Annotated in this window: 108 protein-coding genes and 3 pseudogenes (1 of these 111 running past the window's edge); 53 read left to right on the top strand and 58 right to left on the bottom strand. The window is 68.5% G+C overall.

Features of this window, described 5'->3' with window-relative positions:
* The 5 genes from AC069H_RS19840 to AC069H_RS19820 form a co-directional block, all read left to right on the top strand.
* Positions 1–212, top strand: the final stretch of a protein-coding gene (locus tag AC069H_RS19840; protein WP_478233349.1) for a nitrate reductase subunit alpha. The gene continues 3,490 nt to the left of window position 1, outside the view; 212 of the gene's 3,702 nt are visible here — the last part of the coding sequence; its start codon lies off the left edge, out of view; the stop codon is at positions 210–212.
* A gap of 1 nt (position 213) precedes the next feature.
* A complete protein-coding gene (narH, locus tag AC069H_RS19835; RefSeq protein ID WP_478233348.1) occupies positions 214–1,839 on the top strand; it encodes a nitrate reductase subunit beta in 1,626 nt (541 codons plus the stop codon).
* A complete protein-coding gene (gene narJ / locus AC069H_RS19830) occupies positions 1,836–2,555 on the top strand; it encodes a nitrate reductase molybdenum cofactor assembly chaperone (RefSeq protein ID WP_478233347.1) in 720 nt (239 codons plus the stop codon). Before narH ends, narJ begins: the two co-directional genes overlap by 4 nt.
* Positions 2,552–3,292 carry a respiratory nitrate reductase subunit gamma gene (gene narI / locus AC069H_RS19825; protein ID WP_478233346.1) on the top strand — a complete coding sequence of 247 codons (741 nt, stop codon included), beginning with the start codon at positions 2,552–2,554 and terminating at the stop codon, positions 3,290–3,292. The genes narJ and narI overlap by 4 nt, the downstream gene beginning before the upstream one ends.
* A 439-nt stretch (positions 3,293–3,731) precedes the next feature.
* A complete protein-coding gene (locus AC069H_RS19820) occupies positions 3,732–4,169 on the top strand; it encodes a CBS domain-containing protein (RefSeq protein ID WP_478233345.1) in 438 nt (145 codons plus the stop codon).
* 177 nt (positions 4,170–4,346) lie between these two features.
* Here the strand turns inward: AC069H_RS19820 and AC069H_RS19815 are convergent, their stop codons facing one another.
* Positions 4,347–5,543: a globin domain-containing protein gene (locus AC069H_RS19815; RefSeq protein ID WP_478233344.1), complete on the bottom strand. Its 1,197-nt coding sequence runs from the start codon at positions 5,541–5,543 to the stop codon at positions 4,347–4,349.
* 253 nt (positions 5,544–5,796) lie between these two features.
* Here AC069H_RS19815 and AC069H_RS19810 point away from each other — a divergent pair, with 253 nt between their 5' ends.
* Positions 5,797–6,681, top strand: coding sequence for a universal stress protein (locus AC069H_RS19810; RefSeq protein WP_478233343.1), 885 nt, complete (start codon positions 5,797–5,799; stop codon positions 6,679–6,681).
* The gene (locus AC069H_RS19805; RefSeq protein WP_478233342.1) at positions 6,678–9,368 is read left to right on the top strand and encodes a cation-translocating P-type ATPase; all 2,691 of its coding nucleotides are present in this window, start codon (positions 6,678–6,680) and stop codon (positions 9,366–9,368) included. Before AC069H_RS19810 ends, AC069H_RS19805 begins: the two co-directional genes overlap by 4 nt.
* A gap of 120 nt (positions 9,369–9,488) precedes the next feature.
* On the opposite strand, the gene AC069H_RS19800 is transcribed toward AC069H_RS19805, so the two are convergent.
* Positions 9,489–10,388: a class I fructose-bisphosphate aldolase gene (locus AC069H_RS19800; protein ID WP_478233340.1), complete on the bottom strand. Its 900-nt coding sequence runs from the start codon at positions 10,386–10,388 to the stop codon at positions 9,489–9,491.
* Positions 10,389–10,636: 248 nt separating this feature from the next.
* Here AC069H_RS19800 and AC069H_RS19795 point away from each other — a divergent pair, with 248 nt between their 5' ends.
* From AC069H_RS19795 to AC069H_RS19785, 3 genes are read left to right on the top strand one after another with little or no spacing between them, the layout of a single operon-like run.
* Positions 10,637–10,888, top strand: a complete 252-nt coding sequence (locus AC069H_RS19795) for a PLDc N-terminal domain-containing protein (RefSeq protein WP_478233339.1) — start codon at positions 10,637–10,639, stop codon at positions 10,886–10,888.
* 2 nt (positions 10,889–10,890) lie between these two features.
* Positions 10,891–12,315: a glycosyltransferase gene (locus AC069H_RS19790; RefSeq protein ID WP_478224499.1), complete on the top strand. Its 1,425-nt coding sequence runs from the start codon at positions 10,891–10,893 to the stop codon at positions 12,313–12,315.
* Positions 12,315–13,307, top strand: a complete 993-nt coding sequence (locus tag AC069H_RS19785; protein WP_478233338.1) for a galactose-1-phosphate uridylyltransferase — start codon at positions 12,315–12,317, stop codon at positions 13,305–13,307. Before AC069H_RS19790 ends, AC069H_RS19785 begins: the two co-directional genes overlap by 1 nt.
* Here the strand turns inward: AC069H_RS19785 and AC069H_RS19780 are convergent.
* From AC069H_RS19780 to AC069H_RS19770, 3 genes and pseudogenes are all read right to left on the bottom strand, one after another.
* Positions 13,213–14,043, bottom strand: coding sequence for a universal stress protein (locus tag AC069H_RS19780; protein ID WP_478233337.1), 831 nt, complete (start codon positions 14,041–14,043; stop codon positions 13,213–13,215). The genes AC069H_RS19785 and AC069H_RS19780 overlap by 95 nt on opposite strands.
* Entirely contained in the window at positions 14,040–14,636 is a 597-nt protein-coding gene (locus AC069H_RS19775) for an Rv1733c family protein (RefSeq protein WP_478233336.1), read from the bottom strand. The genes AC069H_RS19780 and AC069H_RS19775 overlap by 4 nt, the downstream gene beginning before the upstream one ends.
* A 186-nt stretch (positions 14,637–14,822) precedes the next feature.
* A pseudogene (locus AC069H_RS19770) lies at positions 14,823–15,175 on the bottom strand (ATP-binding cassette domain-containing protein); the annotation flags it as partial.
* 187 nt (positions 15,176–15,362) lie between these two features.
* Between AC069H_RS19770 and hypF the strand changes: the two are divergent.
* The 10 genes from hypF to AC069H_RS19720 are packed head-to-tail and all read left to right on the top strand — an operon-like array spanning position 15,363 to position 24,794.
* Entirely contained in the window at positions 15,363–17,609 is a 2,247-nt protein-coding gene (gene hypF / locus AC069H_RS19765; protein WP_478233335.1) for a carbamoyltransferase HypF, read from the top strand.
* A 4-nt stretch (positions 17,610–17,613) separates the two neighbouring features.
* Complete coding sequence (locus AC069H_RS19760) at positions 17,614–17,859, top strand: HypC/HybG/HupF family hydrogenase formation chaperone (RefSeq protein WP_478224504.1); 246 nt, start codon at positions 17,614–17,616, stop codon at positions 17,857–17,859.
* On the top strand, positions 17,856–18,953 hold the full coding sequence (gene hypD / locus AC069H_RS19755; RefSeq protein ID WP_478233334.1) for a hydrogenase formation protein HypD: 1,098 nt from the start codon (positions 17,856–17,858) through the stop codon (positions 18,951–18,953). The genes AC069H_RS19760 and hypD overlap by 4 nt, the downstream gene beginning before the upstream one ends.
* Entirely contained in the window at positions 18,950–20,005 is a 1,056-nt protein-coding gene (gene hypE, locus AC069H_RS19750; protein ID WP_478233333.1) for a hydrogenase expression/formation protein HypE, read from the top strand. Before hypD ends, hypE begins: the two co-directional genes overlap by 4 nt.
* A 12-nt stretch (positions 20,006–20,017) precedes the next feature.
* The gene (locus tag AC069H_RS19745) at positions 20,018–21,076 is read left to right on the top strand and encodes a 4Fe-4S dicluster domain-containing protein (protein ID WP_478233332.1); all 1,059 of its coding nucleotides are present in this window, start codon (positions 20,018–20,020) and stop codon (positions 21,074–21,076) included.
* On the top strand, positions 21,073–21,525 hold the full coding sequence (locus AC069H_RS19740; protein WP_478233331.1) for a cyclic nucleotide-binding domain-containing protein: 453 nt from the start codon (positions 21,073–21,075) through the stop codon (positions 21,523–21,525). The genes AC069H_RS19745 and AC069H_RS19740 overlap by 4 nt, the downstream gene beginning before the upstream one ends.
* Complete coding sequence (locus tag AC069H_RS19735; protein ID WP_478233330.1) at positions 21,522–22,334, top strand: FAD/NAD(P)-binding protein; 813 nt, start codon at positions 21,522–21,524, stop codon at positions 22,332–22,334. Before AC069H_RS19740 ends, AC069H_RS19735 begins: the two co-directional genes overlap by 4 nt.
* Positions 22,334–23,071, top strand: coding sequence for an NADH-quinone oxidoreductase subunit B family protein (locus AC069H_RS19730; protein ID WP_478224510.1), 738 nt, complete (start codon positions 22,334–22,336; stop codon positions 23,069–23,071). The genes AC069H_RS19735 and AC069H_RS19730 overlap by 1 nt, the downstream gene beginning before the upstream one ends.
* Positions 23,068–24,363: a Ni/Fe hydrogenase subunit alpha gene (locus AC069H_RS19725; protein ID WP_478233329.1), complete on the top strand. Its 1,296-nt coding sequence runs from the start codon at positions 23,068–23,070 to the stop codon at positions 24,361–24,363. Before AC069H_RS19730 ends, AC069H_RS19725 begins: the two co-directional genes overlap by 4 nt.
* On the top strand, positions 24,360–24,794 hold the full coding sequence (locus AC069H_RS19720; RefSeq protein WP_478224512.1) for a hydrogenase maturation protease: 435 nt from the start codon (positions 24,360–24,362) through the stop codon (positions 24,792–24,794). Before AC069H_RS19725 ends, AC069H_RS19720 begins: the two co-directional genes overlap by 4 nt.
* Before the next feature lie 1,459 nt (positions 24,795–26,253).
* Here the strand turns inward: AC069H_RS19720 and AC069H_RS19715 are convergent.
* The gene (locus AC069H_RS19715) at positions 26,254–26,970 is read right to left on the bottom strand and encodes a hypothetical protein (RefSeq protein ID WP_478233328.1); all 717 of its coding nucleotides are present in this window, start codon (positions 26,968–26,970) and stop codon (positions 26,254–26,256) included.
* Between the two features lie 17 nt (positions 26,971–26,987).
* On the opposite strand from AC069H_RS19715, the gene AC069H_RS19710 reads away from it, so the two are divergent.
* The 8 genes from AC069H_RS19710 (at position 26,988) to AC069H_RS19675 (ending at position 34,403) form a co-directional block, all read left to right on the top strand.
* Positions 26,988–27,185, top strand: a complete 198-nt coding sequence (locus AC069H_RS19710; RefSeq protein WP_340681402.1) for a hypothetical protein — start codon at positions 26,988–26,990, stop codon at positions 27,183–27,185.
* 41 nt (positions 27,186–27,226) lie between these two features.
* Positions 27,227–27,493 (top strand): hypothetical protein, encoded by a 267-nt coding sequence (locus AC069H_RS19705; protein WP_340681401.1) that lies wholly within the window; start codon positions 27,227–27,229, stop codon positions 27,491–27,493.
* 249 nt (positions 27,494–27,742) lie between these two features.
* Positions 27,743–28,954, top strand: coding sequence for a hypothetical protein (locus AC069H_RS19700; RefSeq protein ID WP_478233327.1), 1,212 nt, complete (start codon positions 27,743–27,745; stop codon positions 28,952–28,954).
* Between the two features lie 171 nt (positions 28,955–29,125).
* Positions 29,126–30,883 (top strand): acetate--CoA ligase, encoded by a 1,758-nt coding sequence (gene acsA, locus AC069H_RS19695; protein ID WP_478233326.1) that lies wholly within the window; start codon positions 29,126–29,128, stop codon positions 30,881–30,883.
* Positions 30,883–31,872 carry a pyruvate dehydrogenase (acetyl-transferring) E1 component subunit alpha gene (pdhA, locus tag AC069H_RS19690; protein WP_478233325.1) on the top strand — a complete coding sequence of 330 codons (990 nt, stop codon included), beginning with the start codon at positions 30,883–30,885 and terminating at the stop codon, positions 31,870–31,872. Before acsA ends, pdhA begins: the two co-directional genes overlap by 1 nt.
* Positions 31,869–32,843 carry an alpha-ketoacid dehydrogenase subunit beta gene (locus AC069H_RS19685; RefSeq protein ID WP_478233324.1) on the top strand — a complete coding sequence of 325 codons (975 nt, stop codon included), beginning with the start codon at positions 31,869–31,871 and terminating at the stop codon, positions 32,841–32,843. Before pdhA ends, AC069H_RS19685 begins: the two co-directional genes overlap by 4 nt.
* A gap of 1 nt (position 32,844) precedes the next feature.
* A complete protein-coding gene (locus AC069H_RS19680; protein WP_478233323.1) occupies positions 32,845–34,149 on the top strand; it encodes a 2-oxo acid dehydrogenase subunit E2 in 1,305 nt (434 codons plus the stop codon).
* A complete protein-coding gene (locus AC069H_RS19675) occupies positions 34,146–34,403 on the top strand; it encodes an acyl carrier protein (protein ID WP_478224519.1) in 258 nt (85 codons plus the stop codon). Before AC069H_RS19680 ends, AC069H_RS19675 begins: the two co-directional genes overlap by 4 nt.
* A gap of 46 nt (positions 34,404–34,449) precedes the next feature.
* Here the strand turns inward: AC069H_RS19675 and AC069H_RS19670 are convergent, their stop codons facing one another.
* Genes AC069H_RS19670 through AC069H_RS19660 form a run of 3 tightly spaced genes read right to left on the bottom strand, consistent with a single transcriptional unit; the run spans position 34,450 to position 37,039 of the window.
* On the bottom strand, positions 34,450–34,854 hold the full coding sequence (locus tag AC069H_RS19670) for a DUF302 domain-containing protein (RefSeq protein ID WP_478224520.1): 405 nt from the start codon (positions 34,852–34,854) through the stop codon (positions 34,450–34,452).
* A 24-nt stretch (positions 34,855–34,878) separates the two neighbouring features.
* On the bottom strand, positions 34,879–35,670 hold the full coding sequence (locus AC069H_RS19665; RefSeq protein WP_478233322.1) for a sulfite exporter TauE/SafE family protein: 792 nt from the start codon (positions 35,668–35,670) through the stop codon (positions 34,879–34,881).
* Positions 35,671–35,680: 10 nt separating this feature from the next.
* Positions 35,681–37,039, bottom strand: coding sequence for an MBL fold metallo-hydrolase (locus AC069H_RS19660; protein ID WP_478224522.1), 1,359 nt, complete (start codon positions 37,037–37,039; stop codon positions 35,681–35,683).
* Between the two features lie 263 nt (positions 37,040–37,302).
* Between AC069H_RS19660 and AC069H_RS19655 the strand changes: the two genes are divergently transcribed.
* Positions 37,303–37,464 carry a hypothetical protein gene (locus AC069H_RS19655; protein ID WP_478224523.1) on the top strand — a complete coding sequence of 54 codons (162 nt, stop codon included), beginning with the start codon at positions 37,303–37,305 and terminating at the stop codon, positions 37,462–37,464.
* Between the two features lie 90 nt (positions 37,465–37,554).
* Here the strand turns inward: AC069H_RS19655 and AC069H_RS19650 are convergent, their stop codons facing one another.
* Positions 37,555–37,818, bottom strand: a complete 264-nt coding sequence (locus AC069H_RS19650) for a metal-sensitive transcriptional regulator (RefSeq protein ID WP_340681391.1) — start codon at positions 37,816–37,818, stop codon at positions 37,555–37,557.
* Between the two features lie 168 nt (positions 37,819–37,986).
* On the bottom strand, positions 37,987–38,586 hold the full coding sequence (locus tag AC069H_RS19645; protein WP_478233321.1) for an Rv1733c family protein: 600 nt from the start codon (positions 38,584–38,586) through the stop codon (positions 37,987–37,989).
* A gap of 478 nt (positions 38,587–39,064) precedes the next feature.
* Between AC069H_RS19645 and AC069H_RS19640 the strand changes: the two genes are divergently transcribed.
* The 6 genes from AC069H_RS19640 (at position 39,065) to AC069H_RS19615 (ending at position 45,422) form a co-directional block, all read left to right on the top strand.
* A complete protein-coding gene (locus AC069H_RS19640; RefSeq protein ID WP_478233320.1) occupies positions 39,065–40,564 on the top strand; it encodes an APC family permease in 1,500 nt (499 codons plus the stop codon).
* Entirely contained in the window at positions 40,561–41,781 is a 1,221-nt protein-coding gene (locus AC069H_RS19635; protein WP_478233319.1) for an arginine deiminase, read from the top strand. The genes AC069H_RS19640 and AC069H_RS19635 overlap by 4 nt, the downstream gene beginning before the upstream one ends.
* Before the next feature lie 11 nt (positions 41,782–41,792).
* Positions 41,793–42,794: an ornithine carbamoyltransferase gene (gene argF, locus AC069H_RS19630; protein WP_340681387.1), complete on the top strand. Its 1,002-nt coding sequence runs from the start codon at positions 41,793–41,795 to the stop codon at positions 42,792–42,794.
* Positions 42,795–42,796: 2 nt separating this feature from the next.
* Positions 42,797–43,717, top strand: a complete 921-nt coding sequence (arcC, locus tag AC069H_RS19625; protein WP_478233318.1) for a carbamate kinase — start codon at positions 42,797–42,799, stop codon at positions 43,715–43,717.
* 796 nt (positions 43,718–44,513) lie between these two features.
* Positions 44,514–44,993, top strand: a complete 480-nt coding sequence (locus AC069H_RS19620; RefSeq protein ID WP_478224529.1) for a DUF6069 family protein — start codon at positions 44,514–44,516, stop codon at positions 44,991–44,993.
* Between the two features lie 93 nt (positions 44,994–45,086).
* Positions 45,087–45,422, top strand: a complete 336-nt coding sequence (locus tag AC069H_RS19615; protein WP_478224530.1) for a cupin domain-containing protein — start codon at positions 45,087–45,089, stop codon at positions 45,420–45,422.
* An 8-nt stretch (positions 45,423–45,430) separates the two neighbouring features.
* On the opposite strand, the gene AC069H_RS19610 is transcribed toward AC069H_RS19615, so the two are convergent.
* Positions 45,431–45,853, bottom strand: a complete 423-nt coding sequence (locus AC069H_RS19610; protein WP_478233317.1) for a pyridoxamine 5'-phosphate oxidase family protein — start codon at positions 45,851–45,853, stop codon at positions 45,431–45,433.
* A gap of 149 nt (positions 45,854–46,002) precedes the next feature.
* Between AC069H_RS19610 and AC069H_RS19605 the strand changes: the two genes are divergently transcribed.
* Positions 46,003–46,410 (top strand): sensor histidine kinase, encoded by a 408-nt coding sequence (locus AC069H_RS19605; RefSeq protein WP_478233316.1) that lies wholly within the window; start codon positions 46,003–46,005, stop codon positions 46,408–46,410.
* Positions 46,411–46,641: 231 nt separating this feature from the next.
* On the opposite strand, the gene AC069H_RS19600 is transcribed toward AC069H_RS19605, so the two are convergent.
* Positions 46,642–47,661 (bottom strand): Acg family FMN-binding oxidoreductase, encoded by a 1,020-nt coding sequence (locus tag AC069H_RS19600; RefSeq protein WP_478233315.1) that lies wholly within the window; start codon positions 47,659–47,661, stop codon positions 46,642–46,644.
* A 183-nt stretch (positions 47,662–47,844) separates the two neighbouring features.
* Here AC069H_RS19600 and AC069H_RS19595 point away from each other — a divergent pair, with 183 nt between their 5' ends.
* Positions 47,845–48,507 carry a response regulator transcription factor gene (locus AC069H_RS19595; protein ID WP_478233314.1) on the top strand — a complete coding sequence of 221 codons (663 nt, stop codon included), beginning with the start codon at positions 47,845–47,847 and terminating at the stop codon, positions 48,505–48,507.
* Between the two features lie 6 nt (positions 48,508–48,513).
* Here the strand turns inward: AC069H_RS19595 and AC069H_RS19590 are convergent, their stop codons facing one another.
* The 5 genes from AC069H_RS19590 to AC069H_RS19570 all read right to left on the bottom strand — a co-directional run bounded on the left by AC069H_RS19590 (position 48,514) and on the right by AC069H_RS19570 (position 54,433).
* The gene (locus tag AC069H_RS19590) at positions 48,514–50,241 is read right to left on the bottom strand and encodes a sensor histidine kinase (RefSeq protein WP_478233313.1); all 1,728 of its coding nucleotides are present in this window, start codon (positions 50,239–50,241) and stop codon (positions 48,514–48,516) included.
* A gap of 101 nt (positions 50,242–50,342) precedes the next feature.
* Entirely contained in the window at positions 50,343–51,500 is a 1,158-nt protein-coding gene (locus tag AC069H_RS19585; RefSeq protein ID WP_478233312.1) for an ABC transporter permease, read from the bottom strand.
* Positions 51,497–52,648 carry an ABC transporter permease gene (locus AC069H_RS19580; RefSeq protein ID WP_478233311.1) on the bottom strand — a complete coding sequence of 384 codons (1,152 nt, stop codon included), beginning with the start codon at positions 52,646–52,648 and terminating at the stop codon, positions 51,497–51,499. The genes AC069H_RS19585 and AC069H_RS19580 overlap by 4 nt, the downstream gene beginning before the upstream one ends.
* A 9-nt stretch (positions 52,649–52,657) precedes the next feature.
* On the bottom strand, positions 52,658–53,617 hold the full coding sequence (locus tag AC069H_RS19575; protein ID WP_478233310.1) for an ABC transporter ATP-binding protein: 960 nt from the start codon (positions 53,615–53,617) through the stop codon (positions 52,658–52,660).
* Between the two features lie 12 nt (positions 53,618–53,629).
* On the bottom strand, positions 53,630–54,433 hold the full coding sequence (locus AC069H_RS19570; protein WP_478233309.1) for a ribosome hibernation promotion factor: 804 nt from the start codon (positions 54,431–54,433) through the stop codon (positions 53,630–53,632).
* A 130-nt stretch (positions 54,434–54,563) separates the two neighbouring features.
* Here AC069H_RS19570 and AC069H_RS19565 point away from each other — a divergent pair, with 130 nt between their 5' ends.
* Entirely contained in the window at positions 54,564–55,037 is a 474-nt protein-coding gene (locus AC069H_RS19565; RefSeq protein WP_478233308.1) for a GyrI-like domain-containing protein, read from the top strand.
* Between the two features lie 35 nt (positions 55,038–55,072).
* Here AC069H_RS19565 and AC069H_RS19560 read toward each other — a convergent pair.
* Positions 55,073–55,963, bottom strand: a pseudogene (locus AC069H_RS19560) (universal stress protein).
* A gap of 174 nt (positions 55,964–56,137) precedes the next feature.
* On the opposite strand from AC069H_RS19560, the gene AC069H_RS19555 reads away from it, so the two are divergent.
* Positions 56,138–57,178 carry a zinc-dependent alcohol dehydrogenase family protein gene (locus AC069H_RS19555; RefSeq protein ID WP_478233307.1) on the top strand — a complete coding sequence of 347 codons (1,041 nt, stop codon included), beginning with the start codon at positions 56,138–56,140 and terminating at the stop codon, positions 57,176–57,178.
* A gap of 275 nt (positions 57,179–57,453) precedes the next feature.
* Here AC069H_RS19555 and AC069H_RS19550 read toward each other — a convergent pair whose 3' ends face one another.
* The 5 genes from AC069H_RS19550 to AC069H_RS19530 all read right to left on the bottom strand — a co-directional run bounded on the left by AC069H_RS19550 (position 57,454) and on the right by AC069H_RS19530 (position 63,278).
* On the bottom strand, positions 57,454–58,149 hold the full coding sequence (locus AC069H_RS19550; RefSeq protein WP_478233306.1) for a CBS domain-containing protein: 696 nt from the start codon (positions 58,147–58,149) through the stop codon (positions 57,454–57,456).
* Positions 58,150–58,171: 22 nt separating this feature from the next.
* Positions 58,172–59,761 carry an ABC transporter permease gene (locus tag AC069H_RS19545; protein ID WP_478224543.1) on the bottom strand — a complete coding sequence of 530 codons (1,590 nt, stop codon included), beginning with the start codon at positions 59,759–59,761 and terminating at the stop codon, positions 58,172–58,174.
* On the bottom strand, positions 59,758–60,654 hold the full coding sequence (locus tag AC069H_RS19540; protein WP_478233305.1) for an ABC transporter ATP-binding protein: 897 nt from the start codon (positions 60,652–60,654) through the stop codon (positions 59,758–59,760). The genes AC069H_RS19545 and AC069H_RS19540 overlap by 4 nt, the downstream gene beginning before the upstream one ends.
* Positions 60,651–62,891, bottom strand: a complete 2,241-nt coding sequence (gene ppsA / locus AC069H_RS19535; RefSeq protein ID WP_478233304.1) for a phosphoenolpyruvate synthase — start codon at positions 62,889–62,891, stop codon at positions 60,651–60,653. The genes AC069H_RS19540 and ppsA overlap by 4 nt, the downstream gene beginning before the upstream one ends.
* Before the next feature lie 120 nt (positions 62,892–63,011).
* On the bottom strand, positions 63,012–63,278 hold the full coding sequence (locus tag AC069H_RS19530) for a DUF1876 domain-containing protein (protein ID WP_478224546.1): 267 nt from the start codon (positions 63,276–63,278) through the stop codon (positions 63,012–63,014).
* Between the two features lie 203 nt (positions 63,279–63,481).
* Between AC069H_RS19530 and AC069H_RS19525 the strand changes: the two genes are divergently transcribed.
* Complete coding sequence (locus tag AC069H_RS19525) at positions 63,482–64,639, top strand: site-2 protease family protein (RefSeq protein ID WP_478233303.1); 1,158 nt, start codon at positions 63,482–63,484, stop codon at positions 64,637–64,639.
* 121 nt (positions 64,640–64,760) lie between these two features.
* On the opposite strand, the gene AC069H_RS19520 is transcribed toward AC069H_RS19525, so the two are convergent.
* The 4 genes from AC069H_RS19520 to AC069H_RS19505 form a co-directional block, all read right to left on the bottom strand.
* Positions 64,761–66,962: a heavy metal translocating P-type ATPase gene (locus AC069H_RS19520; RefSeq protein WP_478233302.1), complete on the bottom strand. Its 2,202-nt coding sequence runs from the start codon at positions 66,960–66,962 to the stop codon at positions 64,761–64,763.
* 71 nt (positions 66,963–67,033) lie between these two features.
* Entirely contained in the window at positions 67,034–67,690 is a 657-nt protein-coding gene (locus AC069H_RS19515) for a CBS domain-containing protein (RefSeq protein WP_478233301.1), read from the bottom strand.
* Positions 67,687–67,890, bottom strand: a complete 204-nt coding sequence (locus AC069H_RS19510) for a hypothetical protein (protein ID WP_478233300.1) — start codon at positions 67,888–67,890, stop codon at positions 67,687–67,689. The genes AC069H_RS19515 and AC069H_RS19510 overlap by 4 nt, the downstream gene beginning before the upstream one ends.
* Positions 67,887–68,813, bottom strand: coding sequence for a universal stress protein (locus AC069H_RS19505; RefSeq protein WP_478224550.1), 927 nt, complete (start codon positions 68,811–68,813; stop codon positions 67,887–67,889). Before AC069H_RS19505 ends, AC069H_RS19510 begins: the two co-directional genes overlap by 4 nt.
* A 176-nt stretch (positions 68,814–68,989) precedes the next feature.
* Between AC069H_RS19505 and AC069H_RS19500 the strand changes: the two genes are divergently transcribed.
* Together AC069H_RS19500 and AC069H_RS19495 are read left to right on the top strand one after the other, a co-directional pair.
* Positions 68,990–69,613: a hypothetical protein gene (locus AC069H_RS19500; RefSeq protein ID WP_478233299.1), complete on the top strand. Its 624-nt coding sequence runs from the start codon at positions 68,990–68,992 to the stop codon at positions 69,611–69,613.
* Positions 69,610–70,188, top strand: coding sequence for a hypothetical protein (locus AC069H_RS19495; protein ID WP_478233298.1), 579 nt, complete (start codon positions 69,610–69,612; stop codon positions 70,186–70,188). Before AC069H_RS19500 ends, AC069H_RS19495 begins: the two co-directional genes overlap by 4 nt.
* On the opposite strand, the gene AC069H_RS19490 is transcribed toward AC069H_RS19495, so the two are convergent.
* The 3 genes from AC069H_RS19490 to AC069H_RS19480 all read right to left on the bottom strand — a co-directional run bounded on the left by AC069H_RS19490 (position 70,175) and on the right by AC069H_RS19480 (position 74,090).
* Positions 70,175–71,659: a WS/DGAT domain-containing protein gene (locus AC069H_RS19490; protein ID WP_478233297.1), complete on the bottom strand. Its 1,485-nt coding sequence runs from the start codon at positions 71,657–71,659 to the stop codon at positions 70,175–70,177. The genes AC069H_RS19495 and AC069H_RS19490 overlap by 14 nt on opposite strands.
* A gap of 10 nt (positions 71,660–71,669) precedes the next feature.
* The gene (locus AC069H_RS19485) at positions 71,670–71,936 is read right to left on the bottom strand and encodes a DUF1918 domain-containing protein (protein WP_478233296.1); all 267 of its coding nucleotides are present in this window, start codon (positions 71,934–71,936) and stop codon (positions 71,670–71,672) included.
* A 1,083-nt stretch (positions 71,937–73,019) separates the two neighbouring features.
* A complete protein-coding gene (locus AC069H_RS19480) occupies positions 73,020–74,090 on the bottom strand; it encodes an acyltransferase family protein (RefSeq protein WP_478233295.1) in 1,071 nt (356 codons plus the stop codon).
* Between the two features lie 48 nt (positions 74,091–74,138).
* Between AC069H_RS19480 and AC069H_RS19475 the strand changes: the two genes are divergently transcribed.
* Positions 74,139–74,804 (top strand): CPBP family intramembrane glutamic endopeptidase, encoded by a 666-nt coding sequence (locus AC069H_RS19475; protein WP_478224556.1) that lies wholly within the window; start codon positions 74,139–74,141, stop codon positions 74,802–74,804.
* A gap of 3 nt (positions 74,805–74,807) precedes the next feature.
* On the opposite strand, the gene AC069H_RS19470 is transcribed toward AC069H_RS19475, so the two are convergent.
* Both AC069H_RS19470 and AC069H_RS19465 read right to left on the bottom strand, forming a co-directional pair.
* A complete protein-coding gene (locus AC069H_RS19470) occupies positions 74,808–75,332 on the bottom strand; it encodes a flavodoxin family protein (protein ID WP_340681354.1) in 525 nt (174 codons plus the stop codon).
* Positions 75,332–76,723, bottom strand: a complete 1,392-nt coding sequence (locus tag AC069H_RS19465; protein WP_478233294.1) for a DUF4389 domain-containing protein — start codon at positions 76,721–76,723, stop codon at positions 75,332–75,334. The genes AC069H_RS19470 and AC069H_RS19465 overlap by 1 nt, the downstream gene beginning before the upstream one ends.
* A gap of 167 nt (positions 76,724–76,890) precedes the next feature.
* Here AC069H_RS19465 and AC069H_RS19460 point away from each other — a divergent pair, with 167 nt between their 5' ends.
* From AC069H_RS19460 to AC069H_RS19445, 4 genes and pseudogenes are all read left to right on the top strand, one after another.
* Complete coding sequence (locus AC069H_RS19460) at positions 76,891–77,910, top strand: Acg family FMN-binding oxidoreductase (RefSeq protein ID WP_478233293.1); 1,020 nt, start codon at positions 76,891–76,893, stop codon at positions 77,908–77,910.
* Positions 77,911–77,925: 15 nt separating this feature from the next.
* Positions 77,926–78,156 carry an SHOCT domain-containing protein gene (locus tag AC069H_RS19455; RefSeq protein WP_478233292.1) on the top strand — a complete coding sequence of 77 codons (231 nt, stop codon included), beginning with the start codon at positions 77,926–77,928 and terminating at the stop codon, positions 78,154–78,156.
* A gap of 27 nt (positions 78,157–78,183) precedes the next feature.
* Entirely contained in the window at positions 78,184–80,064 is a 1,881-nt protein-coding gene (ftsH, locus tag AC069H_RS19450) for an ATP-dependent zinc metalloprotease FtsH (protein WP_478233291.1), read from the top strand.
* Between the two features lie 18 nt (positions 80,065–80,082).
* Positions 80,083–81,426 (top strand): annotated as a pseudogene (locus tag AC069H_RS19445) (WS/DGAT/MGAT family O-acyltransferase); the annotation flags it as partial.
* Between the two features lie 21 nt (positions 81,427–81,447).
* Here AC069H_RS19445 and AC069H_RS19440 read toward each other — a convergent pair.
* The 5 genes from AC069H_RS19440 to AC069H_RS19420 all read right to left on the bottom strand — a co-directional run bounded on the left by AC069H_RS19440 (position 81,448) and on the right by AC069H_RS19420 (position 88,442).
* Complete coding sequence (locus tag AC069H_RS19440; RefSeq protein ID WP_478233290.1) at positions 81,448–83,988, bottom strand: cation-translocating P-type ATPase; 2,541 nt, start codon at positions 83,986–83,988, stop codon at positions 81,448–81,450.
* Positions 83,985–84,887 (bottom strand): universal stress protein, encoded by a 903-nt coding sequence (locus tag AC069H_RS19435; RefSeq protein WP_478233289.1) that lies wholly within the window; start codon positions 84,885–84,887, stop codon positions 83,985–83,987. Before AC069H_RS19435 ends, AC069H_RS19440 begins: the two co-directional genes overlap by 4 nt.
* Before the next feature lie 103 nt (positions 84,888–84,990).
* A complete protein-coding gene (locus AC069H_RS19430; RefSeq protein ID WP_478224563.1) occupies positions 84,991–85,506 on the bottom strand; it encodes an N-acetyltransferase family protein in 516 nt (171 codons plus the stop codon).
* Positions 85,507–86,062: 556 nt separating this feature from the next.
* Positions 86,063–87,436, bottom strand: coding sequence for an MBL fold metallo-hydrolase RNA specificity domain-containing protein (locus tag AC069H_RS19425; RefSeq protein WP_478233288.1), 1,374 nt, complete (start codon positions 87,434–87,436; stop codon positions 86,063–86,065).
* 25 nt (positions 87,437–87,461) lie between these two features.
* On the bottom strand, positions 87,462–88,442 hold the full coding sequence (locus tag AC069H_RS19420; protein WP_478233287.1) for an Acg family FMN-binding oxidoreductase: 981 nt from the start codon (positions 88,440–88,442) through the stop codon (positions 87,462–87,464).
* 218 nt (positions 88,443–88,660) lie between these two features.
* Between AC069H_RS19420 and AC069H_RS19415 the strand changes: the two genes are divergently transcribed.
* Positions 88,661–89,326 carry a response regulator transcription factor gene (locus AC069H_RS19415; protein WP_478224566.1) on the top strand — a complete coding sequence of 222 codons (666 nt, stop codon included), beginning with the start codon at positions 88,661–88,663 and terminating at the stop codon, positions 89,324–89,326.
* Here the strand turns inward: AC069H_RS19415 and AC069H_RS19410 are convergent.
* The 4 genes from AC069H_RS19410 to AC069H_RS19395 form a co-directional block, all read right to left on the bottom strand.
* On the bottom strand, positions 89,323–91,044 hold the full coding sequence (locus AC069H_RS19410) for a sensor histidine kinase (protein WP_478224567.1): 1,722 nt from the start codon (positions 91,042–91,044) through the stop codon (positions 89,323–89,325). The genes AC069H_RS19415 and AC069H_RS19410 overlap by 4 nt on opposite strands.
* Positions 91,045–91,143: 99 nt before the next feature.
* Positions 91,144–92,136 carry an Acg family FMN-binding oxidoreductase gene (locus AC069H_RS19405; RefSeq protein ID WP_478233286.1) on the bottom strand — a complete coding sequence of 331 codons (993 nt, stop codon included), beginning with the start codon at positions 92,134–92,136 and terminating at the stop codon, positions 91,144–91,146.
* Positions 92,120–93,787: a SulP family inorganic anion transporter gene (locus tag AC069H_RS19400; RefSeq protein ID WP_478233285.1), complete on the bottom strand. Its 1,668-nt coding sequence runs from the start codon at positions 93,785–93,787 to the stop codon at positions 92,120–92,122. The genes AC069H_RS19405 and AC069H_RS19400 overlap by 17 nt, the downstream gene beginning before the upstream one ends.
* Positions 93,784–94,908: a lycopene cyclase family protein gene (locus AC069H_RS19395; protein ID WP_478233284.1), complete on the bottom strand. Its 1,125-nt coding sequence runs from the start codon at positions 94,906–94,908 to the stop codon at positions 93,784–93,786. The genes AC069H_RS19400 and AC069H_RS19395 overlap by 4 nt, the downstream gene beginning before the upstream one ends.
* A gap of 147 nt (positions 94,909–95,055) precedes the next feature.
* Here AC069H_RS19395 and AC069H_RS19390 point away from each other — a divergent pair, with 147 nt between their 5' ends.
* The 3 genes from AC069H_RS19390 (at position 95,056) to AC069H_RS19380 (ending at position 97,841) form a co-directional block, all read left to right on the top strand.
* Positions 95,056–95,958 (top strand): universal stress protein, encoded by a 903-nt coding sequence (locus AC069H_RS19390; protein WP_478233283.1) that lies wholly within the window; start codon positions 95,056–95,058, stop codon positions 95,956–95,958.
* A gap of 17 nt (positions 95,959–95,975) precedes the next feature.
* Positions 95,976–96,641 carry a CBS domain-containing protein gene (locus tag AC069H_RS19385; protein WP_478233282.1) on the top strand — a complete coding sequence of 222 codons (666 nt, stop codon included), beginning with the start codon at positions 95,976–95,978 and terminating at the stop codon, positions 96,639–96,641.
* A 615-nt stretch (positions 96,642–97,256) separates the two neighbouring features.
* Positions 97,257–97,841, top strand: a complete 585-nt coding sequence (locus AC069H_RS19380) for a hypothetical protein (RefSeq protein WP_478233281.1) — start codon at positions 97,257–97,259, stop codon at positions 97,839–97,841.
* A 55-nt stretch (positions 97,842–97,896) separates the two neighbouring features.
* Here AC069H_RS19380 and AC069H_RS19375 read toward each other — a convergent pair whose 3' ends face one another.
* The 8 genes from AC069H_RS19375 to AC069H_RS19340 form a co-directional block, all read right to left on the bottom strand.
* On the bottom strand, positions 97,897–100,293 hold the full coding sequence (locus AC069H_RS19375; RefSeq protein WP_478233280.1) for a bifunctional acetate--CoA ligase family protein/GNAT family N-acetyltransferase: 2,397 nt from the start codon (positions 100,291–100,293) through the stop codon (positions 97,897–97,899).
* Positions 100,290–100,865: a CBS domain-containing protein gene (locus tag AC069H_RS19370; RefSeq protein WP_478233279.1), complete on the bottom strand. Its 576-nt coding sequence runs from the start codon at positions 100,863–100,865 to the stop codon at positions 100,290–100,292. Before AC069H_RS19370 ends, AC069H_RS19375 begins: the two co-directional genes overlap by 4 nt.
* A gap of 26 nt (positions 100,866–100,891) precedes the next feature.
* Positions 100,892–101,269, bottom strand: coding sequence for a hypothetical protein (locus tag AC069H_RS19365; protein WP_478224576.1), 378 nt, complete (start codon positions 101,267–101,269; stop codon positions 100,892–100,894).
* 9 nt (positions 101,270–101,278) lie between these two features.
* Positions 101,279–101,863: an Rv1733c family protein gene (locus tag AC069H_RS19360; protein ID WP_478233278.1), complete on the bottom strand. Its 585-nt coding sequence runs from the start codon at positions 101,861–101,863 to the stop codon at positions 101,279–101,281.
* Positions 101,864–101,888: 25 nt separating this feature from the next.
* Complete coding sequence (locus tag AC069H_RS19355; protein WP_478224579.1) at positions 101,889–102,395, bottom strand: universal stress protein; 507 nt, start codon at positions 102,393–102,395, stop codon at positions 101,889–101,891.
* Positions 102,392–103,183: a hypothetical protein gene (locus AC069H_RS19350; RefSeq protein ID WP_478233277.1), complete on the bottom strand. Its 792-nt coding sequence runs from the start codon at positions 103,181–103,183 to the stop codon at positions 102,392–102,394. The genes AC069H_RS19355 and AC069H_RS19350 overlap by 4 nt, the downstream gene beginning before the upstream one ends.
* Positions 103,180–104,148, bottom strand: coding sequence for an Acg family FMN-binding oxidoreductase (locus AC069H_RS19345; protein ID WP_478233276.1), 969 nt, complete (start codon positions 104,146–104,148; stop codon positions 103,180–103,182). The genes AC069H_RS19350 and AC069H_RS19345 overlap by 4 nt, the downstream gene beginning before the upstream one ends.
* Positions 104,149–104,240: 92 nt before the next feature.
* The gene (locus AC069H_RS19340) at positions 104,241–104,516 is read right to left on the bottom strand and encodes a hypothetical protein (RefSeq protein ID WP_478233275.1); all 276 of its coding nucleotides are present in this window, start codon (positions 104,514–104,516) and stop codon (positions 104,241–104,243) included.
* A gap of 357 nt (positions 104,517–104,873) precedes the next feature.
* Here AC069H_RS19340 and AC069H_RS19335 point away from each other — a divergent pair, with 357 nt between their 5' ends.
* Together AC069H_RS19335 and AC069H_RS19330 are read left to right on the top strand one after the other, a co-directional pair.
* Positions 104,874–105,287: a CBS domain-containing protein gene (locus tag AC069H_RS19335; protein ID WP_478233274.1), complete on the top strand. Its 414-nt coding sequence runs from the start codon at positions 104,874–104,876 to the stop codon at positions 105,285–105,287.
* On the top strand, positions 105,284–105,760 hold the full coding sequence (locus AC069H_RS19330) for a universal stress protein (RefSeq protein ID WP_478233273.1): 477 nt from the start codon (positions 105,284–105,286) through the stop codon (positions 105,758–105,760). The genes AC069H_RS19335 and AC069H_RS19330 overlap by 4 nt, the downstream gene beginning before the upstream one ends.
* A 75-nt stretch (positions 105,761–105,835) precedes the next feature.
* Here the strand turns inward: AC069H_RS19330 and AC069H_RS19325 are convergent, their stop codons facing one another.
* The 8 genes from AC069H_RS19325 to AC069H_RS19290 form a co-directional block, all read right to left on the bottom strand.
* A complete protein-coding gene (locus AC069H_RS19325) occupies positions 105,836–106,921 on the bottom strand; it encodes an acetate/propionate family kinase (protein ID WP_478233272.1) in 1,086 nt (361 codons plus the stop codon).
* Positions 106,922–106,993: 72 nt separating this feature from the next.
* Complete coding sequence (locus AC069H_RS19320; RefSeq protein ID WP_478233271.1) at positions 106,994–107,401, bottom strand: Hsp20/alpha crystallin family protein; 408 nt, start codon at positions 107,399–107,401, stop codon at positions 106,994–106,996.
* 50 nt (positions 107,402–107,451) lie between these two features.
* The gene (locus tag AC069H_RS19315; RefSeq protein WP_478233270.1) at positions 107,452–109,839 is read right to left on the bottom strand and encodes a phosphoketolase family protein; all 2,388 of its coding nucleotides are present in this window, start codon (positions 109,837–109,839) and stop codon (positions 107,452–107,454) included.
* Positions 109,836–110,735, bottom strand: coding sequence for a universal stress protein (locus AC069H_RS19310; protein ID WP_478233269.1), 900 nt, complete (start codon positions 110,733–110,735; stop codon positions 109,836–109,838). Before AC069H_RS19310 ends, AC069H_RS19315 begins: the two co-directional genes overlap by 4 nt.
* Positions 110,732–111,337 carry a CBS domain-containing protein gene (locus AC069H_RS19305; RefSeq protein ID WP_478224589.1) on the bottom strand — a complete coding sequence of 202 codons (606 nt, stop codon included), beginning with the start codon at positions 111,335–111,337 and terminating at the stop codon, positions 110,732–110,734. The genes AC069H_RS19310 and AC069H_RS19305 overlap by 4 nt, the downstream gene beginning before the upstream one ends.
* Positions 111,338–111,347: 10 nt before the next feature.
* Positions 111,348–112,262, bottom strand: coding sequence for a universal stress protein (locus AC069H_RS19300; RefSeq protein ID WP_478233268.1), 915 nt, complete (start codon positions 112,260–112,262; stop codon positions 111,348–111,350).
* Entirely contained in the window at positions 112,246–112,788 is a 543-nt protein-coding gene (locus AC069H_RS19295; protein ID WP_478233267.1) for a flavodoxin domain-containing protein, read from the bottom strand. Before AC069H_RS19295 ends, AC069H_RS19300 begins: the two co-directional genes overlap by 17 nt.
* Positions 112,789–113,028: 240 nt before the next feature.
* Complete coding sequence (locus tag AC069H_RS19290; RefSeq protein WP_478233266.1) at positions 113,029–113,379, bottom strand: glycosyltransferase 87 family protein; 351 nt, start codon at positions 113,377–113,379, stop codon at positions 113,029–113,031.
* Positions 113,380–113,449: the final 70 nt, after the last annotated feature.

The following is a 113,449-nucleotide window of genomic DNA, read 5'->3' as shown; positions in this document are numbered from 1 at the left end:
CCGTGAACGTCCCGAAGACCGAGAAAAGCGGCAAGGGCAGGGGAAAGCGCGGCGGCTACCACAACTCGATGACCCGGCTGCTCATCAAGCCGACCCATCTCGCGGGCGGCCACGCCCAGCTGACCTACGCCTTCAACTACTACGGCCCCATCGGCAGCCAGCGCGACGAGATCACCGTGATCCGCCGCCGCGGCCAGGAAGTGGAGTACTGACATGCGCATCCGCGCCCAGGTCGCGATGGTGATGAACCTCGACAAGTGCATCGGCTGTCACACCTGCTCGGTGACCTGCAAACAGACTTGGACCAACCGCGAAGGCACCGAGTACGTCTGGTTCAACAACGTCGAGACCAAACCCGGTATCGGTTACCCCAAGCACTACGAGGATCAGGAACGCTGGAAGGGCGGCTGGAAGCTCGACAAGAAGGGACGGCTGGTCCTGCGCTCCGGCGGCCGTGCGAAGCGGCTTTCGCGCATCTTCGTCAACCCCGACCTGCCGACGCTCGAGGACTACTACGAGCCCGCGACCTTCGACAAGGACGTCCTCGTCACCGCGCCCGCCGGGCTCACCGACACCCCGGTCAAGCAACCGAGGTCGGCCCTCACCGGGGAACCGATGAGCCTCGAATGGGGCGCGAACTGGGAAGACAGCCTCGGCGGCGCCCACGAGCGCGCCGGTACCGATCCCAACATCACCGCGATGGACCCCGACGCGGCGGCACGGGTGCGGTTCGAGTTCGAGAAGACCTTCATGTTCCACCTGCCGCGGATCTGCGAGCACTGTCTCAACCCCGCCTGCGTCTCGGCCTGCCCGTCGGGCGCGATGTACAAACGCGAGGAGGACGGCATCGTCCTGGTCGACCAGGACCGCTGCCGCGGTTGGCGCATGTGCGTGAGCGCCTGTCCCTACAAGAAGGTCTACGTCAATCACGCCACCGGCAAGGCCGAGAAGTGCACCTTCTGCTTCCCGCGCATCGAAGCCGGCCAGCCCACCATCTGTTCGGAGACCTGCGTCGGCAGGCTGCGCTATCTGGGCCTGGTCTTCTACGACGAGGACGCGGTGCTCGCCGCCGCCTCCGTGGAAGACGAGCGGGAGCTGCTGGCCGCGCAACGAGCGGTGTTTCTCGACCCGCACGATCCCGAGACGGTGCGTATGGCGACCGAGGCGGGCCTGCCCGAGGAGTGGGTGCTCGCCGCACAGGCCTCGCCGGTGTGGAAGCTGATCAGCGAGTACAAGATCGCTTTGCCGCTGCACCCGGAATACCGCACCCTGCCGATGGTCTGGTACGTCCCGCCGCTCTCCCCCGTGCTGGACGCCGTCAACGCCGCAGGCCGCGACGACACCGACGCCGACGACGTCTTCCACACCATCCGTGATCTGCGGATCCCCGTGGAATACCTCGCCGAACTGTTCACCGCGGGCGACGCCGACGCGGTGGCGGGCGTGCTGATGAAGCTCGCCGCGATGCGTTCCTACATGCGCGCCCGCACCCTCGACGGCACCGTCGCCGAGGAACTCTGCGAGGCCGTCGGCATGTCCGGCAAAGAGATCGAGGCGATGTACCGGCTGCTCGCGATCGCCAAGTACGACGAGCGCTACGTCATCCCCGCCGCCTACGCCAAGGACGCCGCCGCGCTCGAAGCACAGGCGGCGTCCACTTCGGACTGTTCGCTGGACTGCACCGGCGGCCCCGGGATGACCGAACCGGCCGCGACCGCCGAGCGGTTCCACCTCGTGACCGAAGACCGGCAGGTCCGCCCGGGCCGCCGGAGCCTGTTCGCGCGCCGCGGCGACGGCAGGCTCGGCCTGACCATCGATCCCGCCGGAGGCCGCTCATGACCGCACCCGAACAGTCCATTGTGGAGGGTACCGACCGGACCCGGCTGTTCGAACTCGCCTCGGTGCTGCTCACCTACCCCGACGCCGCACTGATCGGGGCCGGGAAGGAACTGTTCGCCGCCGTCGGCGAGATCACCCACGGCGAGGTGCGGGAACAACTCACCGCGTTCCTCGACTGGTTCCTGACCACCGACTCCCTCCAGGTCGAGACCCACTACGTCCGCACGTTCGACCTGCGTCGGCGCTCGGGGCTGTACCTGACCTACTACCTGCACGGCGACACCCGTAAGCGCGGCATCGCCCTGCTCACCCTCAAACAGCGCTACCGCGCCCACGGCCTGCGCCTGACCCCTGGCGAGCTGCCCGATCTGCTGCCGGTGGTACTCGAGTTCGCCGCGGTCGCCGGCCCGGGCGACGGCGAGGCGCCGCTGCGCCAGCACCGCCGGGGACTGGAGCTCCTGCGCTCCACTTTGGACGAATGCGGATCGCCCTACCGGCACGTGCTCGAGGCGGTCGTCGCCGCGTTACCGCCACTGACCGAGGCCGACCGGGACACGATCCGCGCGCTCGCCGAAGACGGCCCTCCCGTGGAATCGGTCGGGCTCGCGCCGTACGGCACCGATGTCGCCACCATCGGCTTCGGTCCCGATCTCAGTACCGAAGCGTGTGCCCACGCGCACCCCTTCAACAACCGTTCGATGGAGAGTGCCCCGTGAGCACGTTCGTCTGGATCGTCGTCCCCTACGCCTGCCTGGCGGTGTTCCTCCTCGGTCACGTGTGGCGGTGGCGCCACGACCAGTTCGGCTGGACCACCCATACCAGCCAACTGCTGGAGAGCCGCATCCTGCGGCTGGGCTCACCGTTGTTCCACCTCGGAGCGTTCGGTGTCATCGCCGGTCACGCCATGGGCCTGCTGGTGCCCGCTTCGGTGACGGCGAAGATCGGGATCTCCGAGCACGTCTACCACGCCACCGCAGTCTGGGGCGGCACCGTCACCGGTGTCATGCTCGTGGCTGGCCTCGCGTTACTGATCGCCCGCCGCTTCGTCAACCGCCGCGTCCGCCGGGTCACCACGACGATGGACAAGGTGCTCTACGTCGCGCTGGCCGCGATGGTGGTACTCGGGATGACCGCCACGGTCGGGACCAATCTCCTCGGCGAGGGTTACGACTACCGCGAGACGATCGCCGTCTGGTTCCGCGGCGTCTTCTGGTTCTCTCCCGAACCGCACCTGATGACCGGCGCGCCGCTCGTCTATCAGCTGCACGCGATCGGCGGATTCCTTTTCCTCGCGCTGTGGCCCTTCACGCGGCTGGTCCACGTGTGGTCGGCGCCGCTGGCCTACCTGTGGCGCCCCTACGTCGTCTACCGCGGCCGCCGGGGGAAGCCCGTGACTCCTGCCCCGACACCGGCCGACGTGCGGGATCGAGCCCTGCACGACACCCGGCAATGAGGCCTGGACGGGCTCGTGAGTGGCAGCGGACTCGCCAGTGAGCCCCGATTCTCCTTGAGGATCGGTACAGGTGGGAGCGGGACTTGCCGAAGAGACACTTTCCCGACTGTCCATAAGGGACATTCTTCGAGATATCAGTGCCAGAGTCGAGCGATTTGTGCGGTTGCCGAGGGGGTCGTGAGTGGCAAAGAGGGTTAGAACCCTACTTGCCACTCACGACCCCCTCGCCGAATCGGGCATATGGCCTTGAAACAGGCATTTCGCCGCTGAAAAGCGTCCCTTGTGGACAATGAAGAGCGCGGCTGACTCCTGTCGGCCAGTCCAGAACCACGCCACTCACGACCAACCCGACCCACGACCAGGCCAGCGAAAGGGTCTTTCACCGCAGAGGCTCGGTCACGCCACGTTTGTCTTACCCCTCAAGCAAGGAGGACATACCGTGCCCGCTCCCGCTCAACCCGGGCTGATCGGCAAGACCGTCGGCGACGTGCTGGTGCGGCGGCCCAAGACGTCACCAGCGGACATCTCCGTCGATCAGGCCCGGGCCTGCTTCGCCGACGACCACGTCCACATGCTCCTGCTCACGGAGTCCGGACGTCTCATCGGCACCCTCCTCCGCACCGACCTGCCCGCGGATCTGGACGGTGCCGACCTCGCTCTGCCCCACTCGCGGATGTCGGGCCGGACGGTCACCGTGGACGTGCCCGCCGAACAGGCACGCCTGCTCCTCTTGGCACGCGGACAGCGGCGCCTCGCCGTGGTCGATCACGACGGGGCCATCGTTGGCCTGCTCTGTCTCAAACGCCGTCTGACCGGATTTTGCAGCGACGCTGACGTCTCCGCCCGTGCCTCGGAACGCTCATCTCGGCTGGAGTAGGCCGACGGGTGTCGTGGGGTGGGCGCGGTCCAGTGTTCCCGAACCGCCACTGTTGCCATGCCGCGAAGCCAGTCCCAGGGACACGCCAGGTTCGCCCTTATCCTCGACAAGTACATGAAGGCCCTCTTCCTTGCGTCTGGCGCAAGGAAGAGGGCCTTCATGTACCGCACACGGGCGTCAGCCCCGTTCGAGCATTCCGGGGCCGAACACCTCGTAGTGAACGCGCTCGGCGGGCAGGCCGCGCCGGATCAGTCCGGTGCGGATCCCGTGCATGAACGGCAAGGGGCCACACAGGTAGGCGGTGGTGCCCGGATGCAACGGGAGCGCGTCGACGTCCATGAGACCGGGCCGCGAGCTGTCGTCGTGGCCGTTCTCGTACCAGTACAACTCCTCGGCCTCGCCCAACCCCTTCGCGGTCTGGGCACATTCGCGGCGAAGCGCGTGGTGAGCGGGTGAGCGATCGGCGTGGGCGAGGACGATCCGCCGCGTCGGCTGGGTGCGGGCGAGGTGATCCAGCATGGCGGCCATCGGGGTGATCCCGATGCCGGCGCTTACCAGGAGCACCGGTCCGTCACCGGTGTCGAGGGTCGTCTCGCCCGCGGGTGGCCCGAGAAGCAGGGTGTCGTCTTCGGTCACGCGGTCGTGCAGGTGGTTGGACACCGCGCCGTCCGGGGCGCTGTCGCGGCCGCGAACCCGGCGGACGGTGATCCGCAGCGAGCCCCTTCCCGGACCGTGTGACAAGGAGTACTGGCGAGGCTGGCGACGGCCGTCGGGCAGGTCGACGGCGACCGAAACGTATTGGCCGGGCAGGAAGTCCGGGACGGCCGCGCCGTCATCGGGCACCAGGGTGAACGACACCGCGTCGACGGCCTCGTCGAGGCGCTTGGCCACGCGCCAGCGGCGCCAGAGGGCGGCGGGATCGAGGTCACCACGTTCGTAGAGGCGGGCTTCGGCGGCGATCAGCCGACAGGCGAGCAGCCAGTAGACCTCGTGCCACGCCGCGGAGACCTCAGGGGTTACCGCGGCACCGAGGACCGTGCCGACGGCGGTGAGCAGATGATGACCGACGAGCGGGTACTGCTCGGCCCGGATGCCCAGCGACACGTGCTTGTGCGCGATCCGCTCGGCGACTCGCTCGAACGGCGCGGCGTCGTCGCCGTCCTCGGCGAGCAGATACTCGGCGAAGCCGGCGACAGCCGACGCCAGCGCGAGCTTCTGACGGCCGTCGGCCTGGTTGCCCTGGTTGAACAGGTCGAGCAGTTCCGGATGCGCGGCGAACATCGACGAGTAGAACTCACCGGTGATTTCCACGGCGTGCGCGCGCACGACGGGCAAGGTGACACGAACAACCGCGGCGGATGCTGGGGACAGCAAGGAATTCTCCTTCTTCGGGGAATAGGACCAGGCCTCTCGAAGGCGCCGATGCGGCCACGACCGGTCTCTTTCCCCGATCCTGCCGGGAACGGGGTGCGGCACCAAGGGATCTTCGGCGTACTCGGCCGGGGACCTTGGTCCCTACGAAACTCGGCCGATGGCACTGGGACCGGAACCCGGGGAACGGCAGGGTGGATGACGTGATCAGCACCGCCCATGGGGGCGGGACTTACTCTCCCGATTCGAGGACACGATGACCGCACCAGACGTGCGACCGGTAGTGGTGGGTGTGGACGGCTCTTCTTCGGCCCTCCAGGCGGCACGCTGGGCCGCGGTCGAAGCGGCAAGGCGGAAGGCGCCGTTGTCGATCACGCATGCCTGCATGCTGATCCCGGTACAGATGCCGCCCGGGGTCGAGTTGCCGAGGCCCTACGCCGACGCGCTGATCGAACAAGGACGGGAAGTACTCGCGGCGGCGGCGGAGGCGGCCAGGGATGCGGCCCCCGAGGTCGACGTGACCACCGAGCTGCGCGGCGGAGCCGCGGCGGAGCACCTCATCGGGCGCTCGGCCTCGGCGGAGTTGATCGTGCTGGGCTCTCGTGGCCTGGGTGGGTTCACCGGGCTGCTGGTCGGCTCGATCGCGGTCGCGGTGGCGACCCACGGACACTGCCCGGTCATCGTCGTCCGGGGAACGGATCGGCCGCAGGACGCACCGGTCGTCGTCGGTGTGGACGGCTCGCCGACGAGTGACGCGGCTTTGGCTTTCGCCTTCGACGTCGCCGCGGCGCGCGGTACACGTCTGGTCGCCGTGCGCGCGTGGTCGGACTTCGCCGTGAGCAACGCCTGGGAGTTCGGGTCCGCGCTGGACTGGGAGGTCATCCGGGCGGCGGAGGCGCGGCTGGTGGAACGGCAGCTCGACGCCTACCGGAGCAAGTACCCCGACGTGCCCGTTCAAGGCATCGTCGTTCGCGACCGGCCGGCGCACACCTTGCTCGAACACTCCGAGAACGCCCAACTCGTCGTTGTCGGTTCCCGAGGCCGAGGTGGTTTCCGCGGGCTGCTCCTGGGCTCCACCAGCCAGGCGCTGATCCACCACGCCGCCTCTCCGGTGGCCGTCGTCCCGCCCGCTCGGCAGTGAAAGCCGCGCCGCTGACCGGACGCGGGACACGCCAGGTGCCGGACGTCTCCGATGCGTGGTGCTTGGAGACCGGAGAGCTGGCGTCTCGCCTCGACGTCGATCCGGGGCGTGGTCTGGACTCCTCGGACGCGAGCGACCGGCTCGAGGTGACCGGGCCCAACCGGCTCGCCGAGGCGCCGAGCAGGCCGTGGTGGCGGGTACTGGTGGCACAGGTGGCCGGCCCGCTGAACCTCGTGCTCGTGGTGGCGGCCGCGCTGGCGGGCGTGGTGGAGCGGTCGTATCGGGAAGCGCTCGTCATCGGACTGGTCCTCGGCCTGAACGGTGTCCTGGGTTTCGTGCAGGAACGAAGGGCGGATCGCGCGGTCGCCGCGCTGAAGAGCCTGCTCAGCCCGTCGGCCCGGGTCCGCCGCGACGGCAGGGTGACCGAGGTGCCCGCGGCCGAGCTCGTGCCGGGTGACGTCGTCCTGGTGGACGCCGGTGACCGGGTGCCGGCGGACGGCCGGGTGCTGTCGACAGTGAACCTGGAAACCGATGAATCCGGTTTGACCGGCGAATCCGCCCCCGTCCCCAAATCCGCGGCGCCGCGGCAGGGCGAGATGGCGCTGCCCGATCGGACGTCCATGGCCCATATGACGAGCATCGTCACGAGGGGCCGTGGCGAGCTGCTGGTCACGGGCACCGGCATGCGCACGGAGATCGGCAAGGTGGCCGGGCTGCTGGAACGCACCGATTCGACACGGACCCCGCTGCAGCGGCAGCTGGACAAGCTCGGTGTCCGCCTGGCCTGCCTCGCCGGGGTGGCGGTCCTCCTCGTGGCGGTCCTGCAATTCGCGGCCGGCGGCGGTATCGGTGAGGTGATCACGCTGGCCGTCGCGCTCGGCGTGGCCGCCATCCCGGAGGGGCTGCCCGCCGTCGTCACGGTGACACTGGCACTGGGAATGCGGCGGATGGCGCGTCAGCGCGCGATCGTCAAACGGCTCCCCGCCGTGGAAACCCTGGGCGCGACGACGGTCATCTGTACCGACAAGACCGGCACACTCACGCTGAACCAGATGACCGCGCGTTCGCTGTGGTATGCCGGACGCCGTTACCTGGTGTCGGGTGAGGGCTACGGCTTCGAAGGCGCGATCACCGCCGAAGACGGCGGTGAAGTCCCCGATCTCGGTGAGCTGCTGACCAGCGCGGTGCTGTGCAACGACGCGGTGGTCCAGGACGCCGCTCTTGTCGGCGATCCGACCGAGGGCGCGCTGGTGACCCTGGCGGGCAAGGCGGGATTGGACGTCATGGCGCTGCGCGGCGCCACTCCCCGCGTCTCCGAGATCCCCTTCGACTCCGCTTTGAAGTACATGGCGACGTTCCATCGTCACGGGCCCGCGATCCGTGCGCACGTGAAGGGCGCGGCGGACGTCCTGCTCCACCTGGCCACCCATGTGCGCCGGGAACACGGTGACGTCCCGCTCGACGACGACGCACGCCGCCGGGTGCTGGCAGAACTCGATCATCTCGCCGGACGAGGTCAGCGCGTCCTGGCTGTCGCCCACGGCGACATGGACGCCGGGGCGCCCGCGCTGCCGCGCCGACTGGTCCTGACCGGGCTGATCGGCCTGCTCGATCCAGCACGACCGGAAGCCCGCACCGCGGTCGCCGAATGCCATGCCGCCGGAATCGACGTCAAGATGATCACCGGTGATCACCTGGCCACCGCTACCTCCATCGCCCGCGCGGTCGGCATCGGGGGCGACGGCATGTCGGGACCGGACATCGACCGGCTCGACGACCATGCCCTCGAACAGGCGGCGACCACTACCGGCGTGTTCGCGCGGGTGGCGCCGGAGCACAAGATCCGCATCGTCGACACGCTCAAGCGGCGAGGTGAGGTCGTCGCCATGACCGGTGACGGCGTGAACGACGCGCCGGCGCTCAAAGCCGCCCACATCGGGGTGGCCATGGGGATCACCGGCTCCGACGTGTCCAAGGAAGCCGCCGCGATGATCCTCACCGACGACAATTTCGCGACCATCGTCCGGGCCGTCCGCGCCGGCCGCACCATCTACGACAACATCGTCAAGTTCGTCCGCTTCCAGGTCGGCACCAATGTCGCCGCGATCCTCACCATGGTGATCGGCTCCCTGTTGTTCAGTACCGGAACCAGCGTTCTGACACCGCTGATGTTGTTGTGGGTCAACGTGATCGCCGACGGTCCCCCCGCATTGGCGCTCGGTCTGGAACCACCGCGGCGATCCGTCATGGAGGAGCCGCCACGACGCCCGGGAGCGCAGATCCTCAGTGCGGGCCGCCTGGCGCGGATCCTGTTGTCCGGACTCGTGATGGTGGCCGGGACCCTCTACGCGTTCGCACACGGCTTGGACCGCGGCATCGAAGTGGCGCACACCCTCGCCTTCGTCACCTTCGTGGTGTTCCAGCTTTTCAACATCCTCAACGTCCGCGACGAACACTCCTCGGCGTTCGGAGGGCTCTTGTTCCGCAACAGGCGGCTCTGGGCCGCGCTGGGTTCGGTGCTCGCCCTGCAGGTCTGCGCCGTGTACCTGCCCGCCGCGCAATCCCTGTTCGGCACGACAGCCTTGACCGCCCTCGACTGGCTCGTCGCCACCGCGATCGCGTCTTCCGTCCTGTGGGCCGAGGAACTGCGCAAAGCGGTGTCACGCCGACGGCCGGCCCGGCGATGATCCGCGCAAGAAACCCCGTCGAGGCAATCGACCTGCCGCCGGGCCGGAAAACCGGCGCCGAATGCCTTCAGCTCTTCGTCAAGCCTCGGAGGGCACGCAAGCGGAACCGACCGGGTGCGATCACTCGCTTTCTCCGGGGTACTTGGCCAGGATCTCACGAAGCGCGGCGACGAACCGCAGGGATTCGTCATGTTCTCGCTGCCAGACGTTGCGGCCGAAGATCAGTCCGGTGGCGCCGGCGTCCATCGACTCGTGCGCCTTCTCCAACATGGCTTCGTCGCCCAGCTTCGCTCCGCCGGAGACCAGCACCAGCGTCCTGTTGGCGGACCGCACGACGGCGTCGATGGCCTGCTGAGTGGTGAACTCCTCGTCATAGGACGACGGCACCGCCGCACGCTTCTCCGGATGCGGAAAGTTCACCTTCACCACGTCCGCGCCGAGCTCGGAAGCCGTCCGAGCCGCGTAGTCGACGGCGTAGAAGGAATCCTTGCCGCCTTTGGCCTCGATGGCGGCACCGCGCGGGTATGCCCAGACGATCAGCGGCATGCCGAGGCGGTGAGCATCCTCCCGGACACGCCGGTACTGCTCGAAATCCGCCTCCTGCGCGGGAGTCCCGACATACAAGGTGTAACCGACGGCGTCCGCGCCGAGCCGCACGGCGTCCTCCACCGTCGCGTTGACCGGGGAGAGCGCCCGCTCGTCGGCCGGGATATCGGTCTTGCCGTTGAGCTTCAGCACCAGCGGGACCTCACCCGCGTAGTCCCAGTAGAACTTCTCGGCGAGCCCGATCTGCGTGACGATCCCGTTGAACCCGCCTTCGACGGCGAGTTTGACGATGAAGCGAGGGTCGCTCGCCGCCGGGTTCGCGAAGAAGTCACGCGGCCCGTGCTCGAGGCCTTGGTCGTACGGCAGGAAGAACGCGGTCCCGTTGCACAGCCCGTGCCGGAACAGGATACGGCGCAGCCTGGCCTTCTTCCCTGTGTTGAGGCCGAGTTCTCGCAGTACGGGTCGGGTCGGCATGGTGCACCTCCGGTCGGACGGGCGGATTCACCGACCACGCTTCCAGCACACGGGACTGGTCGCGCCCGCCGTTCGTCCCCGCTCGCCGGGACCTTCGGCACCAGAGCGACGAATTCAGCGGTCGAGGCGGACCGCTGCCAGGCCGATTCCACCGAGGCCGAACAGAGCCGACGTCGGGACCTCCGTCCCTCCCGCCGGGGACGCCGATCGGAGATGCTCGACGGACGGCGAACGACCGACGGGAGCGGATGATGAACCACGACGAGGAAACCGAACGCCACAAGCCTCCGTCCGCGGTACTGGGCTTCCTCACCGGGGTGCAGCTGACCCTCGCCGCGGTGGCGTGGACCGATCTGGCGATGCGGCCCGCCATCGAGATCCGGGGTACCAAGAAGGCATGGGCCCTCATCATCGCGATCAACTTCATTGGGCCGATCGCCTACCTCACCTACGGCAGAAGACCACTCGACCCCGGTGCCCGGCCCGCCGAGCGGGTGTGACGATGCTTCAGACGGTCGACGTCGGTGAACTGTCCATATCCGCTTACCGGACCGTGGTGCCCGACCAGATCATGGAACCGCTCGCGGAGGTCACGAACAGGCTCCGCGGCGCGCGGGTGCTGCATTTGAGCGCGACGCCGTACGGCGGTGGTGTTTCCGAGCTGCTGCGCTCGACGATCCCGCTCTACAACGATCTCGGAATCGACGCCACCTGGAAAATCATCAGTGGCAGGCCTCCGTTCTTCACCGTCACCAAGAAGCTGCACAACGCGCTGCAGGGCGCGGATGACGAGCCGATCACCGAAGCCGATCGCGCGCTCTACGAACAGACCGCGGCGGACAACGCCGCGGAGCTCGCCGCCGATCCTCAGTTCCCCGGCTACGACTTCGTTTTCGTGCACGATCCGCAGCCGTCCGCAATTCTGTCCTTTGTGGACCATGGATCGGCGAAGTGGATCTGGCGCTGCCACATCGACACCTCCGCCCCCGACCCGGCCGCGTGGTCCTATCTCCGGCCCTTCCTCACACCGTACGACGCGACCGTGTTCACCATGGCCCAGTTCGCCCCGCCGGACCTCGACCGGACGGGCGTCAACATCATCCCGCCCGCGATAGACCCGCTGAGCCCGAAGAACATGTCGCTCGACGACCGCACGACGCGGGCGGTCCTCAACTGGATCGGGATCGAACCAGACCGCCCGCTCGTCACCCAGGTATCCCGCTTCGACCCGTGGAAGGACCCCCTCGGCGTGATCGCGGCCTTCAGGACCGTCCGGCGGACGGTGCCGGACGTTCAGCTGGCACTGGTCGGCTCGATGGCACTGGATGATCCGGAGGCCTGGGCGGTCTATCGCGCCATCACAGCCGAGAGCGAGGGAGATCCGGACATTCACGTGTTCACCAACCTCACCGGTGTGGGCAACATCGAGGTCAACGCCTTCCAGCGGATGTCGACCGTCATGGTGCAGAAGTCGATCCGTGAAGGCTTCGGTCTCGTCGTGTCGGAAGCGCTCTGGAAAGGGACACCCATCGTGGCGGGCGCGGCGGGAGGGATCCCGTTGCAGGTCGCCGATGACTCGGGCGGAATACTGGTCGACTCCGTGACCGAATGCGCCGACGCGCTGAGTGCCCTGCTCACCGATCCGGCCAGGGCGGCGGCACTCGGCGCGGCAGGCCACGAAAGGGTCCGGAAACACTTCCTGCTGCCGCGTCTGCTCCTCGACGAACTGACCCTCATGGACGACGTGGCCGCCGGGCGCGGCGCCGCCGAGCTGACCACGACAGGAGACCACCGGGACCCGGTGTGCGGGATGGCCACCTATACCGCCGAACCGGGGCTGGAGACCAACCTCGGCGGCCAGACCTTCCGGTTCTGCTCACACCGGTGTCAGGAGATCTTCGCTCGAACCGAAGCAGGGGTCCCGTGATGACGACCCAGCGATGGCATGGTGGAGAACTGCGTCAGCAACGACTCACCGGCGATTGGACGATCCTCGCGCCTGGCCGGGCCGCCCGGCCGCACGGTGACAGGGATGGATGCCCGTTCTGCCCCGGCCCAGGCGAGGACACCCCGCCGGAGCGCTGGCGCCTCCCGGCGGCCGACGGTGTCGGCTGGCGCGTCCGCGCCGTCCCCAACCGCTACGCGCTGTCCGATCGGCATGAGGTGATCATCGAATCCCCTCGTCACGATTGGGATCCTGTGACCGGGAGCGACGCGGAGCTGACCGACGTGCTTTTCACCTGGCAACAACGGCACATCGCCCTTCGCGGTTACGCCGCCCAGGTCGTGATCTTTCGCAATCACGGCAGGGCGGCGGGGACCTCGCTGCCTCATCCGCATTCGCAGCTCGCCGGGCTCCCGGTGCTCGCCCCCGGCACCCGCCGCAGGCTCGAAGCGTTCCGCGAACACCATCGGCGGTTCGGACGGCCCTTCGCCTCGGACGAGCTCGCCGAGGAGTTCGCCGTGGCCGAAAGAATCGTCCACAGCGCGGAGAACACCGTCGTTTTCGCCCCTTTCGCGCCCACCGCGGCCTACGAACTGCGTTTGGTCCCCAGGCAAGCCCGTGCCGACTTCGCCATGGTGCCGAGGTCCGAACTACGGGAAATCGCGCACACGTTGCGTCTCGTTCTCGGCGCCCTTGGCGAGGAAATCGCCGATCTCGCGTACAACATCGTCGTCGACACGGCACCGACCGGCTGGGAACAGGCACCCTTCCTGACCTGGTCTATCCACGTCCTGCCCAGGCGGACCGTGCCCGCCGGCCTGGAATCCGCCACCGGGATACCGGTGGTGACGACGACACCCGAGCGAGCCGCCGCCTGCCTCAGGGCACGCTTGACGAAGGCTGCCGGGATCGGTCGAGGGCTGGGACCACCGCGACCGGGCACCGAGCCCGATCGAGAATCGCGTGTGTGGTGATCCCCAGTATGGGTCTGCCACGCATTCGCCTCCGGCGCGACCCGACGACGATCAGCCGCGGGCCGGCCGACGCGGACAGTATCCCGTCCGCGCGATGGCGTTCGCGGACCAGCCGCGGCCGGACGATGGCGCCGGACCTTGCCCACCGCAGGTTCTTGACGCTTTCGGCCAGCATCCGGGCGCTGACGGCTTCGTCCTCACGGTCGTACCACACCCGGACCGCGACCAGCGGGCAAGCGCGGACGGCGGCCGCCGCATACGCGAAACGCAGGGCGGCCGCTCCGTCCGGTGAATCGTCCACACCGACGACCACCGGTCCGGTGTCGGGCGGCTGACCCCGCACCACGACCACCGGCGCCTTGCTCCGGGCCACCACTGCGCGGGCGACCCCACCGAGAAAGGGATTCGCGCCACGGCCGAATCCCCAGGCCCCGACCGCGATGACCGCCACCGAACCCGACCGCTCGATGAGCTTCTCCACGGCGTCGCCGGGCTGGAGCACGCGCGCTGATGGCTGCCCGGGCACGGTTTGCCGCGCTATGGCTTCTGCCCGGATCAGGCAGTTCATCCCAGCCTCGCGGGTCGGTCCATCGCCGACGGAGGGGGTGAAGACGTGGAGCAACTCGAGGGGTACGGCCCGATAGGCCGCCTCGCGGGCAGCCCAGCGGGCCGCGGCCTCACCGGCCGGCGAACCGTCGACGCCGACGAGGACCGGCGAATTTCGCGGCTCGCTCATGAATGGCTCCACCGCCGGGACACCGTCTTCCATTCGCGTTCCCACCCATCGGTGCGCGCCCGGTCGAGGAAGAACCGGCTGACTCGGTACCCCAGCCAGCTGAGGATCAGAACCGCCGCCCACAGACCCAAACCGGCTCCGAAGCCGCGGAAGGCCGCGTTCGATCGGGTCAGCGGTGCCTCGACCGGCTCGCCACCCTCGCCGAGCCACACCTGTACCCGGGCGCCCGCCGTCATCCCTCGCGTCGCGGGCACCTTCCCGGCTCGGAAGGAACCATCGGGAAGCATCCAGCGCGCCATCACGGGCGTGGTGTCCGCGGTGCCCCCGGACCGAACCGCTATGACGACCGGCGCCCCGTCCTCGATCAGTACCGCTTCGGCACGGTTCCGGACGGCGGTTTCCGCCGCCGACCTGTCTTTTCCGGCCGCGAACACCGCCGAACCCGCGGCCGCGGCGAAAGGCAGCCCCGCCGTCGCGACGAGCACCGCGAACACCAGGATCAGTCCCTCCAGCCGGTCCACCGGCCTGGCCAGCGGCTCGTGACCGGGATGAACGATCCGCCAGACTCGCAGGAAACGTGATGGGATGTTCATCGTCGACCTCCGGGGTCTTCCCTCGAAATGTGCGGTTCTCAGCGTTCTCTCACCGCGTTCGGACCACGAGGGGCGACAGTCCCGGCTCCCTGGGACCTCCAGCCTCATCGACGAGAGCGTCGGTGCCGTCTCGGGCCGTCGACTTTCGTTTTTAGGTGCAGTACTTCGTCACCTGACGGCGTGTACTCAAGGCGTCCGGAGCCGATCCGAGAAGCCGGCGGTCATCAGTTCGACGACCGCTTCCTTGGTCAGCTCGCGGGTTCGGTGAACCCCCGCCATCCTGCCCAGGTACAGCACCGCGACACGGTCGGCCACTTCGAAGACGTCGTTCAAGTTGTGGGACACCACGACCACGCCCAAGCCCCGCTCGGCCGGCCGCCGGATCAGCCGCAGGACGACCTCGGTCTGCTGGACTCCCAATGCCGCGGTCGGCTCGTCCATGATCACCGGCTTCGAGGCCACAGCACGGCCTTGGCGATCGCGACCGCCTGACGCTGACCGCCGGACAACGACCCGACCGGCTGACGGACGGAGGTCACGATCGGCTGAGCCGATCGGGGCGCGGGCCATCCATCCGGGCCAACACCGATCACCACACCGACGGGTGCCGCGGCCTTGCTCGATCCGTCAAGAGAGGTCCTTGGGCCGCTCCGCCCGGGACGTTCAGCCCTCCTCGCCCCACCTCGGCCTCGCTGATCATGGATCGGACCCGACGGTGGAGGTGCCATGGCGACCGGCGCACACGTGACGCACCGTATCGAAGTGCACGGCACCGTCCAAGGCGTCGGCTTCCGCCCGCATGTCCATCGCGTCGCGACGACGCTGGGCATCGGCGGCGAAGTGCGGAATGTCGGCGGCCATGTGGTGATCACCGCGTCCGGGCGACCGGAGGTGCTCGCGGCGTTCCACCGTGACGTGCTCGAAGGTGCGCCGGCTCCTGCGAGGGTCGAACGCGTCACCGTCACCCCGCTGGCCGCCAGACCGTACGAGAACAGCTTCGCGGTCGGAGACAGTGCTGCCGGTGTGGGAACCCGCGCGATCTCTCCGGATCTGGCCACCTGTCCCGCCTGCCTGACGGAACTGTTCGATCCGGCCGATCGGCGCTACCGGTACCCGTTCGTCAACTGTTCGGCATGCGGCCCACGGGCGACGATCGTCGAGGAGCTTCCGTACGACCGGGTCCGGACGACGATGAGCCGGTTCCCGATGTGCGGCGCCTGCACCACGGAGTATCACGACCCCGGCGATCGCCGATTCCACGCCGAACCCATCGCCTGCCCGGACTGCGGGCCGGCCCTGTCCTGGGCGAACACCACCGGGCCCGCGGCGCTCGCAGCGGCGATCGAGACGATCGGGAACGGCGGCGTAGTGGCGATCAAGGGAATCGGCGGCTACCAGCTGGTGTGTGACGCGGGAAACGACCTCTCGGTCGACAGGCTGCGGACCGTCAAGGAACGGCCGGGAAAGCCGTTCGCGGTAATGGTGCGCGATCTTCGCGAAGCGGCCCTGCTGTCCTTTGTGGACAAGGAAGCGGCTCGCCTGCTCGAATCGCCGGCCCGCCCTATCGTGCTCCTCACGGCACGCCCCGACATCGCGGTGTCCGGTGTGGTGGCACCACGCCTTCCCGAGATCGGCCTGTTCCTTCCGAACAGCCCACTGCATCACCTTCTCCTGCGTGACCTCGGCCGCCCATTGGTGATGACCAGCGGGAACCGCGCCGGTGAACCGATCGTGATCTCCGATGAGCAGGTCCGGTCCGGACTCGGATCGTTGGTCGACGGCATCCTCACGCACGACCGGCCGATCCTCTCCCGCTATGACGACTCCGTGGTCCGCGCGGGACGCGTCGTGCGACGCGCCCGCGGATACGCGCCGGAACCCTTGCCCCTACCTGTCGCCTCGCCAGAGACAGTGCTGGCCTTGGGGGCGCAGCTGAAGAACACGGTCACGCTGGCGACCGGTGAGCACGCCGTGCAGGGCCCGCACATAGGTGACCTCTCCACCGTCCCCGCCTTCGAAGTCTTCGAAGACACGGCCCGCGGACTGTGCCGGTGGATGAACGTGATGCCGGAGTTCTGCGCCCACGACAAGCATCCTCGCTACCGGTCGACCGTTCACGCGGGGAACTGGCCCGCCGATCGGCGCATTCCGGTGCAGCACCATCACGCCCACGTCGCCGCGACGGCCGCCGAACACGGAGTTCGAGGGACGTTCATCGGGGTCGCGTACGACGGGCTGGGTTTCGGCGATGACGGGACCTTGTGGGGCGGCGAGATCCTGCTGGCGTCCTACACCGGCTACCGGCGGTTCGCCCGGTTCGGCCACGCCCCGCTGCCCGGTGGCGAGGTGGCCGTGCGACGTCCGGACCGGATGGCGTTGGGCTACCTGGTCGGGGCCGAGGATTTCGGAGACGGCTCCCTCCCGCCCCCACCGGAGAACCGGGAAACCGAACTGGTCCGGCGGATGATCGAGCGTGGCGTGAACTGCCCGGTCACCTCCAGCGCGGGAAGGCTGTTCGACGCTGCGGCGGCACTGCTCGGGCTCTGTGGGGTGAACACCTACGAAGGAGAAGCGGCCGTTCTGCTCGAAGCCGCCGCCGCGGGCGAGCCGGTGCGGAGGCCACTCGCATGGAAGCTGCACCGCCGCGACGGCCTGTGGGTCTACGACCCCGTACCGACACTGCGTGAACTCATCGGCTCGGCTCGGCCGGCGAACGAGCTCTCGGCTCGGTTCCACGCGACGATCACCGAGGTCACCGTCGCACTGGTGACCAAGGCCGCCGCCGTCAGCGGCACGGACACGGTGTGTCTCGGTGGTGGCGTGTTCCAGAACCGCAGGCTCACCGGCGCTGTCACGAACTCCTTGGCCGACTTGGGTTTCCGGGTGTTCACCGGAGACAGGGTCCCGGTCAACGACGGCGGGATCAGCTACGGGCAAGCGGCCATCGCGGCGGCGCTGCTGGCAGGGAGGTAAATCGATGTGTCTCGGTATACCCGGGCGGATCGTGAGCGTGGAGGAGGACTTCCCTCGCGGCGGAATCGTCGACTTCGACGGCCTGCGGAGACCGGTTTGCCTCGCCTACACACCGGAAGCCGCGGTCGGTGATCACGTGATCGTCCACGTCGGTTTCGCGATCAGTGTCGTGGACGAAGAGGAAGCGGCACGGACGCTGGAAGTGCTGCGCGCGATGCCGGACGCGATCGAGACGGAGCTGGGATCGTGAAGTATCTCGACGAGTACCGGGATCCCGCGCTGGCGCGCAGGCTGCTCGGTGAATTGCGCGCCACCGCCACCAGGCCTTGGACGGTGATGGAGGTCTGCGGCGGCCAGACGCATACGATCGTGCGGCAAGGGATCGACGAACTGCTCCCCGCGGGCATGCGAATGATCCATGGTCCCGGCTGCCCGGTCTGCGTGACACCGCTCGAGATCATCGACAAGGCGCTCGCCATCGCCGCCCGGCCGGAAGTGATCTTCACCAGCTACGGCGACATGCTCCGCGTGCCCGGTACTTCCGGAGACCTCGTCGGGCTCAAGGCGCGCGGTGCGGACGTCCGGGTCGTCTACTCGCCTTTGGACGCCGTGCGGATCGCGCGGGAGAATCCGGAGCGCGAGGTGGTGTTCCTCGCCGTGGGATTCGAAACGACCGCTCCCGCCAACGCGATGGCGGTGCTGGACGCGGCCAAGACCGGTGTCACCAACTTCAGTGTCCTGGTGAGCCACGTCCTCGTGCCGCCCGCGATCACGACGCTGCTGGAGGCGCCGGACAACCAAGTCCGGGCCTTCCTCGCCGCCGGGCACGTCTGCGCCGTGATGGGCTGGACCGAGTACGAGCCGATCGCCGACCACTACGGTGTCCCGATCGTGGTGACCGGCTTCGAACCGCTCGATCTCCTGGAAGGCATCCTGATGGCGGTGCGGCAGCTCGAAACCGGCCGCGCGGTGGTGGAAAACCAGTACGTACGTGCCGTGCGCCGGACCGGCAACACCGCCGCTCGTGACGCCGTCGCCCAGGTGTTCCGGGTGACCGACCGGAAATGGCGCGGCATCGGCGAGATCCCCGCCGGCGGGCTCGCGCTCGACCCCGCGTTCGCCGACTTCGACGCGGACCGGCGGTTCGCCACCGGGGACATCGTCACCCGTGAATCCCCCGCCTGTATCGCGGGTGAGATCCTGCGCGGCACCCGTCTGCCGACCGACTGCCAGGCCTACGGAACGGCATGTACGCCCCGGACCCCGCTCGGCGCGCCGATGGTGTCGAGCGAAGGAACCTGCGCGGCGTTCCACAACGCCGGACGCGGATTGGAGCTCCGATGACCAGCCCCGCCGGCCTTGCCGGTCCCGCCTGCCCGATGCCGTCCGCCGAAACCGAGCGGGTACTGCTCGGCCACGGCTCGGGTGGGCAGCTCATGACCGAACTGCTCACCGACGTGATCACCGCCGAACTCGGCACGGGCGAGCCGCTCGAGGACGCCGCCGTCGTCGGTGTCGGTGGCGTCGACACCGTGTTCACGACCGACGGATTCGTCGTGACGCCGCGCTTCTTCCCCGGTGGGGACATCGGTTCGCTCGCCGTGCACGGCACGATCAACGATCTCGCGATGCGCGGCGCCATACCGGTCGCGCTGAGTCTCGCCTACATCATCGAAGAAGGTCTTCCCATCGCCGAGCTGAGGCGGATCACCCGTTCGGCGGCGGCCGCCGCGGCCGCCGCCGGAGTCGAGATCGCCACCGGGGACACCAAGGTGGTCGGCCGTGATGCGGCCGACGGGCTCTACGTCACGACCACCGGAATCGGCCTCCGGCCCGAAGGCGCACGGCCGTCCGCGGCCGGGGGCAGGCCGGGTGACGTGGTGGTCCTCTCCGGCCCGATCGGCCTGCACGGCACCGCGATCCTGAGTGCCCGCGAAGGGCTGGGTTTCGAAGCGGAGATCACGTCGGACAGCCGTCCACTGCACCGGCTGGTCGCCGCGATGCTGGCGGCGGGCGGCACCGGGGTGCACACCCTCCGGGACCCCACCCGGGGTGGGCTCGCGAGCGCGCTGAACGAACTCGCTTCCGCCTCCGGCGCCGGCATCGAGATCACCGAGGCCGACGTACCGGTACCGCGGCCGGTCGCCGCGGCGTGCGAACTGCTCGGACTCGACCCGATGCACGTCGCGAACGAGGGCTGTCTGGTCGGGCTGGTCGCACCGGAATCCGCGCGGGACGTCCTCCGGGCCATGCGTGCGTTGCCGGAGGGGGTGGACGCGACCGTCATCGGCGAAGTGACGGACGGCCCGGCTGGCCGGGTCAGCGCGCGCACCCTGATCGGCGCGACCCGGATCGTCGATGTCCTGATCGGTGAACAACTTCCGAGGATCTGCTGAGAGGTGAACCCGATGGACGCCGTCCTGGATCTCGCCGGGCTCGACGCGCTGATCGGCGCGCTGATCGCGAGCGGCCGGAAGGTGATCGGCCCGGTGCTCCGCGACGAGGCGATCACACTGGCGGAACTGGACTCCGCGGCCGATCTCCCCTCCGGGTGGGGTGTGGAGACCGGTCCCGGTCATTACCGGGTGCACCGGCGTGCCGACTCGGCGGTCTTCGGCCATTCCGCCGGGCCGCAGTCGTGGAAGCGGTTCCTGCATCCGCCCCACCGTGCCCTGCTCACCAGTGGGCCCGCCGGGTTCCGACCGGTCCGTGAAGAGCCCGTCGAGTACGCCTTTTTCGGCGTCCGGCCCTGCGACCTGGCCGCGATCGGCAAGCTACGCCAGATCGTCGGCGGGCCGATGCCGTTCGTGGTCGCCGCGCAGTGCACCGAACCGGGTGCTGTCTGCTTCTGCGCTTCGATGGGCTGCGGGCCATCGGCCGACGCGGGGTACGACCTCGCGCTCACGGAACGGATCGATCGCGAAGGCCACCGGTTCCTCGCCGTCGCCGGAACCGCGGCGGGTGCCGATGTCCTCACTCGTCTGCCACGACGTCCGGCGCACGAACATGATGTCGCGCTGGCGGACACGGACGTCGCGGAGGCGGCCCGGCGGATGGGCAGGACCATGCCGGAAACCGATCTCCGTGACCTCCTCGCCGGCAGCCGCGAACACCCCCGGTGGGAGGAGGTCGCAGGACGCTGTCTCACCTGTGGCAACTGCACCATGGTGTGCCCGACATGCTTTTGTGTGTCCATAGAGGACACAACTGACCTCGACGGTGGTGCGACACGTTCGCAACGCTGGGCGTCCTGTTTCGAGATCGACTTCTCACAGCTGCACGGAGGGGCGGTGCGGACCTCGGGAGCCGCTCGTTACCGGCAATGGATGAGCCACAAACTCGGTACCTGGTATGACCAGTTCGGTACTTCCGGCTGCGTCGGCTGCGGTCGCTGCATCGCCTGGTGCCCGGCGGGAATCGACATCACCGAGGAGGCTGCGGCTCTCGCGGAAGGTGCGTCACGATGACCGCCCCGCACTCCGGGACACCTTTGCTCGCCCGCCTGTCGGAAGCACAACGCCGGGCGGTCACCGCCCTCGGCCGGATCGAGGACTACACCCCCGGAACGCGGCTGTTCGACGAGAGCGGCGACGCCGACCGGTGCTGGCTGATCATCTCGGGCCAGGTCGCCGTGGACACCCACGTCCCCCACCGCGGCCCCGTGGCACTGCAAAGCGTGGGTGCGGGGGAACTGCTCGGCTGGTCGTGGCTGATCCCGCCGTATCGCTGGCATTTCGGCGCGGTGACCGTCGCCCCGACCCGCGCGTTGGTACTGGACGCCGGGCAACTGCGCGCACTCATGGAGACCGATCCGGCGCTGGGCTACCGGCTCACCCGGATTCTCCTCGAGACCTTGGTGAACAGGTTGCAGGCCAGCCGGCTCCGCCTCCTCGATCTGTACCGGAACCCGACGTGAACTCCGACCCGTGGCTCCCCCTGCCCTATCGGGTGGCCGGCCGGACCGCCGAGACCAGCGACTCGGCGACACTGACACTCACCCCGGCCGGCGATCGGCTGCCGGAGTTCCGCCCCGGTCAGTTCGCCATGCTCTACGCCCATGGCATCGGGGAGATACCGATCTCCGTCAGCGCGATTCCCGGCGACGGGACGCTGGTGCACACCATCCGCGCCGTCGGCCCGGTGAGCCGGGCACTGCACGATGCCGAGCCCGGCACGGTCCTGGGTGTGCGCGGCCCGTTCGGCACGGCATGGCGGCTCGACGACGAGGACCTTCTCCTCGTAGCAGGCGGGATCGGGCTCGCACCGCTACGACCCGTGCTCCGGCAGGCCTTGACATGTCGATCTTCCCGCCGCGTCATCCTCATCGCCGGCGCACGGACACCCGCTGACCTTCTGTACCGGGAAGAGCTCCGTCGTCTGTCCGATATGGATGGTCCCGAAGTCGTACTCACCGTCGACCGCGGCGAGGACGGCTGGACCGGGCGCGTCGGCTTCGTCACCGAACCGCTCGCCACGCATCCGATCGATCCCGCGCACACCACCGCGCTCCTGTGCGGGCCGGAACCGATGATGCGCTTCTGCGCCAGATCTCTGCTCGGCCGTGGCATGCCCGCCGAGCGGATCGAAGTTTCCCTGGAACGAAACATGCAGTGCGGCACCGGTCTGTGCGGACATTGCCAGCTCGGCCCGCTTCTCGTCTGCCGGGACGGGCCGGTGGTCGGCTACCCGGTGGCGGAACCCCTCTTCCCGGTGAAGGAGTTGTGATGCTCTCCATCGCGGTCTGGAAGTTCACCTCGTGTGACGGCTGCCAGCTGACACTGCTCGACTGCGAGGACGAACTGCTGCCCTTGACCGAAAAGGTGAAGTTCGCGCATTTCGCCGAAATGACCAGTGTCTCCGAACCGGGTCCCTACGACATCTCCCTCGTCGAAGGGTCGGTGACCACCGCCGCCGAAGCCGAGAGGATTCAGCGCATCCGCGAACAGTCCGCGGTGCTGGTCGTGATCGGTGCGTGCGCCACCGCCGGCGGGATCCAGGCCTTGCGCAACTTCGCCGACGTCGACGAGTTCCGCTCCGTGGTATACGCGCGTCCGGACTACATCGAAACCCTGGCGACATCGACGGCGATCGCGGAACACGTCAAGGTGGATTACGAACTCCGCGGTTGCCCGATCGACAAAGGTCAACTGCTGGAGCTTCTCACCGCGTTGGCTGCCGGGCGCGCGCCGGATCTGCCGGACACCAGTGTGTGCACCGAATGCAAACGCCGAGGCCTGACCTGCGTGATGGTCGCGCACGGGACTCCCTGTCTCGGACCGGTGACGCACGCGGGTTGCGGCGCCCTGTGCCCGGCGGTGAACCGCGGCTGCTACGGCTGTTTCGGCCCGATGAAACAGCCGAACGTGCCCGCGCTGGTCCCGTTGCTGCGCCGGAGTGGAATGGGCGACGACGAGCTTCACCTGGTGTTCAGTACCTTCAACACGGCGGCGGAGTGGTCATGACCCATCGCGCGAATCGCATCCTGCAGGTAGCGGGACTCGCACGGGTGGAGGGCGAAGGCTCCCTTCACGTGCGGACGAAAGGCGACCAGGTCGAGAGCGTCGAACTCGCCATTTACGAACCGCCGAGATTCTTCGAGGCCTTCCTCCGGGGCCGGGACTTCCGCGAGCCACCGGACATCACCGCCCGGGTGTGCGGAATCTGCCCGGTGGCCTATCAGTTGAGTGCTTGCCGGGCCATCGAAGACGCCTGCGGCGCCGACGTCGGCCACCGACTGCGCGCGCTGCGGCGGTTGCTGTACTGCGGTGAGTGGATCTCCAGCCACACACTGCACATCTATCTGCTGCACGCGCCGGACTTCCTCGGCTTCCCGGATGGCATCGCGATGGCCGCCGCCCACCGGGAGACAGTGGAACGGGGTCTCGCGCTCAAAAAGGCGGGAAACCTGATCATGGAGACGATCGGAGGACGCGCGATCCATCCGGTCAACGTCCGGGTCGGCGGCTTCTACCGGGTCCCTGAGTTCCCCGAGTTGCGTGCACTGGCGGATACGCTGCGACACGCCTTGGACGACGCCCTGGAGACGGTGCGCTGGGTATCCGGATTCGACTTTCCCGACCTCGACGTACCCCATGACCTGCTCGCCTTGCGGGACACCGATGGCTATCCACTCGATCGGGGCGAACCGGTGGTCAGCACGGGCCTCCGATTCACCTCCAGCGAGTTCGGAGAGCATGTGGCGGAACACCAGGTCCCGCATTCGACGGCACTGCACGCCCGGCTGGACGGGCGGATGTTCCTGACCGGGCCGCTCGCGCGGTACACGCTCAACTCCGACCGGCTGTCCCCGCTCGCCGTGAGCGTCGCGGCCGACGCGGGCTTGGAAACCTCATGCCGCAACCCGTTCCGCAGCATCGTGGTCCGCGCCGTCGAGGTCGTCTACGCCGTCGAGGAGGCCTTGCGGATCATCGAAACCTACGAGCGGCCGGATCGGCCGTTCGTCGAAGTGTCCCCTCGTGCGGCGGTCGGCCACGGGATCACCGAAGCTCCACGCGGCCTGCTGTACCACAGCTACGAAATCGACGCGGGCGGGCGGATCCTGAGCGCGGACATCGTGCCACCGACCGCCCAGAACCAGCCCGCCATCGAGCACGACGTGGCGAGGCTGGTCGGTCGCCACGCCGGACTCGACGACCATGCACTGGTCTCGCTTTGTGAACGCGCGATCCGCAACTACGACCCCTGCATCTCCTGCTCGGCGCATTTCCTCGATCTCACCAGGGAGCACCGGTGAACTCGGTCGTCATCGGAGTCGGCAACGAATTCCGGCGTGACGACGGCGTAGGTCCGGCTGTGGCTCGCGAAGTCGCCCGGCGCGGTGTTCCCGCGGAGATCAGTGACGGGGACACCGTGCGGCTCATGGAAACCTGGGAGTACGCGAGCCTCGTCATCCTCGTCGACGCGGTCCGATGCTCGCCCGGTGTGGACGGTCGCTGGCACCGGACCACTCTTCCCGTCCACGGCCCCGTCGCGAGTTCACACGGCTTCGGAATCCCCGAGGCCGTCGAACTCGCGGAGGCACTGGGCCGCCTCCCCGGGCATTTGGTGATCTTCGCGGTGGAGGTGACCGACGTGGGGTTCGGACTCGGCCTGAGCCCGGCCGTCGCGGCGGCCGTCCCGGACGTCGTGAACGCGGTCCTCGCGGAGATCCGGCAGACGTCGTGAGTGGCGATTCGGGTTCGGGGCAAGAGGGTTCCAGGTATCTGCCGCGGGGACCTTCATGTACCTCACTGAACCTCCCGGCCACAGGAAGAACGCGGCAGGTGCCCAAGAGAGGACTCGCCAGAATCCCGATCGCCTGTACCAGCACCGACCGTCTTGGTCGCGGTATCCGGTGGTGAAGGCCTCCTTGCCCACGGGGTCGTGAGTGATGAAGAGGGTTCTGTTGAGCGGTAAGTCAAGGTGGCGTGACCGAGCCTCTGCGGCGAAGGACCCCTTCGCTGGGTCAAGGCAGCGAGGCGGCCTTCGCGGCGTGGTTCCGAACGGGCCGACAGGAGTCAGCCGCGCTCTTCAGTGTCCACAAGGGATGCTTTCCAGCGACGAAACGCCTGCTTCAAGGCCATATGCCCGGTTTGGCGAGGGGGTCGTGAGTGGCAAGTAGGGTTCTATTGAGGGGAAAGGCAAAGGTGGCGTGATCGAGTCCCCGTCATGCGGGCCGTCTTCGCCTACTTCGCCGACTTCGTGATGAGATCGCCGCCCTGGACAACAGGGTTCCGGACTGACTTGCCGGCCGACTCCGGCGTGACGTGTCCACCCGGGACGCTTCACGCCGATTGCGCGCCCGATTGATGTCATGATGTCCGCTTTCCGCCGGGGTCGTGAGTGGCAAAGACGGTTATGAAGGGGTAAGGCAAAATGTGGCGTGTTGCGAAGCCACTTTCGCACCGTCAGCCGAAGTGATCGACCCAGGTGGTGGTGAAGGCCTCCTTGCCTACCCTGAAGGTAGGGAAGGAGGCCTTCGCTACGTCGTCGACATGGCCCGGGGCGTGTGTCGAAGGGCGGCCATGAGCGGACCGCCCACCGCACCCGACACAGTTGCCTCACCCCTCAATAACCCTCTTTGCCACTCACGACCCCTCGTCAAACTGCACGAATCGCTTAACTCGGACACTGGCACCTCGGAAAATGTCTCTTCTGGACAGGCAGGTAGGTGTCTCTTCGGCGAGTCCCGCTCCTACCGCCAACTCCGGCACGCCACGTTCGCCTTACCCCTCTATAGAACCCGAATCGCCACTCACGACCCCCTCGCTAACCCGCACAAACCGCACAAATCGGACACTGACACTCGCAGAAACTGTCCCTTATGGACAGTCGGGAAGGTGTCTCTTCGGCGAGTCCCGCTCCTGCCGCCAACTCCGGCACGCCACCTTGACTTACCCCGCTATAGGGAGACCGGCCACCACCAAAGCTCGCCTGACCGGCCCGCCGCGGATAGGGGACCTCGCCGTCTTTCGCCACCAGACGGGCATCACGATGGCGCTGTTCCCGAGTGATCTCCGAGCGCCACTCAGGCCAACGCCGGCGCTGGACGGATAGAGATTTCGTGCTCACCGCCTCGCCTTCCGGCTGACGCGCACGGCGAACGTCAGCGCGAACCTGATCCGCGACCGTTGGGCCTTCTCGATCATCTTCCGCGGCCGGTCATCCGCCTCGCCGTGCCGGGCAGGTGACCGCGGCCGGGAATCAGAGGACCCGATGAGACGGAGGCAGCAGGGGTGCGTACGGCGATCTCGCCGCCCAATTCGGCGCCCTCGGCCAGCCTGAGCCTGTCGCCACTCCAGAACCGCCCGGCGTCGTACCAACTCGGCCGGTGCCCGTGAGGCAGCAGGCCCATCGCGTCATAAGTGATCGCGACTATCTCAGCGCAGTAAGCGGTCTCCAGCGCGGCGTCTCCGGTGTCGCGCTTCTTGAACGGAAGCCGGCCGCCCAGCCAGCGGGTGGCGAGGCGGGCCGTCGACGGGAACGGCGTACCGTCCAGCTTGGCGATGGTGCGCAGAGCGGCATCTTCCTCCTTGTCGCCGACAGGAGGATCGAGCTGGCGCAGCCAGACCCGCTGGTGGTACTGCTCGGTCCAAACGAGCACGGCTTGGCGGAGGTCGTGCAGTTGGGCGCCGCGCTGGCGAGCCCCCGTCCAGACATCCGGTAACGAACGCCCCAGCTCCGCGTGCCACAACAGCGGCGGAAGGTCTTCGATCACCACCGCCATGCCGACGTGGTTGACCGGGCTGTTCGTCACCATCCGGATGGTGCGATCGGCCGCGGCCCGGCCGCGGAAGAGCCACAGATCGCCCGTGCGTGCGACGGCGACGGCCTCGTCGAGATCGAGCTCTTTTCCCGGCACAGCGGTAGTCTAGGTAGATGCGCTGGTGGAAGGTAGTGGGTCTGGCCGGACTGGCCGGCGTCGCCGCCACCGGAGCGGTGATCGTGCGCGAGGAGCGGCGGCGGCGCGCCTACACCCCGGACGAGGTCCGCGAACGGCTGCACGCGCGTCTCTCGGAGACACCGGACGCCCCTGAAGGCTCGGGCGTCCCAACGGCCCTCGACTCGGGGTCATAGGTCACTGGCTCACCGTGGTCCGGCTACCTCATCGTGGGGGTATGACTGAGATCTGGCATCACGACTTCCGAGACGGCCTCACTATCGAGGTCCGCGTCCATCAGGACGGCAGGCTTCTGCACCGCGAGCTCTGCGAGTCGGACGAGGAGGCGACGGCCGTGGTCGAGCGGTGGCAGGAGCTCGACGGCGTGACCTGTGAGGTCGACGATCTGACCACCCGCCACCGTGCCGGCGACATCCTCGAACCCGAGCCGAGCGACCTTCTCGACGAAGATTCCGCGCCGGACGTCATCGGATATCGAGAGTAAGGCAAACGTGGCTGGATCGGTGCGGGTGGTCGTGAGTGGCGATTCGGGCTCGAACCCGAATCGGCATTGAATGGACGACACGCGAAGCCGCCACCCGCGCGCCGCGGTGGGTACCCAAGACACCCTTGGCGCTAACCCGAACCGCCACTCACGACCATCGCCTGCGAAGACGACACGTTCGAACTCTCCTCAACAAGGGCCGAGTCAGGTTCCTGACCAAAGCAAGTCTTCGAGAGGAAGGACGCTTCGATGTCCGGAATGAACCGCCGCCCGTCCTGGAAATGGACTACGACAGGGTTGTGCCTGCTGATCGTCTTGGGCATGGCGACGGCCGAGGCGAGTGCCGTCGCCCTGGGCCACGCGCCCCGCGCGGTCGATCTGGGCACCCTGCCAGGACACGTCTACAGCGAAACGGTGGCTTTGAACGACCGTGGAGAGGTCACGGGGACTTCCCACAGCGCGGTGTTGGCGACGTCGCGGGCCGTGCGCTGGGATTCCCGCGGCCGGATCAGTGACCTCGGCGTCCTGCCCGGTACCACCCGCAGCGTGGCGAACGCGATCAACGAACGCGGCACGGTCGTCGGTTTCTCCTATACCGCGGACCTCGACGACAGCCACGCCGTGCGCTGGGAACCCGGCGGACGGATGGCCGATCTCGGAACGCTCCCGGGCGGGATCAGCAGCGGGGCGGGCGGGATCAACGACCAGGGCGCCGTCATCGGGGGTGTCCGGCTCGCCGACCGGCGCTACCGCGCGGTGATGTGGGACCGGAGCGGTCGGATCACGGATCTCGGCCCGCTCCCAGGCGACTCTCAGGCCAACTCGGCGGCCGTCAACGACAAAGGTGTCGTGGTCGGCGCCTCCTATACGGACCCGGCGAACACCCGTCCGGTGCGCTGGAGCCGAAACGGCACCATCGCGCTGGCGCTTTCACCCGGAGACACCACCGGAACTCCGTTGTGTGTCAACGAAAACGGGGTGAGTGCCGGGAATGCCTACCACTCGGATTCCGGTCCATACGCTCGCCGGTGGGACAGTCGTGGCCACGTCACCGAGCTGCTTCCTCCGCCGGGTGGCGTGCGTAGCCGGGTGAGCGGCATCAATGACGCGGGCACCGTCGTCGGAAGCGCCGACCGCGCCGATCAACAGACCCGTGCCATCCGATGGGACCGGGCCGGGACCGTCACGGAACTGACCGCTTTCGGCGGTCCGAGCAGCGCCGCGGCGATCAACCGATGGGGCACCGTGGCAGGCGGCGCGCACCTTGCCGACGGCCGCGGCCATGCCGTCCGCTGGGACGCCGCCGGCCGGATCACCGACCTCGGCACCCTGCCGGGTAGCAGTCTGCCGAGCGAGGCCGTCGCGATCAACGATCGAGGCACCGTGATCGGCAACGGCTACACCTCGAACGGTGAATGGCACGCCGCGATCTGGCGCGCACCCGGGACCAGTGAGGGATAAGGCAAAGCTCACATTCCGTGGACGGCGCCGAGGCCGAAAAGGCCGGCTGAGAGGGACCTACGACCCTCGTCGCGGGCTCGCTTCTCGGCGACGCTCAACGAAAGTCGAAGCTTGCCCGAGGTGGCTTGGAGCGCTTGCGGGACGACGCGATGAACCCCTCCGGAGGCCGTCATGAAATGGGCACCCATCACGAAAACGACCGCTGCGGCGAACCTCGACGGATACGAGCGCACCTGCGCGGAATTCTCGTGGCAGGACGCCGGAACCCTCCTTTCCGGACTTCCGGACGGGCTAGGGCTGAACATCGCGTACGAAGCGGTCGACCGGCACGCCACCGGGCCGATGGCCGGAAAGACGGCCCTGCGCTGGCTGGATCGAGACGACAGAGTCCACGACCTCACCTACGCCGAACTCGCCGAACGCACGAACCGGTTCGCCAATCTCCTGGCCGGACTCGGTGTGCGCCGGGGCGAAAGGGTCTTCACGCTCCTCGGCCGTGTCCCGGACCTCTACGTCGCGACCTTGGGAGCGCTCAAAGCGGGTTGCGTCCTGTCGCCGCTGTTCTCCGCTTTCGGTCCAGAACCCGTCCGGCAGCGGCTGCGACTGGGCGAGGGTGCCGTGCTGGTGACCTCGCCGGCGCTGTACCGACGGAAGATCCGGCGGTTGCGCGCCGAACTCCCGTCCCTGCGCCACGTGCTGCTCACCGGAAGGGACGCCGAACCGGACACCACCGCACTCGAACCGGCCATGGCCGCGCAGAGTGCCACCTACGAGATCGGCGCCACGGCGCCGGAAGATCCAGCCCTGCTGCATTTCACGAGCGGTACCACCGGTACCCCGAAGGGTGCCTTGCACGTGCACGCGGCCGTCCTCGCTCACCACGTCACCGCGCGATACGCGCTCGATCTTCGCGACGACGACATCTTCTGGTGCACCGCCGACCCGGGATGGGTCACCGGCATGTCCTACGGCGTCATCGCTCCGTTGACCCTCGGTGCCACGATCATCAGCGACGAAGGCGAATTCGACGCACGCCGCTGGTATCACGTTCTCGCCTCGCAGCACGTCACCAACTGGTACACCGCTCCGACGGCGCTGCGGATGCTGATGCGCGAAGGCGGCGCGCTCGCAGGCGGCTTCGATCTTTCCGCGTTGCGGTTCATCGCGAGCGTCGGGGAACCACTCAATCCGGAAGTCGTGGTGTGGGGCCAGGAAGCGCTGAACCTGCCGGTGCATGACAACTGGTGGCAGACCGAGACCGGCGCGATCATGATCGCCAATTTCGCGAGCGAGGAGATCCGGCCGGGGTCGATGGGCAGGCCGTTGCCGGGGATCGACGCGGGCCTGCTCGAACGTGGGGACGACGGACGGGCGGAAGTGATCGGCGGGCACGTCCGCGAGATCACAGAGCCGGGAGTCGACGGGGAGCTCGCTCTCCGCCCTGGGTGGCCGTCGATGTTCCGCTCGTACTGGGGCGATCCCGCCCGTTACGGCAAGGCGTTCGCGGACGGCTGGTATCTCACCGGCGATGTCGCCCGCCGGGACGCGGACGGCTACTACTGGTTCGTGGGCCGGGCCGACGACGTCATCAAATCGGCCGGGCACCTCGTCGGCCCCTTCGAGGTGGAGAGCGCCCTGCTTGCCCACCCCGCGGTGGCCGAAGCCGGGGTGATCGGAACACCCGATCCGGTGGCGGGCGAGCTGGTCAAGGCCTACGTCTCCCTCAAACCTGGCCATGAACCCACCGAGGACCTCCGCCTCGAACTGCTCGCGTTCGGCCGCAAGGCACTCGGTGCCGTGGCGCCCAAGGCGATCGTCTTCGACCAGCGACTTCCGCATACCCGGAGCGGCAAGGTCATGCGCCGCCTGATCAAGGCACGCGAACTCGGTCTCCCGGAGGGTGACGTGTCCACTTTGGAGGGTGTGTGATGAACGGGCCGCGGGCGGTACGGACGCCACGGGCGAAACAACGGCACGAGCTGCTCCGTCAGATGATCCGGATCCGGAGGTTCGAAGAACGGTGCGTCGAGCTGTACAGCGCGGCCGCGATCCGCGGATTCATGCATCTCTGTATCGGCGAGGAGGCTGTCGCCGCCGGCATCATGCACGCCGCCGGCCCCGATGACCCGGTCGTGTCCACCTACCGGGAACACGGTCACGCACTGGCGAGAGGTATCCCGATGGAGGCGGTGCTGGCCGAGATGTACGGGCGCACCAACGGATGCAGCCGTGGGCGGGGTGGATCGATGCACCTGTTCGACGCCGGGCACCGGTTCTACGGCGGCAACGCGATCGTCGCCGGCGGGTTGCCGGTGGCCGTGGGACTCGCGCTCGCCGACCGGATGCGCGGCAGGCCGCAGGCCACCGTGTGCCTGTTCGGCGACGGCGCCGTGGCGGAAGGCGAGTTCCACGAATGTCTCAACCTGGCCGCACTCTGGCGGCTTCCGGTGCTGTTCTGCTGTGAGAACAACCTGTACGCGATGGGCACGGCGATCGAACGCGCGCAGGCGGAGACCGATCTCGCCACCAGGGCGGCGTCCTACGGCCTGTCCTCCTGGGCGGTCGACGGGATGGACGCGGTCGCGGTCACCGAGGCGGCCGAGCGCGCGCTGCAAAGCATCCGAGCCGGTTCCGGGCCCTGCTTCCTCGAACTGCGCACCTATCGCTTCCGGGCCCATTCGATGTACGACCCGGAACGGTATCGGGACAAATCCGAGGTCCAGGAATGGAAACGACGCGACCCGATCGAGCGGATGAGCACGCTCATGCGGGACGAAGGCGAACTTGGCGACCGGGAGATCGCGACGATCGAGTCCGAAGTGGACAAGGAGATCCGGGACGCGATCGCGGCCGCCGAAGCCGGCCCGCTCGAGCCCGTGGAAGACCTGACTCGATTCGTTTACTCGGAGCGATCATGACGAAGACGACGTACCGCGAGGCTCTGCGTCAGGGACTCCGCGAGGCACTCGAAGAAGACGATCGGGTCTTCATGATGGGCGAGGACGTCGGCCGGTACGGCGGTTGCTTCGGGGTGAGCCTCGGGCTACTGGAGGAATTCGGCCCCGACCGGATCCGTGACACGCCGTTGTCCGAGTCGGCCTTCGTCGGCGCCGGGATCGGGGCGGCGCTCGGCGGCCTGCGGCCGATCGTCGAGATCATGACGGTCAACTTCAGCCTGCTCGCCCTGGACCAGATCATGAACAACGCCGCCACCCTGCTGCACATGTCCGGTGGCGCGCTCAACGTGCCGCTCGTGATCCGGATGACGACCGGCGCCGGGCGGCAGCTCGCGGCCCAGCATTCGCACAGCCTCGAAGGCTGGTACGCGCACATCCCCGGCCTCAAGGTGATCACACCCTCGTCACTGGAGGACGCGCGGGGAATGCTGCTCACCGCACTGCGCGACCCAGATCCGGTCCTGCTGTTCGAACACGGCTCTCTGTACAACGTCTCGGAGGAACTGGCCGACGACGCGGGCGCGGTGGACATCGAGCGCGCGGCGGTCCGGCGCAGCGGCAAAGACCTGACGATCACCGCGTACGGAGGCACCTTGCGCACCGCGCTGGCCGCCGCGGACGATCTCGCCGCGCAGGGAATCGACGCCGAAGTCCTCGACCTTCGCGTCCTCCGCCCGCTCGACGAAGCGGCCATCCTCGCCTCGGTCACCCGGACCCATCGGCTGGTGATCGTCGACGAGGGCTGGCGCAGCGGCAGTCTCTCCGCGGAGATCGCCGCCCGGGTCGCCGAGAAGGCGCTCTACGAGCTGGACGCGCCGATCGAGCGGGTCTGCACGGCCGAAGTACCGATCCCCTATGCCGAACAGCTAGAGGAGGCGGCCCTCCCCCGGCCCGTGGACATCGTGGCGGCGGCGAAGCGAGCGGTGGGCTGAGATGGCCGACTTCCTGATGCCTTCTCTCGGTGCGGACATGGATTCCGGAACCATCCTCGAATGGCTGGTGGCCCCGGGAGCAAAGGTGCACCGTGGCGACATCGTCGCGGTGGTCGACACCGCCAAGGCCGCGATCGAGGTGGAGTGCTTCACCTCCGGCACGGTGGAAGAGATCCTGGTTCCACCCGGCACCTCGGTGGCGGTCGGCACCCCTCTGGCCCGGATCGGCTCCGCCGAAGCCGGGATCGAACCGGAACCGCCGACCGCCCCGGTGCCCGAACGGCCTGTTCCCGCGATACCGGAGCAGCCGCGAAGGTCCACGATCGAGCTGGCGAGCCCACCGGCGCGATCCTTCGCCGCACAGGTCGGTGTCGATCTGGAGACGGTGCGGGGAACCGGCCGTGACGGCCGCATCACGCACGCCGACGTCGAACGTGCCCGCCCGGACCGCCGCGCGATCGAGATCGGCGGCGGGCGGCTCAAGATATCGCCTTACGCCCGGCGGCTCGCCAGGGAACGTGGTGTCGACCTGAGTTCACTCGAACCCGGCTCCGCCGACGGCGCCCTGCGTGCGCGCGACCTTCCCGCCATCACACCGGCGTCCACGACACCGTCGGCCGAACCACCGCGGCACATCGCCGATCCGGTGGCACTACGGCAGACGATCGCCGCCCTGATGGCCCGCTCCAAACGCGAGATCCCGCACTACTACCTCTCCGCGACGATCGATCTGAAGGCCGCGACCGACTGGCTGCGTGAATACAACCTCGCGGTACCGGTCACCGAACGGGTCGTTCCGGCGGCCCTGCTGATCAAGGCCACCGCGCTCGCCGCCGTCAAGGTTCCCGAACTCAACGGTCACTGGAAGGACGGCGCTTTCCGTCCGTCGGCCGAAGTGCACCTTGGTGTCGCCGTGGCGCTTCGGGGTGGCGGGCTCATCGCCCCCGCGATCGCCGACGCCGACCGGCTTTCCCTGCCGGAGACGATGCGACGGCTCCGCGATCTCGTGTCCAGAACCCGGTCCGGCTCCCTGCGCGGCCAGGAGCTGACGACCGCCACCCTCACGGTGACCGATCTCGGCGACAACGGGGTCGAAGCGGTACACGGCGTCATCCACCCTCCGCAGGTGGCGCTCGTCGGCTTCGGCGCGATCACCCCGCGGCCCTGCGCGGTGGGCGACCTCATCGGCATCCGGCCGCTCGTCACCGCGACACTCGCCGGTGACCACCGCGCGACCGACGGCGCCACCGGCGCCCGCTTCCTCAAGACCGTCACAGCCTTGCTGCAGAAACCGGAGGAGCTATGACCCAGCCACTCACCCAAGACCGGGCACACGCGGCGATCCGTTCCGCGCTCCGAGGATTCGCCACCGAGGCCGATCTCGAATCCCTCGACCCCGGCGAAAGCCTTCGTGAAGCACTCGAACTCGACTCGCTCGACTTCCTGACCTTCGTGGAGCGGCTTTCCGGCACTCTCGGCAGGCGGATCGAGGAGAGTGACTACGGCAAGCTGGCCACGATGGACTCCACGACCGAGTTCCTCCTCGCGCGGGCACGCTGAGAGCACCGCGGTCAGGCGATCGGTGACGTGAACCGCGAGTCTTCCGTCAGGACGCCGCGAGGGCGTCCAGAGCCGCCCGGATGCGCTTGCCCGCTTCCTCGGCGACCGGGCGGAGTTCTTCGCGTTCCGGCACTTCGATCATGACGCGCGGGTCGAGTGCCTGGACCAGGCTGCGTTCGTCACCGTCGGCGCGGACCACGACGTTGCAGGGCAGCAACAGCCCGATCATGCGGTCGACCTCCAGCGCACGATGTGCCAGCGGCGGGTTGCAGGCGCCGAGGATCACGTACGGTTCCATGTCGGCGTCAAGCTTGTCGCGCATCGTGGCCTGGACGTCGATCTCGGTCAGTACGCCGAATCCCTGATCTTTCAGCGCCGCTCGCACTTCGGCGACGGCTTTCTCGTAGGGCAGGTCCAGGGTGAGGCTCAGGTCGTATTTCACGGTGATCATTTCCTTTCTCGATGGATGGGCGGTTCAGCCGCCGCGCAGGGCGGCTGGGGCGAACACGGCCGCGGCCGCGACTCCGGCGGCGACCACGAGGATCACGTAGGCGAACGTCCGCCGGACGGTCCGCTCCGGGAGCCGGTCGCCGACCTTCCCGGCCACCAATGACGCCAAGAGGGCCACCGCGGCGAATACCGCGGCGATGTCGTAGGGCAGATCCGGCATCGTGGTGGCGTGGGCGGCCAGCCCGCCCAGTGAGGTGAGCACGATGACGACCAGTGAGGTCGCGACCGCTTCCGGCGCGGTGAGGCCGAGCAGCATGGTCAGGGCGGGGACGATGACGAATCCGCCGCCGACCCCGAACAATCCGGTCAGCACCCCGACGACCGCGCCGACGGCAAGGGCCTTGGGCACGCAACTTCGCCAGTTCACCCCGCCCGCACTGGTCCGGCAGGCGCCGTCGCGCTCCGACGCGGCGGTGAGCATCCGTACCGCTACCACCGCCATGAGCACGGCGAACGCGACCAGCAGCCAGCGGTCGGGCAGCAGTTTCCCCAGCGCGGTGCCGGCGAACGCGGCCGGGACACTGGCAGTGGCGAAGACCAGCGCCACCGGCCAGCGGATCACCTTCGACCGCCACCGCCCCACCAAGCCCCCGGCCGCGGACACCGTGACGACCAGCAACGACGTCGGGATCGCCGCGGACAGCGGGAGGCCGACCCCATAGACCAGTGCGGGGATGGCGAGGATGGAGCCGCCCGCGCCGAGCAGGCCCAGGGCGGCGCCGATGATCAGGCCGAACGCCGCCGCCAGGATCATCATGGTGGCCGCCTCAGCCGGTGGCCATGGCAAGCCCTGCCAGGGCCGCCCGGTCGAACTCGTCATCCACCGCGACGACCCGGCGCCCGGCCGCGGCGAGGACGGAGGCCGCGATCGACGCGCGGTAGCCGGCCTGACAATGCACCCACACCTCTCCGGAAGGCACCTCACCGAGACGACCCAGCAGGTCGTGCAGCGGGATGTGCACGGCACCGTCGATGTGGTTCCGCGCCCATTCCAGGTTGCGCCGGACATCGAGAACGGTCACCGGCCGATGGTGACGGACCATGGCCAGCTCACCGAAATCCGCTCGGTGGAACGACCCGAGCGGCGCGGCGCCCGACCACGCTTCGGGCGTGCCGGTGGCCGCGGCTTCGACACGATCGATTCCGATCCGGACCAGTTCGCGCTGCGCGCCGGCGACCTGCTCCGCGGTGTCGCCGAGCAGGGACAGCGGCGTACCCCAGGGGATCAGCCACCCCAGATAGGTGGCGAAATTGCCGTCGGCACCGAAGTTCAGCGTGCCTGCCACGTGCCCTGCCGCGAACGCGGTCCGCGACCGCAGGTCCACTACCCACTCCCCTGCCTCGATGCGCGAACGCAACTCGGCCGGATCGGCGGTCTTCGGTGCGGCGAGGTCGGGGAGGCCCGGGCCGGCGCTGTTCGCCGGTCCCATATGAGCGTAGTAAGCCGGGTAGGCGTCCAGCCCGGCGAGCAGGCTGTCCACATAGTCGCGCTCCTGCTGCGTCAGGACCGGGTTGATCCGCTTCTCCCGACCGATCGTCGACCGATCCGCGTCGGACTGCGTGGCCGAGCAGAAACTGCCGAAACCGTGCGTCGGGTAGATCTCGGCGTCATCCGGCAGGATCTCGGCCAGCCGATGAGCCGACGCGTACTGCCGCTTCACCAGCTCATCGGTGTGGGCGGGGCCGAGCAGGTCGGGACGGCCCGTGGAGCCGTACAGCAGCGAACCGCCGGTGAACACCGCCGGGACCCGTCCAGGCGCCTCCAGCACGTAGGACAGGTGCGTGAAGGTGTGCCCTGGTGTCGCCAGCGCCCGTACGCGCATGTGTGGCCCGACTTCCACCACGTCCCCGTCCTCGATCGACGCGCGTTCGAAGGACACCTTGTCCGCGGCGTTCACGTGGTAGGCCGCGCCGGTCACACGGGCCAAAGCGAGCCCGCCGGTCACGTAGTCGTTGTGGATATGGGTCTCGAACACGTCCGTGATCCGCAACCCACGCACTTGCGCCAGGTCCGTCACCCGGTCGATGTCGCGCTGCGGGTCGACCACGAACGCCGTCTCGCCGTCCTCGACGAGGTAACTGCGGTCTCCGAGGCTCGGAGTGTCGATGGCGATGATCTCGATCATAAAGCCTCCTTATACCCCCGGGGGTATCTAACCTCCAGTGTAGCGCATCGGCCGGCACTTCGCCGGACACCTTAAAAGGCACTGCGACAGAAGGTGATTCGCCCCATCGAGACAGCGTCGCAGCACCGAGGACACATCTCCAGAGACCATGGTCCCCACTCCACCGCCGACGGCTCATCCGGACCGCGGCAGGCGTACACAGGTACCCCTGGGGGTATAGTGGCCGCAGAGGCCTTGTCGTGAGCCCCTTGGAGGAACACCGAATGTGCCAGCGAATCGTCTGTCCGAAATGCGGAAAGCCGTCCTATCGGGGCTGCGGCAACCACGTCGAGCAGGTACTGGGCGATGTGCCCGCAGCCCAGCGCTGTTCCTGCGCCACCGAGCAGCCCGCACGGAAGCCGTGGCGACTGTTCCGCCGTCGCTGAAATCCCGGGCGACGACGGCGGTTCGTCCCACTCGGCGCGACGCGGGCGTCTCGGTGTCGCGCCGAGTCCGCCCGCGGCCGGCCCGGACCCTCAGGCCAGGGTCATGAACAGCTTTTCGAGCTCCTCGCGATCGGCGGCCCCTTGCACGGAGTCATCGGCGAGGCACTGCTCCAACCCGCTGGCGATCAACCGGAAACCCGCCCGGTCCAGCGCACGGGAAACCGCGGCGAGCTGGGTGATGACCTCCCGGCAGTCTCGTCCGTCGTCCATCATCTGGATCAGGCCACCGACCTGCCCTTGCGCCCGCCGCAGCCGCTTGCGCACGTCCGCGACGACATCTTGGTTCAGCTCCACACCGACCTCCTCAGGTACCCCCCAGGGTACCTGGAACGCGTGTGCGGTGTTCGGCGGCGCGCGGTCGGGGCCAGCTCTCCTTGCCCGCCGGGAACCGCGGTCTTGAATGATCCGGCTCGGGCTCGGGGAGAGAACAGGACGAGGGCCGACGCGACAACTCCGTTCCCCTCACGCCGCGGTCCAGGTTTCCGACACCCGCCGCCATTCCCGCTCCCACGCGGCACCGCGCAGGCGACCCAGCATCGAACGACCGGCGAGAAAGAAGCCCGTAAGCAGCATCACGCACACGATCCAGAAGGCGACGCCGACGCCGACCCCCTGGCCGGCCACGTCAGCGGGCGTCGCGGGCGCCTCGACCGCGTTACCCTTCGCGTCGAGCCAGATCCGTATTTCGTTGCCGGTGGTCAAGCCGGGGTCCACGGTGACCACACCCTCCCGGACAGGCCCGCCGGGGACCGTCCAGCGAGCATGCGCCTTCACCGTCTCTTCGACGGGCACTCCATCGAACCGGACCTGCGCGGGCGGCGCGTCGGCCACCAGCATCGCAGTCGACTCGTGCCGGTTCGCGGCCTGCTCACCCGCTCGCCGCAACCCGGCGTCGTAGGCCTCGGACCCCACTGCCACGGCGAACGGGATCACCAACAGGGCGACCAGGACCACACCGATCACCAGCGCGGCCTCCAGCCGATCCGACGGCCGGGCAAGCGGGTTCCGGCCGACATGAAGCCGCCGCCACACCGCCGTGGCGATTCCCGGCTGTGCTCGCATGATTCTCTCCTCGGTCAGGGGCCGCTCCAGGAACGAATGTCGACGCCTGGCTTCCAGCCTCTCTCCCTGAGGGAGCACACGGGAGTGGCTGTGGACCCCTGCGAACCGGGACCTTCGGCATGCCACCGTCCGATCCGGCCCTTAGGCCCATCGACCGCGGACCTAAGCCCCATGGCACTGCCGCGCCGGACGTAGATCCTCTATTGGAGGGAAAGGCGAAGGTGTCATATCGGCCGGGTTCGCCGTGAGTGGCGATCCGGATTGTCGAGGGCGCGGCAGAGCCGGCGTGATCGCGGTCTCCGACCTTCTCAGTACCGGGCCTTGGCTGGCTGACTGTGCGGAGCTTGTGTCATCCAACGCAGCGAAATCCACACGGTCCTGCCGCGGGGCTGCGGAAACTGGGGCACTCGACGTCACACGCCACCTTTGCCTTACCCCTCAGGTAAGTGGGCCTACGGACGGAAGATCGGAAAGACTGATGGCACAGCAGGAACAACCCGGAGACCTCGACGGAGCCGAGCCAGACGCCGAGGCCCCGGCGGGCGGCAAGGAGTTCTCGAACCGGTTCGGCTTGCCGGCCGCGACGGCGCTGGTGGTCGGTTCGATCATCGGAACGGGCGTGTTCGCCCTTCCCTCGTCCTTGGCCCCGTACGGCTTGTCGAGTCTCTTGGCCTTCGCCTTGGTCACGATCGGCGCCTTGGCTCTGGGCTCGGTGTTCGGTTGGCTCAACAAACGCGTGCCGGGCTCGGGCGGGCCGTACTTGTACGCGCGGGACGCCTTCGGTGACTTCGGCGGCTTCGTCACCGCCTGGGCCTATTGGCTGACCGCCTGGGTGGGCAACGCCGGTATCGCGGTCGCCTGGGTCGGGTACGTGGAAGTGTTCGTCAACAAGGATCACAACCCGTGGTGGTCGATCGCCATCGCGCTGGTCGGTCTGTGGCTGCCCGCCGCGATCAACATCTCCGGCGTCCGGAACCTCGCGTGGTTCCAGATCGTCACCACGATCCTCAAATTCGTGCCGCTGGTGTTCATGGCGACCATCGGTTTGTTCTTCGTCAAGGCCGAAAACCTCGGTTCGTTCAATCCCAGCGGACTGTCGTGGGTGGGCGCCGTCTCCGCGGCGGCCGCGATCGCCCTGTTCAGCTACCTCGGCCTGGAGACCGCCTCGGTGGCCGCCGGACGCGTCCGCGACCCGCGGCGCAACGTGTCCCGGGCGACCGTGCTCGGCACCCTCGTCTGCGCCGTCGTCTACGTCCTGGGGACCGTCACGGTGTTCGGCACGGTCGGACAGCAGGCGCTGGTCGACTCCACTTCACCGTTCTCCGATTCGGCCACCGCCATCTTCGGGGCGAGCTGGGCCGGGCAGGCCATGGCCGTGGTGGCGATCGTCTCCGGGCTCGGCTGCCTGAACGGCTGGACGTTGATCTGCGCCGAGATGCCGATGGCCGCCGCCCGTGACGGGCTGTTCCCGACCCAGTTCGCCAAGCTGAGCAAGAAGGAGATCCCGGTCTTCGGCATCGTGGCCGCCACCGTGCTGGCGTCGGTGCTCACGGCTTTCGGCTACTGGAACTTCCAGTCCGTGTTCACCAACGTGGTGCTGCTGGGTGTGTTCACCGCGGTGATCCCTTACCTGTACTCCGCCGCCGCGCATCTCTACTGGCTCATCGTCCAGGGTCGCGCGCTGAACTGGCCGCATTTGATCCGCGATCTGGTCGTGACCGCCTTCGCGTTGCTCTTCAGCTTCTGGGCACTGGCAGGCAGCGGTTACCAGGCGGTGTACTACGGAGTGTTCGCCTTCTTCCTCGGTATTCCCGTCTACGTCTGGATGAAATCCCAGCGCAAGGAGTACGGCGAAACCCCCGTCACCCCTATCCGCTACCCCACGGACAGCCCATATTTCCTCTCCCCGAAAGGGAACAACGGCGCAAGCGCCAAGAACGCTTCCCCACCGCCGTCCGAAACGCAGGAGCAGTCATGACTTTCGCCGTTCATTCGGAGGTCGGCCGGTTGCGGCAGGCCATCGTGCACCGTCCCGGACTCGAGCTCACCCGGTTGACCCCACGCAACATCGGCGAACTGCTCTTCGACGACGTCCTCTGGGCCAAGCAGGCGAAACAGGAGCACGACGCGTTCGCCGAAGCCCTGCGGGACAAGGGCGTCCGCGTGCACTACTACGGTCAGTTGCTGGCGGAAACGCTCGCGCTGCCCGAGGGCCGGACGTTCGTGCTGGATCGGGTGTGCACCCCCGAAATCCTCGGCCCGGCGCTGGTCGCGCCGCTGCGGGCCCTGTTCGACGACCTCGACGGCGAGAACCTGGCCGAGTATCTGGTGGGCGGAGTCCTCAAAGCCGACCTTTCCCCGCTGCGAGCGCGGAGTCTCCGATGGGACACCCTCGCCGCCGACGACTTCGTCCTCCCGCCGTTGCCCAATCACCTGTTCCAGCGTGACGATTCCTGCTGGGTGTACCGCGGTGTCTCGATCAACCCGATGGCGAAACCGGCCCGGCAACGCGAATCCCTGCACACCCGGGCCATCTACCGCCACCATCCGATGTTCGCCGGGGCCGGCTTCCACACCTACTACGGTGACGACGACGTCAGCCACCAGCCGGCCACGATCGAAGGCGGTGACGTGCACGTCCTCGGCGAGGGCGCCGTCCTCATCGGCATGGGAGAGCGCACCACGCCCATGGCCGTGGAGATCCTCGCCAAGGCGCTGTTCTCGTCCGGACAGGCACACACCGTGGTCGCCGTGGAGCTTCCGCACTCGCACGCCACGATGCATCTGGACACGGTGATGAGTATGGTCGACCGCGCCACCTTCGTGGTCTACCCCTACTTCGACCGCGGCGCCCGCAGCTGGACCATCACCGCGGGCGAAGAGCCCTCCACGCTGAGCGTGAACGCCAACGACAGCCTCTGGCACACCCTCGCCGAAGTCCTGAAAATCCACGAGGTCACCCTGCTCAGCACCGACGAGGACATCCGGGCCGCCGAGCGGGAGCAATGGGACGACGGTACGAACTACCTCGCCGTCGCACCGGGGGTCGTCCTCGGCTACGAACGCAACGTCGCCACCAACACCATGCTGCGCAAACACGGCATCGAAGTCGTCACCATCGCCGGAAGCGAACTGGGACGCGGCCGTGGCGGCCCGCGCTGCATGACCTGCCCGATCGACCGCGACCCGAGCTGAACGGATCCGAAATGGCCTTCAACCTGCGCAACCGCAGCTACCTCACCGAACTCGACTTCACCAAGGAAGAACTCGTCTTCCTGCTCGACCTCGCCGCCCAGCTCAAGTCCGCGGCCTACGCCGGAATCGCGCAGAACCGGCTGGTGGGCAAGCATTTGGCGCTCATCTTCGAGAAGGCCTCCACCCGGACCCGATGCGCGTTCGAGGTCGCCGCAGCCGAGGAAGGAGCGACCACGACCTACCTCGGCCCCCAGGACGCCCACCTGGGACACAAGGAATCCGCCCGTGACACCGCTCGCGTGCTCGGCCGCATGTACGACGGGATCGAGTACCGCGGCCACGAGCAGGCCACCGTCGAAGAACTGGCCCGGCACTCCGGCGTACCCGTCTACAATGGACTCACCGCGACGAGCCACCCCACGCAATCACTGTGCGACGTGTTCACCATGCGCGAGCACAGCACGAAGCCCTTGCCGGAGATCGCTTTCTGCTACCTCGGCGATACCCGGAACAACGTCGCCCGTTCCCTGCTCGCGATGGGTGCCAAACTCGGCATGGACGTCCGGCTGGCCGGACCCCGCGCGCTTTGGCCCGATGAGGAGCACTTGGCGGCCTGTCTGGCCGAAGGCGCGGCCAGCGGGGCCCGGATCACCGTCACCGACGACGTCGAGGAGGCCGTGACGGGCGCGGACTTCGTCTACACAGATGTCTGGGTGTCCATGGGCGAACCCGCCGGCACCTGGCACGACCGGGTCGAGCTGCTGGCGCCGTATCAGGTCACGGCCAAGACGCTCAGCGCCACCGGCAATCCCGGCGTCCGGTTCCTGCACTGCCTGCCCGCACTGCACGACCGCGAGACCGAGGTGGGAGCCGAAGCGTTCAAGGAATTCGGGCTGGACGGTGTCGAGGTCACCGACGAAGTCTTCGAATCCCCGGCGTCGCTGGTGTTCGAACAGGCGGAGAACCGGATGCACACCATCAAGGCGATCCTGGTCGCCACGCTGGGGAGCTGACCATGCGGATTCTCGTCGCGCTGGGCGGCAATGCCCTGCTGCGCCGCGGTGAACGGCCGGACGCCGACCTCCAGCAGGTCAACGTGCTCGCCGCCGCCGAGGCCCTCGCGGAACTCGCCACCGAGCACGAAGTCGTGCTCACCCACGGCAACGGCCCCCAGGTGGGGATGCTGGCCCTGGAAAGCGCGGCGGACCCCGCCCTGACCCGGCCATACCCACTCGACGTCCTCGGCGCGCAGACCCAGGGCATGATCGGCTACCTGCTCGGCCAGGCACTGCGGAACGTCTTGCCCGGTAAGCAGGTCGCCACGCTGATGACGCAGACGCTCGTCTCCGTCGCCGATCCCGCGTTCGGCGATCCCACCAAGTTCGTCGGCCCGGTCTACACCGAGGAGCAGGCCGCCTCGCTGGCCGCCGAACGTGACTGGACCGTCCGCCAGGACGGCCCGTCCTGGCGCAGGGTCGTTCCTTCGCCAAGGCCGCAACGCGTGGTGGAGACCCCGGTGATCCGCGCGCTCGCCGAGGCCGGAACGATCGTGGTCTGTGCCGGCGGGGGCGGTGTTCCCGTGGTACGAGACGAACACACCGGACGGTTGCGGGGTGTCGAAGCCGTCATCGACAAGGACCAGACCGCCGCCCTGCTCGCCGAAGCCCTGGACGCCGACGCGCTACTGCTGCTGACCGACGTACCCGCGGTCATCGACGACTACGGCACCCCGCACGCCACTCCGATCCACCACACCACTCCGGCACGGCTGCGGTCCCGCGACTTCCCGGCCGGTTCGATGGGCCCGAAAGTCGACGCCGCCTGCCGTTTCGTCGAACTCACCGGCAACACAGCCGCCATCGGCGCCCTCGACTCACCCGCCGCGATGCTGCGGGGCACCGAAGGCACCGTCATCACACCCGGCGGCAAGGCGTGAGCGGTGGGCCACTCAAGCCTCGACTGACACCTTGCCATCGAGGGGTAGGTCGAAGGTGGCGTGACCGAGCCTCTGAGGTGAAGGCCTTCGCTGGGTCAAGGCAGGAAGGCGGCAGTCAGCTGCACCCTGAGTGTCCACAAGGGACACTTTCGCTGACTCAATGTCTGATTGATGCCCGGATGGGCGATTTCACAAGGGAGTCGTGAGTGGCGTTTCGGGTTAGAACCCGAAACGCCACTCACGACCCTCGCCAAACCGCACAAATCGCTCAACTCGGGCACCGGCACCTCGGAAAATGTCCCTTATGGACAGTCAGGAGGTATCTCTTCGGCGAGTCCCGCCCCTGCCGCCGACTCCGGCACGCCACGTTTGACTCCCCCCCCCATAACCCGAATCGCCACTCACGACCCGGCAGGAACCGTGCACACAGGCATCATCCGGCCGCTCGCCCGCCCGAGTACGTCCCTTGTGGACACTCAGGACACGGCCGGCTTCCGCCGGACAGTTCACAACCACACCGCGGAGACCACCTCTCGGCCATGAAGCCGGTGACGGAGTCCTTCACCCCAGAGGCTCGGTCACGCCATATTCGACTTATCTCCGAATGTCCGTCGCGCTCCCCTGCGCCACGTCCGCGCTCTTCCCCAAGAGGTTCATAAGGGAGGGCTGAGCCGGTGAGCAGCCGGAACGCACGCGCGGCGGCGCACGGAAGCATCCGGGCACGCAGGCCGTTGGTCCCGCCAACGGGGTTCCTCTGCCCCTTCTGCACGGCGGAGCCGACGAGCAAGGTTTCACCATGGACAACGACTTCGAGGAAGAGGATCGACCTACTGTCAACGGAGCAAGGCTGTGGGCGGGCGGGGCCGCGACGGCGGTGACCGCCGGCCTGACCGCGATCGTCGGGATCCTGATCGCGCGCGGCCTGGTCAAAGTCGCCGTGCTGGCACCCAGCCGCGAAGGTGCGTGGGGTGGGGCAAGCACCCTCACCTACTCCCTCGCGTCGGCGGCCATCGCACTCGCGGCGACCGCTCTGCTGCATCTTCTTCTGCTCACGGCACCGAAGCCCCGGAGGTTCTTCGGCTGGATCATGGTGCTTTTCACCGCGATCTCCGTCGTGATCCCGCTCAGCCTGGGTGCCGCACTGGACGCGCGGCTCGCGACGGCGATCATCAACCTGGCCATCGGGCTCGCCATCACGATCACGCTGTCCGGCGTCGCGGGTTCGGCCATCCGCCCCCGGCGGACGACCGGATCGTTCGAACACGAATCACCCTGACCCACGGTCAGCGGTGATCCACCTTTCATCCCGGGACGGGCCACCGCACAGGAGAAGGAGAAACACCATGACACCGAGCGAACAGGAACAGCGATGAGCGGCCGTCCCGAGGTCGCGGACGTCGGCGTCCTGGCAGCCGAACTGCTCCAGCAAGCCCGCGAACACCACTCACGGCGTGCCGCCAGGACCCTGGTGGCAGGCAACTCCCAACGGGTCACCCTCATCGCGCTGGCCGAGAGCGCCGAACTGGCGGAGCACGACTCGCCCCCGGCCGCCACACTGCACGTCATCACCGGAAGCGTTCGCCTGAGCACCCACGACCACGACTGGCTCCTCGGCCGCGGTCAGCTGACCGCCCTCCCACCCGAGCGGCACAGCCTGGCGGCGTTCCTCGACAGCGCCGTCCTGCTCACCGTCGCGCTCCACTGAGCGTCCGGTCAAGCGGTGGTGGTCACCGGCGCGTGCAGACGTCGTCCGGTCACCTTCTCCACCTCGATCCGGACGAAATGGTCGCGGCGACCGTCGACCCAAGGCGCCAGCCATGTTCCGGACACGTCCACAAGCTCGGTGACTTCCGTGATCAGGTTCGCGTGGCCGACGACGGTCACACTCCATCCGGTCCGCAGCTCGGGATCGAGTTCGTCGGTCTGGAAGGCCACCACGGTGTTGCCGGTCGCGGCGGCCAGTTTCGCCCCGCCGGCCACCCGGATCACGACGTGGTCCCGCTTCAACCGGAAGTTGACCGGCTGCACCGCCGGCAAGGCGTCTTCGACGAAGACCAGACGCCCCACCCGCACTGTCCGCAGAAGGGCAAGGCACTGCTCGCGGTCCAGGACCTCGAGCTGTTGTCGATCCGCCACGATGACTCCCTGAAGACGTTGAAGAACAAGCACTTTCGAGCATGACCACCGGTTCGCCCACCGGTCAGGGCCGGACGTCCCGGTCTGCGAGGTCCATCGGCCATGACCGTGCTGTCAGTCGCAGCTCCGAAGCGGGAGCCGAGCACAGCTTGCGCCGGGCGCTCTCCGAGATCGTCCGCACCACCACCGACTCGCTCGGCTTCACCCCCGTTCTGCGGCTTGACGGCCCGCTCGACACTCTCGTGCCGACCCGGCTCGCGGTAGATCTTTCCGCGGTCGTCCGCGAAGCCCTCTCGAACATCGCCCGCCACGCCCATGCGACCACCGCCACCGTGCAGGTCTCCGCGACGCCCACCACGCTCACAGCCCGCGTCGAGGACGACGGACACGGCCTCGGCGAGACCACCCGCCGTAGCGGCCTGGCCAACCTCCGCGCCCGCGCGGAGAAACACGGCGGCACCCTCAGGATCGACAGTGCTCCCGGCCAGGGCACGATCCTGAACTGGACGGTGCCGCTGCCCCACGGTGACCAGACGGGGCCGGGCTCGAACAATTAGCTTCCCAGCCAACGACGGGTTGAGCCCGAGCCGTACCGGGTACCTCACCGATCATGTGGATGGCGCTGCTGACCCCGCTGCTGGTCATGGCGTTCGCCTTGACCATGGAGCGCGTCGAAGCGATCGTCCCGAGCCGGGCCGCGCGCTCGATGGACCAGCCTGGCCGGCCCGGTCACCTCGCTACAACGCAGCTACACAGGCGACGTAGCGAAGGCCTTCACGGGCCGGTGATCACCGGCCACCACCGGCTTCGCCACCCCGGAAGCCGGTACCGAGCAGTTCGTCGATCGAGCGCCGCGGGGAATGCGGGACGGCACTCGAGGGATAGCCGAATCGCATGAGCACCTGGAGGGAACCGGGGAGCTCCAAGTCCTCGGTCAGGGCGGCACGCACCTCGGGCAGGTGCAGTGGCTGTGTCAGGACCGAGCCGACGAGTCCTTCGTGGACCGCGTCGAGCCAGGTCAGCTGCAACGCCCGCCCGGCACGAAGATGATCGTGCCGGGTGTCACCTGGTGTGACGAACGCCAGCAAAGTCTCCTCGGCCAGCCTGCGCTTGAGAACCTCACGATCGGGCAGCGCCGTCGACTCAAGGACCAGCCCCGCCCACGGCAGCGAACCGGCCGCTCGCACGCTCGCGGCCAGGCCGGCGCCGTTGCGCTGGTCCTGGTCGCGGACGGTCCACAAGGCCAGCTCCCGCTGGTAGCCGAGGTCGTGCCGGTAGGCCTCGGCGGCGAACTCGAGCCGGTCCGCGACCATGGTCAGCTCGCTCTCGTCGAGGATCGGCCTGGTCTGGACACCTTCGGCCGCCGCGCTGCCCCGCAGATCCACGATCTGGTGCCTGGTCAGCGACCGCCCCGAAAAACGACGGCGATGACTGTGCCGCCGCTTGATCGCGGAATAGCGGTTCACCTCCGCGACCGAAGGGGGCAGCAGCCCGTTCGGTTCGACGGCGGCCACCACTTCGGGCCGGTCCGGATCGGGGAACTCGGCGGTGTACGTCCGGTGGCCGAGCACCCGGATGGCCAGTTCCAGATTGGCCAGCGCGGCACCACACGACATGAGGCGGTCACGACCGTGCGGGTCGTGCTCGGGGAGCTCCAGATCCCGGCGCTCGACCAGGACGAGCAGGCCTTCCTCGAAGTTCAGCCGCCACGGCTGGATGTTGTGCACCGACGGCGCGCGCAGCACCGCGCCCGCCAATACCTCCAGCTCCGCGGGCGACCAGCGCTCCGCCGGCTTTCGTCCGACCATTTCAGTCCTCTCGTACCCACGTCACTTACCTCTACGATGCGCCGCCGCGGCTGACCGGCAGCAGATTCGGAGGACTCGGGTCACCAGGACCAAGGACCCCGCGACGGTGTGACGGCTGCGCCGGGCGGAACGGACGAGTACGGTCGAATTCGCGGCCGGTACCACGCAGCGGGAGGAAGCGGCATGACGACCAAGGTGTTTCTGGTCGACGACCACGAGATCGTCCGGCGAGGGCTCGCCGATCTCCTCGGCAACGAACCGGATATCACGGTGGCCGGTGAAGCGGCCTCGGTTTCCGAAGCCCTCACTCGAATCCCGAAGAGCGACGCGGACATCGCGGTACTCGACGTCCGGCTCCCCGACGGTAACGGCATCGAACTGTGCCGGGAGCTGCTGTCCACCCAGCCGGACCTGCGCTGCCTGATGCTCACGTCCTACGCCGACGACGAAGCACTGTTCACCGCGATCATGGCCGGAGCATCCGGCTTCGTCCTCAAGCAGGTACTCGGCAACGACCTCATCTCCGCCATCCGCACCATCGCCTCCGGCGGCTCACTGCTCGACAGCCGCACCACCGCCGCCCTGATGAACCGCATCCGCCGCGAACGCGACCGCGACGACCCGACCACCGGCATGTCCGAACAGGAACGCGCGGTCTTCGAACTGATCGGCGAAGGCCTGACCAACCGCGAGATCGGTGAACGCATGTTCCTCGCCGAAAAAACCGTGAAGAACTACGTCTCGCGCATCCTCGCCAAACTCGGCCTCCAACGCCGCACACAAGCCGCGGTCCTGGCCACCGAACTCAAAAAGAACTCCGGCCCGTCGCTGTTCGGCGATCAGTAGGTCTCGTCAGGACAACGGCACGTGCCACAGCACCCGGCTACCGCCACCGGTGACCGGAGTGATCTCCAACGTCCCGCCGCATCGCAGGGCACGCTGGGACAGGTTGTCCAGCCCGCTGCGCCGCCCCGGCCCGGGAATGCCGACACCGTTGTCCGTCACTTCGATGACGAGTTCGTGTCCGGCCTCCATACTGACCGTGATCCGGTCGGCGCCGGAATGCCGGACCGCGTTGCTCAGCGTTTCCCGTAACACCGCCACGGCATGCTCGTGCAACTCCGGACCCACCAGCGTGTCGACCGCGCCGGTGATCCGCACCGACGGCGTCACGGTGACCTCAGTCGTCACGTCCTCGACCACGTCCAACAACTTCCGTCGCAGGCTCATCTCGGCTTCCGCACCCGAGGAATGCAGATCGAAGATCGACGTCCTGATCTCGCGAACGGTCCGGTCCAGCTGCTCGACGGTGTGCGCGACGCGGTTGCGCGCGAAGTCCTCCGCCACACGCGGCACGACACTCTGCAGGCTCATCCCCGTGGCGAACAGCCGCTGGATCACGTGATCATGCAGATCCTGGGCGATCCGGTCCCGATCGGCCAGCACGTCCAGCAACCTCTGGTTCCGCTGCTTCTCCGCGAACTCGAGGGCGACCGCCGCCTGGTCGGCGAAAGACATCAGCATCGGCACCTGCTCCGCCTTGAACTGCCGTGCCCCCTTCTCCCGCCCGGCGATCAGTATCCCGCCGACGACCTCTGCTCTGATCAACGGAACGGCCACCGCGGGCCCGGACAGCGCGGGCTCCTCGTCCGTCGGGAAGGCCGCTCCCAGATCGGCGATGAATCTCGCCTTGCGTTCGGTGACGACCTCGTCGAGCACCGCTCGGCCACCGGAGAGCGAATTCCCCAGCAGTGGATCGATCCGCTCCCCCGAGTTCGCGGTCACGGACAGTGATCCCGCGTCGGTCACCCCGGTATCCGTCAGCAGAATCATCACGCCTTCGGCCTCGGCGAGTTCGCGGACGCGGTCTGTGATCAGGTTCAAGAGCTCGGTCACCGAAGCCCCGCCGAGCAGTTCCCCGTTCACCTCGGCGACCGCGGCCAGCCACCGTTCCCTCGTCCGGGACTGTTCGAACAGCCGCGCGTTGTCCACAGCCACTCCGGCGGCGGCCGCCAAAGCCTGCAAGACGACCTCGTCATCGGCGGTGAACTCGGCGCCACCCCGCTTTTCGGTGAGATACAGGTTGCCGAACACCTTGTCCCGCACGCGGACGGGGACGCCGAGGAAGCTGCTCATCGGCGGGTGGTTCGGGGGAAAGCCGACCGATGCCGGATGCGCGGACAGATCCGGGACCCGAACCGGACGTGGCTCGTCGATCAGCAGGCCCAGCAGGCCACGCCCTTCCGGAAGGTGTCCCATGTTCGCCCTGGTCTCGGCGTCGATTCCGACATGAACGAACTCGGACAGACCTTCTTCGTCATCGAGCACGCCGAGAGCTCCGTACCGCGCGTCCACCAGTTCGACCGCGGCCTGAACGATCCGTTGCAAGGTCGAATCGAGTTCGAGCCCGGCCGCCACCGCCGGCACGGCGTCGAGCAGCCCCTGAAGCCGATCGCGGCCTTTCACGATCTCCCCGAGCCGCTCCTGCACCTCGCGGAGGAGCTCGTCGAGCCGTAGCCCGGTCAGCACGGCTGAAGCGGGCGCCGGTCGTCCCTTGGCGGGTTTCGGTTCGGCGGGCATCCTCGACTCCCTCCCGGCGGAGGTGACGGCATGACGTGGACCGGTTACCCGGAGGGACCGGCTCTACACCACACGGACGCCCGGAACCTTCGCCGCCGGGCTCAAGCGGTCAAGGACCGCCGCAGCCGCAGAGTCGCCGCGCCGAGGAAGAGAGCCGCGAAGGCACCGAGCACCGCCAAGGGCCGCAAGATGTCGACGAGTCCGCCGCCCCGCGCCAGGATCGTGGTCCAGGCGTCGACCGCCCAAGCGTGCGGCGTGACGTGTCCTGCCGCACGTACGGCGGGCGGAACGATTTCCAACGGCCAGGTGCAGCCGCCGAGCATGCCCGCCCCGATGCCGACCGCAGGACCGATGGCCGACGCCTGCTCAGGGGTGCGGAACAGCGCGCCGCTCAGCATCCCCGCACCGGCACCGACGAGAGCCCACATGAAGGTCAAGGTCACGGCCGCGAGCGGGTCACCCCAGTTCACTCCGAAGAGCAGGCCACCCACCCCGATGATCAGACCGGATTGCAGCAAGGTCAGCGCGAGGTAGCAGAGCGTTTCGCCGAGTATGACCTCACGCGGACGGACCGGTCCGGCGAGGATCCGGGCGTGGATACCCAGCCGTCTGGTCTGGATCAAGGCCGCTCCACCGGCGAGCGCGTTGATGAAGACGAAGAACACGAGCATGGTCGGCGCGCTGTAGCTGAATCCCGGAGGCAGGACGTCACCCGTGCTTCCCACCGTTTCGGCCCGCACGGCGACCTGAGGCACCGTGCGGTCGAGCGAGCGCGCCAGCGGCACCAGCTCGTCGAAGGAAGCAGAGGTCCGGGTCGCGGCGAAGGCTGCGGCCTGGACGGTCGCCGCGTGGTCCGCGACCACCGACGCGACCGCTGACCAGGCCCCCTGCCCGGCGCCCGAAGCGGCGGTGGTGAGCAACGGGAGCTCGACCGGCGCCCCGGCCGTCAGGGTCCGGTCCATCCCGGCGGGGATGAGCAGTACCGCGTCGACTTCGTTGCGCCGCAAGGCGTCCTTCGCCGCCGACTCATCGGTGAACGGACTGGTGACCAGCGTTCCCGCGGCGGCGAGACTCTGGGTCAGCTCGCCGGCGAAACGCCCTTCCGCCGCCACGACAGCGACCCTGAACCCGTTCTGACCGCGCATCACCGCGCCGATCACCAGGATCACGACGACCGGCAGCAGCACGATGAAGAACAACGCGATCCGGTCTCGCGCCAGTCTCCGGAGTGACACCAACGCGATGGTCACCACGTTCACCTGAATCTCCTCCGGTAGATCGGCACCGTGATGGCCGAGATCACCACGCAGAACAACAAGATCGCCAAGACCGGCCGCACGACGCTGATCCAGCCCGCTCCCCCGGCGAGATCCGTGAAGGCCCGCAACGCCCACCCGTTCGGCGTCAGCAAGGCGAGCTTCCGCATGATCTCCGGCGCACCGCCGAGAAGGATGAAGTTGCCGCCGAGCAGGACCAGCCCGAAGATCACGAGTGAGGCGATGCCATCGGCCTGCCGGTCGTTGCCTGCCACGGCGATCACGAAGGCGGTCAGGCAGACCAGCGTCAGTGCCAGCGCGACGATCACCATGCCCACGGCGAGTGGCGGGCCCCACCCCTGACCGAGGACCAGGGCGGTGATCAGCGCGACCGACGACAGGCTCGCGACGCCGTAGGCGAAGGTGGCCAGCGCCTTCCCGAGGAGCAACGCACCGGCGCCCACCGGGGCGACGGCGATCCGGTCGAGGGTGCCGTTCTCACGCTCCTCGAAGTATCCGCGCGCACCGAAACCGATCGCGAAGAACATGAAGAAGATCCCCATCGCGGGACCGTAGTACCCGGCCGCGGTGAGCTGCTCGGTTCCGGCCGCCTTGGGCACGACCTGTTCGGGGAGCCGCAACCCGGCGGTCGCCGATGGATCCACGGGTCCGGCTCCGGCGGCCAGCGCCGTCGCCATCGAGAGGCGGTCCGCGTTCAGCTGAGCCACGAACGACTCGCCGATGGATCGGGCGACCGTTCCGGCGAGCGGCGAATCGACTCCGGAAAGCACGGTCATCGGCTCAGCTGTCCCATCATGTGCGGCGGCGGTGAAGCCCTCAGGCACCAAGAAGACCGCACCGAGCTCGCCCTCGTCGACCAAGGCGCGGGCTTCGGCTTCACTCGTCACGGGGACCACGTCGAGTACGGAGTCCAGCTGTGGCCCGGCGAGAAACGCCGTGAACGCCGTCGCCAACGCCCCGCCGTCCTCGTCGACAACGGCCACCTTGGTGTGGAAGTGCTCCCCTCCCTGGAAGGCGAAGCTCATCAGCAAGGCCACGGCCACCGGCGCGACGAACCCGAGTACCCACGCCGATCGGTCCCGCAGCCGCTGGCGCAGGTCCTTGGCCGCCACGACGAACGCCGCATGCATCTTGGCTCCTCAGTCTCGGAGTGCGGTGCCGGTGAGGTGAAGGAAGACCGCCTCGAGGTCGGGCTCGGTCACTTCGACCGAACGCACTCCGACTTCGGACCTCTCGGCCGCGTCGAGAACCGCGGGCAGCGCGCGACGGCCCTCGCGCACGATCAGGTGGACTTCGCCGCCCGCGGAATCGACTTTCTCGATGCCCGCGACAGAGCCGATCCGGTCCACCAGCCGGGCCGGATCCCCGTCGGTGGAAAGCGTGATGCGGTCATGCTCGCCGAGCCGGTCGATCAGCTCGCGGCGGGTGCCTTCGGCGATCAGGCGGCCGCGGTCGATGATGCCGACCCGGTCGCACAGGCGTTCGGCCTCTTCCATGTAGTGCGTGGTGTACAGGACGGCCATCCCGCTCGTGCCGAGCGACCGCACGTTCTCCATGATCGCGTGCCTGCTCTGCGGATCGACCCCGACCGTCGGCTCGTCGAGGATCAGCAGCGTCGGCCGGTGCATCAAGCCGGCTCCGATGTTGAGCCGGCGGCGCATCCCGCCAGAGAAGGACTCGACCCGGTCCCCGGCGCGGTCGGTGAGGCCGATCAACTCCAGCACTTCGTCGACCCGCCGGTCCAGCGTTTTCCCGCGTAGCCGGTACAACCGGGCGAAGAACCGCAGGTTTTCCCGTGCAGTGAGATCCGGGTACAGCGCGATGTCCTGCGGAACGTAGCCGATCCGGGCACGGGCCGCCGCGGCCGCGCCGTCGGCGGCTCCCGCGATCGCGATGCTGCCGGCGTCCGCGCGCAGCAGGCCGCACACCAGCCGGATGATGGTCGTCTTCCCGGCGCCGTTCGGGCCCAGCAGGCCATAGGTCTCGCCGGCGCCGATGGAGAACGCGACATCGTCGACGGCGACTCGTTCGCCGAAGCGTTTGGTCAGCCCGGCCACCGCCAGCACTTCGGCCTGCCCGGCGCGCGGTGACTCGGTCATGCGAAGAGTCACCTAGGCCGCCGGGGTGATCAGGCCGTAGTGACCGTCGTAGCGGTGGTACAGCACGCTGCCCCGGCCCCGTTCACCGTCGAGGTAGAACAGGAACGGCAAGCCGGTCAGGCCGAGCCGCTCCACAGCCTCCACTGTGGGCAGCACCGGTGCGGGACACCCGCTGATCGTGAGGGGAAGTTCGAAGGGACTGAGGCCGTGCGAGCCCGGCGGAACGGTCTGAGCGAGCCGGTGCATGGTCGGCCCGGCGTGGTAGAGCACGCTGTCCTGCCCGGTACCGGTCTCGGTGAACAGATGGAAGTCATAGTCGAGGAGGTGCATGTCGACGAATGCCTCGTCGACCGTCGACCGGGCCAGCGAGTAGGACTTGTGCCGCACGATCTCACGTTCCTTCTCCGGCCTCGGAAACCAGGGCTCCCGCACGGCGGGAACCGACTCGTGGCGCCATTCGCCGGGATCCGGAACAGGACGCCCTCCTCGCCGGGCTTCCCAGTGCAGGGCACTTTTCTCCAGTTGCCTCCGGAGTTTCGCGTCCATCCGATCGATCGCCTCGTCCACCGACGGCGCCGCCGCCTGCGCGCGTACCGGCCTGCCGTTCACGTCCAGGGACACCTGCGCCGTCACCGACCGCTCCCGTGCGGGGTCTCCGTACTTGGTCAGTCGCACCGACGCCGCCAGTACCGGCCGGTGGGCGAGCCTCATCAGGCGCGAGACCTTGGCGGCCGCACGGCTCGCGGAAGCCGGCTCGACATCGCCACGTACCACCACCCGCACCTCGGGCATCGTCATGGTTTCCTTCGTCCGCATCGATCGTCCTTCCCAAGTCGGTGCCCTAATCGGTACGCCGGTCGACCGGCGTGTCACCAGGGACCTAGGACGCCGCAGGAAGGGACCTTGGGGTCTCTGCCGCGGTCGCCCGGCAGCTGATGCTCGTGTCATGACTTACGCAGTGGAACTCACCGAACTCGACTCCATCGACGCCGCACATCTGCGGCGCCACACCACGACGGCCGACATCGGCGAGTGCGTGGGGGTGGGACTCGACGCGTTGTACACCTTCGTCTCCGAAGCAGGTAGCGCTCCGAACGGCCCTCCCCAAGCGGCCTATCCGGGCGATTTCCAGCCGGGCGAAGAACTCGATCTCGACCTCTACCTGCCCATCACCGGCGGCCTCCCGTCGCAGGGCGATATCGACATCGTCACCCTCGACGGCGGACCTGCCGCCCGCACCTCGCATCACGGGCCTTACGACAAGATCGGTGCGGCGTATGAAGCCGTGTACGAATGGGTTCGTGAAAACGACCGCCAACCCGCTGGAGCTCCACGGGAGTTGTACCTGTGTGGTCCGGAAAGCACGCCGGACTCCGCCGACTACGTCACCGACGTAGTCCTGCCGTTACGGAACGAGTGAGCGCAAACCGACCGGCGCGCAGGCCGGGTCCTCAGTCATCGGGGCGCCCTTCCCGTCTCCCGGACGACCATGACCGGGCACTTCGCGTGATGGATCAGGGCGTGGCTCGTCGACCCGACGGCCAGAGCGGCGAAACCGCCTCGGCCACGAGTGCCCACGACCACCAGTCAAGCTTTCTCGCTCAGCTCGAGCAGGCGGTGCCGCGGCTTGTCCCTGACGACGACTTGGTCGACAGGTACCCGCGGGTATTTCTTGCGCCAACCCGCGAGCCGCTGCCCCAGAACGCGGTTTTCGGTCTCACGTACCGATTCTCCGGGGAAAGGCAGAGCACCTTCACCGGTGAAGAGTCCTGCGACATCGCCGTCGTGCCACGCATGCAAGGTGACCAAGGGAGCCTTCCGGTTGGAAGCTTCCGCGAAGGCCCAGGCGAGTGCTTCCTCACTCAACGGACTGCCGTCCACCCCGACAACGACCGCCCCGGTGTCACCCGGCCCCCGGACGACCACGACCGGGCAGACGGCGCCCGACGACAGGCGGGACGCGGACACTCCGGCGAACAGAACGGCGATCTCACCGGTGGGAGCGCCGATCGCCAGAAGTCGCGCCGTGGCCGAGATTTCGGTCAACGCGGCGACCGGGCCCGTATCGACTGCCGCGGTGGTCACTTTTACCTCGGGAACCGCCGATTCACAGGCCTCGCGGAACTCGTGCAGCACTTCGCCGGTGATGGCTTCCTTCGCTTTCAACCAGGTGTCAGGCGGAAACGACCGATTCCCGAAGGGACCGCCATCGACGCCGTAGGCCATCAGAAGCAGCAGCTCCGTCTTGCACAGCAACGCTTCTTTTGCCGCCCACAACGCGGCCGCCATGGAGTGAGCCGAACCGTTCACCGCCGCGACGACCGGCCGGGAACCGAATGTCGTCATGGAGCACTCCTTCAGCCGACCGGTTTCGGATACCGACTCCGTCGACGCTGGGCACCCCGTCGCGGTGGTGATGCGGCCGTACGTCGCGGCCCGCAGGGGATTTGGGCTCTGTGTCGCGCGGCCGCATGGCGACACGCTCGAACCGGCAACCCCTTCCGCGAACAAGGAGAAGGCATGAAGGCACTCGTTTACGACGGACCGGGGCGGCGTGCTTGGACCGACCGCCCTCAGCCGGAGCTCGCCGCGGCGACCGACGCGATCGTCCGCGTCGACGCCGTCACCATCTGCGGGACCGATCTGCACATCCTCAAAGGTGACGTGCCTGCGGTGGCACCTGGCACGATCCTGGGCCACGAAGCCGTCGGCACGATCATGGAGGTCGGCAAGGCGGTGACGACCTTGAAGCCGGGCGATCGGGTGCTGATCTCCTGTATCACCGCGTGCGGACGCTGCGAATACTGCCGGAAAGCCGTCTACGGGCAGTGCCTCGGCGGTGGCGGCTGGATCCTGGGTCACCGGATCGACGGCGTGCAGGCGGAGTTCGTGCGCGTTCCGTTCGCCGAGACCTCGACCTACGTGCTACCGAACGGTGTCGCGAACGAGGCCGCGCTGATGCTGGCCGACATCATGCCGACCTCCTACGAGGTCGGCGCCCGCAACGGACGGGTCCAGCCCGGTGACTGCGTCGCGATCGTCGGGGCGGGGCCGATCGGGCTCGCCGCGATCACCACGGCGCAGCTGTTCGGGCCGAGTTCCATCGTGGTGATCGACAAGGAACCCAGCAGGCTCGCCGCCGCGAAGACCTTCGGCGCGGACGTGCTCCTCCAGCCCGGCGAGAACCCGGCAGCGGTCATCGCCGAGCTCACCGGCGGACTCGGCGCGGACGTCGCGATCGAAGCGGTCGGCGTTCCGGAAACCTTCGAACTGTGCACGAAACTGGTCCGGCCAGGCGGACATGTCGCGAACGTCGGTGTCCACGGCGCGCCCGCCACGTTGCACCTGGAGGATCTCTGGATCCGCGACATCACCATCACCACGGGCCTGGTCGACACGTCGAGCACCTCGATGCTGCTGCGGATGCTCGCCGCGGGCAGGCTCGACACGACCAGGTTCATCACCCACCGGTTCGGGCTCGACGAGATGGACGAGGCCTACGACGTCTTCGCCCGGCCCCAAGAAAGCGACGCCCTCAAAGTCGCCCTCTTCCGCGGCTGAACACGCTGACGGGGGGCCTGCTCGGTGTTGCGAAAGCCACTTTCGCAACACCTCGGTGCGGGCTTGGAGTGGCTGGTCGCGCTAGGGGCGTGAGCGGGAATCCAGAGCCGGGCAGGTCCCCAATGTGGCATTGGAGACGCTCAGTGTCACCAATGCCGCTTTGGGGACGTCGGACCGCAGCGGCGCGATCCGACGTCACGTGCACCACGTCGCATTCGCCTCGCCCCTCCATAGACCGGAAACGCCACTAACGGACGGAAGCGGGCCGCGTTCGGTCACGAACGACGCTTCAACGCCTCGATGACACCTGTACCGACCGGTTCCTCGATCGGCAAGCGGCTGTCGTCCATCTCCGCGGTGAGGTGTTCGCGGACGTCCACCACGCCGTCGAGCCGCCTGATCAACGCCACGATCACCGGGATCATGCCCGTACGTTCGACCTGACCGCGCACCGTGACGACACCGTTGTGCACGGAGATCGACAGCGTGTCCGGATCGATCGACATCGCCCGTTCGACGACCTCGGTGCGGACCTCCTCGCGCATTTCCGAGTCGGATCGCAGAAAGCCGCGCAGAAGGTCTGATCTCCCGACGATGCCCACCAGTTTCGCGTCGTCGTCGAGGACCGGCAGACGATGCACCCGATGGTTCTCCATCAGCCGGATCGCTTCGTCCACCCCGGCATCCTGTGCCACGGTGATCGCCGGCCGGGTCATCAACTCGTCGGCTCGGCTTCCCTCCACCTTGCGCCGTAATCGGGGCCGGAACCGCAGCAGCCGGTGCTGGATCTCCCGTTCCAGCAGATCACGCTGGGAGACGACGCCGACCACCCTGCCTTCGTCGTCCACCACGGGCGCACCACTCACTTCCCACGACGCGAGCAGGACGGTGATCGCCTTGAACGGGGTCTCCGGTCGCACGGTGAGCACCTGGCCGCGCATCACCTCGCGCACTCGACGACGTTTGCTCATCTCGCTCTCCTTTCCGAAAGTGTCAAGCCGCGATGTCCCGGCGTCTGAAGCCCGCCACACCGGCCGCGAGCAACGCGCAGGCGACCAAGACGAGCCAGGGAATGGACGCCATGCCCTCCGTCGAACCCGGCAGGTTCGGCAGGTGGGTGAACGGCGAGAGGTTCAGGACCACTTGAGGGACGCCGAAGAGCACGCCGAACTCGCCGACGACGACGATCGCCACGAGCACCACCCAGATCAGGCCGAGCTTGCGCGGAAACAGTCCGAACAAGGCGCAGGCCAGCCCGGCCAGCACCCACACCGCGGGCAGCTGCACCAGCGCGGCCGCTGTCAGCCTGCCGATCTCGGCGCCGGGGTACCCGGTCTGCAGGCCGCTGGCGAGTCCCGCGCCCAGGCCCGCCGCGAGCATCGGGACCACGCTTCCGGCGATCGCGACAACCAGGTAGCCGGTCAGCAACCGGGTCCGCGAGACCGATGCGGTGAGGAGCGGCTCGACCCGGAGTGCCTCTTCCTCGGTGTGCAAGTGGGTGAGCGCGGACATCGCGTACACCGAGACGACGACTCCGGCGATACCCAGTTCCAGAGCGAAGAACGCGTCCGAAAGGGCCTTCTCCCCGCCCAACGCGAGAATGAGTTGCTCGGCCCTGGGATTGTCGACGAACCTGCCGATACCGTTGGCCAGATTGCCGATGACGAGGCCCAGCACCAGGTAGACCGCCGTCCAGGCGAGCAGACCTGCTCGGTTGAGCCGCCAGAGCAGACCACCGATGCTCCGCAGGCCACGACCGGCGTGAGCGGGGCCGACGCGGTCGGCCAGCAGGCCCGCCCCGAGATCACGGCGATCGCTCAGCCTGACCGCGATCAGCACCAGCACGGCGGCGAACGCGAGGGGAAGTGCCATGACCCACCAGCGTTCCCCGGCGAACGGCCGGATCTGCTGCGCCCAGCCGATCGGGGACAGCCAGGACAGCCATTCCGGGCCGGAGTCCCCGATGGCACGCAGAAGATAGGCGAGCCCGAGGATTGAACCGGCGATACCGGTCGCCAGCCGCGCGGACCTGCATAACTGCGCGGTGACCGCCGCGATCGCTCCGAAGGCCCACCCCGTCGTCATCCAGCCGGCGCCCAACGCCACCGAGCCCGCCAAGGGCAGCCCCGCGACGGCCAGTCCACCGGCGGTCAGGATCCCGACGGCCAGTCCGGTGACGGCGGTGACCGCGAGCGCCGCGGCGAGCGCCGCGTGCCTGCCGAGCACGCCGGACCCGAGCAGATCGAGCCTGCCGGACTCCTCCTCCGCCCTGGTGTGGCGGACCACCGTGGTGATGAGCAGCAACGCGACCAGTGCGGCACCGAAACCGGTCAGCTTGAGCACCGAGGCGGCACCGAGCGACGTGGGGTCGTAGATGCGGCCGTAGAAGGCGACCAGCGCCGGCACCGCGTTGACCGCCTCGGCCAAGACGGTCAGTTCCCGTTGCGACGGATAGAGGTCCGCGGTGGCGGCGGCCGCTCCGGCGGTGGTCGCCGCGCAGGCGAGTGTCCACAAAGGAACTCGTAGCCGCTCGCGGCGCAGGGCGAGGCGGAACAAGACGCCGGTCCCGGTCATTGTGCTCATCGGGACTCCAGGACCGGCGCGCGATAGTGGCGCAGGAAGAGTTCCTCGAGGGTCGGAGCCTGACTCGTCAGTTCCAGGACTCCGAGGCGGCTGAGCGCGGCTAGGACCACACTGAGTTCGGAGTTGTCGACGGTCATCCGGAAGGTGTCCCGGTCGTGGCCGAAGTCGTGGACGCCCGGCAAGGCCGCGAGCCCGTCCGGCGGCCCGGCCAGCCGCACGGTGAACGACGTGCGCGTCAGGTGCCGGAGCTCGCCGAGGCTCCCGGTGTCGACCACGCGCCCGCCCCGGATGATGCTGACGCGGTCGGACAACGCCTCGGCCTCGGCGAGGATGTGGCTGGACAACAGCACGGTCCGGCCCCGGTCGCGTTCCTCCCGGATGCAGTCGCGGAAAGCGTCCTCCATCAGTGGATCGAGACCGGCCGTCGGTTCGTCGAGAAGGAGCAGTTCGGCGTCTGAGGCCAACGCCGCCACGACGGCCACCTTCTGGCGATTCCCCTTGGAGTAGGTGCGTCCCTTGCGGGTCGGATCGAGGTCGAACAGGTCCAGATAGCGATCGCGGAGACGTGGGTCGATTCCGCCGCGGAGCCTGCCGAGCAGGTCGATCACCTCACCGCCGGTGAGGGCCGGCCAGAGGGCCACCTCGCCGGGCACGTAGGCGAGGCGCCGATGGAGCGACACGGCGTCACGCCAGGGATCCGCGCCCAGCACTCGCATCTCCCCGCCGTCGGCACGCAGCAATCCCAAGAGAAGGCGCAGGGTGGTCGTCTTGCCCGCACCGTTAGGACCGAGGAATCCGTGGACTTCGCCGGTCCGGACGGTCAGGTCCAGTCCGTCCAGCGCCTTGGTGCGGCCGAAGCTCTTCCGCAGGCCGCGGATCTCGATCGCGTTCATCGGGCGGCGTCCAGCAGGACCCGGCGTTCCGCGGCCGCGATCGCGCTCCGGGACGCGTCGACCGCGTCGGGGTTGACGGAGATCGACGTGATCCCGAACCGCACGAGATGCTCCGCGAAGCCAGGCTTCGCCGAAGGTGCCTGCCCGCACAGCGAGGACGTGATTCCGGCGTCTCGCGCGGTGCCGACGATACGTCCGATGGTGTCGAGCACGGCGGGGTCGGCTTCGTCGAACAGTTCTGCGCAGACCGCCGAGTCCCGGTCCACCCCGAGAACCAGCTGGGTGAGGTCGTTGCTGCCGATGGACACACCGTCGATGCCCATCCCGGCGTACTCCGGAAGCCAGTGCACCACGGACGGGACCTCCGCCATGATCCAGCGACGCAGGCCTCGTTGCCGTCCGAGCGGGCTCGCGTCGATCAGCTCGAGACAGGCCTCCAGTTCCCATTTCGTGCGGACGAACGGGATCATGAGATGCAGGTTCGGCGTCTGCTCGCGGACCCTGGCGAGCGTGCGGAGTTCGAGGTCGAACAGGTCCTTCTCACGCACGTAGCGGAAGCAGCCGCGGTAGCCGATCATCGGATTGCTCTCGACGGCTTCGTAGGCCTCGCCCCCGGCGAGACCTCGGAACTCGTTGCTGCGCAAGTCGGTCGTCCGGTAGACGACCGGGCGTGTGCCGAAGGGGCGCGTGATCCGCAGCAGGGACTCGGCCATCGAGTCCACAAAGGACTCCTGTTCGCCCTTGGCGATGAGGTCACGGGGATGACGCCCGCCGAGCGCCTCGGTCAGCAGGAACTCCGCCCGAAGCAGTCCGACCCCGTCGACCTGCCGCGCGGCGACCTCTTCGGCGTGTTCGGGCATGGCGAGGTTGACGTACAGCCTGGTTCCGATCGTCTCCGGCACGGCGGACGCCACTACGGGTTCGGTACGCGCCGGCGGCCGGACGTAGCCGGACCGCACCTCGCCGGTGGTGCCGTCGACCGTGACGGGTCCTCGTCCCGCGAGGACCCGTGTCGCGTCGCCGGTGCCGACCACGCAGGGAACCCGTAGCTCCCGCGCGACGACCGCGGCGTGACAGGTCATCCCTCCTCCGTCGGTCACCAGCGCCGAGGCTCGCCGGATGGCGGGTACCCAGTCGGGGTTGGTCATCGGGGCGACCAGCACCTCGCCGTCCCGCAGCTGTCCGCCTTCGGCCGGATCACGCAGCACCCGTACCGCTCCACCGCCGATGCCCGGCGACGCGGCCAGCCCCGTGACGAGAACGTCCGGCGCCGGCTCTCGCCTGGACGGAAGAGTCGTCACCGGCCGGGACTGGACGACCCAGATTTCCTTGCCCGTCATGGCGAATTCGATGTCCTGGGGCGTTTCGTAGTGGTCTTCGATCCTGGTCGCGAGCCGCGCCAGTTCGAGGACGGTCGCGTCGTCGAGGACACGGCGGCCCGCCGTATGCGCGGGAAGCTCGACTTTGACGTCTCCCCCGCCCACCTCGGCGATGATCTTGTGGGACTTGCTGCCGACCCGAGCCGAAACCAGCCGAAGATCGTCTTTGGCCACCAGATAGGTATCCGGTTCGACCGCCCCGGAAACGATCGCTTCGCCTTGACCGAAGACCGCTTCGATCACCAGACGGTCCCGATCGCCGGAGCGCGGGTCCGCGGTGAAGATGACCCCGGAGCGATCGGCGGTGATCATCCTCTGCACCACCACGGCGATCGCGGGTTCGCCGGTGAAGCCACGGCCGGCCCGGTATCCGATCACCCTGGGCGAGAACAACGACGCCCAGCAGTCGACGATCCGCTCACGAACGGCGTTGTCGCCCCACACGTTGGTGAAACTGGCGTTCATTCCGGCGAACGAGGCTTCCGCGCCGTCCTCGCCCGTCGCCGAGGACCGGACCGCGATGGGCGTCGACTGCCCGATCCCGTGATAGGCATCGATCACGTCGGTCAGGACACCGGCCGTCATCCCCGCCTGGTGGACCAAAACGCGCAACTGGTCGCACAGGCCTGACAGCTGCTCCGGCGCGTCCGCGGACGCGAGCGCCTTCTCGTGCAGATCCGCGATCTCACCGCGCACACCCGCTTCGTCGAGCGAAGCGAGGTACGCCTCGCGAAGCACGACGAACCCTGGAGGGACGGAGAATCCGGCGGTGATCAGCTCACCGAGATTCGCGCCCTTGCCGCCCGCCGATTCGGCGTCGGCGAGGCTGACCGTCGACAAGTCGCGTACGTAGGTCATCGCTTTCCCTCCGGACGTTGGCCTTCCATGGAATCCATGCTCGCCGGAGGTGCGGTCGCCGCTCTGCTGTCCAAGGTCCCGGCGCGACGGGACTTCGTCCCCACGCCGGGCTTCGGCGGGTCAGCGGCCGAGATGAACGGGTTTGCCGGTGACGCCCTCGATATCCGCCGCGGCCGCGTCGAGCAACCGGTGTGCGAGCTCGCTCAACGCACGGGAGACGGCCAGTTCGTCACCGATCTCGGGCACATTCGCGTCCACCGGATTGAGTCGCGCGGCTCCCACGCCCGTCAAGCCGGTGTCATCCCGGTTGACCAGTCTCGCGGTCGCTCGCGTCTGCGCTTCGTGCTCGTCGATGAAGATCTCCACGGTCCAGCGTTTCCCCTGCATTCGAACCTCCTTGGTTCGTTGTCCGTCCGAGGGATCCACCGTGTTCCGGCGGCGGCACCGGTCGAAAGTGCCGAAGGTCCCGGCTCGGCGGACGGCCCTGTGACCGAGGCTGTTCGGCCCTAGTCGACCGTCCGTGTCCCGAGAACCGTTGGGGGTCCGCTCCGCGAAAACACCGGACAGCGACGCCCGGGAAAGGGGACCCGATGTTCCGCACTGCCATCCCGCTCGGCCGGTGGGCCGGAGTCGTCGTACGAGCCCACTGGTCGGTACTCGTCGTGCTCCTCCTGATCACCGATCTCCTGGCGTCGGCCGTCCTGCCTCAAGCTGCTCCCGGCGCGAACACCACGTGGTACTGGGTGACCGGTGGGCTCACCGCGACGGGCTTCCTCGTTTCGCTTCTTCTCCACGAGCTTTCCCACGCCACGGTCGCGCGGCTCCACGGTGTGACGGTCAGGCGGATCACGCTGTGGATGCTCGGTGGCATGGCCGAGTTCGAGGGTGAACCACCGACGCCGAAAGCCGATTTCCGGATCGCGGTGGCGGGCCCGCTCGCCAGCCTGCTGATCGGAGGCACCGCACTCGGTGGCGCCTTCCTGGCCGCGGGTGCCCTGCCGCCGTTGCCGGTCGGCGGCCTGGCTTGGCTCGGGGTCAGCAACCTCCTGCTCGCGGTGTTCAACCTGCTGCCCGGCGCGCCGCTGGACGGCGGCAGGATCCTGCGAGCGGTCATCTGGTGGCGGCGGGGTGACCGTGCCCGGGCAGGCGCCATCGCCGACAGGTCCGGTCAAGTGCTGGGAGCCGTCCTGGCCATGGCGGGTTTCGCGCAACTGGTCTTCCTGGGGCAGTTCACCGGCCTTTGGCTCGTCCTGCTCGGCTGGTTCCTGATCTTCGCGGCACAGGCCGAGTTCGCCGCCGGTCCGTTGCGCGAACGGCTCGGCGGGTTGCTGGTGGGCGACATCATGAACTCCGCGCCGGTGATCGCACCCGGCTGGTGGACAGTGGACGCCTTCGCCGAATACGCCGCGGGTGCGAGTCACGAACGTGTTTTTCCGGTCCTGTCGTTCAACGGCGTTCCTCTCGGCGTCGTCAGCCTCGGCGATCTGCTCAAGGTGCCCGCCGACGCCCGGTGCGCGACCAGGATCACCGACGTCGCGCGGAAGGATCGGGCGGTCACGGTCGTCGGCGTCGACGCACCGGTGGCCGCGCTGATGGAGCGTGGCTTTCCCCGATCCGGCCGCGATCTCGTCCTGGTCACCCGGGCCGGCGGTCTGGCCGGTGTGGTCGGAGCCGACGACCTGGCGTGGGCGTTCGAAGTGACCGCGTTGGACCACCGCCCTCGGATCGCCGGTGGTCAGCGTCTCTGAGCACGCGAGTTACGCTTCTGATCACGCGAGTTACGTCTCTGAGCACGCGAGTTACGTCTCTGGGCCCGCACTGAACGCAGAGGCGAGAGCCGGCCAAGCGACGACAACCACATGCCGTCCCTCAAAGCGTGAAGTAGGCCTCTTCCTCCTGCGCGAAGTGGAGCGTGAGAATCGCGTCGAGGCCATAGAGCGTCGCCCGGAGGTCATCGACCTGGTCCGATCGGATGCCGTCCGGCGCCTCGTCGAGGTGCCTGCGCAATCGACGGATCAACCGCTCGATCTCGGCGTGCTCCCGGCTCATCGTGACCGTACTGTCCGGACCTCCCAGCACTTCGGCCAGCGCCGGATACAGCTGTTCCTCCTCGGCCCGTTCATGCGGCAGAAGCCGCTCCGTGAGCAACTTGCCGGCGTGCCGGACCGCGTCGTCGGCGTCCTGCCCCGCGCCCTCGGCCAGTGCGTCGGCGGCCAGGCGTACCGCGGAACGGACCGGCAGCAAGGTTTCGTGCTCACCGGCGAATCGCCCGACCAACCCTTCCGGCGCGCGCGGGCGAGACGCTCGCGGAGCGAGAAGAGCCCGGAGCGAATTCCCGATGACGGCGATGTCGATCCCCTCCTGCACCAACGCCCCCAGCACGGGAGCCAACCATCCGCCCGCCGCCGCGAGCATGGCGAGCACCGACAAGCCGGTGCCGATCCCGGCGCTCTCCACCGCGAGCCGCCTCGCCCGGCGCGCGATGTCCACCGCATCGGCAAGCCGGTCGATGCGGTCGTCCAAGATCACCGCGTCGGCGGCCTGGACCGCGGCCGTCGAACCGCGCGAGCCCAGCGCGATACCGACATCCGCGGCAGCGAGAGCCGGCGCGTCGTTGATCCCGTCCCCGACCATGGCGGTGACCGCGCGCTCGCTTTCCCCGCGCACGAACGAGATCTTGTCCCCCGGGGAGCATTCGGCGTGCAGGTCGTCGAGTCCGAGCAGCGCCGCCACCTCCTCCGCGTTGCCGACGCGATCGCCGGTGAGCAGGACGATCCGCGTCAGTCCCGCCGAACGCAGACGGCGCAACGTCCGGGCCGCGTCCGGCCTGAGCCCGTCCCGCACCAGCAGCGCGGCGACCGGCTTCTCGTCTTGCTCGACCCAGATCACGGAGGCCAGGTCGAGCCTTCCTCGTCGTTCCACGCCAAGCGCCCAGCCGGGAAGCAGGCTCCCGGACCGCCTGCCCACCCGGACCCTCTTCCCGTTCACCGTCCCCTCGACCCCACGCCCAGGTGTCTCGGACACGACCTCGGCGGGCGGGACCGCGACTCCGGCGGTCCTCGCCGCCCGAAGGACACATCCGGCGAGCACATGCGGTGAGAACTCCTCCACCGCCGCGGCGATCCCGAGAACGCGATCGGCCGAGTCGTCCGGTGCGCAGACCACCGCGGTGATCTCCGGACGGCCCGCGGTCACGGTGCCGGTCTTGTCCATCGCGAGGGTGCGGACCCGGCCGAGCAGTTCCAGCGCGGCACCGTCCTTGACGACCACCCCCGACCGCGCCATCCGGGACATTCCGCCGGTCACCGCGACCGGTACGGCGAGCAGCAGCGGGCAGGGCGTGGCGGTGACGAGTACCGCCACCGCGCGTGTCGGATCCGCGGTGAACACCCAGGTGAGGGCGGCGATCACCAGTGCCGTCGGCAGGAACCAGACCGCCACCCGGTCCGCCAGCCGCGCGATCGGCGCGGTGGCCGAGGCGGCCTGCTCCGCGAGCCGGACGACTCCGGCGTAGGTGCTGGCGTCGGCGGTCGCGGAGGCCGACACCTCGACGACGGCGCCGGCGTTGACGACACCACTGCGGACCTCTTCCCCCGAACGATCGGCAGGCTCCGCTTCTCCGGTCAGGGCGGACTCGTCGAAGATCCCCGCACCCCGGACCATCCCGTCCACCGGAACGACCTCGCCGGGCAGCACGACGACCACGTCGCCCGGCAGCACGGAAGTGGCCGGAACGTCCTCGACGAAGTCGCCTCGGCGCACATGGGCCGTGGCCGGCGCCCGTGCCAGCAGCGCGGAGAGGTCGCGTCCGGCCCGGCGACGCGCGGCCGCTTCGAGCAGCCGGCCGGTCGCGACCATCGCCGCGATGATCGCCCCGGCGAGGTACTCCCCGACCGCGACAGTGCCGCCCAGCGCGAGCACGGCGAGCACGTCGGCTCCCCACCTGCCCGCCCGCAGGTCGGCGAGTACCCAGAGCGTCGCGGGTACGAACATAACCGCGGTGGCGGCCGCCCACAGCACGGAAGCCGCCACCGGGCTCACGACGCGGGCGATCCCACCCGCGGCGAGCATCGTCAGCACCCCGGCCAGGAGAAGCGTTTCACGAGACGGAGGCCACCGGGGCGGCGATGGTGACCACTCAGTCATCCGGCCGGCCTGTTCGCCTCGTCGTCCCACCCGAACCGGACGCGATCGACGACCTCGACGACGCCCGCGATGCGACGCACCAGCGCCGCCAGCAGAACCGCCTGACTCCGTCGCTCGACCTCACCTCGCAGGGTCACGATCCCGCTCTCCACCTCCGCCCGCACCTCACCCCGCGACGGGCGACGGGCCAGTTCCGAGATGTCCCGCAGGACCTCGTCCCGGATCTCCGCGTCCGTCCGGACGAAGGCGTGCACGAGGTCGGCCCGGCTGACGATCCCGGTCAGCTTGCCGTAGCGGTCGACCACCGGCAGCCGCTTGACCCGATTGCCCACCATCAACCGGGCGGCCTCCGTGACCGGAAGGTCGGCTTCGACGGTGATCGCGGGGGTGCTCATCACGTCCGCCGCCGTACGCCCGTCCGCTTTCGAGCGGATACCCGGCACCCGTGGCCGCGGCGTGCCGACCGACTCGACATGTCTGAGCAACAGGTCGGCCTCCGAAACGACACCGACGACATCGCGATCGTCGTCCACGACGGGAACGGCGCTGATTCCCCGGCCCGCGAGGGTTCCGGCGACATCCGCGATCGGGGTACCTTTCCGCACCGAGCAGACGTCCCGGGTCATGACGTCGCGGACGGCCATTCCGGTCATGACGGACGCTCTTCGTCCTCTTCGTCCTCTTCGTCCTCTTCGGACGGTTCCTCGCGCTTCCGAGCGCGATAGGACTCCGCGGCGAAATATCTCCGCATCGCCGCCTCCGCCAGTTCAGCCGAAGAACGGGACGGACCGGATCCGGCGGCGATCGCGTCCCGTGCCTCCTTGGCCGCGCGCGCGTTCTCGACGTCGTTCATGTGCTGCTTCCTTCCTTGGAGTGCGAATTCCGAATCCCGGTGTCCACCCGGACGACGGCGACCGGACACGGTGCCCGGCTTGCCAGGCCTTGGCTCACCGAGCCGAGCAGCATCCCGGCGAATCCGCTCCGGCCACGGGTTCCGACCACGATCAGGCCCGCTCGTTCGCCGTATTCCCGGAGGACCTTGCCCGCTCGTCCTCGGACCACCACGCAACCGAAGGGAACACCCGGGTACTCGTGTGCCACCGAGGACACCTCGGCGGCCAAGGCACGCCGTGCGGAGTCGTGGACGGCTCTCGATCCGCCGAGACGCCGCACGCCCGGCTCGACCGGGCCCAGCTCACTCCACGTTCTGAGTGCGGTCACCGAGGTTCCCAGCTCCGATGCCTCCTGGAAGGCGAATCGCACGGCGGCCGCCGAGTCGGGCCAGCCGTCGACACCGACCAGTACCGGACCTGGACGCGCGTCACCGTCCCGGACGACCACGAGCGGGCACTGTCCGCGGGCCGCCAGCGCGATTCCCGAAGAGCCGAGCAGGAATCTGCCGACGCTTCCGAGCCCGTGCGAACCGAGGACCACGAGGGCAGCCCGTCGCGATTCCTCGACGAGTACCTCCCTCGTGTCTCCCTCCACGACCTCGGTCGTGATGTCCAGGCCGGGCGCGGCGGCCGCGGCGGTCTTCCCGGCGGCACTCAAGCGCACGATCCCGGTCTCCCGCATGGCTTCACGCACCTCCGCCGCGGTGACCTCCAGAGTGGGATAGTCACGTCCGGCCGATTCGTACGCGTGCACGAGCCGCAACGGAAGTCCGCGACGGCGAGCCTCTCCGGCGGCCCAGCGCGCCGCCTCCACGGCCGACCACGAGCCATCGATTCCGGCCACCACCGGCTTCGACCGGCTGTCGTCGAACCCTTCTGCCATCTCTCGACCGCCTTCCACGAAGTGCTACGGCCAAGCCTGCCTTCGTCGTGGCGGGAAGGTCAGTGCCTGGCGCCCCGATACGCCGGGTCGTTGGCCCGCCCGGTGCGGGACGTTCGGCCCTCCCGCCGTGCACGGGTTCGGAGAACCCTTTGTCTTTCCGGAGAGGAGACCCCGCGATGCCCATCAGCGGAACGCGCTCGCCATCGACGGCCACCGCGGAACTACTGGCCGGCCGGTTCGCACCGAAACCCGCCTTTTCCGTGCTCCGCCACCGAGTGGTCGACGCCGACACCGTCACGACCTACGCCGCGATACGCGGATTCGATTTCATGGAGGTGAGCGGCCCGCTCGTTCGCGCCGCGGGCTGGGTTCGTGGCCTGCCCGAGCGATTCCGGCGCCGTCGCGGCCCGTCGGTGCCCACCCGGCTCACGTTCGACGACATGGCGGCGGGCTCGGCCTGGGTCATCCTCGGTGAACGGCCCGGCGCCGAACTGGCCGCGGGCGTCGCGGGCAAGTTCTGGCGACCGGTGATCGAGTGGCGGCGAGTCGAGCCCGGTGAGTTCGCCGGCTTCCTCGAACCGGGTTACGGGAAGATCGTGCTGTCGTTGTCCGTCCGCCGATACGGTGAACGGCGCTCCCTGCTGTCCTACGACATCCGGGTCACACTCACGGACTCCGCGAGTCTCTCCCGATTCCGGCTGTACTGGGCCGTGGCCTCGCCGTTCATCAGGGCCATTCACGCCGCGACGTTGCGGACGATCGCTCGAGATGCCGAGAACGCGTGTCCGGAGGCGCGGTGAGTACCGGCCGCCACCCCACGCTGCTCGACGTCTTCGCGCCACATCCGGCCTTCGTTCTCACGGAGACCTCGCGGGTCGACGTTCCAGCCGACGCGCTGTACCGGGCGATCGGCGAGCTCCGGGCCGCGGACGTGCGTTCGCCGTGGGTCCGGACGCTCGTCCACGCGCGAGGCCTCCCCGAAGCGCTCCGCGAGCACGGGCACTTTCCCGATCTCGGCGAGACCATGCTCGGTGAACGATGCGCTTTTCTCGGCGAGCGGCCCGGGCAGGAGATGGTCCTGGGTGCCGCCGGGCGATTTTGGACCGCCGTTCCCGAGTGGTACGAGGTCACGGCGGAGTCCTTTCGCGACTTCGCCCATCCCCACAGCGGCACGATCGCCGTGGGGTTCTCCGTGCCGCCACGGGAGGAAAAGGGCTGCCGGTTGACCATCGAGACCAGGATCACCGTCACCGACCCGGCCGCCCGGCACGCGATAGCGCTTTACTGGCACGCGATCCGGCCCGCGGCCCGGCTCACCACCCGCGCGTTGCTCGGCACCATCGCCGAGCGCGCCGCCGCGCTCACCGGTTCGTGAGCGCGGCGGCGTCGGTCACCGCGTCTTCCAGCGCGGCGACCAGCAGTCCGGGGTCGGGCACGAGTGACCGATCAGTCCCGAAACCGAATCGCACGAAACCCGCGTAGCTGAACACACAGACCGTGACGGCCTGCTTCCCGCTGCACGGCGCCCAGCCCACGACGCCTTCGACACGGGCCCCGGCGAGTTCGCCCGGCCGGCGCGGTCCAGGGACATTGGTCAGCACGCCCACCGTCTTGGCCGCGAAGAACCGCGTCAACGGTTCCGAGACCACCTCCGGTGCCCTGCCCGCCAGCCACTGGACACCGAACGTAAGGACCGGCTCCAGCGACTCGCGAATACCGGAGACACGGCGATGCACGCCATCCAACCGCTCCCGGAAGTTCTTTTGCCGCAGAGGAAAACCTGCCAGTATCAGCGCGAAATCGTTGCCGAGTTCCGGAGGAAGTGAAGCATCGAAGTCCGAACGGCTCACCGGGATGAGCCAATTCAGTTCCGCCTCGCCCCGCCCCGGATCGGCTTCTCGGGCGTACCGCTCGAACGCGGCCATGACCAGGGCGACGCACACGTCGTTCACGCTTGTTCCGGTGGCGCGGCCCACATCGGCGAGTAGCTCCAACGGCACGGCGTCTCCCCAGGCCGCGGCCTTCTCCGGTCCCGGGTCTCCCGACCAGGGCGCGGCGGGCGCCAGAAGCCCGACCACACCGTCGACGGTGTTGCGCGCGGTGAATCCCTGCGCCATCAACCATCTCACCACGGTGGCCGGACGTGACGGCAAGGCGGTGGTCACGATCTCGGCGACCGCCCCGGTGAGCCCCGCGGCCGCGGTCAGGCCGAGCAACGGCCAGCCCAGGGTCACGCGCGCGATCGGTCCCTCCAGCCGCTCACCGAACCCGTTGAGTGCCTTCACCACCTTCGCCGCGGCTCTGGAAGGCGCGCGGGAAAAGTCGGTCCCACGCGGCCCCACCCCGCCGATCCTCACCGGCCTGTCGTCCCCGTCCACCGGGTCGAACAATCCGAACAGGACTTGGACCAGGCGGATGCCGTCCGCCATGGCGTGGTGCGAGCACAGGACGACCGCCGACCCCGAGCCGTAGCCACGGTAGAGCTCCATCGTCCACAAAGGATGCTCCGGGTCGAGGAGCCGGCTTCTCCGCGCCGCGACCAGGTCCTGCAGGACCTCTCTGGTCCCGGGCGCGGGCAGCTCGCTCACCGTCAGATGCCTGTCCAGGCTGAACTCCAGGTCGTCCTCCCAATACCAGGCACCACCTTCGCGGACCGGACGCCGGGTGAACACCGGATAGCGTCCGACCAGCCGGTCGGCGACCACCCGCTTCAGGCGCTCAGGATCCACTTCGCTCGCCGTCCACAGCACGGCCGTGATGAGCATCGGGTTGGCGGGTTCGTCCAGCTTGAGCCACAACCTGTCCTGCGCGCTGATCGGGCGGCGCGGCCGACGGTCACCGGTCACCGGTCACCGGTCATGACCAGTGCCGCACGGCGATGGCCTCCCGTGCGGCCGCGAGCCGGGCGCGCTCCGCCTCGTCCGCGGCGTTCTGCTCCGCCTCCGTCACGACAACGGCGTCGGGGCCGGGAAAGACCGTGGACACGTGGTCGTCCTGTGGCCAGCGCACGACATAGGGCGGTGTTCCGTCCGGATTGCGGACCTCGATGATCAGGCCACGCTGGTCCGGTTTCCCGACCGCCGGCCCTTTGATGACCAGCCAATCTCCTCGCTGCGCATGCATGGGTTCCCGCCTTCCGCCCCGCCGCCCGGGGTATCCGGTCACGACTCTCTCGGTCACACGCCGTTCACCGTCCTCCTCATGCCGTCGTCGGTGGAGGGCCGAAGGTCCTCACGTCTCAGAGCCTGTTGGCGGAGCTGAGCCGCGAGTCGAACGTGTCGTGTGCTGGGCGGGCTCGGTGGTGGGGTGAAGGCCTCCCTTCGCCGCGTCCGATGCGATGAAGAGAGCTACGGCCCTCACCGGGCGCGGGTCGTGAGTGGCTATTCGGGTTATCGAGAGGTAAGCCGAAGGCGCCCCGAAGTGTGTCGCGACAGGCGCACCGGCGTCGTGAGGGCCTCCTTGCCGACTCTGGTCCCGAGAAAGTCGCATAAACGCCGGCCGGTGCCGCTCTCGGTGATTCGAACAGGGCAGGCGACAGGGTGCCTGAACGGACGGTGTCCACAAAGGACGCCAGTCGACAGCTGGATGTCCGCTTGATGCGCATCTGTACGGTTTTCGAGGGTTCTACTTTGCCATGGTCGCGAGTGGCGTTTCGGGTTCCATAGCGAGGTAAGGCGAACGTGGCGTGCCGAAGTTGGCGACTGGAGCGGGACTCGCCGAAAAGACACCTTCCCGACTGTCCACAAGGGACGCTTCCCGAGGTGTCAGTGCCCGAATTGAGCGATTTGCACGGTTGCCGATGGGGGTCGTGAGTGGCAAAGAGGGTTAGAACCCTACTTGCCACTCACGACCCCCTCACCAAAACGGGCATATGGCTTTGAAGCAGACATTTCGTCACTGGAAAGCGTCCCTTGTGGACACACAGAGTGCAGCTGTCTGCCACCTCTCTGCCTTGACCAAGCGGACGGGTCCTTCACCGCAGAGGCTCGGTCACGCGATATTTGTCTTACCCATCGATAACCCGAAACGCCACTCACGCCCACAAGCGGATAGCCGACTTTGCCGAGACCCTGAAGGCGGGGAAGGAGGCCCTCACCACCCGCCGATGTGGTCCCTGGTGACGCCGGAACAACCGTGACGCCAACCCGGGCCGGCCATCGGACACGACACTTCTCACTTTCGGCTCAAGAGAACCCGAAACGCCGATCACGCCACGTTTGCCTTACCTGTCAATCGTGCCACGATCCGCCCTCCTCCGAAGAGCACCAGAAATGGGAGCGTGCACAACAACGAACCGAGTACCGCGATCGGCCGTTGCAGCCACCAGATCAGATCAGGGAGCCGGTCGTCGGAGAGGCCGTTCCCGAAGATGAAGTAGACGCAGGCCTTCGCCAGCGCCATCCCGGTGGTGTGGAAGAGGAACAGCGGCAGCGCGTAGTGGTCGAGCAGACCGATGAACCGGCGCCAGCGCCGCCCCGCGAGCCGTCGTTCGAAGAACGGGCGGGTCACCTCGGCGAAGCCGATCTGGAACGTCAGCAGCGCGACGATCACGAACGTCGGCGGCCCCATGTTCGACAACCGGTCCCCGGGGACGCCGACCATCGAACCCGGGTACAGACCGGAGAACACCAAGCCCGCCAGACCGAACAGGCCCGTCCAAAGCAACGCATGCCCCCACCGCCGCGGTGCGTCGACGAGCCGTCGATGGAAGAAACCGGCCTGATGGGCGAGACCCCAGACCGCGATCATGTTCACCCAGCCCGCCTCGTCGACGCCGTAGCGGAATCGCACCACGTCGGCGCCGAGTGCGGCACCACCCAGCCAGACCAGGACCACGACGTCGAACTTCCGGTGCAGCCACAGGCTCACCGGCAGCACGGCCAGAAGAACGACATACACCGCGAGAAACCACAACGGGCTGATGATCAACAGCACCGCTCCGCGAATCCAGCGTAGATTGGACAGGGACGCCGCCGTCACACCGAAAGCCGTCCAGATCAGCACCAGGGCTCCGGCCGGCACGACGAGACGCCTGATCCGGTGCCGGACGTATCGCGAGAGTGACTCCCCGCGTGCCCGCGCCCGTCGCCAGGACACCAGGTGCACGTATCCCCCGACATAGAAGAACATCGGCATCACCTGCAGAAGCCAGGTGAAGATCCACAAACCCGAGAAGAACCCGAGCGGGCTCGTGGGCATCGGCCCGTCCGGTGACCACCGCAGGATGGTGAACGCCCAGTGCCAGAGCACCACGACGATCAAACTGACCGAACGCAACCAATCGATATACGGCTCCCTCGCCGGGTTCTGGCCGTCATCGTCTCGGTGCTGCTGCTCGCCGCCGCCACGGTGCTCGCGAACCGGGTGCTGCCAGGGTGGGCGTATCCCGTGTGCGGTGTCGTGACGGCTGCCGTGCTGATCGCCGTGGCCAGGTTCTCCGGCCTGCGGCTCGCGTCCATGGGTCTCGGCAGGCATACCCTCGGCCGCGCCGCCGTCATCGGCCTCGTGGGCGCCGGGCTGGTCGGCCTCGTGTTCGCGGTGGCGCTGGCCGTTCCCGCGCTCCGGACGTTCTTCGAGGACGGCAGGGTCGGGACGCCGGGGATCGGTCAGCTGTTGTGGCTCGCCCTGCTCCGTATTCCGCTCGGCACTGTTCTTGTCGAGGAAGTGGCCTTCCGCGGCGTTCTCCCCGCGCTGCTCGGTGCCGGCGAGCGCTGGCGCTGGGCGCCGGTCCTCGGCGCCGCCGCCCTGTTCGGTCTGTGGCATCTGCTGCCCTCGCTCGCCTTGGTCCGCAACGCCGCGGTCGGCGCCACCATGGGCGGTCTCCCGCTTCCGCTGATCTCGGTCCTGGCGATGGTCGCGGCGGCCGGCGCCGGGATCTTCCTGTACTGGTGGCGGCACTGGGGAAAGGGCGTACTGGCGCCCGCGCTCCTGCACTGCGCGACCAATTCGGGTGGCCTGCTCGTCGCCTGGTGGGTGCTTTCTCACCCGTGAGGGTCATCCGGCCGCGGTCTCCAGAAGGCGTGCCGCGAGCCGGGCACCCCAGGCTTCGGCGCGTTCCTGCTCGCCATCGCACAGGATCGTGGCGTTCTTGCCGACGTCCACGAAGAAGCTCTCCGGCGGCAGCAACGGAACCCCGTGGCGCTTCAGCAGCAGCTTCCGCGCACCGACCGCGGCGGAACCGGTGAGCCACCGAGCCCGGCGAAGTCTCGTGTCGAAAACCGCGACCGGCACCCGCCGCGACGCCGGCGGCAAGGCACTCAACCACTCCCGTACGCCGGTCGCGGAACGGACTCCGCCCTCGACCTCCTGCCGCGCGCTCTTGCGTGTCCCGGGGCGGGTCATGCCGTGCGCATGGGTGGGGCCTCCGACGACGAGAAGGCCAAGGCCGTCCCATTGGACCGGGGCGTCGTCGACGTTCACGACGTCGACCTCGCAAGAGGCGGCCAGGCCCTTGCCGATCGCCCTGGCGATGATCTCGGTGTTGCCGAACATCGACTCGAACACCACGAGTACCTGCATCACGATTCTCCTTGGCTGATCGGTGAAAGTTCGTTCGAGACACGGGTGACGGCGACCGCGGCCAGCGCCACCCCGGCGGCGAGCAGTAGCGCCCCCGAGAGGAGCAGGACCCAGGACAACCAGCCGAGTATCGGTACGGTCGCGCCCGCCTCCGCGCGCACGTCCACGCCGGCCGAGGCGTCGGCGTTCATCACCACGATGGTCCAGTCACCGGCCTGGTCCGGCCAGGTGATCGTCTGTGTGCCCGGGCCGACCGCCGACACCGTCCAGATCCCCACTTCCCACGGGAGCACCGGCGACTCCGTAGAGCGGTGTACGGCCAGCTCGCCCGAAGCGAGATCGGTGACCGTCGCGTGGTCGGTCCCACTCAGATAGCGTTCCGCCGCCGGAGCCGGCGCGACACCGACGAAAACGTCCTTCGGGCCGAGAGCGGTCACACGTACGCGGATGTCGCCGAGCGCACGCGTGACGGGTACATCGCCGGCCGCGGTGGCGACGAACGTGAACCGTTCACTCGCCAAGGCAGCGGTATCGGTGCTGTAGGCACTCGAGACCGTCAGGTATCCGTCGTCGTCGCGATCGGCTCGATCCAGCCACAGCGAGGCCGCACCTCCGCTGATCAGACCGGTCGCCAGAACGGCGAGCGCCACTCCGATCACGACCGACACGACACGACCGGGCGTCCACCCCGCCGTACCCGGACGGTGCCGTGCCGGTTCGGCGGGGCCGGCGACCGGCGGGTCGGGTTCGGTACCGCCCGAGTCCAACCGGAACGGCGGGTACTCGTCGGTCATGAGAGCGGCGTACGCGCCTACGCGGATCACCCACCGATCCATGCCGAGTACGAAGTCGAAGATCGGCCTGGGGTATTCGCCGCGTACCAGCAAGACGACGCCCGCGATGAGCACCAGGATCCCGATCAATCCGCCCGCTCCCCACTGGAAGCCGTCGTCCGAGGTGTTCCACAGCCACAGCCCGCCCCCGGCGAAGAGAGCGACGACGAGGTAGTGCGGGATGGCGAGCAGCCACCACTTCACCAGCACGAGACCGCGGGAAAGCCGCTCCGGGTAGTCGATCTCGAGCCGGGCGGGGTAGCCGGGATCGTCGGCCAGGGTGAACGGCGGGTAGCGATCCGTGCCCAGCGCGGCGTAGGCGTAGTAGTGCACCCGCCACGCCCAGCGGAGAACCCCGACATTGAACTCGAAGATCGCCCGGGGATACCGCCCGGTGAACAGGATGGCGAAGAACGCCACCGTCGTCAGCGGGACGAACGCGAGCCACAGCACCGCGAGCACGAGATAGTGCGGGATCGCGAGCAACCACTTCACCAGCCACAGCCAGCGGGACAGATCAGGATCGAGCGAAGCCTCGACGCGGACGGGGGAACTCATGGGACGCCTCCTTGCGGGGAGCGGACCTTCCGACGATCCTGCGCGGCCGCACGAGAGAACAGCAACGAACGGCCCGGCGAACCGGGCCCTCTGGCCCTCCACGACACACAGCGTCCGGAGAACCATGAAACGCGGCCCCTTCACCCTTGAGCAGAGGCAGGTTTCCGATGGACCACGGCCTTCCCGACGACTACACGGTCGAAACCGCGGTGGCCCTGGCCGGCCGCGCCCCTTCGGTGCACAACTCGCAGCCCTGGCAATGGCGCGTCGGAGATCGCACCGTCCACCTCTACGCCGACCGGGTCCGGCAGCTGGCCGGAACCGATCCGGACGGCCGGGACCTGATGCTCAGCTGCGGCACGGCGCTGCACCACCTCCGGGTCGGCTTCGCGGCCTTGGGCTGGCGGGCCGAGGTGCACCGGTTGCCCAATCCGGCGGAGCCGGACCACCTGGCGTCCGTCGAGCTGCACCGGCACGAGCCGACCCAGGAGGACATCACGCTGGCCGCCGCCATTCCCCGGCGCCGCACCGACCGGCGCAGGCACAGCTCCTGGACCGTGCCCACCGGGCACCTCGAAACCCTCGCCCGGCACGCGGCCGACGAAGGCGCCATCCTGCGTCCCGCCCTCGACGCCGCCCGCTACCACCTCGCACGCGCCATCTTCGAAGCCGCCGAGGTCCACGCGGCGGACCCGGCGTACCGCACCGAACTCGCCGCCTGGAGCGGCAGGCACACCGCTCCCGACGGCGTCCCGTCGGCGAACGCACCCGCACAGGACGACACCCCCGGCGCCCTGCCCGCGCGTGCGTTCGCCGACCCCCTGCTCGGCCAGCCCGAAGGCTCGACCGGTGAAGCGGACGAGACCGTGCTCCTCGTGCTGAGCACGGCTTCGGACGACGCCATGTCGCGACTTCGCGCGGGCGAAGCCACCAGCGCGGTGCTGCTCGCCGCTACCAGCCTGGGCTTGGCCACCTCTCCGCTCACCGAACCGCTGGAAGTCGCGGACACCAGGACGAAGGTGCGCGACCTGGTCACCGGCGGCACCTTCCCGCAGATGGTGCTGCGGACCGGCTGGGCCCCGGTCAACGCCGATCCCCTGCCCGCGACCCCGCGCCGGAACCTCGACGAGGTCCTCGCACCTCTCGGGACGCCGGTGACCCGCGAAGTGCGCTACCAGAGCCACTGATCGAAAGGAACGGCCATGCCTTACTGGCACTACTCCAACGGCGGCTGGGTCAGCATGCTGCTCATGCTGATCACCGTGCTCATCCTGGTCGGCGGCCTCATCACCGTCTCGGTGATCCTGTTACGCCGCACCACCAAGACCTCGACCGGCCACGACGACGCGATCGAGATCCTGAACGAACGGTTCGCGCGTGGGGAGATCGACAAGGACGAGTTCGAGACACGGCGTGCCGTGCTTCGCGGGTGACCGGGCCCGCGCACGAAGGGACAAGCGATGTCACGGACGGCCAAACCCGGCCCGCCCCCCGACCCGATCCCACCCGCGGGCCCGCCTGAACCCTCAGGCCGGCACCGCTGGGCGGTTCCCGCGGCTTTCCTGGTGATGCTGCTCCTGTTCTTCCTCCCTCATCTGCTGACCGCCGAGACTCCCACCTTCGGTTACACGGAACTTCTGTCCAAAGTAGACGCGGGGCAGGTGGAGAAGGTCACGGTCGACGACGAAGGGGCGATCAAGGGCAATCTCCGTGACGGGACCGCGTTCACCACGCAGCTTCCCGTCGCGCTCGAGGACGACCAGTTGCTGCCGAAGCTGAAGGAGAAGGGTGTCCAGGTCACCGGCGCGCGAGGGGGCACATCGGGCGTGCTTTCTTGGGTCGGCAGTCTGCTCCCCTTGCTTCTTCTGGTGGGTTTCCTGATCTGGATGGGCAAAGGTGCGCAACGGTCCCTCGCCGGGGCCGGGGGTTTCGGCCGGTCGAAAGCGAAGATCATCGAGGCACAGCGGCCCACCACCCGGTTCGCGGACGTAGCGGGGTACGAAGGGGTCAAGCAGGAGGTCAGTGAGATCGTCGACTTCCTCCGCGACCCGGATCGCTACGCGGCGGCGGGTGCGAAAGGACCGCGCGGCGTCATCATGGTCGGGCCGCCGGGCACCGGGAAGACGCTGCTGGCTCGCGCCGTCGCGGGCGAGGCCAGCGTGCCGTTCCTGTCGGTCACCGGTTCCGAGTTCGTGGAGATGTTCGTCGGCGTCGGCGCCTCGCGGGTCCGCGATCTGTTCACCGAGGCCAGGAACCGGGCGCCGTCCATCATCTTCATCGACGAGATCGACGCCGTCGGAAGCCGCCGGGGCGTCGGCGGTACGGGCGGGCACGACGAACGCGAACAGACCCTGAACCAGCTTCTGGCCGAAATGGACGGTTTCGATCAGGGCAGCGGGATCGTCGTGCTCGCCGCGACCAACCGGCCGGAGTCCCTCGACCACGCGCTCCTGCGTCCCGGCCGGTTCGACCGGCAGGTCACCGTGCCCCTGCCGAACCAGGACGAACGCGCGGCCATCCTCGCCGTTCACGTGCACGGCAAACACCTCGGTCCCGACGTCGACCTGCGGCGCATCGCCCGCGGAACGCCCGGATTCTCCGGCGCGGATCTCGCGAATCTGGTCAACGAGGGAGCGATCAACGCCGTCCGCGCCGGGCGCACGACCATCACGGCGGCCGACCTGGACTCGGCACGAGACCGGATACTGCTCGGACGTCGCGAAACGTCCAACGCCTTACTGCCCGAGGAACGGCACGCCGTGGCCGTGCACGAATCCGGGCACGCGCTGATCGCCGCGTTGTGCGAACACGCCGATCCGGTCGCGAAGGTCACCATCCTCCCGGCGGGAATGGCGCTGGGCGCCACCGAGCAACTCCCCGAAGCCGAACGTCATCTCTACAGCGAGGCTTATCTCACCGATCTGCTGACCGTCCGGCTGGGCGGACGCGCCGCGGAACTGGTGGTGTTCCGCCAGGGTTCCACCGGCGCTGCCGACGATCTCGCCGGTGCCACCGCGCTCGCGGTGAAGATGGTGACGGAGTTCGGCCTGTCCACCGCGCTCGGTCCGGTCGCCTATCCGGCCGCACACGCCCGGTTCCTCGCCGATGCCCCGACCGAGCGGCGGCACGGCGGTTTTTCCGAGAGAACGCAGCAAGTGATCGACCGGGAGGTCGCCCGGCTGCTGCGCGCGGCCGAAGACCGAGCCGTCAGCGCCTTGCGCGGACATCGGAAAGCGCTGGACCTCCTGACCGCCGAATTGATGAGCGAGGAGACCGTCGACGGAAGCGTCGTCCTCGACGCGCTGCGGCAGGAAGCCGAAGCCGGCGATCTCGCGTCCTGAACGAACCGGGAGGCACCGATGGACCATCTGAGCCCGCTCGACGCGGCGTTCCTGGAGCTGGAAGACGGGGATTCCAACGCTTCCCTTTCCATCGCGTCGGTGGCGGTGCTCGAAGGCCCGCCACCGTCACACGCGGACTTCGTCCGGTCGATCACCGCCCGGTTGCCGCTGATCCCGCGCTACCGGCAGAAGATCCATCGTGTGCCGCTCGATCTCGGTCCACCGGTGTGGGTCGACGACGACCGGTTCGACGCGGCCCGGCACTTCCACCGGATCGCCGTTCCGGCACCTGGCGGGGAACGGGAGCTGTGCGAACTCGTCGCCCTGCTGATGGGAGAACGCCTCGACCGGGATCATCCGCTGTGGGAATTCTGGGTCATGGAAGGGCTCTCCGGTGGCCGCTGGGCGGTGCTGTCGAAACTGCATCACTGCGTCGCCGACGGCGTCACCGGCAACGAGCTGCTGAAGGTCCTCTTCACGGACGGGCCCCAGGCCGCCGCGCCCGCCGAACCGGTCCCCGACCCCGGCACCGCGAACCTGCTCAAGGACGCCGCACGCAGGCTCCTGCTGACTCCCGTCGAACTGCTCAACTGGGTGGTACGGCCGGTGCTTTCGCCTTCACGGGCGATGCGCGGCATCGCGGATGCCGTCTCGGGCCTGACGGCGTTCGCCTCCGCACTCATCCCCGCGGCGCGGTCGTCGCTCTCCGGCCCCATCGGCCCGGACCGGCGCTACGAGGTGGCGCATACCGCCCTCGACGACGTGCACGCTGTCTGCCGTGCTTTCGAGGTCACCGTGAACGACGTGGCACTCGCGGCCGTCACGGGTGCGTTCCGGGCCCTTTTGCGCCGAAGAGGCGAGAAGCCGGTGCCGGACGCGATGCGGGCGCTCGTGCCGGTCTCCGTCCGCGGAAAGCACGACAGCGTCGACAACGAAGTCTCGCTGATGCTGCCTTTGCTCCCCGTCGACGTCCCCGATCCCGCGGGACGGCTGGTCGCGGTTCATCGGCGCTCGGCCGCCTTGAAGGCGAGCAAAGAGGCGGAGGCCGGCGCCGCGTTGACCGGTGTCGCGGCCTCCGTCCCGTTCGCACCGGTCGCGTGGGCCGTCCGGCTCGCCGCCGGTCTTCCTCAGCACAACGTGGTCTCGGTGGTCACGAATGTCCCGGGGCCGCGGACACCACTGCGGTTGCTCGGACGCGAGGTGGCGGACCTCTATCCCTACGTCCCGGTCGCCTTGCGGCTGCGGACCGGCGTGGCCGCTTTCTCCTATCGCGACAAGCTCAATTTCGGGATCACCCTGGACTTCGCGAGTGCGCCGGACGCCGGTTTCCTCGCCAAGGCCATCGAGAACGAGCTCTCGGCCTTGGCGAGGATCGCGCGCCGCTCACGACCAGGCACGAACGGCCTTGTGGATGGTGTCGGCGAGCAGGACGACCGGGACGGTGGCGAAGGCCAGCACCCAGCCGAGCGGGCTCGGCACGGTACCGCCGAGAAGCCCGGGCAGGGGCGGCATCAGGAGGAAAGCCGCCAGCATCGCGAGTTCGAAGGCGATCGCGAACCACAGCAGAGGATTTCCCCGCAGTCCGATCCTGCCGATCCAGCGTGACTCGCTCCGGCAGGCGAAGGCGTTCGCGAGCTGGCCGAGCACGATCGCGGTGAAGGCGGTACCGGACGCGGTCGCGAGGAGCGCGGTGTCCGGGACCTCGCCGAACCACCACCCGCCGCCGAGGAGGACCACCAAGAACGCCGCCATCGACGCGAGCGCCTCGGCCGGGCCGAGCACTCCGAAGGCGCGGCGCGCCAACCTGCCGTCGATCAGGGAACCGCCCTTCGCGGGCCCCTCCATCGTGCGCCGGTTCGGCGGCTCCGCGCCGAGCGCGACCGCGGGAAGGAGATCGGTGCCGATGTCGAGCGCCAGTACCTGCAGGACCGTGATGGCCAGCGGGATCTGCCCTCCCGCGAGCGCCCACACGACGAACGGCGTGAGCTCGGCGACGTTGTCGGTCAGGTGATAGGTGAGAAAGCGCCGGATGTTCACGAACGTCGCGCGCCCGAGTTCCACGGCGGCCACGATGGTGCCGAAATGATCGTCGAGGAGGACCAGGTCGGCCGCTTCCCTGGCGACGTCACTGCCTGACGCCCCCATCGCGACACCGATGTCCGCTGTGCGCAAGGCCGGCCCGTCGTTGACGCCGTCGCCGGTCATCGCCACGACGTGTCCTCGGGCCTGGAGGACCTTCGCGATCCGGAGCTTCTCCTCCGGGGCGACCCTGGCGACCACCACGCCATCGACGTCGAGCAGCCTGCCGAGCGCCTCGTCGTCGGCCGGCAGGTCCTTGCCCTCCAATACGAGCCGGTCCGGCCCGAGCAGCCCGACTTCGGCGGCGATGGCCGCGGCCGTCCCCGGATGGTCGCCCGTCACCATCGCCAGCCGGATCCCGGCACGACGGCAGGACGCGATCGCGGCGCTGACGTCGGGCCGGGGCGGGTCCTCCAGCCCGACGAGGCCGAGCAGTGTCAGCCCTCCCTGCTCTTCTTTCGCTGCCGGTTTGGTGTGGTGCGCCACCGCGAGCACCCGCAGGCCCGCCCTGCTGAACGCGGCGACGGCTTCGTCCGCTCCGGAAACCTCCGCGCACAGTGGCAGGACGGTGTCCGGCGCGCCCGAGACATGGAGGCCTTCGACGTCCGCGACCGATGACCGGCGCCGGCGCGGATCGAACGGCCACCGCCGGACCGGCGGCGGAGCGCCGGTGACTCCGGCACGTGCGGCGAGGACGTGCAGCGCCACCTCCATCGGGTCGCCGACCGGCCGCCACCCGTTCGCCTCTTCGACGGCATGCGCGTCCGGAGAGCATCGCGCCGCGGAATCCGCGAGCGTCGCCGCCGCCCGCACCGCCGCCGGAGAGCCGGTGAGCTCGCCGACCGGCCGGTATCCCGTACCGTCGACCTCGACGGTCCCGGACGGCGTCCACACCCGGACGACGGACATTTCGTTGCGGGTCAGCGTGCCGGTCTTGTCGGTGCAGATGAACGTGGTCGCCCCCAGCGTCTCCACAGATTCGAGCCGGCGTACCAGGGCGTTGCGGCCCGCCATCTTCTGCGCCGCCCGCGCCAGCGACAGCGTCACGGTCGGCAGCAGCCCCTCCGGGACGAGCGCGACCGTCACGCCGATCGCGAGCAGGAAGCTTTCCGTTCCCGCGCGGCCGAGACCGAGGGCTGCGGCGAAGAACACGCAGCCGACCGCGACCGCCATCAGGGCCACGAGCCGCACCACGCGGTGCAACTGCGTGGCCAAAGGACTTCTCGGCCGCACGGCGTTCGCGGTCACCGCGGAGATACCGGCGAGGCGGGAGCGGGCGCCGGTGGCCGTCACGATCGCGACGCCGTGCCCTTCGGTGACATACGTACCGGCGAAAACGGATCCGCCCACCTCCGGCCGCACCGGTCTGCTCTCGCCGGTCAGCATGGACTCGTCCACCGAGAGCAGGCCGCATTCGGCGAGTTCCCCGTCGGCGCACACGCGGTCCCCCGCCTCGAGCAGGACCACGTCGCCCACGACCAGGTCCGCCGCGTCCACGACGACCGCACGCCCGTCCCGGCGCACCGTCGCGCGCACCGGCAGCAGATCCCGCAACCGCTCCGCGGCACGGTCCGCGCGGTACTCCTGGGCGAACGAGAACGCACCGTTGAGCACCACGACCACGACGATCGCGATCGACAGCGCCGGCATCCCGGCGAGCAACGCCAGCCCCGCCGCCGCCCACAGCATCAACGCGAAGAAATGGACCATCTGACCCGCCAGCGTCAGCAACGGATTCCGCTGTTTCGCGGCGGGAAGGGTATTCGGTCCGTGCCGGCGAAGCGCGGTCGCCGCTTCGTCTGCCGTGAGACCCGCCGTTTCCCGGACCATGGCCGAGCCGGTCACCGGTCCGCTGCCTCGCGGGCCACGATCACCGGGCACAGCGCGTAGGACATCACCGCTTGGCTGGTCGAACCGAGGAGCATTCCGGCGACGCCGCCGCGGCCGCGACTGCCCACGACCAGCAGTTGCGCCCGGTCGGCGTGCCCGAGCAGTTTGTCGGCGGGACGACCTCGCACCACCTCCCGGTGCACACGCACGTCGGGGTACTTCTCCCGCCAGCCCGCCAGCCGTTCGGCGAGGACCTCGTTCGCGCTCTCCTCGATCTCGGACCGCTCCAGGCTCCAGTGCGTTTCCTCGAAGACCGCCGAAAGGAATGCGTCGTCCCAGCAATGCAAGGCGACCAATTCGGTCTGACGCCAGGACGCTTCCTCGAAGGCGAGCGCGAGGGCGGCTTCGCTGGTCCTTGTCCCGTCGACCCCGACGACGACCGGTCCGTCATGCGGTGCGTCGGCTTCCGCGACGTGCGGACGGATCAGCGCGACGGGGCACGCCGCACGTGCCGCCAGCGCGATGGACACCGACCCGACCAGCACCCGGCCCAAGGGACGCAGACCTTCGGTCCCCAGCACGAGCAGGTCCGCGTTCTCGGCCGCGTCTTTCAGCGCTTGCACCGGGCGCTCGTGCCGCAACAGGAGCGAGACGTGGAGGTCCGGAGCGATCTCCCTGGCGGCGTCACGGGCTTGCCGCAGGAGGCGATGTCCGCGCATCCTGATCGTTCCCGCGAGATCCTCCCGGGTCGGCATCGGCCTCGGATGGCTCAGCGACTCGTCGTCGATCGCGTGTACCAGCGTGAGTTCCGCGTGGCGGCGGCGCGCCTGATCCGCCGCCCAGCGGACGGCCCTGATCGCGGACTCCGAGCCGTCGACACCGACGACGACCCGGTGCCCCGAATTCTCCGGCATAACGGTTCACCCCATCCTGATTCGGCAACTGCCTTGGACGTTAGGAACTGACGCGTCAGGAAGGCAGCGGCGTTCGTAACCGGGGGACGGGACCTTCGACCTATCAGTCCACTGTGGAAGGACGGGGCGGCAGCCGCACCGCCGCGTCCGCGAGACCGTCCGTGATCACCTGTCGTGCCCCCGCCGAGTCGAGCAGATCGGCGACGGCGCGGTTGTCCGCGAGATAGGTGGCGGTGAACTCGCTGAACCCGTGCCGCGACGCCGCTTCCGCCAGCTTCGTGACCAAAGCCGTCGCCAGCCCTGCCCGGCGCCAGCAAGGCGTCACCGCGACCGCGATCTCCGCGACCCCTGGCTGGAGCGTCGCCTCGTACCGCGCGATCGCCACGCCCTTCCCGGCCTCGTCACGCGCGACAAGCGCGTAACGGCGATCGAAATCGAGCTCGGTCAGGTGTGCCAGCAAGCGCGGTGTCACCTTCGGAGGCGGCCCGCAGAACCGGCGGTACAGCGTCTCCCGATCCGCTTCGACGAGCGCCTCGCCGAGTTCTTCGGCGTCGGCCGGGCTCACACGGGTCACGAAGACGGTCCGGCCATCGCGCAGGCACACCGGCTGTCCGTCCATCGGCTCAGCGTAGGACCGCGGACTTTCGCGGCGCTACGGCCGAAGAGGCTGCGCCACCGGGACCAATGTCCTCGTCTTCCGTCCGGCGTCGACCACGTTCGAACGACGTCGGAATCACTTTCCGAGGGGTCGTGAGCGGTAGGGACGGTTATTGAGCCGAAGGTCAAACGTGTCTTTGTCGGGCGGGGCGTCCTGAAGGCCACCTTTTGAGGGGTAGGGCAAAGGTGGCGTGATCGAGCCTCTGGGCAGGAATGGGGTCGACAAGGGGGAGTTGGCGTATTCCTGACCGTCCACAAGGGACATCAAGCAAGCAACGGTGTCCCTTTTGGGTACTTTGGCGGGGTCGTGAGTGGTAATGAGCGTTCTAACCGTCATTACCACCCACGACCCCCGTCGAAAATCGCACATTTAGACACTAAACGGGCATTTCACCGCCCGTAGGGGTCCTTCACCGCAAAGTCTCGGCCACGCCACCGTTGACTTACTCCTCAATAACGACACACAACACCCACGACGACCCCGGCGGCTGTTGACCCGGCGCGACCCACGCGTAGCGTCAGATCAGCACCCGCTCCCGATCACGGGGAACGACAGCCTGCCAGTCATGCTCGGTACGAAGCCGTTCGGCGACCGCCGCCGACGCCTCGGGCTCGCCGTGCACGAGATAGGTACTCTTCGGCGGCGCTCCCGCGGTGGCCCACCGCACCAGCTCGTCCGCGTCGGCATGGGCACTGAAGGCGTCGAGCTGGGCCACGTCGGCGCGGACCGTGGTGTAGCGGCCATGGATCTTGATCTGCCTCGCTCCGTTCGCGAGGCTGCGCGCGCGGGTGCCAGGGGCGGCGTAGCCGACTATCAGCACGGTGTGCCGGTGATCAGGCAGCATGTGTTCGAGGTGATGCAGTACCCGGCCTCCGCTCGCCATCCCCGACGCGGAGATGATGATCGAAGGCATCCTCGGAGCATTGACCCGCATGGATTCTTCCACCGTTCGCAGTTCCGTCAGCGAACGCGGAGTCAGCGGATCGTGCCCGGCGAGTTCGGGCCGGATCTCCGGCCAATGGTCACGGAATGCCTCGCGGTACACCCGCAGCGCCGCCAACGCCATCGGGCTGTCCACGTAAACCGGCAGGTCGGGGATCGTGTGCGACCGCATCAACTTCGCGAGCGCGGCCAGTACCACTTCGGTCCTGTCGACGGCGAACGCCGGGATGAGGACACTGCCGCCGCGTCTGGCCGTCCGCCTGATGACTTCGCCGAGCTGGTCCATGGCGTCGGTGTCGTGGTGGACCCGGGAGCCGTAGGTCGATTCGAGTACCAGCGCGTCGCAGGGAGGCCGCGGCGATGGCGGGCGCAGGAGACTGTGTGCCGGAAGGCCGAGATCGCCGCTGAACACGACGTCGCGCCCATCGGACCGCAGCTGTGCCCAGGCGGAGCCGAGGATGTGACCGGCTTGCCCGAAACGCAGCGTCATGTCCTTGCCGACCGTCGTCTCGACGCCGTACTCGAGTTCTTCGAGAAGACCGATCGCTTTCCGCGCGTCACCCGCGTCGTAAAGAGGCAAGGCCGGCCGGTGCTTCGACCAGCCGTACTTGTTGGCGTGCGCGGCCTCCTCGGTCATGAGATGGGCACTGTCCTCCAGCACGATCGGAACGAGAGCCGCGGTGCCCGGTGTCGCGTACACCGGTCCGCGCCAGCCCGATCGCACCAGGACCGGCAGGTACCCGCAGTGGTCCAGATGGGCGTGGGTGATCACCACGGCGTCGACGTCGGTCAAGGCACGCGGCAGCGGTGCCCAGTTCCGGCGGCGCAGATCGGCGAGCCCCTGGAAGAGCCCGCAGTCGACCAGGACACGGGAACCGGGCGTTTCCAGCAGGTACTTGCTGCCGGTGACGGTTCCGGCTCCGCCATGGAAGGTCAGCGCGATGGTCACGATGACGCCTTTCTCGGTGAGGAGCTCAGAATCCGTTCCCGAGGATTTCGTCGACGGCACGGCGCGGGCTCGACGGCACGAGCCCGGTGGGATAGCCGAAGCGCATGACGGCCTGCGGAAACCCGGGAAGCTCCAGATCCTCGGTCAACGCGGAACGGACTTCGGGCAGGTGCAACGGCTGGGTCAGCACCGAACCGGCCAGACCGTCGTCGACCGCTTCAAGCCAGGTGTCCTGGAGCGCGTGTCCCGCGTGCAGGTGGTCGTACCGGCCATCATCGACGGTGAGGAAGACGAGCAAGGTCTCACCGGCGAGGCGACGCTGAAGGACTCGGCGATCGGGGAGAGCCGTCCCTGGACGGACCAGTCCCGCCCAGGGAAGCGATCCGGCGGGAAGCGCGCTCGCGGCCAGCCCGACGCCATGGCGGTGAAAGTGCTCGTCGTGGATCGTCCACAGGGCCAGTTCGCGCTGGTACGCCAGATCGTGCTGATACGCCTCGGCGGCGAATTCGAGCAGATCCGCGATCCGGGAGAGTTCCAGCTCGTCGTGGATCAGCCTGGCTTCGACCCCGCTTTCGTTCGCGGCGGCGATCAAGTCACCGATTTTCTCTCGCGAGACTCGTCGGCCGGAGAAGGGGTGCCGGTAGCTTCCTCGCCGGGCGATCGCCGAGTACCGGTGCAGGTCGACATCGGACGGCGCCGAACGCCCCGTGGTCTCGATCGCGGCGACGATGTCCGGCTCGCCGTCCTCCGGGAACATCCGCGTGGTCAGGTCGTAGCCGAGAACCCGGACCGCCAGCTCCACATTGGCGAGGGCGGCACCGCACGAGATGAGCCGGTCACGGCCTCGGGTGTCGTGTTCGGGCAGTGCCAGGTCGCGGCGCTCACGCAGGAGAAGCCGGTGTCCGTCGGGCTCCAGCCGCCACGGCTGGATGTTGTGCACGGAGGGCGCCCGCAGCAACGTCCTCGCCAGTACCTCGGTCTCGGCCCTCGTCCACCCGTTTGCCATGTGTCCCGCCCTCAGTCGTCCTTCGATCGAGTTCAACGGTGCACCTGTCCCACGAGGATGGAGCAGGTACCGAGGGCACCGATCGCCGGGACCAAATACCCGGGTGCGGTCCCGCCAGGGCCCAAGGTCCCGGTTCGTTGGGACGTCTAGGTGGCTGTATCAGCCGAAGTGCACGGGTACCGTCGGTCGAGAAGCAGGGACCCCTCAGGAGGGACGAGATGGCGACCAAGGTGTTCCTCGTGGACGACCACGAGATTGTCCGGCGAGGGCTGGCGGATCTGCTCGGGAACGAACCTGACATCGAAATCGCCGGCGAAGCCGCGTCCGTCTCCGAAGCACTCGCCCGCATCCCGCAAAGCGATGCGGACATCGCCGTGCTCGACGTGCGGCTCCCCGACGGAACCGGCATCGAACTCTGCCGCGATCTGCTGTCCACCGAGCCGGAGCTGCGGTGCCTGATGCTCACCTCGTACGCCGACGACGAGGCGCTCTTCACCGCCATCATGGCCGGCGCGTCGGGATTCGTCCTCAAGCAGGTCCTCGGGAACGATCTCGTCTCGGCGATCCGGACCATCGCGGGCGGCGGCTCGCTTCTCGACAGCCGGACCACCGCCGCGCTGATGAACCGCATCCGGCGCGAGCGCGACCAGAACGATCCGACCTCCACCTTGTCCGAGCAGGAACGAACGGTGTTCGATCTGATCGGCGAAGGCCTGACCAACCGAGAGATCGGTGAGCGGATGTTCCTCGCCGAAAAGACCGTGAAGAACTACGTCTCCCGGATCCTGGCCAAGCTCGGCATTCAGCGCCGGACGCAAGCCGCGGTCCTCGCGACCGAACTCAAACGGACCGCGGCGGCGTCCCCGGTATTCGGTGACCGCTAGGTCAGCGGAACGCGCCAAAGCACCCGAGCGCCGCCACCGTCACGGTCTCCGAACTCGGTTTCGCCGCCACACTTCGTCGCTCGGTCGGCGAGGTTCACCAATCCGCTTCGCCTGCCCGCTTGGGGGATGCCGATGCCGTTGTCGGTGACCTCGATGATCAGCTCACGGTCGGCCTCGACGCTGATCGTGATCTCATCGGCGCCGGAATGACGGACCGCGTTGCTCAGCGCCTCACGGACCACCGCCTCGGCATGTTCGTGCAGCGTCTGCGGCACGAGCGTGTCCACAGCCCCGGCGATCCGGACCGAAGGAGTGAGCGTGCTCTCGGTCGTCAATTCCGTGACGGCGTCGAGCAGCCGGCGGCGCAGGCTCTTCGAGGCGTCCGAGCCCGAGGTGTGCAGATCGAAGATGGACGTCCTGATCTCGCGGACCGTCCGATCCAGTTGTTCCACCGCCTGTGTCACCCTGTCCCGCGCGAACGTGTCGGGTACCCGGGGCACGATGCTCTGCAGGCTCATCCCGGTCGCGAACATCCGCTGGATGACGTGGTCGTGCAGGTCCTGAGCGATCCTGTCCCGATCGGCGAGAACGTCCAAAAGCCGCTGATTACGCTGTTTCTCACCGAACTCCAGCGCGACCGCGGCCTGATCGGCGAACGACGACAGCATGGGAAGCTGATCGGCCTTGTACTGCGAAGCGCCCTTGTCCCTCCCCGCGACGAGCACCCCTCCGACGCCGGAAGTGCTGTTCAACGGAATCACGGCGGCCGGTCCGAGACCGTCGAAAACAGGCTCGGCCGGCCCAGGGGAGACCGTACCCAGGTCAGGGATGAGACTGGGCTGGCCGGATTCGAACACCTCGTCTATCGCGGGGTGCCCTCCCGTCATCGAAGATCCCGCGAGGGCGTTCGCCCGCTCTCCCGCGACGACACTCACGGTCAAGGCCTGCCCGGCACCTCCGGCCAGCAGGATCAACACCTCGTTGGCCCCGGAAAGTTCACGAACCCTGGCGGCGATCAGGTTCAGCGTGTCGGTGACCGACGCACCCCCGAGGAGCTCACCGTTGACCTCCGCGACCGCTTCGAGCCACCGTTCGCGCGTCCGTGACCGTTCGAACAACCGGGCGTTGTCGATGGCGACACCGGCGGCCGCGGCCAAGGCCTGCAGAACGACCTCGTCGTCGGCGGTGAACTCGGCGGCTCCCCGCTTCTCGGTCAGATAGAGATTGCCGAAGACCTCGTCCCGGACACGCACCGGTACGCCCAGGAAGCTGTGCATCGGGGGATGGTTCGCAGGGAAGCCCACCGAAGCGTGGTGCGCGGTCAGGTCGGGTACCCGGACGGGGTGCGGCTCGTGGATGAGCAGCCCGAGCAAGCCCCGGCCTTCGGGCAAATGCCCCATATGAGACCTCGTTTCGGCATCGATGCCCACGTAGACGAACTCCGAAAGCCCGTCTTCGTCACCGAGCACGCCGAGCGCGCCGTACCGGGCGTCGACCAGCTCGACCGCCGCCTGCACGATTCTCTGCAGGGTCGAGTCGAGTTCCAGCCCGGTGGCCACGGCCAGGACCGCGTCGAGCAGGCCTTGGAGCCGATCTCGGGTCTTGACGATCTCCGACAGCCGCTCTTGGACCTCGTGCAGCAGTTCGTCGAGCCGTAACCCGGTCAAAACCGCCGCGCTCGGTGGCGCCTCGTCGGCCGAACCTCGCTCCGACGACATTCGGTTGCTCCTCCCGGATCGGCAAAGTGTGACGACTCTCAATCGCCCGAACCGCTCCAGCGTTTCACCAGCCGCCGATCCTGCCAAGACACGCGGCCGTCAGAAAACAGGATGATCGTCCGGATGCCGCACCACCTCACCGAGTCGGCGGCGGGCGGCGTGCCGAACCTGTCCGTCCGGATAGCCGAGCCGCATGATGAGCTGGGGGTGTCCCGGTAGCTTCAGTTCCGCGGTCATCCGCTCGCGGACGGGTGCCTCGTGCAGCGGCTGGGTCAGCACCGACGCGGCCAACCCTCCGTCGACGGCCGCGAGCCACGAGCGCTGCATGGCCACTCCCGTTGTGAGGTGGCCGGCACGATCATCTTCCTTCGCGCAGAAGATCAAGATGCTTTCCGCATCGAGCCTGCGCGCGAGGGACCGGGCTTCCGGGATCAGACTCGTCCGGCGGACCAGTCCCGCCCACGGAAGGCCCGCCTTGTCGTAGCCAGGCCGGATCAAGCCGTCACCGACACTGTCGGACCGCCAGTCCCCTGTCCATTCCTCAAGCTCTCGCTGGAGGTCGTCACGGCTCTGAATCGTTGGGGAAGCCTGTTCGAACAGTACCGCGAGGGTGTCTTTGTCACCAGCGCGCAGAACCCGGCAGCCGACTCCATCCGGCAACTGGCCGATGACCGGCGTGAGCATCGACGACGCGATCGGGATCGCGGCGAACGGGCGGCGATGACTCCGCCTCCGCGAGATGGCGGCATACGCGAGCAGCTCACGGTCGGACGGCGGCTCGCGGCCCGAGGTGGTCACGACGGCGACCAGAGGTCCACGCCCCGCGGCTGTCTCCACCTCGGTGGACCACCCCAGCACCCGGACGGCCAGCACGAGGTTCTCCAAGGCCGCTCCGCAGGAGATGAGCCGGTCGCGACCGGTGGGGTCGTGCTCGGGAAGGGGCAGGTCGGTCCGTTCGCTCAGTTCCGCGCGCATATCGGGCAGGGCCAGCGACCACGGCTGGATGTTGTGCACGGACGGCGCTCGGATGACCGCCCGCGCCAGGACCTCGATCTCGCCGTCGGACCACATGCGCTCATCCGGGTTCGGCATGTTCCTTCCTCCTCCCACGGAACGCGTCGACGACGCTGGGCAGCGTCGGGTACAGCGAGCCTGAACCAATGAGCCGAAGCAGGCCTGCGGCCTCGAGATCTTCGCGCAACTCCTGTTTCACCCTGGCGAGCGCGAACGTGATCCCGCGGCGGCGCAGCTCGTCGCAGATCCCGCGTACGGCGTCGGCCGCCGTGATGTCGAGTTCGACATTGGCTTCGGCGTTGAGCACGAACCATTCGACCTGCTTGCCGCCGTCCAGGGCGGCGAGGGCCCGTCGTCGGAAGTCGTCGGCGTTGGCGAAACACAAGGGCGCGTCGTACCGGTAGATCACCAGACCTGGCTCGGTCGTCGCGTCGGGATAGTCGTCGACATCGTGCATCCCGGGCACGCCCGGAACGAAACCGAGCACCGCGCCGTGCGGCCGCGCCAGCCGGCGCAGAAGATCCAAAATGGACAAGCTGACGGCGGCCAGTACGCCGTACAGGACACCCAGCGCGACGACGGCGAGCAAGGTCGACAAGGTCAGCACGAACTCGCTGCGCCGGAACCGCGAGATGCGACGGAATTCCCGGGGATCGATCAGCTTCAACGCCGCGTAGACGACGATCGCCGCCAACACCGCCTTGGGAAAGCCGGCCAGCAACGGTCCCGCGAAAAGTACCGTCAGCACGACCGTCGCGAGCGCGGTCAGGGAGTACAGCTGGGTCCGGGCACCCATCGCGGATGCCAGCGCGGTCCGGCTGCCGCTCGAACTGACCGGGAACCCGTGAAGGAGTCCCGACGAGAGGTTCGACGCGGCCAGCGCGCGCAGCTCTCGATTGGAATCGACCCGCTCGCCGTGCTTGCCCGCGAAGGCGCGGGCGGTCAGGACGTTGTCGGAGAAGCCGACAAGGGCGATCCCCAGCGCGGGCAGCAGCAGACTCGCCAGGTCTGCACCGTTCACCACGGGGAACTCGGGTACCGGCAGCGAATCCGGAACCGGCCCGATCACTCGGATCCCTTTCTCCGTCAGGGAAAAGCCGGTGACGACGGCGGCGGCCACCAGAATGACGGCCAACGGTCCGGGAAACCGCGGAAACCAGTGCTGCGCTGCCAGCAGGCAAGCCAGAGCGAGACCGCCGAGGACCAAGGTCGGCCAGTGCGGGTGCCCGATGTTCTTGACGAACGAACCCAGTTCCGCGAGCACCCCGTCGCCGGTCACGGTGACGCCGGTCAGCTTGCCCAGCTGGCTCACGATCATCAGCACCGCGATCCCGGCCATGTAGCCGGTCAGTACCGGCTTCGACAGCAGGTCCGCCAGCACGCCGAGCCGGGCCGAGCCTCCCAGCAGGCACAGGCCCCCGACCATGAGCGCCATCATGGCCGCGAGGGCTCCGTAACGGGCGGGATCTCCCGCGGCGAGCGGACCGAGCGCGACGGCCGTCATCAAGGCGGTCGTCGATTCCGGGCCCACCGACAGGAGCTTCGACGAGCCCAGGACGGCGTAGACCGCCAAAGGCCCGATCACCGCCCACAGGCCGGTCTCCGCGGGCAGGCCCGCGACCTCCGCGTACGCCATCACCTGCGGCACCAGGTACGCGGCGACGGTCACTCCGGCCAAGAGATCACCTTGTAGCCAAGAACGCCGATAGCGTATGAAGGAGAACTTCATCGATGCCTCCGGGTCACCGCTGAGTACAACGAAGGCGGCAGGCGCGCGAATATTCTTCCCTCCTGAGGGAGGGAGCTTTCCTCGTCGAGGAACCGCAATACCGGCTCGGCCGAGGACCGGTCGAACAACGCCGCGAAGACCCGTTCGAGCTGAGCCGGGTCCCGGGCCACGACGTCGAGGAGCGTGGCGTCGAACAGCAAATGCCTCGCTTTGGGTTTCGGCAGTTCGAAAGGATGACCGTGGACCGCCAACGACCTCGCGATCGCCGCGCTGTCGGCTTGGATACGTTGGAAGGCGTAGCCGGTCGACGCCTTGACCAGCCCGGCTTTGGTCCCGATGGCGAGGATCGAGCCGCGTCTGCGGTCGACGGCCGAAGCGGAGAGCGGCAGGGAAGCGGACTCCTCACGGGTGACCGCGTACTCCCGAACGCCGAGAATCGTGGAGAGGTATTCGCGCAAAGCGCTTCGTTGCTCCTTGGGATACGCCATACCCCGTGTGCGAGGCGGCGCGAAGGACGTGTGCTCGACCAGAGCTTCTTGCGGGCCCCGCGGCAAGACGTAGACGAAGCTCGCGGCGCGGCCCTGGGGCGTACGGAAGTCGAAGAAGGTGGGCACGGCCGAATCGAACGCCGGGGCGGCCGTGCGCACGTGCCAGCCGCGGAAGACCAGCCAGCCGTCCACCGGGGCCGGCCCAGGCCCGAGAACGCTGTCGAACACCCAATCCGCACGGAGAGGTTCGCCGTCCACAAGGGCTTCCGCGCCCCGGCCCGCCTGCCGGATCTCAGTGATCCGCCCGCGGTGGAAGACGACACCACCACGTCTCTCCGCGGCCTTGCCGGCCGCCGCCGCCAGATCATCGCCACGGACGAAGCGGTACTTGTACCGGCCGAGGCCGACGATCCGGCTACGCCCGGCCGCGTGCACGTGGAATCGATCGAACGTGCGTGACACCGCCTCGTCGAGGAGTCCCGGCTCAGCGGACCAGGATGCCCAGCCCGCGGTCGCGAGCTGCCGACGGCCGTCGTCCACGACGACGATCGGGCCCAGGGATTCCGGTCGCGTCACCAGATGTGCGACAAGGCTGAGACCGCTGAGTCCTCCGCCGGCGATGAGGATCGTCATCGATCGAGTGAACGGCTTCGCGCGCCCGCGCACTAGTGACCAGAGGCGCCCCCGAGGTCCCGGGAATCCGGGACCAACGGCACCGGACCACGCCCGTCCGCCCGCTTAACTTTGGCCGCGTAGGGCCGTAGCGAGGTGAAAGGGCCGATGATGAACCGAACCGTCCGGCTGAGCGGGCCGATCGTGGTCGGCGCCGACGGATCCGCCGGCGCCCGGGCCGCCGCCACCTGGGGCTTGCAGGCCGCCGACCGGCACGAGACCTCCCTCGAACTGTGGCACGCACTGGGGCTACCGGACTACTACCTTGGCAGCGTTCCCCCGTCCGATGAACTCCTGCGCAAGGTCAAGAACCGCGGAGAAACGATCCTTCGCGAAGCAGTGGACAACGTGGAACGCGCATACGGCCCCGTCGTCAGGACCCATATCTCCGACGATTCCGCGATCCCCGCGCTGATCGAGGCTTCCGGCACCGCCCGGCTGATCGTCCTCGGGTCCACCGAACACAGCCGCTTCACCGCCCTGTTCGGCGGATCGGTGACGACCGCGCTCGCCGGGCACGCGCACTGTCCCGTCGTGTCGGTACGGGGCCGCACCTGGGACCTCCCCGCGGCATGGAGACAACCCATCGTGGTCGGCGTCGACGGAAGCCCCGCTGCCGAGATCGCGCTGGCCGCCGCGTTCGACGAGGCTTGCGCCCGGGGCGCGAATCTCGTTGCGGTGCACGCCTGGGAGGACGTCTCGGCTTCCCGTTCCTTCGGTGATCCCGCGGGTAACTACGGCTGGAGTGCTTTCACCGAGTCCGCTCAACGGATGCTCACCGAGCAGGTGTCGAAGTTCCGCGACAGCTATCCCGACGTCGAAGTGCACCAGGTGGTCGTGCACGACGAACCACGCCAGGAACTGCTGCGCTGGAGCGTCAAAGCGCAATTGGTCGTGGTCGGCAGCCGGGGCCGCGGCGGGTTCCGCGGTCTCCTGCTCGGCTCGACCGGGCAGAGCCTGGTCCATCACGCCGCCTGTCCGGTGCTGATCTCCCGCACCGCGGATTCCTGAGAACGAAGGAGCGACCCATGTGCACCACTGTTTCCGAGGTCATGACCATCGACCCGATCGCGGTCGCGCCGGACGCCGGCTACAAGCAGATCGCCGCGCTGATGGCGAGGCGGCGGATCAGCGCGGTGCCCGTCGTCGACGACTCCGGAGCACCGATCGGTGTGGTCTCCGAGGCTGATCTCCTGGCCCGGCTTCGCGATCCCCGACCTGCCTTGTTCGCCGGTCACCACGCCAAGGACGAGTCTCGCAAAGCGAAGGCCTTGCTCGCCAGAGACCTGATGACCGCACCCGTGGTGACGATCGAAGCAGGCGCCTCGCTCGCAGCCGCGGCGATCAGGCTGGCCAAGAAGGACGTGCGACGGCTGTTCGTCGTCGAGGACGCGAAGCTGATCGGTGTCGTGTCGCGCCGGGATCTGCTGTCCACGTTCCGGCGTCCCGATGAGGAGATCCGTGGCGAGATCGAACGCGACATCCTCGCCGGCACCCTGTGGGTGGCACCCGGACAGGCGTCCGTCACGGTCGCCGACGGTGTGGTGACGCTTCTCGGCAGGCTGGACAACCGCGGCGCGGCCGAACGCGCGGGCGCCCTGTCGAGCGAGGTCCCCGGCGTGGTCGACGTCCGGAACCGGCTCGACTTCGTCTGGGACGACGACGTCATCAGGCCCGCTTCCCTTGGTATCTGAGCGGCGGGACGTTCGGCCTGCCCCGAAGGGATCCGGGCGGACCGAAGGACCGCTTCGCCCGGGGCGCCGGCCTCTCCTGTGTCGCCGACGAGCCGACCACGATGGGAGTACAGGTCAACAACCCGCGGATCGGAGGCGAGGACCCTCCCATGTCGGCCACGGACAACCAGCACGAACAGACCCCCCTCGCTCGCTGTGCGGACCTGAAGGACCGGCGGCTCGCGATCACCTTGTCGCGGGAAGATTTCGAGGAAGAACACGATCGCGATCCCTGGAGCGGATCACCTGCCGGACCCATCGCCGCTGGCTGCACCAATGTGTGTCCTCGCCGCTCCACGTCATCATCGTGACCGGCCACCGCTGGTGCCGCTCCTGCTCTCTCGCGCTCTCCGTCGCGGTCGACGAACTGGCCGGGGACGTCACCGTCTCCTGCCCGGGCTGTGGGCGGGCGGCGCCGACGCGGGCGACCCGGCAGCTGATTCGCGCATGCCGCACGAGTCTCGCCGCGGCGCATGACGATGGCCTCGTGTACCCGGGCCTTTCGGCCCCAGAGCCGCGTGCCGTGCCGTAACACACTCGAATCGATCGTGAATTTGCCAACCAGAGGAGAATTCCATGGCCACCGCCGAAAGCGGACACCGGCGCAGTGTCCCCGTCCAGCATCAGGAAGTCCATTCCGAACGTTCGGCCGGTGCAATAAGCCTCGCCGTGCTCCGTGTCGCCACCGGTCTGCTGTTCCTGTGGGCGTTCGTCGACAAGACCTTCGGTCTCGGTTACGCCACCGCTTCCGGCAACGCCTGGATCAAGGGCGGCTCGCCGACGAAGGGGTTCTTGAGCCGGGTGGACGTCGGCCCGTTCGCCGAAACCCTGCGCTCCTGGGGCGGAACCTGGTGGGCGGACTGGTTGTTCATGGCGGGCCTGCTCGGCATCGGTCTCGCCGTCACCCTGGGGGTAGGGATGCGGATCTCCGCCATCACCGGCACCGTGATGATGCTGCTGATGTGGGTCGCCGAATGGCCGCTCGCCCGGACGAACGGCGCGGGTGAGCCGACCATGTCGACGAACCCGATCATCGAGTACCACGTGATCTACGCCCTCGTGCTCATCGCGCTCGCCACGACCGCCGCCGGAAACACCTGGGGGCTCGGAAAGCGCTGGACTCGGTTGTCCTTCGTGGACCGGAATCCTTGGCTCCGATGACCGTCCGGACACCGAAGTCCCGGCACCGTTTCCCGGTGCCGGGACTTCGTCCTTCTCACAGCCGGCGAAGGTAGTGATCGGCCCATGGCCGCGGCCGGACAAGCACCCGGACGGCGCCCGCGGTGGCCCCTTCCGCCGACACGAAGACCGGGTCGAGGTCGACGTCGACGACCTCCGGCACCAGCTCCATGATCCGGTCCGTTCGCAGGAGCAACTCCACGAGCGCGGATCGGTCCAGAGCGCTGTTCCCGCCGAACAGCGCCTTGCTCGCGCGCAGGCTGTCGATGAGCGCTTCGGCGTCGTCGGTGCTGAGCGGCCCCAGGCCGGTCGATCCGTCGTCCAGCAAGGCTCCATCGATACCGCCGAGCCCCAGGACGACGACCGGACCGAACACGTCGTCGGACTGGCCGCGTACCAGCAGCTCACGATCACCGAATCGACGCCGGGTCACCCGGATCCCGAAACAGCCGAGCAGGTCCTCACTGTCCTTCCGGGACAACCAGCCACCGCTCGGATGCGCGGAGAGGTACGCGCCCACCAACCGGGTCGCCGTCGCGAGATCGATACCGGAGAGATCGGGCAGGCCGCCCTCCCCTGCCTCGAGCCAGCGGGTTCGTTCGGACAGCTTCGCCAGGACGGCCGCGGCCTCCTCGACATCGGCGTAGCAAGGAATCCCGCGGTGAGGGGCGACCGACTCCAGCTGGCCGAGCCGCACGGCGAGAACGGTCTTGCTCTCCGGCCCCGCGACCAGCCCGGCCAGCGGATCGCCGACACCGGTGGGCACGCCGGCGGCGATCACCGCGTCCACACCTTCGTCGGCCAGGACCTCGGTGACGCACGATGCGAAGGTGTCGGCCGTGACGGCGGCACTCGTGTCCAGCGGGTTGCCCACGCTCGCGTGCTCGGGCAACAGCCGCCGGAGTGTGTCCTGGGTCTTCCGGCTCAGCTCGGGCAGGACCAGACCGTTGCGGACGCAGGCCTCCGCCCCCAGAACCGCGGCGCCCCCGGCGTTGCTCACGACCACCACCCGTGAGCCCGATGGCAGCGGCTGCCACGAGAGCGCGGCGAGCAGGCCGAGGACCTCGGTCACCGTGTCGACGACGAGGACACCCGCCTGGCCGAACAACGCCAGTTTGGTCGCGGCCGGGACCGCTCGTGCGGCCGTGTGCGCGGCCGCGGCCCGCTGTGCCGCCGGGGCGGAGGCCCCGCGAATGGCCACAACGGGCTTCTCCCTCGCGAGAGCGCGGGCCAGCCTGCTGAACTTTCGCGGGTTGCCGAAGGACTCCAGGTACAGCACGGCGATGTCGGTCTCCCCGTCTCGGCGCCACCACCGCAGGAGATCGTTGCCACTCACGTCGTACTTGTCACCGGTGGACACCAATGTGGACAGACCGAGCCCCAACCCGGCGAGCGCGTCCATCAGCGCGATCCCGAAACCGCCGGACTGCGTCACCACCCCGATCCGGCCTCGCCGGGCGGCGTGGCGGGCGAAGGTCGTGTCGAGACGGGTCGCCGGAGCGCTGTTGACCACGCCGAAGCAGTTGGGGCCGACCAGCCGGATCCCGTACCTGGCGACGAGTTCACGGACACGATGCTCCAGGGGCGTCGCGGTCAGCCCCGCCGTGACGAGCACTATCGAGCGCACTCCTGCCCGTCCGCAGTCTTCGACGACGCCGGGAACGGATTCCGCGGGTACGCAGATCACCGCCAGCTCGACTGAGTCGTCCAAAGAGGACACCGAAGGCGCGCAGGGGACGCCGAGGATCTCCGTGGCGTTCGGGTTCACCGCGTGCGCGACGCCGGTATAGCCGGCGTCGAGAAGGTTCCGCAGGATCGCCCTCCCCACCGAGTCGTCCCGCCTGCCCGTCCCCACGACGGCCACCGAGGCCGGGGCGAGCACCGTACGGAGACTCGCCACGTCGGCGAGCCGTTCCCGTTCCTCGATTCGCTCGAGGTATCTGTTCGGCTCGCCGAGTTCGATCTCGACGTCGAGCTCCGGCCCTCCCCTTCCGATGACGTACGGGAGGCCGAGGTCGGAGAACACCTTGATCATCCGGCTGTTCTCCGCGAGCACCAGCGCGATGAAACGGTGGATACCCTGCGCCAAGGCCAAGGACACGAGATGTTCGAGCAACAGAGTGCCGACCCCGTGTGCCTGGACCGCACGGTCGACGACCAGGGCGACTTCGGCCGCGTCGTCCCCAGACGATGGGCGGTAGTGAGCGATCCCGATGAGGTCGTCCCCTCGGAATGCTCCGATACCCGTGCCTTCGATCGCCAACCGGCTCAGCAGATCCAGCCTCCCCGGATGGGCGGTGAAGAAACGCAGATAGCGGTCACGCTCGTCCAACCGCTGATGCAGGTTCAAGACAGCGTCGAAGTCCTCCGCACGCAACCGGCGGACGGTGACCATGTCGCCGTCCGCCAGCAAGGCGCTCGTCCCGGCCGTCATGTCGCCGCCGGATTCCCGGTGACCAGTACGACGGCGACCACTCCCGGCACCGTCCGGGCGAGCGCGTCGAGCACCCGCCGTTCGGCTTCGTCCCGGAACTCGCCGGCGATGTTCACGTAGCCGCCGTCGACCTCGACAGTCCACTTCGGACGATGTCCGGCGTAGTCACTGATCAGGCCGTGTACCTGTGCGGCGATCACGTCGTCGGGCCGGACGAGTGGGCGGAGCAGATCACGCCTGCTCACCACACCGATCAGGACACCCTCCTCGACGACCGGCAGGCAACGCAGCCGGTCGGCCAGCATCCGCCTGCCGATCTCCGTGATGTCGGTGGATGGCGAGACAACCTCCACCGGCGTGGACATCAACGCGCCGACCGTGATCCCGTCACCGCCCGCACGGATTCCCCGCAGCGCGTCGAATTCGGTGAACGTCCCCAGTACCCGGCCTTCGTGATCGACGACCGGAAGGCCGGCGAATCCCTTCTCGGCCAGCACTGCCACCGCCTCGCGAAGGGGGGTCGCGGGTGTGGTCGCCACCGCCGGGCTGGTCATGATCTCCGAAGCACGCATCGGAGCCTCCTTGTGATCGTTCTCGGTCAAGCACGTGTGCGCAGGAAGCCCCTGCACGCTTCGAAGAGGTCTTCCGGCGGACAAGCCGTGACACGGTGTTCGAAACCCGGTGGGACGACGGGGCCACCCGTGTCCCCTGCCGTGGTCATCACGACCGGAACCCTCTTCCGGAGCGCGCACACCACACCGAATTCGCGTGCGGTCAAACCGGGCTCGGTACCGCGGACGTCGACGGCGAGTTCCGGCCGGTCCTCTTCGTCCAGCGGACAGGTCCCGCCGGGTGCGAGCTCTCGGCACACTCCGGATCGGACATGGCAGGGGCTGACCCGGCAACCCAGGTCCCGCAACGCGACCGCGATCTCACGAGACTCGTCGAATGTGGCTTCCGTCAGCAGGATTCTCATCTTTCTCCTTCAGGCCGCGGGTCGGTTCTGGGCAATCCGTTGCCATTCGCGCGCCCACTCGGCGGCGCGGCTGCGCCCGAGCGCCGCCCGGCACGCCAGGAAGACCGTCGCGACCAGAGTGAGCCAGCCCAGCCACAGCCCCGTGCCGACACCGATGCCCTGACTCAGGGCATCGGTGTCGGTGACCGGCGCCTCGACGGGATGCCCGAGCGCGTCGAGCCAGATCCGCACCTCGTTCCCGGTCACCATCCCGGCATCGACGGTCACCACGCCTTCACGAATCAGGCCACCTGGCCCTGTCCAACGGGCGGCGACCTCGACCTTCTCGTCAAGCGGCACGCCGTCAAGGCGCACGTGGACGGGTGGAGCGTCGGCGAGTAGCACCGCGGTCGTCTCCTGACGGTTCGCCGCCTGTTCCACCGCGCGCTCCCGCCCTTCGGCGTAGGCCCCGGATCCGGCGGCCGCGGCGAACGGGATCGCCAGCAGTGCCAGCAGGACCGCGCCGATCATCAGCGCGGCTTCGAGCCGGTCGGACCAGCGGATGAGCGGATTTCGCCGCGTGATCACGGTGACGATTTCGGGCCGCGCTTTCATGGCTGTCTCCTGTGTCCTGGTTCGCTCAGAGGATCGGACCGGGCTCGTACGAAACAGAGGTCAGCAGCCGGCCGAGCCTGCCTTCCGGGGCCGAGGCGGGCGGCGGGATCACCACCACCGGACACGTCGCGTGCCGCAGTGCCGTCTTGCACACCGAGCCGACCAGCAGTTCACGAATCTTGCCCGTGCCGTGGCTGCCCAGCACTAGGAGCGCGGCCCCCTTCGAACGCTCGACCAGCGCTTCGCCAGGGTCACCCTGGGGAACGTCGTAGGTGATGTGGAGCCCTTCGTGGGCGTCGAGGACTTTGGCGGTCGCGGCTTCCAGCGCCTTCAAATGGACGTCTCTCGCCTCCGCCACGGTCCGATTGGCCGACGCGTCGTCCAACATCTCGTCGTGGACCCACACGTTGACCACCTGCAAGGCGGCGCCCTGCCTGACCGCTTCGTCGGCCGCCCAGCGCACCGCCGCGGCAGAACCCGCCGAACCGTCCATGCCGACGACGATCCGGTTCTCCGTCGCACTGTCCGTCATGGTGTTCTTCCCTTCTGTGCCGGTGTTTTCCGAGGTTCTTCGACCACGACGACCGCCTGAGGGAATCCGGGAACACCGTCGATGCCGGCAAGCGCCCCGCGGATGGCGGGGGCGTCGAAAGGCTCGGTGAACGCGGTGGCCTCCAAGCCGTACTCGGTGGACGCGAGCAACAACCGCTGTGCGACCGCACCAGCCCTGACGAGCTGTTGCCGGGTTTCCGTCACGGTGGCGACCAGGAACGCGATCCAGGAGGCTTCCGGAGTCGCCTTCCTGGTGATCTGCCCGCCTATCTTGGGCAGCTCACGGACGTGAGACGGCTTGAGCACCCGCACCCGGATACCCTCGCTCTCGTTCGCCTCGGCGACCTCTCGCCCCCACGTCGCCACCGAGGACGGAGTCGGCTTGGTCCGGCGCCCGGACAGGGCGGCGAACCGCGCGAAATCAGCCGCCGCGGGGCGGAGGCGACGCCGCGAGGCGAGCCTGGCGACCCGATCCGAGGCGACGACGTCACAAGCCAGGTCGATGTGCGGCGCCCAGCCCAGCATCCTGATCGCACAATCGAGATTCGCCACTACCGCCCCGCAGACGATCAGTCGCGCACGCCCACCCCGGTCCCGCACCCAGTGGTTGTTCGCGAGACGTTCGTACAAGTCGAGCGAGTCCTCATGAACCGACAGCGTCCAGACATCGTCGATCCATCGCCTCGGGACCTGTCGTGCGGCCGCCACGAGGATCCGCTTCTCCTCCGTCGACCAGACATGCGCGGGGATCCCGGTGAACGTCGTCATGGCCGCTCCCCCGCGTTCCTGTCGCGGGCGACCTCTTCGATCGGGCGACGTGGCGTCTTCACGCCCGGATAGCCGTAACCGAGCCTGAAGACGGTCTGGGGATGGAAGGTGCCACCGAGCAGGTCGCGCAGTGCCGCGCGTACGGCGCTGATCTCGATCGGCTGCGAATAGAACGAAGCGCTCAGTCCGGCGTCCGTGGCGGTGAGCAGGACCCGCTGCATCGCGCACCCCGCGCGGACCTGAGAGATCGGAGCGTCGTTCGGCATGGTCAGCACCGCTACCAGCGGGTCCTGCTCGAAGACGCGAGGAACACCGCCCTCGTTGACGTACCGTCCCGGGAGCAGCCCGCCCGCTGAACGAGGCCCGCCCGCGTAGGTGGGAACACCGTCGTCCTCGGCGGTTTGCCTGGTCCATTCCCGGAGTTCTCGTTGGAAGGACGCGTCCAGGACTTGAACGTGGTCGGCTCGGCGGATGAGTCCCGCGGTCGCCTCCAGCAGACCGGCTTCGTCGAGCAGGACCAGCCGTGCCCCCTCCTCACGAGCCGCCTCGCACGCGGCGGTCCGCACGTGGAGTGGCACCGGCTCGTCCGTGAAGGGGCGGCGGTTGCTGTACCGCCGGGGAATCGCCGCGGCAAGACGTCGCTCGATCACCGTGGGACGGTGACGGGGGCCGAGTGTCACTCGTGCCAGCAAGGAGGACCTCTCCCGTTCAGGCGCCAGCTCGACTTCGCTGACTCGGCCTGCGGCGGCGATGGCGAGCCGCAGGTTCAGCAACGCCGCGCCACAGGCCAGCCGTGCCTCACGCGCTTCCGGATCACAGACGCCGAGAATCCGGCTTTCGTCGAGCACGACGTCGATCGTGTCCGGCGCCAGCTCGAAGATCCACGGCTGGGAGTTGTGCGGTGACGGCGCGCGCACCGCGGCGCGCAGCGCGTCCGCGACGACCGACGAACGAGTGAGGACCATCCTGCTGCACCTGCCTTTCGATCTCAGCGTCTCGCGTGGCGGACGAGGACGGCAGTGGCCGTGGGCCCGGTGTGCCGGGACCTTCGGCACCGCTAGTGCGACGCGAACTCGCGCCATTCCTCTGTCCCGGCACCGAGGAGGCGGGCGTCGAGAACGGTGAGAGGTGCGGCGACCGGGTACCCCGGCTCGTCGAGCCAGACCGGGACCTTCGCGCCGGCTCGGCTGCCCCGCGTCGCCTGGACCTCGCCGACTCGGCTGTCTCCGTCACGAGTGACCCACGTCGCCTCAACGAGCGAGGTGTCTTCGACGACACCCGACCGGCCCGTGATGCCGAGGGGCACGCCGTCTTCGAGCAAGGTCGCTTCCACGCGATATCTGGTGGCCTGCTCGGTCGCAGCCTGTTCGGCGCGGGCGCGAAGACACCGGAAGCCACCGCCGCGGCGACCGGCAGGGCGAGGACCACGAGGGCGATCGCGAGAAGCACCATGAACGCTTCCATGCGATCTTCGCGGCGAGCGAGCGGGTTTCGCCCCGGATGGACCATGTTCCAGGCTCGCGACCAGCGAGACGACGTGTTCATGACCTGGACCTCCTCCGCTGCTGATCGCCGGGAATGTGCCGCCACCATCACTCGGCGACACCGCCCGGCAAGAGAGGCGACGGTCCCGCCAGGCCGGGACCTCCAGCCGTATTCCCGGCACACCCGGCGGATCGAGACTGACTTCATGCGAGTACGTGATGTCATGACCACCCCGGTCGTCGCGGTGACGCCCGCCGCCACGATCGGCGAAGCGATCGCAGTGCTGACCGGCAAGGGAATCACCTCGCTTCCGGTCGTCGGCGACACCGGCGAACTGCTCGGTGTGCTGGTCGAAGAGGACCTGCTCCGGGCGCGTTACCTTCCCGACGGCGACCCGGACAGCGGCGTCATGCTCAGCGGGCACACCAAGGTGAGCGCGCTGATGCGGCGCCCGGCGGCCGGTGCCCATCCCGACAGCGACCTGACCGACCTGACCGCGAAGATGCTGGAGCACCGGCTCCGATCCGTCCCGGTCCTCGACCACGGCCGCGTGATCGGCGTCATCACCTGGCAGGACCTCCTCCGTGCCGGGCAATCCGCGCAAAGGAATGAGCCATGAACACCAATCCGGACAACACCCGCCACCTGCTCGTGGGCGCCGACGGCTCGGCCGAGAGCGAGGAAGCGATCCGGTGGGCCATCGCAGAAGCTGCCACCGTCGGTGACAAGGTGGAGGTCCTGATGGTCCTGCCACGGGAAGAGCTCCTTCCCGGCACGTCCTTCGCACTCCAGCCACACGGCAGGGTTCCGGTAAGGAAGAACTACTCGCTCGACGACGCGGTCGCACGGATCCAGCGCGAGCTTCATGCGGACGTCGAAATGAAAACCTCGCTGAGGCAAGGCAATCCGACGTCGGAACTACTCGCGGCGGCGCGCGATGCAGACCTGCTCGTGCTGGGCACGGGCACGAAGAGCGCGGTCGGCAGGCTCGTCTTCGGCAGTGTGTCCACGGCCTGCGTCAAGCACGCGACGTGCCCCGTCGTGCTGGTGTCGACGAAGGCGGTTCATCGGTTCAGCCCGGCAGCTTCCTGATCTTCGGGTGGTCCGTGAAGGCCTCCTTGAGGGACTTTGGGTCCTCAAGGAGGCCTTCACGGACTCGGCACACCCCTATACGTGTTCCACCGAGAGAACCGCCTCGGCATCCCGTGCCAGTTCGACCTCCTCGCCTGTTCCCATGGCGAAGACGGTCACCGGCGCGTCATCCGGGCCGATCACCCGGTCACCGTCCCCGAGGCACCGCGCCGGATCGACAGAGATCCCGAAGACGCCCAGCCTCCCGGCCAGTCGCGCGATCAGCTCCGGCTGATGCTCGGTGACCCCGCCGGTGAACACGACGGCGTCGATCCGGTCGAGGCTCGCCGCCATCGCGCCGATCTCCCGGCGGATCCGGTGCAGGTAAACGGCGACAGCCGACACCGCGTCGGGATCCCCGGCCGCTTCGCGGGCCAGGACGGCGCGAAGGTCCCCGTTCGTCCCGCTCATCCCGGCGAGACCGGAACGGTGATACAGCGCGTCCTCCATCGCTTCGATCGACATCGGCGCCGTTCGCATGACGTGCAGCACCAGCCCCGGATCCACCGAGCCGGACCTCGTCGCCATGGCAGGCCCTTCCAACGGAGTGAAGCCCATACTCGTGTCCATGCTCCGGTCACCGCGGATCGCGGTCACCGAGACGCCGGCACCGAGGTGGCAGCACAGGAGCCGCGGCTCCTCGGCACCGAGGAGTTCCATCACACGGCGCGCCGCGTGACGGCACGAAAGGCCGTGGAAACCGTAGCGCCGCAAGCGCCCTTGAGTGGTCCATTCCCTTGGTAGCGCGTACCTCGACGCTTCTTCGGGGAGGTGGGAGTGGAAGGCCGTGTCGAACGACGCGATCGCCGGCAGGCCGGGACGCGATCGGAACACCTCCCGTGCGAGGCGGACGGCCTGTGGCTGGTGAAGAGGTGCGAACGGGATGAGCTTTTCGAGCGCGTCCACGACGTCCGGGGTGAGCCGGACCGGACCGGTCCTGGAACCCCCGTGCACGAACCTGATGGCCACGGCGTCCACTGTGGACCACCGGTCGAGAGCATGTCGCGCGGCGTCATGGGCGTCGTCGTCCAGGCTCATGGCGGCCCACCCGACCGGCGTGCCGTCTACGACCGAGGACGATTTCAGGCTCGAAGAGCCGGGATTCAAGGTCAGGACACGCATGAAGACTCCTTCGGGTACCAGGTCGCCGGGCGGGCGCGCCCTGGGGGTCGCGCGCCCGCCCGGCCGGGATGGTCAGCCCTTGCCGACCTTGATCTTGACCTGTTTCTCGTGCGGCTTGTCCTCGACCGGCATGGAGACTTCGAGGATTCCGTCCTTGTAAGCCGCGGTGATCTTCGCCGTCGTCGCACCGGAGGGCAGGGAGACGGTCCGGCTGAACTTGCCGTAGTAGAACTCACTGCGGCCGTGCTCCGCGGTCCTCGCCTCGCGCTCGGCGCTGATCGTCAACTGCCCCTCGTGCGCGGTGACCGAGATGTTCTTCTCCGGGTCGAATCCGGGAAGCTCGGCTCGGACGAGGTACTTGCCGTCCTCGACGGACTCTTCGATACGCACCGGGTTGTGTTCGGCGAACGGCCACGGATTCTCCAGCCAGGCCGCGATACTGGGCAGGGTCAGCCGGGGATTGGGTACGAGAGTTGTCATATCCGTACTTCCTTTCCTTGTTGGGTATCCAGGGAGATGCGCGGCGGCAGTCAGGACTCCCAGGTCCAGTCACGGACTTCGGGCAGATCTTCACCGTGTTCGACGATCCACCTGTGGTGCCGTTCACGCGCGTCCGTCATCCGCTGCCGGACGGCGCCGGCACGGGCGACCAGTCCGGGCACCCGGTCGATCACGTCGGTCACGAGCTGGAAGCGGTCCATGTTGTTGCGCACCAGCATGTCGAACGGGGTGGTCGTGGTTCCATGCTCGATGTACCCGCGCACGTGCATGTCGTCGTGGTTTGCGCGCCGGTAGGCCAGCCGGTGGATCAACCAGGGGTAGCCGTGATAGGCGAAGATCACCGGGCGGTCGGTGGTGAACAGCGCGTCGAACTCGCGGTCGGCCATGCCGTGCGGGTGCTCCGCGGCGGGCTGGAGGCGCATGAGGTCGACCACGTTCACCACCCGGACCGCGAGTTCGGGCAGGTACTCCCGCAGCAGCTTGGCCGCCGCGAGCACCTCGACCGTCGGTGCGTCACCGGCGCAGGCGAGCACCACGTCGGGTTCGGAATCCGGATGGGTGCTCGCCCACTCCCAGATCCCGGCGCCGCGCGCGCAGTGCACTGCGGCCTCTTCGCCGTCGAGCCAGACGGGGCTGTCGTTCTTCCCCGCGACGATCACGTTGACGTAGTCCCTGCTGCGCAGGCAGTGGTCCGCGACCCACAGCAGGGTGTTCGCGTCCGGCGGCAGGTAGACGCGGACGACTTCAGGGCTCTTGTTGGCGACGTGGTCGACGAAACCCGGATCCTGGTGGGAGAACCCGTTGTGGTCCTGCCGCCAGACGTGCGAGGTCAACAGATACGTCAGCGACGCGACCGGCCGCCGCCACGGGATCTCCCGATGCACCTTGAGCCACTTGACGTGCTGGTTGAGCATCGAGTCGACGATATGCACGAACGCCTCGTAGCAGGAGAAGAGCCCGTGCCTGCCCGAGAGCAGGTAGCCTTCGAGCCAGCCCTGACAGAGGTGCTCCGAGAGCACCTCCATGACCCGGCCGTCGGCGGCGAGATGCTCGTCGACGGGTTCGATCTCACACAGCCAGGTCTTGGCCGTCACGTCGAACACCGCGTCGAGCCGGTTGGAAGCGGTCTCGTCCGGGCCGAACAGCCGGAAGTTCGCCGCCTTCCGGTTCAGCGCGAACACGTCCCGCAACCAGCGCCCGAGCACGCGCGTCGGTTCGGCGACAGCGCCTCCCGGCCGGACGAGCGGGATCGTGTGCGGTGGCACCGCCGGAAGCTCCAAGGGCCGCAGCACGAGACCGCCGTTGGAGTGCGGTGACGAACCCATCCGGAGATCGCCGTGCGGGATCAGCCCGGTGACCTCGGACGTCGGCCTGCCGTCCTCGTCGAAGAGCAGCTCCGGCCGATAGGAACGCAGCCATTCCTCCAGCTGCCGCAAATGCTCGGGGTTCCCGCGCGCGTTCGGGACGGGGACCTGATGCGAGCGCCAGGTGCCTTCGACCTGTTTACCATCCACAAGGGCTGGTCCTGTCCAGCCCTTGGGGCTGCGCAGCACGATCATCGGCCAGCGCGCCGGCCCCGTCGACACGCCGGCGGAGCGGGCGCGCACCTGGATTCCGTCGATCTCGTCGAGCGCGCCGTCCAGCGCCGCGGCCATCGTCTGGTGCATGACAGCCGGATCATCGCCCTCGACGTAGTGCGGGGCATACCCGTACCCGCGCAGCAGCTCATCGAGCTCAGTGGCACTGATCCGCGAGAGCACGGTGGGATTGGCGATCTTGTACCCGTTCAGGTGCAGGATCGGCAGCACCGCACCGTCGCGGGCGGGATTGAGGAACTTGCCCGAATGCCAGCTGGTGGCCAGTGGCCCGGTTTCCGCCTCGCCGTCGCCGACGACGCAGCCGACGACGAGGTGCGGATTGTCGAACGCGGCGCCGTAGGCGTGTGCGAGGGAGTAGCCGAGCTCACCGCCCTCGTGAATCGACCCCGGCACCTGCGGCGCGACATGACTGGGCACACCACCGGGGAAGGAGAACTGCCGGAACAGCGTACGCAGACCGCTCTTGTCGTAGGGGACCTCCGGCCACGCCTCCGAGTAGCTGCCTTCGAGCCAGGTGTTCGCGTACAGAGCCGGGCCACCGTGACCGGGGCCGGTCACGAACATGACGTTCAGCTTCCGCCGCACGATGGCCCGGTTCAGGTGGGCGTAGACGAAATTCAGTCCGGGAGACGTACCCCAGTGCCCGAGCAGACGCGGTTTCACGTGCTCGGGCTTCAGCGGCGATTCCAGCAGCGGATTGTCCATCAGGTAGATCTGGCAGGCGGCGAGATAGTTCGCCGCCCGCCACTGGGCGTCCACTTGGGACAACTCGGCAGGAGCCAGCACCGCGAGCGCGGCGGGGGCACCGAGAACGGTCATCGCGACTTCTCCGGCCGGACCACCATCACCGGGCACTCCGCGTGGTGCGCGAGCGCTTGGCTGGTCGAGCCCAGCAACTGACCGGTGAATCCACCCCGGCCCCGGCTGCCCACGACCACCAGCTGTGCCTTGGCACTCCACTCCAGCAGGGCGTGCCGCGGCCGGTCCTGGACGAGCACCCGCTCGACCTTGACGTCCGGATACTTCTCCTGCCAGCCTGCGAGCCGCTGCGCCAGCAGCCGGCGTTCCTCGTCCTCGATCGACTCCCACTGCACGACAAGCCGTGCCATCCCGTAGGCGTCGTCGTAGGTGACGTCCCGCCATGCGTGGACCACGACCAGGTCGGCCTTCCGCCACGCGGCCTCTTCGAAGGCGATCTCCAGTGCGCGCTCGCTCAGCGGGCTGCCGTCGATACCGACCACGATCGGCCCCTCGGCCGGATACGCGGTGGTGTTCTTCCTGCCCCGCATGACCACCACGGGACAGTGGGCGTGGGCGACGACCGCCGACGCCGTCGAACCGATCGTCATCTCGCCGAAGAAGCCCTTCCCGGTGCCGCCGACGACCACCATCGCCGCCGACTCCGACGCGTCGATCAAGGTGGGCACCGGAGAGTCCGCCGGCATCCGCGTGTCCACGTCCACACCGGGTGCCACCGAACGCGCTTGTCCGGCAGCCTCCTCCAGAACGCGCTGACCTTCCTCGGCGAGCACGTCATACCAGGGCGCGGGGCCCGCCAATCCGGCGCCGTAGGCCAGCTTGTCGACGCGCAGAGCGTGCACGATGAGCAACTTCAGCAGTCGTTCTTCGGCGACGGCCGCGGCCCACCGTACGGCCGCCCTTCCCGGCTCTGTCCCGTCCACTCCGACGACGATCTTCCGGTCCGCCGCGTTCATCGTTCGTCCTCCTGATAGGCCACTTTCGCTTCCACCACACCGGGAACCGCCTCGGCCAGCAATTTGGCCACGTGGCGGTCGGTGCCGCTGTCGTAGGCATCACCCACCCGCACGACGCCGTCTCGTACTTCGACCGTCCACCGGCCAGGTCCGCCGTAGATCGCCAGGTGATGGCGGACGTCCGCCGCGATCGCCTCGTCGGAACGGGCGAAGGCACGCACGAAGTCGCCTCGCGTGAGGATTCCGACCACCTTCGAACCGTCCACGATGGGCATCGCGCGGATCCGTCCGTCAAGCAGGGCCTTGCCGACGTCGGCGGCGTCCGCGCCGGTGCCCATCCCCGTGGCCGGTGTCGTCATCACCTGAGCGACGGTCAGCCCCGGCCTCGGCCGTGCCTCGTGGTCCGGGCCCGAACGGACGTCGTGCGGGAACCGGTTCCTGATCAGATCGGCCTCGGTCACGATGCCGATCAGCCGGTCGTCCTCGTCGATCACCGGCAACGCGGTGAATCCCTTTTCCGCCAACAGCTCGGCAGCGTGTTTCGCGGTGGTCCCGGGCGTCACCGTGACGACCGGAGCGGACATCAAGTCCCGTGCTCGCATGCTGAGCTCCTCACTCGGTTTCCTGTCCGGTCAAAGCCGGACGAACGACCGCCACAGGGCATTCCGAGTGCGCGACGAGTGCCTGGCTCGTGGAGCCGAGCAACATCCCCCGGAAGCCGCCGCGGCCTCGCGACCCGACGACGAGCAACTGGGCGTGTTCGCCGAATCCGAGCAGCGCGCGGACCGGACGGCCGCGGGCGACCACCGTCTCCACGCGCAGGTCCGGGAACTTGGCCCGCCAAGGCGCGAGTTGTTCGTCCAACGCTTGTCGCTCCGCCGACTCGATCGCGTCCGGGTCCACCGTCAAGGCGTGCACCCTGGCCGATTCGTGGTCGGTGAACTCGTTCCACACCCTGACCACGATCAGATCCGTGCCGCGGAGCGACGCTTCGTCGAAAGCGAAGGCCAAGGCCGCTTCGCTTGACTCGGAACCGTCCGTGCCCGCGACGACCGGGCCGGTCTCCGGTGGAACGTCTTCCGGGTGCTTCCCCCTCGCGACGACGATCGGGCAATGCCCGTGCCGCGCCAACGCCACCGCCGTCGAACCGACCAGCAGACCGGTGAAGCCACCGAGACCGCGGGAACCCAGCACGATCAGGATCGCCGTCCGCGATTCCTGGACCAGTGCGGCCACCGGCGCCCATTCCCGCGCGGCGGACTCGACGATCAGATCCGGGTAGCGCTCGGCCACCGCGCCACAGGCTTCGGCGAGCCACCTCGCCCCTTGAGCCTCGAACGCCGACCGGACCGCCTCGGCCGACGGCAGCACGCCGGGCATCCTCACCGGAGGAACCGTGTACACGTGGACCAGCCGGAGCCGCTTCCCCCTTTTGACGGCCTCTGCCGCCGCCCACACCGCGGCCCGCCGGGCGGATCCCGAACCGTCGATCCCCACTACGACCGCGCCTTCAGCCACGCTCGGCATATCCACTCACCTCTTTTGTCCGAGCAGGCTTCACCGCGGCGGCGATTTCGCCCGCCCAAGCCCGCACCGCCGGCCAATCCCGGTAGTCACCGTCCTTGACCCGGAGTGCCGTCACGACCGCTCGTTCGGCGAACCGCAGCAGGTTCCGGTCGATCCGGCCCGGGAACACCACGTGCCCGCGTGCCCCGGACGCCACCATCAGCCGAGCCACGTCCACCGGATCCGGTTCCGCCGCGGGCTTCAGCGGCGCTCCCACCGGGCCGCTGGAGAACAACCACACGTTCTTGGTCCTGAGGACTTCTGCGTGCTCGCCGACGACGTTTATCGCCTGCTCGAGCCATTGCCCCAGATACACACCGCTGCCCACCAGAACGACGTCGAACTCATCCACCGACGTGACGTCCTCGGCCCTCGACACCCGCACCGTCGCCTGACCCCGCAGCTCCGACGCGAGGGCTCGGCCGATTTCCCTCGCGATCTCCCAGGTCCCGCCGTGGCGGCTGGCCGCCGCTACGAGGATCTTCATTTCGCTCTCCCGTCTGGTCACTTCCCAGCTTCGACCAGTGATGAGTTCAGGAGGAGAGACCGAAGTCCCGGTGAGACGGGCCCACAGTCCCGGCTTGATCGCCTCGGTGGCACAGCTCCGCCGGCGAGGAGCTTAAATCGGGAGGAGCACCAGTGGGGTCGCCTTGAGCGCGGCGGCGACCCCGACCAGGACACCCCTGGGCGGTCTTGGATGTCGGTGCAGGCAGTCGTTAGCGACCAGTCACAACAGGAGGATGTTGATCTGGCCCCAGAACAACGTTCGAATGACGGGTTCGAGCCGAACGGCGCACAAGGTGACGATAGCGGCGATCAGGTACCGATAGGGCATGCCCTGTCGCAGCCGGTCGAGCACCAGCAGCATGAGGTGGAACAACAGGTCGATACCGCCGGTGGTCAGCAGCAGGACACCTACTGGGTACACAGCGAGAATCGCACCCAGCGGCACCACCGAGAACGGCGGGTAAGGGTAACGTGCGGGGTTCCCGCCGCCATGGAAGTTTTGAGGGGTAAGGCAAACGTGGCGTGGTCGGCGCGGGGTGGTCGTGAGTGGCGTTTCTGGTTTTCCCCCCAAAAACCCCCCCCCCCCCCCCCCCCCCCCTCCTCCCCCCCCCCCCCCCCAGCAAGCGCTCCCGACGAAGCAC

It is taken from the genome of Amycolatopsis sp. NPDC043887 (assembly GCF_056435665.1).
Note: the sequence above shows the minus strand (reverse complement) of the source record. Positions and strands in the feature narration are given on the sequence as shown.

Coding starts and splice junctions, on each gene's coding strand:
- narH (WP_478233348.1), top strand. CDS start 214: ATGCGCATCCGCGCCCAGGTCGCGATGGTGATGAACCTCGACAAGTGC.
- narJ (WP_478233347.1), top strand. CDS start 1,836: ATGACCGCACCCGAACAGTCCATTGTGGAGGGTACCGACCGGACCCGG.
- AC069H_RS19810 (WP_478233343.1), top strand. CDS start 5,797: ATGACCGCACCAGACGTGCGACCGGTAGTGGTGGGTGTGGACGGCTCT.
- AC069H_RS19800 (WP_478233340.1), bottom strand. CDS start 10,388: ATGCCGACCCGACCCGTACTGCGAGAACTCGGCCTCAACACAGGGAAG.
- AC069H_RS19795 (WP_478233339.1), top strand. CDS start 10,637: ATGATGAACCACGACGAGGAAACCGAACGCCACAAGCCTCCGTCCGCG.
- AC069H_RS19790 (WP_478224499.1), top strand. CDS start 10,891: ATGCTTCAGACGGTCGACGTCGGTGAACTGTCCATATCCGCTTACCGG.
- AC069H_RS19785 (WP_478233338.1), top strand. CDS start 12,315: ATGACGACCCAGCGATGGCATGGTGGAGAACTGCGTCAGCAACGACTC.
- AC069H_RS19780 (WP_478233337.1), bottom strand. CDS start 14,043: ATGAGCGAGCCGCGAAATTCGCCGGTCCTCGTCGGCGTCGACGGTTCG.
- AC069H_RS19775 (WP_478233336.1), bottom strand. CDS start 14,636: ATGAACATCCCATCACGTTTCCTGCGAGTCTGGCGGATCGTTCATCCC.
- hypF (WP_478233335.1), top strand. CDS start 15,363: ATGGCGACCGGCGCACACGTGACGCACCGTATCGAAGTGCACGGCACC.
- AC069H_RS19760 (WP_478224504.1), top strand. CDS start 17,614: ATGTGTCTCGGTATACCCGGGCGGATCGTGAGCGTGGAGGAGGACTTC.
- hypE (WP_478233333.1), top strand. CDS start 18,950: ATGACCAGCCCCGCCGGCCTTGCCGGTCCCGCCTGCCCGATGCCGTCC.
- AC069H_RS19745 (WP_478233332.1), top strand. CDS start 20,018: ATGGACGCCGTCCTGGATCTCGCCGGGCTCGACGCGCTGATCGGCGCG.
- AC069H_RS19740 (WP_478233331.1), top strand. CDS start 21,073: ATGACCGCCCCGCACTCCGGGACACCTTTGCTCGCCCGCCTGTCGGAA.
- AC069H_RS19730 (WP_478224510.1), top strand. CDS start 22,334: ATGCTCTCCATCGCGGTCTGGAAGTTCACCTCGTGTGACGGCTGCCAG.
- AC069H_RS19725 (WP_478233329.1), top strand. CDS start 23,068: ATGACCCATCGCGCGAATCGCATCCTGCAGGTAGCGGGACTCGCACGG.
- AC069H_RS19710 (WP_340681402.1), top strand. CDS start 26,988: ATGCGCTGGTGGAAGGTAGTGGGTCTGGCCGGACTGGCCGGCGTCGCC.
- AC069H_RS19705 (WP_340681401.1), top strand. CDS start 27,227: ATGACTGAGATCTGGCATCACGACTTCCGAGACGGCCTCACTATCGAG.
- AC069H_RS19700 (WP_478233327.1), top strand. CDS start 27,743: ATGTCCGGAATGAACCGCCGCCCGTCCTGGAAATGGACTACGACAGGG.
- acsA (WP_478233326.1), top strand. CDS start 29,126: ATGAAATGGGCACCCATCACGAAAACGACCGCTGCGGCGAACCTCGAC.
- pdhA (WP_478233325.1), top strand. CDS start 30,883: ATGAACGGGCCGCGGGCGGTACGGACGCCACGGGCGAAACAACGGCAC.
- AC069H_RS19685 (WP_478233324.1), top strand. CDS start 31,869: ATGACGAAGACGACGTACCGCGAGGCTCTGCGTCAGGGACTCCGCGAG.
- AC069H_RS19680 (WP_478233323.1), top strand. CDS start 32,845: ATGGCCGACTTCCTGATGCCTTCTCTCGGTGCGGACATGGATTCCGGA.
- AC069H_RS19675 (WP_478224519.1), top strand. CDS start 34,146: ATGACCCAGCCACTCACCCAAGACCGGGCACACGCGGCGATCCGTTCC.
- AC069H_RS19670 (WP_478224520.1), bottom strand. CDS start 34,854: ATGATCACCGTGAAATACGACCTGAGCCTCACCCTGGACCTGCCCTAC.
- AC069H_RS19665 (WP_478233322.1), bottom strand. CDS start 35,670: ATGATGATCCTGGCGGCGGCGTTCGGCCTGATCATCGGCGCCGCCCTG.
- AC069H_RS19660 (WP_478224522.1), bottom strand. CDS start 37,039: ATGATCGAGATCATCGCCATCGACACTCCGAGCCTCGGAGACCGCAGT.
- AC069H_RS19655 (WP_478224523.1), top strand. CDS start 37,303: ATGTGCCAGCGAATCGTCTGTCCGAAATGCGGAAAGCCGTCCTATCGG.
- AC069H_RS19645 (WP_478233321.1), bottom strand. CDS start 38,586: ATGCGAGCACAGCCGGGAATCGCCACGGCGGTGTGGCGGCGGCTTCAT.
- AC069H_RS19640 (WP_478233320.1), top strand. CDS start 39,065: ATGGCACAGCAGGAACAACCCGGAGACCTCGACGGAGCCGAGCCAGAC.
- AC069H_RS19635 (WP_478233319.1), top strand. CDS start 40,561: ATGACTTTCGCCGTTCATTCGGAGGTCGGCCGGTTGCGGCAGGCCATC.
- argF (WP_340681387.1), top strand. CDS start 41,793: ATGGCCTTCAACCTGCGCAACCGCAGCTACCTCACCGAACTCGACTTC.
- arcC (WP_478233318.1), top strand. CDS start 42,797: ATGCGGATTCTCGTCGCGCTGGGCGGCAATGCCCTGCTGCGCCGCGGT.
- AC069H_RS19620 (WP_478224529.1), top strand. CDS start 44,514: ATGGACAACGACTTCGAGGAAGAGGATCGACCTACTGTCAACGGAGCA.
- AC069H_RS19615 (WP_478224530.1), top strand. CDS start 45,087: ATGAGCGGCCGTCCCGAGGTCGCGGACGTCGGCGTCCTGGCAGCCGAA.
- AC069H_RS19600 (WP_478233315.1), bottom strand. CDS start 47,661: ATGGTCGGACGAAAGCCGGCGGAGCGCTGGTCGCCCGCGGAGCTGGAG.
- AC069H_RS19595 (WP_478233314.1), top strand. CDS start 47,845: ATGACGACCAAGGTGTTTCTGGTCGACGACCACGAGATCGTCCGGCGA.
- AC069H_RS19590 (WP_478233313.1), bottom strand. CDS start 50,241: ATGCCCGCCGAACCGAAACCCGCCAAGGGACGACCGGCGCCCGCTTCA.
- AC069H_RS19580 (WP_478233311.1), bottom strand. CDS start 52,648: ATGCATGCGGCGTTCGTCGTGGCGGCCAAGGACCTGCGCCAGCGGCTG.
- AC069H_RS19575 (WP_478233310.1), bottom strand. CDS start 53,617: ATGACCGAGTCACCGCGCGCCGGGCAGGCCGAAGTGCTGGCGGTGGCC.
- AC069H_RS19570 (WP_478233309.1), bottom strand. CDS start 54,433: ATGCGGACGAAGGAAACCATGACGATGCCCGAGGTGCGGGTGGTGGTA.
- AC069H_RS19565 (WP_478233308.1), top strand. CDS start 54,564: ATGACTTACGCAGTGGAACTCACCGAACTCGACTCCATCGACGCCGCA.
- AC069H_RS19555 (WP_478233307.1), top strand. CDS start 56,138: ATGAAGGCACTCGTTTACGACGGACCGGGGCGGCGTGCTTGGACCGAC.
- AC069H_RS19550 (WP_478233306.1), bottom strand. CDS start 58,149: ATGAGCAAACGTCGTCGAGTGCGCGAGGTGATGCGCGGCCAGGTGCTC.
- AC069H_RS19545 (WP_478224543.1), bottom strand. CDS start 59,761: ATGAGCACAATGACCGGGACCGGCGTCTTGTTCCGCCTCGCCCTGCGC.
- AC069H_RS19540 (WP_478233305.1), bottom strand. CDS start 60,654: ATGAACGCGATCGAGATCCGCGGCCTGCGGAAGAGCTTCGGCCGCACC.
- ppsA (WP_478233304.1), bottom strand. CDS start 62,891: ATGACCTACGTACGCGACTTGTCGACGGTCAGCCTCGCCGACGCCGAA.
- AC069H_RS19530 (WP_478224546.1), bottom strand. CDS start 63,278: ATGCAGGGGAAACGCTGGACCGTGGAGATCTTCATCGACGAGCACGAA.
- AC069H_RS19525 (WP_478233303.1), top strand. CDS start 63,482: ATGTTCCGCACTGCCATCCCGCTCGGCCGGTGGGCCGGAGTCGTCGTA.
- AC069H_RS19520 (WP_478233302.1), bottom strand. CDS start 66,962: ATGCTCGCCGCGGGTGGGATCGCCCGCGTCGTGAGCCCGGTGGCGGCT.
- AC069H_RS19515 (WP_478233301.1), bottom strand. CDS start 67,690: ATGACCGGAATGGCCGTCCGCGACGTCATGACCCGGGACGTCTGCTCG.
- AC069H_RS19510 (WP_478233300.1), bottom strand. CDS start 67,890: ATGAACGACGTCGAGAACGCGCGCGCGGCCAAGGAGGCACGGGACGCG.
- AC069H_RS19505 (WP_478224550.1), bottom strand. CDS start 68,813: ATGGCAGAAGGGTTCGACGACAGCCGGTCGAAGCCGGTGGTGGCCGGA.
- AC069H_RS19500 (WP_478233299.1), top strand. CDS start 68,990: ATGCCCATCAGCGGAACGCGCTCGCCATCGACGGCCACCGCGGAACTA.
- AC069H_RS19485 (WP_478233296.1), bottom strand. CDS start 71,936: ATGCATGCGCAGCGAGGAGATTGGCTGGTCATCAAAGGGCCGGCGGTC.
- AC069H_RS19470 (WP_340681354.1), bottom strand. CDS start 75,332: ATGCAGGTACTCGTGGTGTTCGAGTCGATGTTCGGCAACACCGAGATC.
- AC069H_RS19465 (WP_478233294.1), bottom strand. CDS start 76,723: ATGAGTTCCCCCGTCCGCGTCGAGGCTTCGCTCGATCCTGATCTGTCC.
- AC069H_RS19460 (WP_478233293.1), top strand. CDS start 76,891: ATGGACCACGGCCTTCCCGACGACTACACGGTCGAAACCGCGGTGGCC.
- AC069H_RS19455 (WP_478233292.1), top strand. CDS start 77,926: ATGCCTTACTGGCACTACTCCAACGGCGGCTGGGTCAGCATGCTGCTC.
- ftsH (WP_478233291.1), top strand. CDS start 78,184: ATGTCACGGACGGCCAAACCCGGCCCGCCCCCCGACCCGATCCCACCC.
- AC069H_RS19435 (WP_478233289.1), bottom strand. CDS start 84,887: ATGCCGGAGAATTCGGGGCACCGGGTCGTCGTCGGTGTCGACGGCTCG.
- AC069H_RS19430 (WP_478224563.1), bottom strand. CDS start 85,506: ATGGACGGACAGCCGGTGTGCCTGCGCGATGGCCGGACCGTCTTCGTG.
- AC069H_RS19420 (WP_478233287.1), bottom strand. CDS start 88,442: ATGGCAAACGGGTGGACGAGGGCCGAGACCGAGGTACTGGCGAGGACG.
- AC069H_RS19415 (WP_478224566.1), top strand. CDS start 88,661: ATGGCGACCAAGGTGTTCCTCGTGGACGACCACGAGATTGTCCGGCGA.
- AC069H_RS19410 (WP_478224567.1), bottom strand. CDS start 91,044: ATGTCGTCGGAGCGAGGTTCGGCCGACGAGGCGCCACCGAGCGCGGCG.
- AC069H_RS19405 (WP_478233286.1), bottom strand. CDS start 92,136: ATGCCGAACCCGGATGAGCGCATGTGGTCCGACGGCGAGATCGAGGTC.
- AC069H_RS19400 (WP_478233285.1), bottom strand. CDS start 93,787: ATGAAGTTCTCCTTCATACGCTATCGGCGTTCTTGGCTACAAGGTGAT.
- AC069H_RS19395 (WP_478233284.1), bottom strand. CDS start 94,908: ATGACGATCCTCATCGCCGGCGGAGGACTCAGCGGTCTCAGCCTTGTC.
- AC069H_RS19390 (WP_478233283.1), top strand. CDS start 95,056: ATGATGAACCGAACCGTCCGGCTGAGCGGGCCGATCGTGGTCGGCGCC.
- AC069H_RS19385 (WP_478233282.1), top strand. CDS start 95,976: ATGTGCACCACTGTTTCCGAGGTCATGACCATCGACCCGATCGCGGTC.
- AC069H_RS19380 (WP_478233281.1), top strand. CDS start 97,257: ATGGCCACCGCCGAAAGCGGACACCGGCGCAGTGTCCCCGTCCAGCAT.
- AC069H_RS19375 (WP_478233280.1), bottom strand. CDS start 100,293: ATGACGGCCGGGACGAGCGCCTTGCTGGCGGACGGCGACATGGTCACC.
- AC069H_RS19370 (WP_478233279.1), bottom strand. CDS start 100,865: ATGCGTGCTTCGGAGATCATGACCAGCCCGGCGGTGGCGACCACACCC.
- AC069H_RS19365 (WP_478224576.1), bottom strand. CDS start 101,269: ATGAGAATCCTGCTGACGGAAGCCACATTCGACGAGTCTCGTGAGATC.
- AC069H_RS19360 (WP_478233278.1), bottom strand. CDS start 101,863: ATGAAAGCGCGGCCCGAAATCGTCACCGTGATCACGCGGCGAAATCCG.
- AC069H_RS19355 (WP_478224579.1), bottom strand. CDS start 102,395: ATGACGGACAGTGCGACGGAGAACCGGATCGTCGTCGGCATGGACGGT.
- AC069H_RS19350 (WP_478233277.1), bottom strand. CDS start 103,183: ATGACGACGTTCACCGGGATCCCCGCGCATGTCTGGTCGACGGAGGAG.
- AC069H_RS19345 (WP_478233276.1), bottom strand. CDS start 104,148: ATGGTCCTCACTCGTTCGTCGGTCGTCGCGGACGCGCTGCGCGCCGCG.
- AC069H_RS19335 (WP_478233274.1), top strand. CDS start 104,874: ATGCGAGTACGTGATGTCATGACCACCCCGGTCGTCGCGGTGACGCCC.
- AC069H_RS19330 (WP_478233273.1), top strand. CDS start 105,284: ATGAACACCAATCCGGACAACACCCGCCACCTGCTCGTGGGCGCCGAC.
- AC069H_RS19325 (WP_478233272.1), bottom strand. CDS start 106,921: ATGCGTGTCCTGACCTTGAATCCCGGCTCTTCGAGCCTGAAATCGTCC.
- AC069H_RS19320 (WP_478233271.1), bottom strand. CDS start 107,401: ATGACAACTCTCGTACCCAATCCCCGGCTGACCCTGCCCAGTATCGCG.
- AC069H_RS19315 (WP_478233270.1), bottom strand. CDS start 109,839: ATGACCGTTCTCGGTGCCCCCGCCGCGCTCGCGGTGCTGGCTCCTGCC.
- AC069H_RS19310 (WP_478233269.1), bottom strand. CDS start 110,735: ATGAACGCGGCGGACCGGAAGATCGTCGTCGGAGTGGACGGGACAGAG.
- AC069H_RS19305 (WP_478224589.1), bottom strand. CDS start 111,337: ATGCGAGCACGGGACTTGATGTCCGCTCCGGTCGTCACGGTGACGCCC.
- AC069H_RS19300 (WP_478233268.1), bottom strand. CDS start 112,262: ATGCCGAGCGTGGCTGAAGGCGCGGTCGTAGTGGGGATCGACGGTTCG.
- AC069H_RS19295 (WP_478233267.1), bottom strand. CDS start 112,788: ATGAAGATCCTCGTAGCGGCGGCCAGCCGCCACGGCGGGACCTGGGAG.